The organism is Methylophaga sp. F-2 (genome assembly GCF_056859315.1).
In genome coordinates, this window is the sequence record NZ_JBSXOF010000019.1 from 115344 (window position 1) to 229573 (window position 114230).

Genomic DNA, 114230 nt, shown 5'->3' on the forward strand with positions numbered 1-114230 from the left:
TAACAACAGTGTAGAACCACCGGCATAACCAATCCCTAGAGAACGATCGGTAAAGTCAGCAATGGTTGTACCCAATGTAGTGGTTGCAATAATGGTGGCCCAGTAGATGAATACGTTAAATGTTCGGGCATTGATTTGCAGCGACACTACAGTAAGAAAAATAACAGCAAAAATGATGCTACTGATGAGATAGCCAATATTCATTGCCATTGAAACTAAATCGCCAGCTGTTTCACCCACGGTGGTCGCAAATATCTTGATTATCCAAAATATCAGGGTGACTTCCGGTACCTTGCTTACAATCTCATGATGTTCTGTTTTCACTGCTGCCTCACTGTTTTAAATCTATTAGAGTTGAAGCCTCTATTTCGATGAGTGACCTATTGTTAATAGGACGACAGCGTTATTGTTCTATGGATTACTTAAACGTAACTTAAGCAGTGATATTGATATTTATACCAATGTTGCTTTTGCATAGGTTGGAGTATCAATCTCAACAGTTTCTGCGGTAATGGTGATATCGGCCAAAGGCAAGGTAGTACAGAGACGTTCTACAATCAGATTCGTTAAGCGTTTTTTCTGTTCTTCTGTTCGTCCCCGATGAAGCCTGACGGTGACATGTATAAAGTGGCTATGATGATCACCCAGTTGAAATGTTGGGTAAGCAATACTGCGTGTTTTGATATGAGCTGGCTCAAACAGTAAAGCGTCGACAGCTGCTTGATGCACAGTCGACACTAAAGCGGCATCATTGGTGATGTCGGCAGTCGATGCGGAATGTTCAATAATACAATGTGGCAAAGCTATTTCTCCCCAATATCAGTAAGAAAAAAGGCCGCTGATAGCGGCCTTTTTATCGTCGTCAAAACGGCTTATTTTATAAATAACATCTCACGATATTTAGGCAATGGCCATAAATCATCGGCAACCTCACCTTCCAGCATATCAACATGACTGCGTACCTTATCCATCAGGCTGCGAATATCGTTCGCACAGAACTTCATATGCGCTTCAATGGAGTCAAAGTCATGTTTTTCTATCGCAGCTTGAAGATCAGCTACGGTGGTTAACATTGCATTAGTTTCTTGAGCGATAGTACTGACAACGGCATTATTCATCTCAATACCTAGATCCGCCATGCTGGTGTGCGTGACAGATAGTTCTGCTAGATATTGTGAGGCAGATGGGTAAATCAACGTTTTTGCCATCTCAATGACAAGCTTGGCTTCCACCTCAATAGAAAGAATATATTGCTCGGCATAGACCTCAAAGCGGCTTTCCAGTTCAACAGGTGTGAACACGCCGGTACGAGCAAATAATTCACGAATGGCGTCATCACGAAGATACGGAAGAGCGTCAGCAGAAGTAGGCAGGTTTTTCAAACCACGTTCTTCCACAGCAGCTTTATGCCATTCTTCTGAATAACCATTGCCGCCAAAAACGACGTTACCGTGTTGTTCCATTAACTGTTTTAATACAGCAAGGACAGCATTAGTTTGGTCTTTGCCACTGTCTAATTCCGTTTTAAGCTTATCAGCAATCCATTCAAGGGAATCAGCCAACATGGTGTTCATTGCAACTAATGGCCCGGAAACGGATTGTGACGAACCTACAGCGCGGAATTCGAAGCGATTACCTGTGAAAGCAAAAGGTGAAGTACGATTACGGTCACCTGGATCACGTTCAAATTTTAGAATTTGTGATAGACCCAGATCCATTTCGCCACCTTTTTTCGAGGTCGCAATATTGCCTGCTTTAATATCTTGAAATACTTTTTCTAATTGGTCGCCAAGATACACAGATAAAATGGCTGGAGGCGCTTCATTAGCTCCCAGGCGGTGATCATTAGATGCAGATGCAATTACGGCACGAAGCAAGGGACCATATTGATGCACACCACGAATAACGGCGCCACAGAATAATAAGAAATTCAGATTATCATGAGGTGTTTTACCTGGGTCCAACAAGTTTCCTTGTGTGGCATTGCCAACAGACCAGTTAACATGTTTTCCAGAACCATTGACACCGGCAAAAGGTTTTTCATGCAGCAAACACATAAAGCCATGTTTTTTTGCCGTAGCTTTCATCAAGGTCATCATTAATTGCTGATGATCAGCAGCGATGTTGGCTGACTCGAAATAAGGTGCAATTTCAAATTGGCCTGGAGCTACTTCATTGTGATGTGTTTTCGCAGGAATACCTAAACGATAAAGCTGATCTTCAAAGTCCTGCATAAAGACCTGAACACGTTCAGGAATAGCACCGAAATAATGATCATCAAACTGCTGACCTTTTGCTGGAGCTGCTCCAAATAATGTACGGCCCGCTAACAATAAATCAGGACGAGCCAGTGCAAAATTACTGTCTACCAAAAAGTATTCTTGCTCAGCACCACAGCTCGAATTAAGTGGGGCAATATCTGTCTCGCCCATTAAGGTCAGGACTTTCTTGGCTGCACGATCCATGGCTGAAATTGATCGCAGTAAAGGGATTTTCTTATCAAGTGCTTCACCAGTCCATGACATGAAAACACTCGGGATCATCAGTGTTGAGCCATTTTCAGTATGCATAATGAAAGCCGGACTAGTAGGGTCCCAAGCGGTATATCCACGCGCGGCATTAGTCATTCGTAAACTGCCGTTAGGGAAAGACGAGCCATCTGGTTCGCCTTTAATCAATAAGCTGCCTGAGAATTCTGTGATGGCATTGCCTTCAGCATTGGTCACAATAAAACCATCGTGTTTTTCCGCGGTGATATTGGTCATGGGGTAGAAAATATGTGAGAAGAACTTCACGCCTTTTGATAAGGCCCAGTTTTTCATCGCTGCAGCCACAACATCTGCAACGGCGGGATCTAATGGCGCACCTGTTTGAACAGTTTGCTTAACCGCCTTGAAGGCTGACTTGTTTAATGCTTCTTCCATTTTGGCCAGATTGAAAACATCCGTCGCCCAGATTTTATCTAGAGGTTCAGGTTTGTGAACGACTGTTTTCTGGCGGTTTATGATGTTTGAAATCGCTTGCAGACGTGATTCATTTCCACTCATTTTTCTATCCCTTAATCGCTGATGATTAATTGTTAATTTGATAAACGTATTCGTCTCTGTGGCAAACAATATGATTGCTTGCGCATACGCAGGTAGGGTTAGCAACTATGCTAAATAACGATACGCACATCTAATCGTCTTAATTGATGTAACACTAAAATAGAGAATAACCATATCAACATATTGATTATCAATATGAAATCATCGGTGATTCGATAAGGCACGACATTCAGCGGAAAAGGTATTCTTGCGTGGTCGATATGCGTCTTTATTAAACTATTTAAGGTGTGACAGCTATCAATATAGAGTAAAAAAATTAAGTTATGAAGTCCTGATTTTGTAATAAAAATAGTGTAGTAGAAAAAACCGACGCTAATAACCATTAAAGAAAAGCGGCTCTATGACGATGTGTATAGAAAAGGACTTTCTTACTTACTTGTTTGGATATCTATTATGAATGTCGATCTCTCATCAGTTCGCAGCAGCGGTACAACAAAACAACAAGCGCCTAGTGGCACATCGCTTGATTCACGTATTGCTGCATTAAAGAAAAAAATGGTCGATTTATTTAATAAGCTCAAAGAACTAGGGCAGGAGCCCAGCGAAGATTCGCTAAAACAAGCTGAAGCCATTCAAAAACAGATCGAATTACTGCAGGCACAGATACAGCAATTGGAAGCGTTAAAACGGCAGCAAGAGAAAGCAGAACAGAAAACCCAGGTGGCAGAGGTTGTGCCAGCAGAGCCTATATCGATTGCCGACGAAGATACTCGCAGCAAACTGGGTAATCATATTGATAGCTATGGTTGAATAAATAATAGTCGGCTGGCCAGAAGTATAAATATGACGGCGGTGAAGGTATGGAGAATATTTTGTGCATAGGCTGACCGTAATAACCATTTCCCCAACTTAGCTGCGCTCATTGCTATTACAAAAAATACTAACAGCGCACTTGCCATAAAAATAAGTCCTAAACATAAAATCTGTACTGACACATAGCCTTTATCGGCTTCAACAAATTGCGGTAAAAAAGCCAGAAAAAATATCGCTACTTTGGGGTTGCTGACATTCATCAAAAAGCCGGTTCTTAATAAGGCTATTGAATTATGCAACGACGCTCCATCTTTTAAAGTTGATATAGGAGCGGCTTTAAATGCGCGCCAAGCTAAATAGAGTAAATAACTGGCGCCGATGACTTTTAGCAATAAAAAGGCAGCGGGGCTGGTCGTTAATAATGTTGCTATGCCTATGACCACTGCCAAGATATGGACAATCAGACCGCTACATAATCCCAAGGTAATAATTACACCTGTTTTGCGGCCATAAAGTGCAGATTGTGTGAGCACGTATAAATTGTCCGGGCCTGGCGTCATTGCGAGCAGGACGGAGGTCAGCAAAAAAATAGCTAAATCACCGCTAAAAAACATCTTGCTCACGCTATATAGCGTGGCAGTTTTACCCAGCTAAATGCCTTTTCTAAAAAGGACACGGCCTGCTCATCAATAATTAAACCATGTGCCATTACAATTTTTTCAGGTTGCCAGCTAATAATGTGTTGTATGTGCTTTCTGGCAATATCTTTGTTAAAACTGAGGCGCCAGTCGATGGGCATTTTGCCGTTTGGGGCAAGTATGCCACTTATTTTTGCCAGAAAACGTTTGAAGGGTGGAAAAGCATCAGCCGGAAAGTTCTCAATTAAATCAGTAACGATAAGTGTTTTACTGTCACGATGGAAAAACACACATTCCTGCATCGCTTTTGAGCCAGTAAACAGGCACTGTTGTATGTCGTCTTGCCAGGGCGGCATGAAATCAGAATTGAGGATACCCTTAAATTTAATATCTGATCGTTTTTCAGCGACTTGCTCTGTACCAAAAATGGCTGCTGAAGGGTAATGTTGTTGCCAGTCTTTCAAGAACAGATGGTGTAACTTATTGGGTGCAATTAAAAAATGTACCTGACCGAGTGCATCAATTTGCGTCGCTAACTCCTGGGTGAGTTTGATTGGGCTGTGAATCCATAAGCTATTATCGCTTAAGCGAACGATCACCATACGTGTGGTGTAAGGAAGGGTATAAAAGGGCACACTATCGCCATCAACATACCAGATATTGTTCCCTAAGCTTTTCATTACCACTCCTTCGTTTACGATAAAAGCATTCACGCTGTTGTCGGTAATTTCTTATCAGCATAGACAGATGGGATGTGACAGAATATCAGCGTTGCCAATCAATTATAGCTGAGGATAAACAGGCTAATGACACTGCGATCAATTCTACGCAAATGGACAGAACGTTATTTCTCTGATGAAGAAGCCGTCATACTGCTGATTGTATTAGTACTCGGTTTTGCCGTTGTAATCTGGCTGGGCGGGATGCTGGCGCCGTTTTTTACTGCACTGGTCATCGCGTTTTTATTACAAGGTGTAGTAAATATGTTGACCCGACGCCGTGTGCCCAATATGGTAGCGGTGGCCATTGTCTTTCTGGGGTTTGTCAGCTTGATGTTAGCCATGGGCTTTTTATTAATGCCACTATTATGGAATCAGCTGGTTAATTTGGTTCAGGAAACACCAAAAATGCTGTCAAATGGTGAAGACTGGTTGATGAACCTGCATACCCATTACCCGAACTTAATCAAACCTGATGAGATACAAAGCTGGATTTCCAGCACAGCAAAACAATTCACAGTCTACGGTCAACGGGCTGTTTCTTTGTCTATTGCCTCGCTGGGAAATGTGATTGGCTTAATTATTTATCTGGTGTTAGTGCCCATTCTTGTCTTTTTTATGTTGAAAGACCGGGAAAAACTAGTGAGTTTTGTGCTGTCTTTTATGCCAGAAAAACGAGGTTTGATGAACCGTATCTGGAATGAAATGGATGATCAGATTGCCAATTATGTGCGTGGCAAAGTGGTTGAAATTATCATCGTTGGTGGTGTCAGCTACGCTACTTTCACATTCTTTGGCTTGCAATACACTGCACTGTTGGCGGTTTTAGTGGGCTTCTCTGTGTTAATTCCATTTATTGGCGCCGCTGTGGCCACACTACCTGTTGCCGCGGTAGCAGGTTTTCAGTTTGGCCTCACAGAACAGTTTGCCTATATCCTGATTGCTTATGGCATTATCCAGGCGCTTGATGGCAATGTGTTGGTGCCGATTTTATTTTCGGAAGCTGTCAATTTGCATCCTGTTTCTATCATTCTTGCCGTGCTGTTTTTTGGCGGAATATGGGGAGTATGGGGCGTATTCTTTGCCATTCCGCTGGCGACTTTATTAAAAGCGTTGATAACCGCCTGGCCAAGAAGCTTGCATGATACATCAGTACAGGAGCAACCCTAGTTTTTGGCGTGTTGTAATAGATTTATGAGGAACGTGGAGTGAGTGTGTTATTTTCGCCGGTAGACATCGGACCATTGACATTGAAGAACCGATTGATCATCGCACCGATGTGTCAGTATTCAGCCGAGGATGGACAAGCCCAGGATTGGCATACTATCCACTTAGGGCAATTGGCTTTATCTGGTGCCGGATTGCTCATCCTCGAAGCCGCAGCCGTTTGCGCTGAAGGTCGAATTACTTACGGTGATTTGGGTTTATGGGATGACACTACAGCGTCTGCTTTAGCGAAGACGCTTACTGCCATTAGAAAATATTCAAATATTCCTATGGGTATCCAACTGGCCCATGCTGGCAGGAAAGCTTCCACACAAAAACCATGGCATGGCGGGGCACCGATATCGCCTGAGGATAAGAACGGTTGGCAAGTTATTGCTCCGTCGGCATTGCCTTTTCATGAAGATGGACCTGTTCCTCTCGCTGCCAGTCAGCATGATATTGCCGCTATTGTGCAACAGTTTGTTGAGGCTGCAAAACGTGCTGCAGACCTGGGATTTGAGGTCATTGAAGTTCATGCTGCTCATGGTTATTTATTACATGAGTTTTTATCGCCATTGAGCAATCAACGGCAGGATGAGTTTGGTGGCAGTCTGGAAAACAGAATGCGTCTGACTCTGGATGTCTTTAGCGCTGTACGCGCCTGTGTTCCCGAGAACATAGTTGTCGGTGTTAGAATCTCAGCGACCGACTGGGTTCCTGGTGGTTGGGATGTTGAGCAGAGCACGACACTGGCTATTGAACTGGACAAGCTCAATTGTCATTACTTGCATGTGAGTAGTGGAGGTTTATCACCACAGCAAGAAATACCCGTCGAAGCAGGTTATCAGGTGTCACTGGCTGAAGCGATTAAGCCGTATATATCGATGCCAGTGATTGCTGTGGGCTTGATTACTGAACCACATCAAGCTGAACAAATATTGGCTGATGAACGAGCGGATGCCATCGCTATGGCGAGAGGCATTTTATATAACCCTCACTGGGCTTGGCAGGCTGCGGCTGAGCTGGACGGTAAGGTTGAAGCCCCTGCTCAGTATTTGCGTTCTGAACCGCATGGTCAGAAAGGGCATCTAACAGAGATGGATTTGTTCAAAAATACTTAAAATGCCCATGTTAATCGTTCAAACCATTGTGAAGCAGTGGGATAAAAGTCAGCAAAGTAAGCAATATCAACAGCAGCGAATGAGTTTACCGGACCGATATCTTGTCCATATTCCCCCTGCGGAGTGGGTGCTAGATAATCAAGTTCTGCTTGATCAGCACGGTGATGATATTGAAGGGAAACGGATTCAGTACCTTGTCCATGAACAAGTGGATTTTATTATTGACCGCTTCCGTATTTCCTTGCCTAACAAAACACTGGAATATAAAACAGCTCAATCAGAGCCCAGGCTGATTTCTCAATTAGCTGATGGCTGGGTGCAATGCCGTTATAACTGGCGTCGGCGCGTTGAACAGGGTGGGTTTATCTATTGGCTTTATGAAGATGTCACCTTAAACGCTTGTTTTGTCGAGCAATATGATGCCCAGGTCTTTATGACAACGAAAGCTGAAACCGTTTTTACGGATCTAACGTTGCCAGAGCTTTAAGGCCAAAGGTTCAGAAAGTATCAATAGCGGCTTTGCCCCAAAGAGTGTCAACTTGCTGCTCGAATCTGCTTCGCTCACTGTTAGTTAACAATAAGGTCGAGCCAGGAGTCTGCTGAGCAGAGAGTAAATTCTCTTGCTGAAGTCGTCTGTTGACTTCTCGGGCGACGGCTTCTTCCGTACTGATGACATTAACGGTTTCTCCAACCACTTTTTGGATCACCGTCTTGAGGTGAGTGAAATGTGTACAACCGAGAATAATGGTATCGGCGCCTTTATCCAGTAACGGCTGTACATACGTTTGTACTGTAGCGGAAGCTTCTTCATCGCTTAGCTTTAAGGCCTCTACTAATAACACTAAGTCAGGGCAAGGCTGAATTTCGACGGTTGCGCCCATGGCAACACGTTGAGCAAGATCATGAAACGATTGACTGGTCAGGGTTTTTGCTGTGGCTAAAACACCAATCACGCCAGTTTTTGTATTTAAAGCCGCCGGTCTTAAACCTGGTTCTACGCCGATAAATGGAATAGGGTAGCGCTCACGTAAGGTTTTGATACTGACAAGAGTGGCAGTATTACAGGCGACAACAATGGCTTTTACGTCACGTTGTAATAGATAGTCAGTAATGTTGAGCGAACGCTCCAGAATATATGCTTCTGTTTTCTCGCCATAGGGGGCATGTAAGGTATCGGCAAGGTAGATAAGGTTCTCATTTGGCATAAAAGAGCGGACTTGTTTAGCGATCGGTAAGCCACCAATACCAGAGTCGAATATGCCAATAGGTCTTGCGTCAGCCATGATAATTTCTGTTTTTACGTCGCTGGATGAATAAAAAGACGACGATTGTACTGTATCTATCTGCTGATGGTTGAAAATGGATTATTTGGTCAAGGCAACAAATTCACCGCGAAAGAATCCTGCGCGTTGTTGATTGTAATGCAGTGTTGAGATTACCGTTGTTCGTGCTTTACCCATACGTGAAAAATGGCGTAGAAATTTAGCCCAGTCTTGTGTTGATTCAAGTTGCGCTGTGGCGGTAAATTCACCGCTAATTGGTTTTTCATACTCCATCGTATTACGTTGTATGACGAGCGTAGACTCGATAGCAGCCTGATGTAACCGAGTATTTAATAATGACCAGGCAGACAGAATCACCAATGTTGATGCGCTGCCGCCAAACACGGTTTCATGATAATTAATATTCGGTGTTAGAGGGGCTCTTAGCACGACTTTATCATGGCTGACATGATCAACAGAGACCTCCATGGCCGCCGATAAAGGAATGTGTTGATAAAGATATTGCTGAAGCTGTTCAGGTGTCATAAGTTTTTATATCAAAAAGTGTTTTTAAAATGATAACGTCTTCTCTGTACGTGAAAAAGTATTTACGCTATCGATGATCATCAGCGCGTTGAAAAGGTTCGCACAATAATGAAAATATCTCTGCATATACAATGGCTGTCGATTCTCGCTTTACTGTTTTACCTAGCTCTGTTCACTGTAGACGTGTTTGCAGATGATATTCAGGATGGCATTGCTGCCTATAAACAAGGTGATTTTCAGACCGCCTATCAGGCATGGCATCAAGCTGCAGAAAACAATGTTGCTGAAGCACAGTGGATGTTAGCTATTTTGTTATTAAACGGTCAGGGCGTAAAACAAGATAAAGTCGCTGCCTATTCATGGTTAACGTTAGCTAGCGAAAAACAGCATAAACAAGCCATGATTGACCGCATGGCCATAAGAGACAGATTAAGCGCAGAAGAATTAATGAACGCTGATACCTTAACTAAGGCATTCAGAGACAAACAAATGGCAAAAACAGCCATTAATCATCATAAAGAAAAGGCTTTTCATTGGTTTGAAAAGGCAGCCAAACAGGGGGATCCTCAGGCTCAATATCAACTGGGTGAAATGTTACTGAATGGTGAAGGCGTTAAACAGGATAAAGTCGCTGCCTATTCCTGGTTTAGTCTGGCCAGTGAACAAAATCAGCCTCAGGCGATTGTGAAGCAGGCACAACTGAAAACCGAGTTAAGCCGCAGTCAGATTGAAAAAGCCAATGCCTTAATGCTGACTAATCGCGACAACCATTTGATAACGGATAAACCACCTGGTTTGCCGGATTTAGTGAATGAAGTGAATGAAGTGGATGAAAAAAATAAAGAAAATCAGATTCTTGCAGAACAATCTTCAGTTGACACTTCGTTGTTAGAAGCAAGAGAAAAACCGTCATCAGAAAAGCTTGATGAACCCGCCAAGCTTACACAAGTAAAACCAGAGACAAAACCAAAGTCAGTGATGACTACTGTCTACCGTGTACAAGTCGGGGCGTTTAGGTCAAGACAGCAGGTAGATATCGCATTAACGCAGCTAACAAAAAAATCAGCCGCTATCGTTCAGAAATATGAGACAACGATTACTGAACCTGTCGAAAATACAGAAAAACCGGATTTTTATCGCCTCCAGCTGGGTAATTTCGCAGCAAAATCTGAAGCGACAACCTTGTGTCGGCATCTTGCTGAAAACAAACAAGCATGCTTTGTGGTCACCGCAGATAAAATGCAAAAAACCACCGTTGCTAAGCAACCGTGACGTGCACGATGCACTAAAGCTGCCAGACAGATTTAGACTGAGTGCTTGATATGTTTTAACCGTTTTTTGCCACGGTAACTTAGGTAAGTTTACTTCGAAACACAAAATAAACCGCACCAACTAAACACAGGCCAGCCCATAGATAGTCGAGTTTAAGGGGTTCTTTCAGGTAGAACACGGAAAAGGGAATAAACACCATTAAGGTGATCACTTCCTGAAGAATTTTTAACTGGCCCACATTGAGTATGGTAAAGCCAATGCGGTTGGCGGGTACTTGTAATAAGTATTCGAATAATGCGATTCCCCAGCTTATCAATGCGGCAATAATCCAGGGTTTATTGTTGAGTTCTTTTAGGTGAGCGTACCAGGCAAACGTCATAAAAATATTGCTGCAAACCAGCAAGGACACACTAACCAGTATTGGATTCATTAACTCTAACCTAAACGATAAAAACAGCCATTATTCATGAAATAATCTTTTAAGGAGCACGTATAACGCACCTGTGCCGCCATCATCTACCGTCGCACTGCAAAATGCGAGCACGCTCTGACTTTGTCTTAACCAGTGATTGAGTTTGCTCTTTAGTACAGGCTTGTTATCACGCGAGCCCCAGCCTTTACCATGGATGATACGCACGCAACGAATTTGTTGCTGCTGGCAGAACTCTAAAAACTCGGACAGTGTCGGTTCGGCTTTGGCAATGGTCATACCGTGTAAGTCTAATTCTGCTTCAATATGCACCTTGCCATTACGCAGCTTGCCGAATAGTTTGTGCTGAATACCGGGGCCACGGTATTCGAGGTATTCCTCATTGCCTACGGTTTCTGGAGAAAACATATCAGAGAATGGTTCACCCTGATATTCATCATCAATAATTTTTTGCCGGATAGCTTTTGCAACAGGTTTGGGTTTGTTATGAATCAGACGGTTTTGGCGGATACGGGTAGCATCGCGCATTTCTTGGCGAAATAATGCAAATTCGTCCTCATCGGTATCGTCATTTTTATTTGCCATGAGCGTGCGGCTGCCTAAGGATTTAAGTCAAAGTTGGCGACTATTGTGCCAGATGAGGCTTGTGCAAAAAACCCTTTTTGATTTACCATGCGAATCACTTGTCGGGGTGCCCGCCCGGAATAATCCGGAAAGGCTGAGATGAAACCCGTTGAACCTGAAGAGGCTAGAACCTCCGTAGGAAACAAGCAGGACACCTGTTTTACACTCGAGATCCATTTTCGTTTGGTGTCTGTCTTCTTGTTCGCTTTCGCGCAACGATCTCATCTTCCCCGTCGTGGTTTTCATTTAGGGGAAGAGACGTGTCTACACAATCCAATAAAGTTATTAACATTAAAGACCGTAGTGGCATTACGACTGAGCCTTTGGCGGGGAGTGAGAAGTTTTACATCAAAGGCAGCCGCGACGATTTACTGGTGCCATTCCGTCAGATTCATCTAACCGATACACCCAACGCCAATCCTGACTTGCCTGCTATTCCTAACGAACCTGTTGTTGTATATGACACTTCGGGTTTATACACCGATCCAAAAGCGACCATTGATATTGAAAAAGGGCTGCCATTAATACGTCAAACCTGGATCGATGAGCGGGATGACACTGAACAGTTAGCCCAGTTCAGTTCGGCATATACCCGTGAGCAAGATGCTCAGGATTTTGATATTCCACTGTTTAATCACCGCCGTTTACCTCGTAAAGCAAAAGCGGGAAAAAATGTTAGCCAAATGCATTACGCACGTCAGGGCATCATTACCCCTGAAATGGAATATATTGCCATTCGTGAAAGTATGGGGCGTGAAGCCTTAGCACAGCGTGGCGAGCTGCCTGAGAATATGGATCACTACATTACAGCCGAGTTTGTACGAAAAGAAGTGGCTGAAGGTCGTGCCATTATTCCTGCCAATATCAATCATCCAGAAACCGAGCCGATGATTATCGGTCGTAATTTTCTGGTAAAAATTAATGCCAATATTGGTAACTCTGCGACCACTTCGTCGATTGAAGAAGAAGTCGAAAAAATGGTGTGGAGTACCCGCTGGGGCGGTGACACAATTATGGATTTATCTACCGGTAAACATATTCATCAGACCCGAGAGTGGATCATCCGTAACTCACCCGTGCCAGTAGGTACGGTGCCGATTTATCAGGCACTGGAAAAGGTGAATGGTGTCGCTGAAGACCTGACCTGGGAAGTGTTCAGAGATACCTTAATTGAACAAGCTGAGCAGGGAGTGGATTATTTCACTATCCATGCCGGTGTTCGATTGGCGCATATTCCACTGACGGTAAACCGTACAACGGGTATTGTTTCGCGCGGTGGCTCGATTATGGCGGCATGGTGTCTGGCGCATCATGAAGAAAGCTTTCTTTACACTCATTTCGAAGATATCTGCGAAATCATGAAAGCTTATGACGTGTCATTTTCACTGGGTGATGGTTTACGTCCAGGCTCGCAGGCGGATGCCAATGATGAAGCCCAACTTGCTGAATTAAAAACCTTAGGTGAGTTGACGACCATTGCCTGGAAACATGATGTGCAAGTCATGATCGAAGGTCCGGGTCATGTGCCGATGCACAAGATCAAAGAAAATATGGATCTGCAATTGGAATGGTGCCATGAAGCGCCGTTCTACACCTTAGGTCCATTGGTGACGGATATTGCGCCTGGTTATGACCATATCACTTCCGGAATTGGCGCGGCGATGATCGGTTGGTTCGGCACCGCAATGCTCTGTTATGTCACACCCAAAGAACATTTGGGTTTGCCGAATAAAGATGATGTGAAAACCGGCATCATTACTTACAAAATTGCTGCACACGCGGCGGACTTAGGTAAAGGTCATCCTGGTGCACAAATTCGAGATGATGCGATTTCTAAAGCCCGTTTTGAATTCCGCTGGGAAGATCAGTTTAATCTTGGTTTGGACCCTGACACTGCCCGTGAATATCACGATGAAACGTTGCCGCAACCAAAAGCGAAAGTAGCGCATTTCTGTTCAATGTGTGGACCTAAGTTCTGCTCAATGAAGATTTCGCATGATGTGAAAGCCGCCTTTGCTGAGAAATCTCAGGAATTCAAGGAAGGTGGCAGCAAAATTTATCGCCAAGTTTGATGAGCCATTATCTCATCATCGGTAGTGGCCTGATCGGACGCCTGACAGCTTGGCGTCTGATTCAGGCAGGCTATCGAGTAAGCCTGTTATCTAAAGACGATAAAACCGGTACAGACAGTGCCGGTTTCATTGCAGCATCCATGGTCGCACCGGCAACAGAAGCGGTGACGTCAGAGCCTTTGGTGAAAACAATCGGGCTTCGTTCGTATGCACTTTGGCCGGAGTGGTTAAGTGAATTAGACGAACCGGTTTTTTATCAGAATCATGGCACGCTGGTGGTCGCTCATCAGGGCGATAAAGCTGAAATGGCGCGTTTTGAGCAGCGGGCGAATCATGTGCTGGAAGCGGGAGATTTTCAGCGTCTTGATAAAACCTCGCTGGCCGAACGTGAGCCAGAGCTTGCTGAGCGTTTTGAGCAAGCCCTGTTGTTTGAGCAAGAGTCCTGTATTGATAATCGTCAGCTATATAAACAGCTGACAACGTTTATTGAAACGCATGCTGAGTGGGTGAAAACCGCTGATATTGGTGAATTAAATCACATTGAAATCGAACGTTTGACACAAGCTTATTTAAAGCGCTCAGCCGATGAGTTTGATGCGGTACTGGATTGTCGTGGTAATGGCGGTAGAGCGAACTTAGCTGAATTACGCAGTGTGCGTGGTGAAGTGATAAGAGTACAGGCACCCGAGGTCGACTTTAAACATGCTATTCGGCTGATGCATCCACGTTACCCTTTTTATCTGGCGCCACGACCAAATAATGAATATGTACTGGGTGCGACCGTTATCGAAAGTGATGATCGTTCTCAGCTTACTGTCCGAAGTGCCCTGGAGTTAATGTCGGCCTTGTATAGCCTGCATAAAGGCTTTGCCGAAGCACGTATTCTGGAAATGGCGGCACATTGTCGACCCGGTCTTCCCGATAATCTGCCGACCATAAAACGTACTGACTGGGGCTATATCATTAATGGTTTTTATCGGCATGGTTATTTGTTTGCACCTGCTGTCGTTGATGATTTATGTCAGGTGCTGGCTGGGAATAAAGAACAGATAAAGTTTGGAGCGTTATATGACATCTAACCTTATGTTACAGGTTCAGTTGAATGGGGAACCGCTAGATATTAATCACAAGCAGACCGTATCGGAATTTGTAGCTAAGCAGGATTTCAATGGCCGCTTTGTCATTATCATTAATGATGAAATGGTAGCGAAATCACGCTGGCAAGATGTGGTCATTCAAGGGGGAGATCGCATCGATATCGTGTCTCCGATTAGTGGAGGTTGAGATGAAAGCATCCAATTGGCAAGTGTATGGGCAAACGCTGAGTAGTCGACTCTTTATTGGGACTGCACTCTATCCTTCGCCGAAAGTGATGGTGGACGCCATCAGAGCTTCAAAGGCGGAAGTGATTACCGTGTCATTACGACGACAAACATCAGCAGATAAACAAAGCGGTGGCCAGTTCTGGCAAATGATAGAGTCTTTAAACTGCCATCTATTACCCAATACTGCAGGTTGCTACAGTGTAAAAGAAGCCGTTAACACCGCACATATGGCCAGAGAGTTATTTGATACCGACTGGGTCAAACTAGAAGTATTGGGAGACAGTTACAACTTGCAACCCGACCCGTTTGCCTTAGTTGAAGCCACTAAAATACTGATTGAAGATGGCTTTAAAGTGTTTCCTTATTGCACAGATGATCTGGTGTTATGTCAGAAGCTGGTGGAGCTGGGCTGTGAAGTTTTGATGCCGTGGGGAGCACCTATTGGTACCGGGCAGGGATTACTCAATCCTTATGCCTTAAAAACACTTCGTGAACGTTTACCAGACATCACATTATTGGTTGATGCGGGGATAGGCAAACCCTCTGATGCTGTTCAGGCACTGGAGTTAGGTTATGACGGAATTTTACTCAATACCGCAATTGCCGAAGCACTGGAGCCAGAGAAAATGGCTTATGCTTTTGCGGATGCCATTAATGCGGGGCGTTTGGCCTATGAAGCAGGGGTGATGCCTAAACGTGATAACGCCAAACCCAGTACACCGACCTTAGATCAGCCAATCTGGCAACAACATGGATAATCCTGTTCAAAAGCCTGCCGTGCTTTTAATCGGAGGGTTGGATCCGCAAGGTTGTGCTGGCATCAGTGCTGATATCATGACGGTTCAGAATCATGGTTGTCACCCATTGTCATTAATCACCGCGTTAACTGAGCAGAGTTCGCAAGGGCTGACAGAGTTGGGTTTGGTGAGTCCATCGAAGATAATGGCGCAGTATGAAAACTGTATTGCAGATTTTGATATCAAAGCGATAAAGATCGGTCTGATACCACATATCATCACAGCACAATACATCAAAGAAATGCTGTTGGATTTTAGCGGGCCAGTCATTTTAGATCCGGTGCTTGCGAGTACCAGTGGTGGTGTGACCGTACCTGATGAGGTGAAAGCGTTCATCCGTGATGAGATTATTCCCTTAGTGACCATAGTCACACCAAACCTGCCTGAGTTGGCGGCGTTGACACGAACGAATCTCAGTGTGGAAGAAGGGGCGAAATCATTACGTCAAAAAGGTGTGTCAGCGTGTTTGATTAAAGGGGGACATGCTGAGAGTGCCTTAGCAATAGATTATTTTTCATCTGAATTAGCGGATTTTTATCTTTATAACGATAAAACGGTAAGCCAGGTTCGTGGCACAGGTTGTGTATTGGCTTCTGCATTGGCCTCACAGCTTGCCTGTGGACAAGATCTCCGTGATGCCGTTGTGCTTGCCAAGGCTTATGTGAGTCGTGGCATACGGCTTTCAGCAAAGGCTGGGCCGTATCAGGTCATCAGACATAGTCAGCAAGATATTGCCTTAGTGGATTTTCCTAAGCTTTGTTATCAGCCTGAACTGATTGGGCAGACCTTTAATTTCTCCAATTGCCCTGAATTAGGTATTTATCCGGTGGTAGATAACGCAGATTGGGTGGAAAAGCTTATTGATGAAGGTATTCATACCATCCAACTGCGGGTAAAAGATTTGGATGATGAGTCGACAAAACAACAAATCGTATCTGCTCTAGCTTATTTAAACGATAAATCGGTACGGTTTTTTGTCAATGACCATTGGCAAACGGCGATTGAATTGGGCGCCTATGGTGTGCATCTGGGGCAGGAAGATCTGCATGATGCCAATTTAAAAACATTGGCTGAGGCAGGGTTAAGATTAGGTATTTCTACGCACTCTTATTGGGAGCTTGCTCGAGCTCTTGCCGTGAATCCAAGCTATATTGCTTTGGGGCCCATTTATGAAACCACCAGTAAGCAGATGCCGTTTTCTCCTCAGGGCATAGAGCGCTTACAACAATGGGTCGATTTATTAAAAGGTCACTATCCAGTTGTGGCTATCGGCGGCATTACCGTTGAACGAGCAGAGCAACTCAAGGCCACTGGCGTCGGCTCGGTCGCGATGATTACAGCTATTACGCAAGCGAATGATTACAAAAAAGTCACACGACAATTATTGGATTTGTGGCAAGAGATCAGTTTTTACCCAGATCAGGTTTAACCTCTCCCCACTGTGGTCCGATATCTAGTTTATGCTGCTGACTGTAGCGGTATTCCTGATACTGAATAAGTTTATCGCCGCTTGACTCGGCTTGCTTATCATCAGTAAATGAGGGTGTCGCAGGAGCAACATAGTCACTGGCTGTCAGATCTTCATTTTTGAGATGTTTATTTTCATTCGACAATTGTTGGATTTGTTTAATCAGCTCCTGGTTTGTCGATTGTTGTTTATTCAATTGCTGCTGTAATGCCATGACTTCTTTTAGCAATTTGTCCGGCGAAGTTGTATCTGTACTTGCTGTATTTGTTCCTGGGCTGTTAGTGGGCGAGGCATCGGTTCCCGTTGATGTATCATTGACTGTCGGAGCTGACTCGGGCGCTGTATCTGTGGCCACCATTGAATTATCGACATCAGGCAGAGGATCGATCAGGTTATCCGATGGGATAATATTGCCATTTTCATCGGTTTGTTTTTTTACCACGGTGGGAACTGTGACACTTTCTTCTTCGTCACTTTCCATATCGATATCAACGGGAGGTAAGGCTGTTTCTTCCTCGTTATCTGCAGAGACAGGATCTGTAACATCTGACTCCGAAACGGCATCACCGTCTTCAATAAGCATGGGATCGGCTTCCTCAGCTGTATCATCTGAACCCATCAGAAAAAAAGCCGCTAAACCACCAATAAGCAATAAAGCTGCCAGACCAATCCCGATTTTTATCAGTAGCGATGTCGATAGGCCAAGTAATTTTGACTTCTGTTTGCTATCGCCTTTGTCTTTACTATCGTTATCGCGCTCTGACCTTTGCTCCGGTTCGGGACTAGGGCTTTCATCAGTCGCTTCTTCGATAATGTCGTTATTGTCTTCAGCCATGGTGTTACATCTACCTCAACCATTTATTCCTAGTTGATATATCGGCTTTGATCATGAAATCTTTTGTTATGAAGGCAAACGATTTTCATCAAGACTGCCATCGACTTCAGGTCCACTCATTTCAGCTGGGGTCAGATCGCCTTCATCTTGCACCAGAGCGACAATGGTCCAGCCCATTTCTGGTTGCAATGATTCTGCAGCGGTAAAAAAGCGCAGACGTTTGCGGGGGTTAAATGCAAACAATGGTGTGACGCGGCGACCATGTTCACGCAAGTAATCGGCAAAACTAAAGTTTTCAGTCAACTTGGTTTGTTTTATTTTGGCGCCTTTTGAAATCAGGCTGGCCATTTTGGCATAGGTAATTTCATTACCGAAGAGCACATGCGAGTCATGACTGATAGCTTTTCGCGATTTGACGATGCTGCGTTCTTTATCTTTTTCTTTATCAGTTGATAAAAAGTAAACGCGGTTACTGCCAAATTCCGATTTATAGCGCATACACGCCAGTGCATTGAGTTCGCTCTGTGGCGTTAGTGCCAGTATTTGGCCCAGTCCAATAAGATCCAGGTGACGGTCAGCATGTTCAGACACCGCATTACCATAGTAAGTATCCATGCCTTTCATACGGGCTTCTTTGACATTGCTCCAGCTACCATCGGTGAGACGGGTTCTAAAGCCATTATCGTTTAATGCCTGAGCCACCACACGGGCAACTGAATTAGCACCAACAATAAGAAAACCACTGTCATCGGGTTCGGCAACACCCAGACGTTTTGCAATAAATTTAGCGGTAGCACCTTGTACAAGAACGGTACCGATAATAATGGCAAACGATAATGGTACTAGCAGGTCGGCCTTATCATAACCAATGTCCTGTAAACGAAGAGCAAATAATGCAGTCACCGCTGCGGCAACAATACCGCGTGGCCCAATCCAACTGATCATCGCTTTTTCTTGCCATGTTAAGTCTGAACCAATCGAGCAAAGAAACACTTTCACTGGACGTACGACAAACTGAATAAATAAGAACAGGATGACCGCACCCAGACCAAGCTGGGTAAATGAGTCAAGGTTAAGGCGTGCAGCAAGTAAAATAAATAAGCCGGAAATCAGAAAGATACTCAGATCTTCTTTAAAGTCGAGGATGTTTTCAACTTGCACATTTTTCATATTGGCCAACCAGATACCGAGCACGGTAACAGTAAGCAAACCCGATTCTTCAGAAATTTCGTTCGATACGGCAAAAGTGCCAAAGACCAGTGCCAGAGCTGCCACATTGTGCAAGTATTCAGGTAATAAATGTCGGCGCAGTAACAGGCCAAAACCATATCCTGCCGTCGCACCAATTACCAAACCCACTGCAATGGTTTTAGCGAACATATAAAGGGTATGACCAACTTCTGCATGTCCTTGAAGTTGTATGGATAAAAGCACTTCGAACACCAAAACGGCAAGAATGGCACCGAGTGGATCAATAACAATACCTTCCCAACGCAACACATTCGAAATTTTGGCATTTGGCCGAACGGTTCTCAGCATGGGGACGATAACGGTAGGACCGGTTACCACCATAATGGCACCAAATAAAATGGCCAGAGCCCAGGGGAAATCCAGAAGAATATGTGTGGCAACCGCGATAGCGGACCAGGTGATGAGCACACCAAGGGTTAAAATATTACGAACAACTTTTTGTAAACCGCGTATTTCTTCAAATTTAAGTGTCAAACTTCCTTCAAACAGAATGACAGCAACGGCCAGAGACACTGTAGGAAAGAGTAAGTCACCAAATAAGCCTTCAGGGTCTAACCAGCCGGTTACCGGACCAAGAATAATACCTGCGATTAATAACAGAACAATGGCGGGTAATTTAATCCACCAGGCCAGCCACTGACATACGATGGCGATAATTCCAATAACTGACAGTGCCATGACTGCTTCTTGATTCATTCTCTTCCTTTAGCTCAATGGAGCAGTAATAAACGGTATGTAATGGTGACACTAATTAGCTTTGTCGAAAAGACTTTTACCTGACTAATTCAATTTCAGCCCGGCGATTATAGGCTCGTCCTTTCGGGGTTTTATTCGTTGCAGCAGGATCATGATCAACAAAGGAACGCAGTACGATTTTCTCTGCTGGAACTTCATATTTGCTAACAAAAAAGTCACGAATGGTTTTAGCCCGTGCTTCTGATAACGGCACATTTAAGCGTTTACGACCAAAGCTATCGGTATGACTGGTGATGATGATTTGATTCACACTGTCATCCACTTTTACATACTCAGCTACCCGTGTGAGCGCATTGATAGAGGCTTTGTCCAGATTCGCTTTTTCTGATTCAAAATAAACGGTGAGTTTTCTGATTTCATCAAAGCTATCTGGATATAGATTGCTTAAACACTGTTGAAATGCGGGTAAGGAATCATTGAACTTCACCGTGGATAACTTCACCGTGGTATCGCCATTATAAGATTGAGATTGATAACGGATGATCGGGAAACGGCCATCCTGCATTTTTGCCAGTGCTTGTTGTGCTAATACTCCGTCAAAAATAAATTCGCGTTGACCGGATATGGTCGGCAAGGTGGCTAATGTGTCGTATTGCTCTGTGTTTTGCCAGGGCGCTGCAGACATTTCTAACAGTACGGTGTCTTGTTCGGCTGAAAGGCTGTCAGTGATAAATTTTAGTTGTAATGCCTGACCATTACGACGATAAAAACCTGCCTGACCAAAGCTGGGTATGGTTTGCATGAGCGAACACTCAAGTGGTGACTCAATAACGTTCCAATTGGTATCTGTGACCGGAGCCTGAAACTCTTCGGCATAAACAGAACTGGTAAACAACAGCGAGGCAATAATCAATTTCAACATGATTTTAGTAACTTATTAGCGTGTGTATAGGGTAAGACGTTAAATTGTTACGGCCTTGTAAAAAACCAAGTTCCATAACAAAGGCACAGGCGACTACTTCGCCACCCAGATGTTCGATTAATTCGCAGCTTGCCCGAGCCGTTCCACCAGTAGCCAGCACATCGTCAATCACTAAAATTCTGTCACCGGCACTAATCGCGTCAATGTGGGCTTCTAAAGAGGCTGTCCCATATTCAAGTGCATAGTCTATACGCTGGACATCATAAGGTAATTTACCTGGCTTACGCAGTGGAATAAAGCCAACACCGAGCTCCCAGGCCGCCAGGGAACCAAAAATGAATCCTCTTGCTTCCATTCCCGCCACCGCAGTAATGGATTCTTGCTTAAACGGACGAATTAATTCTTCAATACATTCCTTAAGCAGCATCGGGTCTTGTACCAATGGCGTAATATCCTTGAATACAATGCCTGGTGAAGGGAAGTCAGGGATGTCTCTGATTTTAGCTTTCAGCTTTTGCATAATAATCTCATTGAGCGAATTGGCGATCAGCGTCTATTATATCGGCAGTAATCGTCCGCTTTTTAATGACAAACGAATTAACTACAAAAGGAACCATTTTGACTTTATATTCCCGACTGTTTTTTTCTGTTTTTATTTTATCGACATCTCTGCTGCTTAGTTCTTGTTTTAGCTGGGGCGGCGGTGAGAAAGAAGTGGATATGACACCACGTTATTATGTGTTGGACGTTGAACGGCCTGATGTGGCTGCTGACTTTCCTAGCAATCGTGTATTGCGACTTAATCCGGTACGTGTTGTCCCACATTTTAAAAGTAAAACTCTGATCTTCCGTGTTGGAGAAAATGAATATAAGGCCGTTGATCCCCATCAGTTTCTGGTGGATCCGGAAGTGATGTTTACCAATATTCTTAAACGCTGGTTACAGAAGAGCGGTCAATTCAGCAAAGTGGTCACTGATGACTCTGTGCCTGCTGATTTCACTATGGACGCTGCAGTAACGGCTTTTTATGGTGAAAAACGGCCGGCTTATTCACCTCAATCTGTTATTGAGATGCAATTTTTCATGACAGCAGCGGATAACCCTGAGAAATTATTGTTTCAAACAGGCTTACGTGTTGATGTGGATATCGAACAAGCGACACCGAGCAATGTTGTTACAGGCTGGAAACAGGGAACTGAAGAACTTCTAACGACTTTAGAGCAGGATTTAAGCGCATATTTTTCAAAAGTAGATGCTAGGTAGCATCTTGAGTTTAGCGTGCAGGATATGGGCTTTAGTGGTAGGATAACAGGTTTGGTGGTTTAGACGCAGTGGCCCTGCATTTGGGGTAAATGTCTGTTTCCGGTAGTGCCTGTGCAAGTTGCTGAAATTTGTGAAGTTATATCTGGAAATCTTTCGGCTGGTTTCGTCTTCTGAGACTGGTTGATAAACCATGTATGTAGAACTGACTACGCTACACCCTTGTTTACTGAAATTTCGTGAGCAGGCTGGTATGTAGTCTTATGCTTTATTTGGACGGTCAATAAATGAGTGAAATTGCCTTAGAACTGGATTCGATAGGTATCGAAACCGAGATGAAGCAGTCGTACCTCGATTACGCTATGAGCGTTATCGTGGGACGGGCGCTACCTGATGTTCGTGATGGTTTAAAACCTGTACATCGTCGTGTTCTGTATGCGATGAGAGAACTGGGTAATAGCTGGAACAGCCCATATAAAAAGTCTGCTCGTATCGTCGGTGATGTTATTGGTAAATATCACCCTCATGGTGATACTGCCGTATATGACACGATGGTACGTATGGCTCAGCCGTTCTCTATGCGTTATATGCTGGTTGACGGTCAGGGTAACTTTGGTTCGGTTGATGGTGATCCGCCTGCTGCGATGCGTTACACCGAAGTACGCATGGCTAAAATTGCTCATGAAATGTTGGCCGATCTTGAAAAAGAAACGGTAGATTTTGTCCCTAACTATGATGAGTCAGAATCTGAACCTGCGGTATTACCTACAAAAATCCCTGCTTTATTAGTTAATGGATCATCAGGTATTGCGGTGGGTATGGCGACCAATATTCCGCCACATAACCTTACTGAAATCCTTAATGCCTGTATCGCGATTATTGATAATCCTGATGTCACTACACATGAATTAATGGAATATGTGCCAGGACCTGATTTCCCGACATCAGGCATTATCAATGGTGCACGTGGTATTGCAGAAGCCTACCAAACAGGCCGTGGCCGTGTTCACATCCGCGCCCGCGCCGACATCGAAACGAATGAAGCCACTGGTCAGCAGAGTATTGTTGTTAAAGAACTGCCGTATCAGGTCAATAAAGCACGCTTGTTAGAAAAAATTGCCGAGCTTGTTAAAGATAAAAAAATAGAAGGTATTTCTGCCTTACGTGATGAGTCGGATAAAGACGGTATGCGTATGGTGATTGTACTGAAGCGCGGTGAAGTACCTGAAGTTGTACTGAATAATTTGTATCAGCAAACGCAGATGCAAACGGTATTTGGTATCAACATGGTGGCGATTGTTGATGGTCAGCCGCGTACGCTAAATCTGAAAGAAATTTTAGATGCCTTTATTCGCCATCGTAGAGAAGTCGTAACACGTCGTTCGATTTACGATCTAAGAAAAGCACGTGAACGTGCTCATGTATTAGAAGGTTTAGCGACAGCCTTAGCCAATATCGATGAAGTTATCGAACTGATTAAAGCTTCTCCAAACCCTGCTGAAGCGAAAGAAGCTTTAGTGTCTAAGGGGTGGGCATCAGGCATGATTCTGGAAATGCTGGGTGCGGCAGGCGCAGCGGCATCCCGTCCGGAAGACTTAGCAGATGAATTTGGCTTAGTTGATAATCTTTATTATCTGTCTCCGGTGCAGGCACAAGCTATTCTTGATATGCGTTTGCATCGTCTGACAGGTCTGGAACAAGACAAAATTCTGCAAGAGTACCGTGAAGTTCTGGATGTGATTGCTGAATTATTAGCGATTTTGAGCGACCCAGATAATTTGATGGCAGTGATTCGTGAAGAGTTAGTGGCGATTAATGCAGAATACGGTGATGAGCGTCGTACAGAAATTCTGGCAAATCATCTTGATTTAACACTGGAAGATTTGATTACCGAAGAAGAAATGGTGGTGACGTTGTCACATGCTGGCTATGCCAAAACACAGCAGCTTGATACCTATCAGGCACAAAAACGCGGTGGTAAAGGCAAAGCAGCAACAGCAATGAAAGATGAAGACTTTATCGAACATCTGTTTATTGCTAACACACACGATACACTTTTATGTTTCTCTAGCGCCGGTAAGGTCTACTGGAAAAAAGTGTATGAACTACCTCAGGGTAGCCGTGCATCGCGAGGCAAACCTATCATTAATCTATTGCCATTAGAAGAAGGTGAAAAAATTAATGCGGTATTGCCGATTCGTGAATTTGAAGCCGATAAGTTCATCTTTATGGCAACGGCCTCTGGTACGGTCAAGAAAACGCCATTAGTTGATTACTCCCGTCCTCGGGCTAACGGTATTATTGCGGTTGACCTGAAAGAAGGCGATCAGCTAATTGATGTGGCGGTTACCGATGGTCATTCTGACGTCATGTTATTCAGCAATACCGGTAAAGTTATCCGTTTTGCTGAAACAGATGTTCGCTCCATGGGACGTGTCTCGCGTGGTGTCCGCGGTATGCGCATAGCTGAAGATGAGAAAATTATTTCTCTGATTATTGCTGAAGAAGAGGGCGCTATCTTAACAGCGACAGAGTTTGGTTACGGTAAACGTACTAATCTTGCTGAATACCGTGTTCAGGGTCGTGGTGGACAAGGCATTATCTCAATTCAAACGTCGACGCGTAACGGTAACGTTGTGGGGGCGGTGCAAGTCTGTGATGAGAATCAGATTATGCTGATTACCAACGGTGGCACGCTAGTGAGAACTCCAGTTAAGGATGTTTCTTTGGTGGGTCGTAACACACAGGGTGTCAGATTAATTAACCTCAGTAATGGTGAGAAACTAGTCGGTCTTGAACGTGTTATCGAAGATGAAGACGAAGATGTCGATTTAGCGATCGACAATGCTGATGATACTGACGAAACGATAGAAGAATAAATTTGAGAGCGTATAACTTTAGTGCTGGTCCTGCGATGTTGCCTGATGCTGTCATGCAAAAAGCACAGCAGGAAATGCTTGATTGGAATGGGACCGGTATGTCGGTGATGGAAATGAGCCATCGCGGACCGGAATATACAAAAATCGCTGAAAAAGCAGAAGCCGATCTGCGTGAATTAATGGGTATTTCTGATGATTATGCCGTGCTGTTTTTACAAGGCGGTGCATCACTTCAATTCCCTATGATTCCGATGAATTTGCTCCGCGGCAAAAAAACGGCTGATTATCTCAATACCGGCGCCTGGTCTACAAAAGCCATAGCGGAAGCTAAACAATTTTGTCAGGTGAATATTGTTACAGACTCTACGGCAAACCATTTCACTACGATTGCTGACCCTGAACAATGGTCATTATCAAACGATGCTGCTTATGTGCATTACACGCCCAATGAAACCATTCATGGCCTTGAGTTTGCTGACATCCCGGATGTAGGTGATATTCCACTTGTAGCCGATTTATCCTCGACGATTTTGTCTCGTCCGATTGATGTATCTAAATTCGGCATGATTTACGCCGGTGCTCAGAAAAATATCGGTCCTGCAGGCTTATGTATCGTCATTATCCGTAAGGACTTACTAGGTGATGTATTGCCGGGTACACCGACCATGCTGAACTATAAAACCCATGCCGATAATGGATCGATGTTTAATACACCTGCCACCTATAGTTGGTATCTGGCTGGCTTGGTCTTTGACTGGCTAAAACAACAAGGTGGGTTAGAGGCCATGGCAGAGTTAAATCAACGCAAAGCAGCCAAGCTTTATGCCGCCATTGATGGCAGTGATTTTTATAGTAATCCGGTTGATATTCGTTATCGTTCTTGGATGAATGTACCGTTTACGCTGGCTGATGATAAGTTTGATAAACAATTCCTTCAGCAAGCCGCTGAACAGAATTTATTAACACTCAAAGGCCATCGTGATTTAGGTGGCATGCGAGCCAGCATTTATAATGCGATGCCAGAAGATGGTGTTGATGCACTTATCAATTTTATGAATGAGTTTGAGCGTAAAAACGGGTAACTGCTGCCAATGAATGAAAAAGAAGCCTTAGCCAATATTCGTCAAAAAATTGATGATATCGATTTAAAAATTCAACAACTGTTGAATGACAGGGCCGCGATGGCGCAAGAAGTGGCTCGAATAAAAATGGATAGTGGTGAGCAGGCTGACTTTTATCGTCCTGAGCGTGAAGCGATGGTGCTCAGAACAGTGATGGAGCGAAATCAAGGGCCTCTGGCATCTGCAGAAGTGGCACGATTATTTCGTGAAATTATGTCCGCCTGTCTGGCTGCAGAAAAACCTTTGCAGGTTGCGTATCTCGGTCCGGAAGGCTCTTTTACTCAAGCGGCAGCACAAAAGCAGTTTGGTGGTAGTGTTGAGCTACATCCGATGACTACGATTGCTGATGTTTTCCATGCCGTTGAGACATCACATGCTTGTTACGGTGTTGTTCCTGTAGAAAACTCAACGGAAGGTATGGTTTCGCATACCTTAGATCGGTTTATCTCGTCGCCTTTGAAAATTAATGGTGAGGTGACCCTTCGTATTCATCATTATTTGTTAAGTAAAGAGAAAAACCTGGAAGATATCAGCAAAGTCTATGCACATCCACAAGCCATAGCGCAGTGCCGACAATGGTTGATGGAACAGCTTCCGCAAGCGGAATTGGTTCCGCTTAACAGTAATTCCGAAGCCGCTAAACGTGTCGCAGCAGAACCTCAAAACAGTGCAGCCATTGCGGCCAATCGGGCAGCTGATATTTATGGCTTATCCATCTTAGCCAGAAATATTGAAGATGAAGTGGATAACACTACGCGCTTTTTAGTGATTGGCACACAGAATGTTGGCCCATCTGGTGTGGACAAAACTGCGTTATTGGTTGCAACAAAAAACAAACCTGGTGCTTTACAAACCTTGTTAAAACCGCTGGCTGATAACAGTATCAGTATGACCAGAATTGAGTCCAGACCATCCAGAAAGGGGATTTGGGAATATGTGTTTTTTATCGATATTGAAGGGCACATTGACGAACCGGCTGTAGCATCTGCACTCTCTCTATTAGAAAACGAATCTTCTATGTTTCGTATATTAGGTTCTTATCCAAAGGCAGTTTTATGAGTAAAGAACTCATTTTGGCGAATCCACGAGGTTTTTGTGCGGGTGTTGATCGTGCAATCGATATTGTTGAACGTGCACTGGAATTGTTTGGTGCGCCCGTTTATGTACGCCATGAGGTAGTTCACAATCGCTTTGTTGTTGACGGACTACGAGATAAAGGCGCTATTTTCGTTGAAGAAGTAGACGAAGTACCTGATGGAAATACGCTGATTTTCAGTGCACATGGTGTATCTAAAAAAGTTCAGAGTGAAGGCCGCAAAAGGGACTTAAAAGTATTCGATGCCACTTGTCCATTGGTGACTAAAGTACATATGGAAGTCTCTCGCTATGAGAAACAGAATATGGAATGTATTCTGATTGGGCATGCCGGACATCCAGAAGTCGAAGGCACAATGGGGCAATATACTTCGACAGAAGGTGGAATGTATTTAGTCGAATCTCCAGAAGATGTCGCTAAACTCAAAGTGAAAAATCCACAGCGATTGGCCTTTGTTACCCAAACAACCCTTTCTGTTGATGACACATCCGTGGTAATTGATGCATTACGTGAGCATTTTCCCGACATTATTGGCCCAAGCAAAGATGATATTTGTTATGCCACGCAAAACAGACAGGATGCTGTAAAAAAACTGGCGAATGAATGTGACCTGGTATTAGTAGTAGGCTCCGTGAATAGTTCTAACTCCAATCGCTTGCGTGAATTATCAGAGAAATTGGGGACGCCAGCATATTTAATAGACAATGCAGAGCAAATAGATCCACAATGGCTTGAAAACAAAAATCGAATTGGTCTGACTGCTGGTGCTTCAGCACCAGAGATATTAGTCAATCAAGTCGTTGAAAAACTACGTGACTTAGGTGTTGATTCGTCATACGAAGATGACGGTTTAAAAGAGAACATTGAGTTCTCATTACCCAGAGAACTAAAGATTGATACATCAAGTCTGAAAAAATAAAACAAGGCTGACCATGTCGTTTTTGCCCGTATTTCTTTGGACAGACATTTTAATCTTCTTGCTCCTCACAATAATTGTGGCAGCAGTCATCTATATAAGAAGACGTCCTCATCTGTCTGCGCCTTGGAAATCAGTAATAATGCGAAAACGGGGTATGATCTCCGTGATGATTCTGTCCTGCTACGTGGTTATCGGACTACTGGATTCTTTGCATTATCGCCCCGCCATGGAATCTACAGAACCTTCACAACAAACATACTATTCCTCAGAAGTGTTGAGTGTATTTGATTGGTTGGTTTTACCACTTAAACAGCAAATGGAAAAAACCTATTCCGCGCCGTTTTCAGATCGACTGTTTGTTAAAGAAATACAGACAATGAATGACGGCTCGATTAAATATGATTACCCAAAACTGAAATACGGCGCAGCACATCTTGCTCAAGCAGGGGATAAAAAAGCAGATATTTACCAAACGGTTTTAAAAGCCAGTCTGCTGAGCTTGTTGTTACTGTTTCTGATGTATATTTGTCATGTGGCTGTTGCCTCGCGGGCTAAGCCGAATCAGTTCCTTCGCCAGTTTAAACGTATCTTTCTTAATCAATCTCACTATCCACTCTATACTTTCTATTTCACTGCTTTTTGTCTTCTTTTTGTTGTCCTTAATCTCGCTTTCCTCAGTCAAAATTATCACGTATTCGGCACCGATAAGGTGGGGCAGGATGTGTTATATCAATCCCTGAAAAGTGTTCGCACAGGTTTAGTGATTGGTACCTTAACCACCCTGGTTATGCTGCCGATGGCGATTATGTTGGGTATTGCGGCAGGTTATTTTAGAGGCTGGATAGACGATGTCATTCAGTATATCTATACAACCTTAAATTCGATTCCGGGTGTATTGTTGATTGCCGCAGCCGTTTTAATTTTGCAGGTTTACATGAATAATCATCCTGAGAATTTTAAAACGATTGCTGAGCGTGCAGATATCAGGCTTTTATTTTTATGTATTATTTTGGGGATGACCAGTTGGACCGGGTTATGTCGAATCCTGAGGGCTGAAACCCTGAAGTTACGGGAAGCGGAATATGTGATGGCTTCACGTGCGTTGGGTGCAGGCAGTTTCAGTATTTTACATAAACATATTTTGCCTAATCTGATGCATTTGGTACTTATTGCGGTTGTACTCGACTTTAGTGGTTTGGTTCTGGCCGAAGCTGTGTTGTCCTATGTCGGTGTTGGTGTGGATCCTTCGATGATTAGCTGGGGCAATATGATTAATAGTGCACGGCTTGAAATGGCACGGGAACCCGTGGTTTGGTGGTCTTTAACTGCTGCGTTCATTTCTATGTTTGTGCTGGTTCTGGCAGCTAATTTATTCGCTGATGTTGTTCGTGATGCCTTCGATCCCAGAATGCAGGAGGCAAGATGAGCACGCTATTGGAAGTGAAAGGTTTAAGAACCTGGTTTGGTGATAATAGCGAGCCCTACCGAGCGGTAGATGGCATCGAATTCTGTATTGAAAAAGGCCAGACCTTTGCCTTACTAGGTGAGTCTGGTTGTGGAAAATCGATGACAGCCTTATCACTTTTAAGGCTGAACCCATACCCAGCAAGTCATATTGTTTCAGGCGAAGTCAGGTTAGCCGGAGAGGAAATTCTGTCTTTATCTGAAGCAGAAATGGAAAAAATTCGTGGCCGTCGGGTTGCTATGATATTTCAGGAACCACAGAGTTCATTGAATCCGGTGCTGACAGTGGGACAACAGATTGCCGAGGTGTTTCAATGGCACTTCAAGCTGGATAAAAAAGCGATCTATACGCGAACACTCGAATTACTTCACGCAGTCGGTATTCCTGATCCTACTGAACGAATAAATGCCTATCCCCATCAACTATCAGGCGGTATGAAACAACGCGTGATGATTGCCATGGCCTTGGCAGGCGAACCTGAATTACTGATTGCTGATGAGCCGACTACCGCCTTGGATGTCACCATTCAGGCGCAAATTCTCGACTTGTTAAAAGAGATTCAACAAAAGACGGGAATGGCTATTTTATTAATCACCCATGATCTGGGGGTTGTTGCACAAATGGCGGATCATGTCGCAGTAATGTATGCCGGACAGATTGTTGAGTCGGCCAGCCGAGAGCAATTTTTTAATAATACCCAACATCCGTATACACAGAAACTGTTTGAGGCCTTACCTTCTGAACAGAAACGTCAAGAAAAGCTGACAGTTATCAAAGGCAGTGTTCCACCATTGAACCGACAGTTTAAAGCTTGTCGCTTTGCTGAGCGTTGTGATTTAGCCTGGCAGCATTGTGAAGACGCTGAACCTCGCTGGATTAACAATAACGATCACGGTGTACGTTGTCATTTGTATGATCCAGATATTGACGCTGAGCATATTCAATCTCAAAAGCAGGTATTCAGCTCGCGATTATCTGAAGTTGTTCCAGCGAAAAATGCTATTTTGCAGGTCAGTCAATTAAAAGTGCACTTTCCTATCAAAAAAGGGCTTTTTCAACGCACGATAGGATCGGTTAAGGCTGTTGATGATATTACTTTGGAGCTGCGTTCAGCTGAGACACTTGCTCTGGTGGGCGAATCAGGCTGCGGTAAAACAACGGTGGGTAAAGGGATTTTACAGCTTGTCCCAGTGACTTCAGGTAACGTTATTTTTCAGGGACAAAAACTGAATCGCTTATCGAATCGCGCTTTACGTTCAGTTCGTGCATCCATGCAAATTATTTTTCAGGATCCCTTTGCTTCGATGAATCCGCGAATGACTATTAGTCATGTCATTAGAGAAGGGATGCTGACTTCGAAGATGAAAGATTCAGCCACCCAAGAGGCAAAAGTGGATGAATTATTAGCGCGGGTAGGTTTACGAGCAGATATAAAACACCGCTATCCACACGAATTTTCCGGTGGACAACGCCAGCGTATTTGTATTGCCCGGGCATTGGCTGCTGAGCCTGATTTAATTATTTGTGATGAACCCACCAGTGCCCTAGATGTATCTGTACAGGCGCAGATTTTAAATTTACTGCGTGATATTCAACATGAGTTCGGCCTATCTTTCTTATTTATCACTCACAATATTAGTGTGGTCGACTATTTAGCTCATCGTGTTGCGGTTATGTACTTGGGGCGAATTGTTGAGCAGGGTACTCGTGAGGAAGTGTTAAATAGCCCAAAACATCCCTACACCCAAGCATTGCTTGCCGCAGTACCTAAAATTGCGGCAGACACTCATCTGAGTAAACAAAAACTGGAAGGTGAACTTCCTTCACCAGCCAATCCACCAAAAGGCTGCCACTTTCATCAACGCTGTCCACATATGATGCCCGTGTGTTTAGAGCAATACCCTGACACGACATTACTGAGTCCAACACATAATGTGAAATGTTTTTTATTTGAGGAAAATTATGGATCAACAAACACAAACTGAACTGGAAGCAGCCGCATTCAGACGTTTACTTGAACATTTACGAGAAAATACTGATGTTCAGAATATTGATTTAATGAATTTGGCAGGCTTCTGTCGTAACTGTTTATCAAAATGGTATTTAGCTGCAGCTGAAGAAAAACAAATCGAAATGGATTACGAGCAAGCACGTGAGTATGTCTATGGAATGCCTTACAGTGAATGGAAGGACAAGTATCAGACAGGTCCAAAACAGTAAGGATTTAAACCCTGTGAGCTCATCTCGATTCTGAATCAGACAGAGCTCGCAGCTTTTCTGCTAATGCTTTTGTATCCGTTTGATGTTCTTCTGTCGGATGAATAGTGGCAATGGTATTAATCGTCTGACGAATCTGCTGTAAATAATTACGGCAGCAGCTACAGATAACCAAATGTAAAAACAAACCGATACGTTTTCTCAAAGGCAGATCTCCTTCAAGATAGTTGCTGGCTTCTTCTGCTACATCTTTACATTGAAACATCTGCTTATAGTCCTCGGTACTCTTCAATTTTGTGATGCAATGTAGTCCGTGCCCGGTGTAAAAGCACTCTAGCATTAGACGAACTAATATCAAGAATGTTACAAATTTCTGACATGTCTAGTCCTTCCATATCATACATAGTTAACATAGCGCGCTGATTGGCCGGTAACTGGCGGAAGCTTGTTTCGATAATAATTCGTAGTTGTTCATTTTCTAACAAAGCGTCTGGCGTGTCTTCATCCCAGGGTAGGACGTCATCTAAGCGATGTCCACGTTCATCAAATTTGTCGTGTGAAACAGACTCCCAGCCGTCATCAAGCGAAACTTGACGTTGCTCGCGTTTAAAGCGGGTCTTAGCGCCGTTGCTGGTGATTTGTAATAACCAGGTTTTCAGGCTTGAGCGACCCTCAAAGTTAGGTAATGCTTTGATAGCAGATAACCAGGCATCCTGAACAATTTCATCAGCAAATGCTTCTCCAACAATAGCTCTTGCTACGGTTAACATCAGCCCGTGGTATTGAGATACGACATAGTCAAACGCTTTCGCATCGCCATTGATAAGTTGTTTAATTAAGCTTTGCTCATCGGCGGGACTCAGCTTCACTTTTTTTTTCATTTTGTTTGTAACAATCCTTTGTGAGGCTCGTCTACTATGCAAGACGGGATGAAAGCCCGTTGGAATTTTAACAACAATAGAAGGAAGTAATCATCATGGCAACATTAAATAAATCATCAATCGCTATTGCATCATTTGCAGCAGGTTTAGCGATGGCACCATCAATGGCCAGTGCAGGTAATAACCCATTTGCGTCGACGGAATTGTCGAGTGGCTATATGCAGCTTGCTGAACACCATGCTGAAGAAGGTAAATGTGGTGAAGCGAAATGTGGTGCTGAGAAAAAAGCTGAAGAAGCTAAATGCGGCGCTGAGAAAAAAGCTGAAGAAGGTAAATGCGGTGCAGAGAAAAAAGCCGAAGAAGCGAAATGTGGCGCTGAGAAAAAAGCCCATGAAGCAAGCTGTGGTGGTAATAAATAAAGTACGCTGAAAGGTCAAATAAGGGCTCATTGAGCCCTTATTTTCTTTGGGAGAACCTCATGTTTTGTCGTCTTTATCAAACACTCTTTTATCAGTTGAATAAAACTCGTGCTTTGGATTTTATTGCACCCGTTTTGTTGCGACTATATCTAGCACCTGTTTTTTGGGTAGCTGCCAACAACAAATGGAATCCGTTTGATGCTGATAGCTCTCTGAATAATACGATTGCCTGGTTTGCTAACCCGGACTGGGGATTGGGTTTACCTTTTCCAGAGGTCATGGCGTATCTAGCCTGGGGGGCTGAATATTTTGGTGCCATTTTTCTGGTTCTAGGTCTGGGAGTCCGCTTAGTGTCTATTCCGCTAATGGTTACGATGATCGTCGCTATGGTCACTGTCCACTGGAAAAATGGGTGGCAAGCAATTCACGACACAATGAGTCCTTTTGCTTCTGCTGATGTCAATGAAGCTATAGAGCGCTTACACAAGGCGAAAGAAATTTTGCAGGAATATGGTCATTATGACTGGTTAACGCAACATGGCAATTTCGTTGTACTGAATAATGGCATTGAGTTTGCGGCAACCTATTTTCTCATGTTGCTCGTTCTATTTTTTATCGGGGCAGGAAACTATTTGAGTGTCGATTACTGGCTGAACAGACGTTGTCAGCAAAGTGGGGAGGGTAAGTAAATGTTTTATAAAAAACAAAAATCTTGGGAAATAGCTGAATCTGAAGTCACCGATTATGAGGTCTATCAAAACCGTCGACAGTTTCTTGGTACAACTCTGGCGGTGGGTTTGGCTGGTGCACTGCCAACAATGGCATTAGCCGATGTGACTGAACAACCGAAGCCCTTCGTTGACGTGAGTAAAAGTCCATTTTCCACCGATGAAGAAAAAACCGATTTTGAGTCCATCACCACCTATAATAATTTTTATGAATTTGGTACATCAAAGCAGGACCCTGCAATCAACGCCACGGCTTTTCCAGATAGATCTCAACCCTGGAAAGTAGTCATTGATGGTGAATGTGATAAACCCGGCACATACGATTATGAGGACCTGATAAAACCGTTCACGTTAGAAGAACGTATCTACCGAATGCGCTGTGTTGAAGGCTGGTCAATGGTCATTCCGTGGATTGGTTTCCCTCTTGCAGACTTATTAAAAAAAGCCCAGCCAAACTCCAAGGCGAAGTTTGTTGAATTCACTACCTTGTATGACCCTAAACAAATGCCTGGGCAACGGCGTGCTGTGCTTGACTGGCCTTATGTTGAAGGTTTGCGTATTGATGAAGCGATGAATCCTTTGACTTTACTTTCCGTTGGTCTCTATGGCAAAGAGTTATTGGGTCAAAATGGGGCGCCAATACGACTCGTTGTGCCATGGAAATATGGCTTTAAAGGCATAAAGTCAATTGTGCGTATTCGCTTTGTTGAAGAGATGCCTCAGACCGCATGGATGAAAGCTAACGCCAGAGAGTATGGTTTTTATTCGAATGTTAATCCTGATGTCGATCACCCTCGCTGGAGTCAGGCAAAAGAGCGTCGCATAGGGGAGTTTCTGAAACGTAAAACTTTAATGTTTAACGGCTATGGTGAACAGGTGGCAGACTTATATGCAGGCATGGATCTTAAACGTTATTTCTGAACAACGATTGTCAGCGAATACCAAAGCAAATGTCGTAAAGACGTTGTTGTTTATTGTTTGTCTGCTGCCTCTCATTTATCTTGTCTGGGGACTTTTGACGGATAACCTCGGAGCAAATCCTGTGGAAACCTTAACCAGAAGTTCTGGTTTATGGGCCTTACGTTTTTTATTAATTACTCTGTTGGTGTCGCCTATTCGTTGGTATACCGGATTAACTGCGATTGTAAAATATCGGCGTATGCTGGGCTTATATGCATTTTTTATGCCAGCGTGCATATGCTGTTATATCTCGGCTTGGATCAGCTATTTGATATTCAGGATATCTGGAAGGATATCCTTAAAAGGCCTTTCATTACCGTAGGGTTTATCAGCTTTATACTTTTGTTGCCTCTGGTGATGACATCAACCAACAAAATGATGAAACGACTTGGTGGCAAGCGTTGGAAACGGTTACACCGCTTGACCTATGTAATAGCGACTTTATCCTGCGTGCATTTTCTTATGTTGGTGAAAGCGGATATCCGTGAACCGATCATTTATATGATTCTTCTATCATTTCTCTTCTCCATCAGATTATTTCATTCATTGAATAAAAAAAAGCTGGTCAGCCGCTGAATTTTTTCGCAAACTGCTAAGCAACACCGTGAAGTCGTGGTGTGAACTAACCATAAGTCAGTAAACAAGTTTCTGTTTAAATTCTGTGTCAAGTGGCATTGTATATAGTGGTTTGAGTCATGAATTCAAACAAAAACTGTTACAATGTTCCGCTGTTATTCATCGCGTTATGATTTGAGAAGGTATTTATGACTGATTTTGTCGATCACGATCCACAGGAAACTCAAGAATGGCTTGATGCCCTTGAGTCTGTAATTGAGGCCGGTGGTGAGGAAAAAGCGCACTTTATCATTGAGAAGCTCATTGATATGGCTCGTCGCACCGGGATCAATCTCCCGTATAGCGCTAACACTGCATACGTCAACACCATCCCTGTTGATCAGCAAGAACGCATCCCTGGTGACCAGGCGATGGAACACAAGCTGAGATCTTATATTCGCTGGAATGCTATGGCGATGGTAGTGAAAGCTAATATGAAACCCGGCTCTGTCGGTGGTCATATTGCTAGCTTTTCATCAGCAGCCACCCTTTACGATGTGGGCTTTAACCACTTCTTTAAAGGTGATGAATATGGCAACGGTGCAGATATGGTTTTTGTTCAAGGCCACTCATCACCTGGTATCTATGCTCGTTCATTCCTTGAAGGCAGACTGACCGAAGAACAATTAGAAAATTTCCGTTTCGAAGTAAACGGTAAAGGTCTGTCCTCATACCCACATCCATGGTTGATGCCTGATTATTGGCAGTTCCCAACCGTGTCAATGGGCTTAGGCCCCATCCTCGCCATCTATCAAGCACGCTTCATGAAATATATGCAGCATCGCGATATCGTTAAAACAGAAGGCCGTCATGTCTGGGCTTATCTGGGCGATGGTGAAATGGATGAGCCGGAATCACTAGGTGCGATCACTCTTGCGGGTCGTGAGAAGCTGGATAACCTTATCTATGTAGTTAACTGTAACTTACAGCGTCTGGATGGTCCTGTGCGCGGTAACGGTAAAATCATACAAGAATTAGAAGCCTTATTCCGTGGCGCTGGCTGGAATGTCATTAAAGTCTTATGGGGTAGTGGCTGGGATCAGTTACTAGCTCGTGACACCAATGGCCTGCTACTGAAACGTATGGAAGAAGTGGTTGATGGTGAATACCAGAACTATAAAGCGAAAGATGGTGCTTATGTTCGTAAACACTTCTTTGGCAAATATCCTGAATTGTTAGAAATGGTTTCTGACATGACGGATGAGGATATCTGGCATTTGAGTCGTGGTGGTCATGATCCAAGAAAGATCTACGCTGCTTATAAACGAGCTGTAGACCATGTAGGACAACCGACAGTTATCCTTGCTAAAACCGTAAAAGGTTACGGTATGGGTGAAGCCGGTGAAGGCCAAAACACCACGCACCAACAGAAGAAACTGGAAATCGAACAAATGAAACGATTCCGTGATCGTTTCAATATTCCTTTAACCGATGAAGAAGTGGATAAAGTCCCGTTCATCAAGCTTAAAGATGACAGCCCAGAGAAGAAATATTTACTGGAACGTCGTAAAGAGTTGGGTGGTTTCTTACCAAAACGTAATAACAGTGCACCTGCACTGAAAATTCCTGAATTAAAGCTGTTTGATGCCGTACTGAAATCAAGCGGTGATCGTGAACTTTCTACCACAATGGCGTTTGTTCGCGTCTTAACTGCACTGATTCGTGATAAACAGATCGGTAAGAATATTGTGCCAATCGTGCCAGACGAAGCCCGTACCTTCGGTATGGAAGGTCTGTTCCGTAGTGTCGGTATTTATTCCTCTTCTGGTCAACGTTATGAGCCTGAAGATTCAGGTAAAGTCATGTGGTACCGTGAAGATACCAAAGGTCAGATTCTGGAAGAAGGCATTAACGAAGCGGGTTCAATGGCTGAATGGGTTTCTGCTGCAACGGCTTACAGTAACTACAACGTTAATATGGTGCCGTTCTATATCTACTACTCGATGTTTGGTTATCAGCGTGTAGGTGATTTATGGTGGTTAGCGGGTGATATTCAAGCTAAAGGTTTCCTCATCGGGGGGACTGCAGGTCGTACGACCCTCAATGGTGAAGGTTTACAACACCAGGATGGTCACAACCTGTTGATGGCAAATGCCATTCCAAACTGCATCAGTTATGACCCAACCTATGCCTACGAAATGGCTGTTATCGTTCATGATGGTATGAAACGTATGTATGAGAAGCAGGAAAATGTCTTCTATTACATCACTGCGATGAATGAAAATTACAAACATCCTGATATGCCTGAAGGTGTCGAAGAGGGCATTATCAAAGGTCTGTATAAATTAAAAACGGGCGGTAAACACAAACTTAAAGCACAGCTTATGGGCAGTGGTACGATTCTGCGTGAAGTGGAAGCGGCTGCGGAGTTGCTGGAAAAAGACTGGAAAGTCTCTGCTGATGTGTGGAGCGCGACTAGCATGAATGAATTGGTTCGTGATGGACAAGAGGTTGAACGTCACAATCGCCTCAACCCAACCGCACCGAAGAAACGCAGCTATATTTCCGAATGCTTAGATGATGCAGCTGGTGTTGTGGTTGCAGCAACAGACTATGTACGTTTGTATGCAGAACAAATTCGTCCATGGGTTAAAGCGAGCTATACCGTATTAGGTACAGATGGTTTTGGCCGTAGTGATACACGTGAAGCATTGCGTAGCTTCTTTGAAGTTGACCGCTATCATGTAGTGGTTGCAACTCTGCATGCATTAGCCGATGAAGGTCAGATTAAATACGATGTGGTTGCTGATGCAATCAAGAAGTATGAGATTAATGCTGATGCAATCAACCCAGTTAAGGCATAAATAATGGCAGAATTAATTGAGTTAAAAGTTCCTGATATTGGTGACTTTGAGGCAGTCGAAATCATTGAAGTGCTTGTTGCTGTTGGCGATAGCATCGATGAAAACCAAGAAGTCATTACTGTTGAGTCTGATAAAGCGATGATGGAAATTCCAGCATCGCAAGCAGGCGTCATCAAAGAAATGAAAGTAGCCGTTGGTGATAAGGTGAGCGAAGGCACAGTTATCGCTATGCTTGAAGTGGCCGAAGGTGCTGGTGCTTCATCTGCAGAAGAAGCTAAACCAGAAGAAAATACAGAAAAGCCAGCTGCTGCACCTGCTGAGAATCCGCAGCCGAAACCGGAAGCGAAGGTTGAAGCAAGTCCTGCAGCCAATACGCCACCAGCGGAAGCTATTCCTTATGCACCTGATAATAAATCGGGCATTCGCCGTGCACATGCTTCACCATCAGTACGTCGTTTTGCTCGTGATTTAGGGGTCGTTTTAACCTCTGTAACCGGTAGTGGTCCTAAAGGTCGTATCACCAAGGAAGATGTTCAAAACTATGTGAAACAGGTCATGACTGCACCAGCAGCTGCACCTGCTCAGACAGGTAGCGGTATCCCATCAGTACCTGTGGTGAATTTCGAACAGTTTGGTGATGTTGAAACACAAGAGTTATCTCGAATTAAGAGAATTTCTGGCAAACATTTACATGCATGCTGGCTGAATATTCCTCATGTGACTCAGTTTGATGAAGCCGACATTACGGAGTTAGATGCTTTCCGTAAAGAAAATAAAGAAATGGCTGCGAAAAAAGGCGTTAACCTCACACCTTTAGTTTTCATCATGAAAGCGGTTGTTGCCTGTCTGAAACAATTCCCTGAGTTCAACGCGTCACTTAGTGAAGACAAAGAAAGTCTGATCCTGAAAAATTACTACAATCTGGGTGTGGCTGTCGATACACCTAATGGCCTTATGGTGCCAGTAATCAAGGATGTCGATAAAAAAGGTTTCCTTGAATTAGCCGGTGAGCTGGGTGATATCAGTGCCCGTGCACGTGAAGGTTCATTAACAGCCAAAGATTTACAGGGCGGCACATTCTCTATTTCAAGTCTTGGTGGTATTGGTGGACAATTCTTTACACCTATTGTCAATGCACCTGAGGTTGCTATCTTGGGTGTCAGCCGTCATCAAATGAAACCGGTTTGGAATGGAAAAGAGTTTGTTCCACGACTGATGTTGCCATTATCTGTATCGTATGACCATCGTGTTATTGATGGTGCAGCAGGTGCACGCTTTACCGTGATGCTCAGCCAAATGTTGTCCGATATTCGTAAGGTGCTGCTATGAGTGAAATAGAAGTAAAAGTCCCGGATATTGGTGATTTTGATGCTGTTGAAATCATTGAAGTGCTGGTTAGTGAAGGTGATGTCGTTGAAGAAAATCAGGACATTATCACGCTAGAGTCAGACAAGGCAGCGATGGAGATTCCAAGCACGGCTAAAGGTAAAATTGTCAGCTTAAAAGTGGCTGTGGGTGACAAAGTATCGCAAGGTGATGTCATTCTGACGCTTGAAGCTGAACAGCCAGCTGGTGAAAACACGGATTCAAAAGATCCAGCAACGGAAACTAAAGCTACTGCACCTGCAGCTGAAAAAACGGCACCGACACCCGCAGCGGCGCCGCAAGGTGATGCTGATGTACATGCCGAGGTATTAGTGCTGGGTTCCGGCCCTGGTGGCTACACTGCTGCGTTCAGAGCTGCTGACCTTGGTAAACAGGTTGTGATGGTAGAGCGCCATGAACGTATTGGTGGTGTTTGTCTTAACGTCGGTTGTATTCCATCTAAAGCACTGTTACACACTGCACAGATTATTAATGAAGCTGAAGAAATGTCGCATCACGGGGTTAAATTCAATAAACCTCAGATTGATATTCGTGAATTAGAATCATGGAAAAGCAGTGTTGTTAATCAACTGACTGGGGGATTAAAAGCCTTAGCCAAAACACGCAAAGTCACGATCATTCAGGGTGAGGGGAGCTTTACCAGTCCAAACACCTTGAAAGTAGAAGGTCCTGATGGCGAGAAAACGATTTCGTTTGATAACTGCATTATTGCTGCCGGTTCTCGTGTCACTAAAATCCCGGTGTTTCCAAATGATGATCCAAGAATGATGGATTCGACCGATGCACTGGAACTGGAAGATGTACCAGAGAAATTATTGGTCATCGGCGGTGGCATTATCGGACTGGAAATGGCGACTGTCTATGATGCCTTAGGCTCAAAGATAACCGTCGTTGAATTGCAGGATAGTCTGATTCCGGGTGCAGATAAAGATATCGTTAAACCATTGCTCAAACGTGTGCAGGAAAAATACGACAATATTTACCTGAACACAAAAGTCAGCAATATCGAGCCGAAAGATGACGGTTTATTGGTGACCTTTGAAGGTAAAGAGGCACCTGAACAAGCTATGTTTGACAAAATACTGGTTGCTGTCGGACGCTCACCGAACGGTAAGCTGATTAATGCTGAAGCAGCGGGTGTTATAGTGACTGATCATGGCTTTATTGAAACAGATGGTCAGATGCGTACTAACGTCCCTCATATTTTTGCCATAGGGGATATTGTTGGTCAGCCTATGTTGGCACACAAAGCCACCCATGAAGGTAAAGTTGCTGCTGAAGTTATTGCTGGACAGAAATCGGTGTTTGAACCAATGACGATTCCTTCTGTTGCTTACACCGATCCGGAAGTCGCATGGATGGGTATGAGTGAAGATGAAGCGAAAAAACAAGGTATCGACTACGTCAAAGGAGCTTTCCCATGGGCAGCCAGCGGTCGAAGCTTGAGTCTTGGCCGTGATGAAGGTCTGACAAAAGCCTTGTTTGAAAAAGAAACGGGCCGCTTGATTGGTGCTGGTATTGTCGGTCCCAATGCCGGTGAATTAATTGCTGAAGCAGTTTTAGCTTTAGAGATGGGCGCTGATGCAGAAGATATTGGTCTGACGATTCACCCGCATCCAACATTATCTGAAACACTAGGTTTTGCTGCTGAAATGGCGGAAGGTTCGATTACCGATCTGATGCCTCCACGCAAGACATTGCACTCTAAGTAAGCCTGTGTAAACTGGCTATAGCCAGTAATTAATGGGGGTATATCTGTGTTTTACACAGGTATACCCGTTTTTTTGTCTATTATTTTTATTTGAGTTAATGACGAGCAAGGGCCATTTTGATGCCACGTTAAAACCGCCACTCAAATGGGCAGGGGGGAAACGCTGGTTATTACCCGTTCTTAAACGCTACTGGAGTAAACATCAGCAATCCAGACTGGTGGAACCCTTCTGTGGTGGGCTTTCTGTCGCGCTCGGCCTGGCACCTGAGCGTGCGTTACTCAATGATATCAATCCTGCATTAATCAATTTTTACCAGCATTTAAGTGAAGGACTAGAAGTTGATATATCATTCATTAATGATGAATCAGCTTACTATCATTGTCGTGATGAATTTAATCAACTGAATGCTAAACAAAATAATCCGGCACGTGCAGCACAATTGTTCTATTACTTAAACCGAACGGGTTATAACGGTTTATGTCGTTTTAACAGTAGTGGTGGTTACAATGTGCCTTTCGGTCGCTATAAAACCATTAATTATTTAGAGAGTTTTATTGACTATCAGCCGATTTTGTCCCGTTGGCAATTCAGTTGTCAGGATTTCGAAACAATACCACTCGAATCTATGGATTTTGTGTATGCGGATCCGCCATATGACACGCCTTTTCATCAATATTCACAAAAAGGCTTTAAGTGGGAAGATCAAGAGCGGCTCGCACATTGGTTAAGTCAGCATGATGGCCCTGTTTTATTATCAAACCAAGCCACAGATAGAATTATTGATTTATATCGACAACTTGGATTTAGACTTCGATATCTTGATGCTCCACGATTAATAAGTTGTAAAGGAAATGGTCGTAAAGCCGTGAAAGAAGTGCTTGCAATCCGTGGTTTTTGATACAATACGCGTTCTTTTTTATTCAAGTTAATTTCTATCTTGCCGATGTTATTACTATGGTGATTTAGGGATTAAGTCAGCTAATTTTTTACAGGAATAAATATCACCCATGTCTAAGATCAACAAAGTCGTTTTAGCCTATTCAGGTGGACTGGATACTTCCGTTATTTTGAAGTGGTTGCAGGATAAATATGAGTGTGAAGTAGTTACTTTCACAGCTGACCTTGGGCAGGGTGAAGAAGTTGAACCAGCCAGAGCAAAAGCAAAATCGCTAGGTATCAAAGAAATTTACATTGAAGATTTACGTGAAGAGTTTGCACGTGATTACGTTTTCCCAATGTTTCGTGCGAATGCCATCTATGAAGGCGAATACTTATTAGGCACCTCCATCGCACGTCCATTGATCGCAAAACGTTTGGTTGAGATTGCTAATCAAACCGGTGCTGAAGCGGTTTCACATGGTGCTACAGGTAAAGGTAACGACCAAGTCCGTTTTGAACTTGGTGCCTATGCCTTGAACCCTAACATTAAAGTTATCGCACCTTGGAGAGAATGGGACTTATTGTCTCGTCAAAAGCTACTTGATTACGCTGAACAGCACGGTATTCCAGTAGAAATGAAACAAGGTAAAAAGTCGCCTTATTCGATGGATGCGAACTTGTTACATATCTCCTATGAAGGCGGTATTTTGGAAGATCCATGGGCTGAACCTGAAGAGTCTATGTGGCGTTGGTCTGTGTCACCAGAAAATGCGCCAGACAAAGCAACTTATCTTGAATTAACCTACGAAAAAGGTGATATCACTGCAATTAATGGTGAAGCAATGTCGCCTGCGACTGTGATGACGTATTTGAATAAAGTTGCTGGCGAAAACGGTATCGGTCGCCTGGATATTGTTGAAAATCGTTACGTCGGGATGAAGTCTCGAGGTTGTTATGAAACACCTGCGGGCACAGTAATGTTGAAAGCTCACCGTGCTATTGAATCTTTAACGCTGGACCGAGAAGTTGCACATCTTAAAGACGAATTGATGCCACGTTATGCCTCGCTGATCTACAACGGATACTGGTGGGCACCAGAGCGTGTGATGCTTCAGAAAATGATTGATGAATCACAGCAAACAGTTAACGGTAAAGTACGTATCAAATTATATAAGGGTAATGTTTCTGTGGTTGGTCGTGCGTCAGATACGGATAGCTTGTTTGATGAGTCAATTGCAACGTTTGAAGATGACGCCGGTGCTTATAATCAAAAGGATGCAGAAGGCTTCATTAAATTGAACGCCTTGCGTCTGAAAATTGCTGGGAAGGCAAAGCGTAAGGTCTAATAAACCTCACGCAGGCTTTAAGCATGGACTACAATGAATTATCTGATAAAGCCGCAGAATATATGCGGCTTGCATTGCCTCTGATGCGCAAACATGGAGTGCCAATGACACCAGATAATTATACGGTCTGGTATGAGCATGTATCTGGTGGTAACCAAGAGCTTTCGCTGTCTATCCAAGATATGGTGAAAGAAACGCCGCTATTGAGTGAAAGCCAATGCAAGACGCTGTTCAAGCGATTTTTCAATATAGAAAAAGAGCGTGAAGAAGTTTATCAAATGCGTCTTGAATTGGCGCGCTTGCTGAAAGAAGTCATTAATTTTATCTATAGCAGTGTCATGCATACGGATAAAACGAATCAGCGATTAAATGATCTAATGAGTCGGATCAATCGTGATATGTCTGCTGCAGAAATTCATCAGATTGTCGACGATATTCTCGCTGAAACACGGCAGGCGATGAATAGTGGTGAGTTGCTGACTGAGCGTTTAAATACCGCGATGACTGAGGTAGAAAAACTCAAGAAAGAGTTTGACGTTTCTAAGCAAGAAGCAAAAACAGACACATTGACAGGCTTAGCTAACCGTAAAGCCTTTGATGATGTGGTAAGCAAAGTCACCAATGATGCAGATGATTCCGGACTGGATGTCTGCATTATCTTCGCCGACCTTGATATGTTTAAAAATATTAATGATAAACATGGGCACTTGGTGGGTGATCAGGTGCTGCGTGTGGTGGCGAATGCATTAAAAGATAGTGTTAAAGGACGTGATCTTGTTGCAAGATATGGTGGTGAGGAATTTGCCATTGTCTTATTGAATACCAGCCTGCAGAATGCAAAAAATGTTGCTGAAAATATTCGTCAGGAAATTGCTTCTAAACGTATACAGCGCAAAGATACCAGGGAGTCACTGGGTGTTATCACCATGTCATTTGGTGTGGCACGTTATGTTAGCTCTGAAGGTAGTGAGAGCTTCATGCAGCGAGCTGACAGAGCTTTATATATGTCTAAGAGGAAAGGGCGCAACTGTGTGTCAGAAGCGCCACCCCCAATCATTTAGTTTCGTCTGGAAACTTGTCTGTAAACAGGACTTCATCTAGCTCTAGCTGTCCCGAGCGTGGACGTGCTTCCTGTAGTTTTTTACCGATTGTAATCATCATTACAATGACGTGATCATGAGGCAAATTGATAATTCTTGCCACTTTATCAAAGTCAAAACCATCCATTGGGCATGAATCATAACCCATGCCTTTTGCCATTAACATAATAGTGCTGGCAGCAATGCCGACAGATCGAAAACATTCATCGCGCTGCCCCTGATGATGGTTGGTGTAATAACCTTCAATGGCTGGCAGCATGAAGTCTTGCACTTCTTTTGGAGCATGACGCCAGTAGCGTTGAGGATCTTTCTCCCAGGCATTTAAATCGGCACACAGCACTAATAACATCGACGAATCTGTGACTTGAGCTTGACCGTAACTGGCTTCGCGGATTTCTTGACGAAGCTGTTTATCTTCAACATTAATAAAACGCCAGTGCTGAAGATTAAATGCTGTTGGAGATAATATCGCATGCTCCATTAATGTTCTGACTTCTTCTTTTGTCATTGTGTGGTCAGGGTCATAATGTTTAACAGAACGACGGGTAAGAATCGCTTCTTTGATATCCATAAATACTCTTGTGATTAATTTGAAGATGTTTCGACTTTCAGATAGATAATTTGTTGCTGGCCTTGATGTGTTTGATACTGTTTCAGCCCCTCTTTTTGTTCATGCTGATCTTCTGAAACATAGGCTATTTCTATCCATTGGCCTAATTTGCCATGTACGGTGCTGATAAGGTTACTACTGTTAATTTGCCCATCGTGGCTACGGTCAGAGAAAAAAGGGTGTATTTCTACCTTCACATTATTATCTGACAGCAAAAAGGGGACAGCCATAAATCCTCTTGAGGTCGATATATATTGTGTATTCGAGGCGAAACCGATATTGCCATTGGCGTTAACGAAGTATAGATAGTCTTTTTCTGGTCTAGCATTACCGATATTGATAGCAATCGGCTGTCCAGCAATACCTTGCGCGCTATAACGATTATTTTTATCGTCTTTGCCTTTTGTTGACCATTGTTTTATTGATACTGATGCATTGGGTTCTTCCGTGGACAGTTCGATATTGGCCTGATGACCAGACTGATGATTGAGCTGTTCAGATGTCTGCCAGACAGTGACCAGAACAGACTTCAGAGGAACATCCAGCTTTTTAATCAGCTGTTCAACATTTGCTACAGTAGCGCGATCAGACTTCAAAATAAGCATATTGTCGTACGCTTTTATCGTGGCTGACTCGGGGAGAAAAGGGCGGACTTGATCGACAACCTCACTTGCCAAGCGATGCTTCAGGCTGATGGTATGAATGTCGGAATCTGCAAATAAGCTCTTGCAGAACATTAGTATCGCAACGGTCAGAATGAGTTTTTTCATAATTGCAAACGCCTCGTATTCACATCAAACTGGCTTCTTGACCACATGTCCTCGAAGTCCTTTTTTCTATTACTGACCTGACGTACAGCATCAAAGTCAACTATACCCTCGTAACGGGCAGAATTGGGACAATATAAAAATGCCTTATTATCTATCAATAGATACATATAACGAGATTTCTGATCTTGCTTATCTGCAATATGAATTTGAATTTTACTGGACAACCTCTGCGCTAAAGGAATAAGTAAATGCCTTTGGGCAGTTGTTTGCTGAGTACTGTGCACTAAAAAGCGAATACCGCAGCGCTGGCTTTGGTTAATAAAGGCGATTAATTTATCGACGACAATTTGATTATTGAATAAAACACTATCCAACTCAGGTCCACAAAAACAAATTTCCTGTCTGGCGGACTCGATGAGTTCGATAGTGTAGCGGCTTGCATATTCCCGACTGTCGAACGGTATAGATTGATCGTCAGTCGGGATACTCTCACTCATGCTTAACCGTTTTTGGCTTGTTCTGCTGCGTTGCCAAGATAATTAGCGGGTGTCATCGCCTTTAATTTATCTTTGGCTTCTTGAGGCATATCAAGTCCATCAATGAACGCTTGCATGATGTCTTTATTAACGCGTTGGCCACGCGTTAAATCTTTCAGCTTTTCATATGGATTTTCAATACCGTAACGACGCATCACCGTTTGGATTGGTTCAGCTAATAATTCCCAGTTAGCATCCAAATCAGCGGCCATAACCTCAGGTGCAGGGTCAAGTTTGCTGATGCCTTTTAATGCTGAGCTGTATGACAATAGTGAATGTGCAAAACCTACGCCTAAGTTGCGTAATACAGTAGAGTCAGTCAGATCTCGCTGCCATCTGGAAATAGGCAATTTGAGCGCTAAATGATCAAATACAGCATTGGCTATGCCCAGATTGCCCTCAGCATTTTCAAAGTCGATGGGATTCACTTTATGGGGCATGGTCGAAGAACCAATTTCGCCTTTCACGGTTTTTTGTTTGAAGTAACCGATAGAGATATAACTCCAGACGTCACGACAGAAATCAATCAGCACAGTATTGAATCGAATCATGGCCTGAAATAATTCAGCCATATAGTCATGGGGTTCAATTTGTGTTGTGTATTTATTCCAACGCAGTCCGAGTCCTGTCACAAAGGCATTTGCCATCATTGGCCAGTCAACATCAGGGTAGGCTGCATAATGAGCATTATAATTACCTACAGCGCCGTTCATTTTACCGTATAGTAAAACAGCTGCTACATGGGTGCGTTGCAGCTCCAGACGCTGTACCACATTGGCCAACTCTTTACCTAATGTGGTTGGTGAAGCAGGTTGACCATGGGTACGCGACATCATTGGTGTATCAGTATGTTGTTGTGCCACCTTACGGATAGCAGCAATAACGGTATCCATTTCTGGCAAAATCACTTTCTCACGAGCATTTTTCAGCATGATGCCGTAAGCCGTATTATTGATATCTTCTGAAGTGCAGGCAAAGTGAACGAATTCACTGACGGCGTTCAGTTCTGCATTGTCTTTAAATTTTCTTTTGATGAAATATTCAACGGCTTTAACATCGTGATTCGTTTCACGCTCAATATTTTTTATTTCCTGAGCATCTTCAACCGAGAAGTTATTAATAATGTTATCTAAAAAAGCTTCTGCTTCTTGACTAAGTTTCGGTACTTCCTGAATACTGGCATTATTACCGAGTAAATGTAGCCAGCGAAGTTCTACTTCTACACGGGCGCGCAGTAGTCCATACTCACTAAAGAATGGGCGCAGCGCTTCAGTTTTTCCGGCATAGCGGCCATCAACCGGTGAAATCGCGGTCAAAGCGGTTAAATCCATGAATACTCCGATGAAAGATTTAGTTAATAAATTTGTGCGAAATTATAGCAGAGTTCGCTCGTACTAAACGCTTTCAGGTAAAATGTCACCGTTTCATTCTCAAACTTTGGGGTACACATACGTGCTGAAAGAATATCAATCGCAAGTTGAAGAACGTGCCAAACTTGGCTTACCACCGTTACCACTTGATGCTGAACAAGTTTCTACCTTAGTCGAACAACTCAAAAATGGCAGTGATGACAGTGAAGCATTACTCGAACTCCTGATTCACAGAGTTCCGCCAGGCGTCGACCAAGCGGCCTATGTGAAAGCAGGCTTTCTCACCGATATTGGAAAAGGTGAAGTTAAATGTGCTTTGATTTCACCCGTAAAGGCGACTGAATTACTCGGTACGATGATGGGTGGTTACAATGTGCAATCATTGATTCAGCTACTTGATATTGAAGAAACAGCGGCGACGGCTGAGAAAGCATTATGCAAAACACTGATGGTTTACGATGCGTATCATGACGTGGTTGAAAAAGCTGAAACCAATGACTATGCAAAGCGCGTATTACAATCTTGGGCTGACGCTGAGTGGTTTACCTCACGACCTAAATTAGCAGAACAGATCACGCTAACGGTATTTAAAGTCCCGGGCGAGACGAATACTGATGATTTATCACCAGCAACTGAAGCCTGGAGCCGCCCAGATATTCCATTACATGCAAAAGCCATGCTTGTCAGCAAAATGGATGATCCCATTGGTGATATCGAGAAATTGAAAGAAAAGGGCCATCCACTAGCCTTTGTTGGCGACGTGGTAGGAACCGGATCTTCAAGAAAATCAGCGATCAACTCAGTGTTGTGGCACATGGGCCACGATATCCCTTATGTACCTAATAAACGTCAGGGTGGCGTCATTCTCGGTAACAATATTGCTCCTATCTTCTTTAATACAGCCGAAGATTCTGGCGCGATGCCGATTGAATGTGATGTCCAGAACATGGAAACAGGTGACGTTATTACGATTCTGCCTTATGAAGGCAAGATATTAAACGAAGCGGGCAATGTCATCAGTGAATTCAGTATGCGTCCAACCACACTGGCTGATGAGGTGCGTGCCGGAGGTCGTATTCCACTGATCATTGGTCGTGGCCTGACCGATAAAGCCCGTGAAACACTTGGCTTACCTCCCTCTGATATTTTTGTACGCCCAGTTGAACCTGTTGATACCGGTAAAGGTTTCACACTGGCTCAGAAAATGGTTGGCCGTGCTTGTGGTGTGGATGGAGTTCGTCCTAACAGTTACTGCGAACCTAAGGTCACTACTGTTGGTTCACAGGATACAACGGGCGCAATGACGCGTGATGAGTTAAAAGAATTAGCCTGTTTAGGTTTTTCTGCTGACCTGGTTATGCAGTCTTTCTGTCATACCGCTGCTTATCCAAAACCGGTTGATATTAAGTTACAGCATGAACTACCTGACTTTATCAGTACACGTGGTGGTGTTTCATTACGTCCAGGCGACGGTATTATTCACTCGTGGTTAAACCGCATGATTTTGCCTGATACCGTGGGTACGGGTGGTGACTCGCATACTCGTTTCCCCATTGGTATTAGTTTCCCGGCTGGCTCAGGCCTGGTGGCATTTGGTGCTGCTCTTGGGGTCATGCCACTGGATATGCCGGAGTCAGTGCTGGTTAAATTTAAAGGGGAAATGCAGCCCGGCATCACCTTGCGTGACCTGGTAAATGCGATTCCATACGCCGCTATTCAACAAGGTTTATTAACGGTTGAGAAAAAAGGTAAGAAAAATATTTTCAATGGCCGCGTGCTGGAAATTGAAGGTTTGCCTGATCTGAAAGTGGAACAGGCGTTTGAATTATCTGATGCCTCAGCTGAACGTAGCGCGAATGGTTGTACCGTTCGTCTGAATAAAGAACCTATCATTGAGTTTTTAAATTCAAATATGGCGCTGATGGAATGGATGATTGCTGAAGGCTATCAGGACGAACGTACATTACGTCGTCGTATTGATAGCATGAAAGCCTGGTTAGATGATCCACAATTACTAGAGCCTGATGCTGATGCGGAATATGCTGCGGTGATTGAGATTGATCTCAATGAAATCAAAGAACCTCTACTCGCTTGTCCAAATGATCCTGATGACATTAAACCGTTGTCAGAATTACAAGGCAATAAAATTGATGAAGTGTTTATTGGCTCATGCATGACTAATATTGGTCATTATCGTGCTGCGAGTAAAGTGTTGGAAAATATGCGTAATTTGCCTGTGAAATTATGGATTGCGCCGCCTACTAAAATGGATAAATACCAGCTGACTGAAGAAGGGGTTTACAGTACCTTTGGACGTGTAGGTGCCCGTACAGAAACACCAGGATGTTCTTTATGTATGGGCAATCAGGCTCGGGTAGCTGATGGAGCGACCGTGGTTTCTACATCAACACGTAATTTCCCGAATCGTTTGGGTAATAATGCCGATGTCTATCTGTCTTCTGCTGAGCTTGCTGCAGTGGTGGCCAGTATAGGACGTTTACCCACCGTTGCCGAATATCTTGAAGCGGTAGCAGGAATTAAACCGATGGCGGCAGAAATTTATCGTTATCTCAACTTCCATGAGATGGATGAATATCGACGTGCTGCCAGCTAATTACTAGTCGTATCGTATGAAACTAAAAAGGCTGTTTTTGTGATAAAAACAGCCTTTTTTATATCTGAGAAAATATAAGCATGAATACATCGGTGCAAGTCATTTCGAATTTCCAACTGACTCTAGCTTTCATTCCAGTAGTGGTTGTCTTGCTGATGATGCTGCATTGGTCGCTCAAAGCGGGTTTTGCCGTTTATGCACTGATTCGCATGTTGATTCAGTTGTTACTCGTCGGATATGTGTTAACAACGGTATTTGCCGCTGAACAATCCTGGGTAGTGATGCTGGTGATGTTTATCATGGTGAGTGCAGCCAGCTGGATTGCATTAGGCACCGTTCAGATTCAACGTCGGCAGTTGTATCCGCTTGCCTTTGTTAGCATTTTGTTGGGTGGCGGTCTGACGCTGATGTTAGTAACACAGAGTGTGATCGGGTTATCGCCATGGTTTGAGCCGCGATATATGATTCCATTAGCGGGGATGATCTTCGCTAATGCGATGAATAGTATCAGCCTGGCCGCAGAGCGTTTATCAGCTGAACTTGCAAGAAATATCGATTACCTGAGCGCTAGAAATGAAGCCTTTCAGGCTGCATTCATTCCTACGATTAATTCGATGTTGGCTGTGGGACTGGTGTCTTTACCAGGCATGATGACCGGACAAATTTTATCGGGCGTATCGCCAATTACTGCCGCCCATTATCAGATCGTAGTGATGTGTATGATTTTTGGTGGCTCCGGTTTATCGATTATTCTTTTCTTATGGCTGGCTAAAGCCCGTTTTAGCTAGACTTCACGCGACAGTGCTTCAGTAGCACTGAGTAGTTTTCCGCTCTGAAATAGAAACTGCCAGCGCCGTCCGCCTTTCTGTTGCCATAACACGGTAGCGCGAATACCACTAAGAAGTAGGGCTCTTACTCGGTTAATATTGTCTGGCTGTTGTAAAAATCCGGGATCACCATAGACCTGAATTCTTGGCTTTAACTCACTCAAGGTACGTTGATAGATATCGGCAAAACGAGCGATGACTTGGGGCGACATAATATCGCCGAAATAATCAATTTGTGCAGGCACTTGCTGAATTTCACGATCAATCAACGCCAGCATTTCCGGTTGCTTGGCTAATTGGCGTTCAAGGTGAAGAAGACTGATGACATAACGTAATAAGGTCACATCTTTTTTGTCTTTCTTCTTTGATAGCTGGGTATTAAGTGCTTCAATTCCTGTTCGTAATTGATTGATTGAACCATACACAGACTCGGTATCAGGTGCATTTTCTACCAGCAAGCTTTCCAGCATTACTTTCATATCAGCACTGTTTACCTGACCGGTTTCAGCAACTTGTTGAACTAATGAGGCGGCTTGAACAACAGCGGAAATGGCAATCGTCCGGTCACGTAAACGCGGATTAAGACTCATGGATGAATACCGGGTGCATCAGTGGAGACGATGATACCGCCACCCAGGCAGTCATCGTCCAGATAGAATACAACAGATTGACCAGGTGTCACTGCACGCTGTTTTTCGTCAAATTCAACATGGATGTTACCGTTATCATCCTGAGTAATGGTGCATGCCTGATCAGGTTGACGGTAGCGAGTTTTCGCTGCTGCCCGACAAGGAAATTCAGGCGGATGACCCGCCACCCATGACAGTTCTTCAGCGACCAGGTTTTGACTCCATAACCAGGGGTGATCACCCTGAACAACGTAAAGAATCTGATTATCCATATCTTTACCGGCGACAAACCACGGCTCACCTGTACTGTCTTTACGCCCGCCAATGCCAAGACCTTGGCGTTGTCCGAGGGTGTAATACATCAGCCCCGCGTGTTCACCAATTATTTCACCTTCAGGTGTCCGCATTTCACCAGGTTGTGCCGGTATGTAGCGGCTCAAAAATTCGCGAAAGTGGCGTTCACCAATAAAACAAATGCCTGTACTGTCTTTTTTATCGTGATTGATAAAACCGGCTTGTTCAGCGATACGTCTTACTTCTGTTTTAGGTAAATCACCCAAAGGGAAGCGTGTGCGTGATAGCTGTTCCTGTCCCAAAGTATACAAAAAGTAGCTTTGATCTTTTTTGTGGTCCTGACCTTTGAGGAGATGGAACTGGCCATTTCGTTCTTCAACTCGTGCGTAGTGGCCAGTGGCAATAATGTCACCACCCAATTCAATCGCATGATCGAGAAAGGTTTTAAATTTGATTTCACGGTTACAAAGAATATCCGGGTTCGGGGTACGACCTGCACGGTACTCATCGAGAAAATGTTTAAAAACATAATCCCAGTATTCCATCGCAAAGTTGGCTTCATGGAAGGGGATACCAACTGTTTCAGCTACAGAGCTGGCGTCTTTACGGTCTTCTTCAACGGTACATTCACTTTCATCTGCAAAATCGACCCAATTCTTCATAAACAGCCCTTCAACATGATCAAATTGCTGTTTTAGCAATAATGCGGCTACAGAAGAATCGACGCCGCCGGAGAGTCCGACGACTACTTTATTATCATTACTCATATTTAATTACGTAAAATATCCAGAGGATAGCGGTGGCCATCAATATAGTCTTGGAAACAATCGGTTACAAGTGTACTACGCAGATCCGCTTGTCTGCGGCGTATCTCATCAAAAGGTAACCAGAGTGCTTGATAAATATCATCATCCAGCGCTTGGTTTGGATCGTGATCGGTCACTGTTCCTGAAAAACAATAACGAATATACGTTTCCCCTTTACGAGGGTGAATCCAGCGATAAATCCCGACCAGTGATTGCGGATGAAACGTCCAGGCAGTTTCTTCCTTTGTCTCACGAATCACTGCGTCGATAAGACTTTCGTCTGGTTCGAGATGGCCGGCTGGCTGGTTTAAGGTCATTTTGCCGTTGATCTCCTCTTCGACCAGAAGGAATCGATCGTTCTGTTCGACTACGGCGGCGACTGTTGTTCGAGGCTTCCAAATCATCCCGCCATTTTATCACGTCATTGGCATTAACGGAGCACCATTGCCCTGGTTCTAGATCATTTAATTGCCATGGACCAATAGCCGCGCGGATAAGCCGAAGTGTCGGGTGGCCGATGGCAGCTGTCATCCGCCTTACTTGTCGGTTTCGGCCCTCAGTGATTTTTAGCTCCAGCCACTGTGTAGGAATGGCTTTTCGTTCACGGATAGGCGGTATTCTTTCCCATATGCTGGGCGGTTGAATCAAGCGTACTTTCGCAGGTTTCGTCATCCCATCTTTCAGTTTTACGCCTGAAACCAACTGTTGCAGTGACGCTGAATCAGGAATATTCTCCACCTGGACCCAATAGGTTTTTTCTAATTTGAATTTGGGATTGGCTATTTGATGCTGTAGTTGACCATCGTTGGTCAATAAAACCAGTCCTTCACTATCCCGATCCAGCCGGCCGGCAGGGTAGACCTCGTCAATGTCGATATAGTCTTTTAACGTCTTTCGACCTGACTCATCAGTAAATTGGGTGAGAACATCATAGGGTTTATTAAATAGGATCAGCTTCGCCATAATTAGTGTGTGAAGGAGTTTAATGATAAAATACTCAACTTTTTTTATCGTAGAATGTATTGTTTAATGCACTTAGCGATGTAATGACAACATAACGTCAAGTTTTGTCTAACATCTGTTAAGTCTGTTCTTGATGATAAAAAATTAAGCTGATGATGGCTTTTATTAGTTAGCAAGGTATTGATACTATACCAGCGCAGGCTAGTAAAAGCGGATGGATTCATATCTGAAATTATTAGCGAACAGCTATTAGTAACGTCGTACTTGAGTCGTATTGATGACAATAATAGCTGTTGATGTTTAAAACCAAGACAAACTGAACGTCAGATTGATTCAGTTGTATGGCGAGAACATCAATAAGTTGTAGTGATTATGCTGCAGCTGTAATCCAAAACATGTAAGTGAGGAATCTAAATGAAAGTTGCAGATAATACTGTTGTAGTAATCGACTATACCCTGACTGATAACGATGGCAGTGTCATCGATAGCTCGGAAGCAGCGGGCCCGTTAGCTTACCTTCATGGTGCAGGTAATATTATTCCTGGTCTGGAAGATGCGCTGAATGGCAAAGAAGCGGGCGATGCGGTCAAAGCAAGTATTGAACCAGCCAAAGCGTATGGCGAAAGACACGAAGAGTTAAAGCAAGACGTACCACGTGAACTATTCAGCGGTGTTGATGATGTTCAGGTTGGCATGCAGTTTCAATCTGAAACAGAGCAGGGACCGGTTCTGGTAACTGTTGTCGACATTAAAGATGACACAGTGACAGTTGATGGTAATCATCCTTTAGCAGGCGTTCACCTGAATTTTGATGTAACTGTCCGTGAAGTTCGTGAAGCCAGTGCAGAAGAACTTGAGCATGGCCATGTTCATGGTGAGGGCGGTCATCATCACTAATAAGGGTTTTTCCTTATAGTGAATGACTATACTGTCTATGGAGAGACGGGCGTAAGCCCGTTTTTTCGTTTGGAATAGTGAATATGCAGGATTTAGAAACACTTAACCGTCTGTTTGGTAAAGAAGCTGAAGTGTGCTTTGTTGAAGGGCAATCAGGAATGCCCATCATTGAAATAGCCACGAAAAAAGCTTCTGCGACGATAGCCCTTTATGGCGGGCAAATATTGTCGTATAAATCAAATGGAATGGAACACGATCTTTTTTACTTAAGTGAAAAAGCCATTTATCAGCAAGGCAAAGCGATACGTGGTGGTGTACCCGTTTGCTGGCCATGGTTTGGCGAAGACCCTGGTAATTTAGGTCGTCAGGCACATGGTTTTGCCCGTAATTTATTATGGAATGTGCTGGACTGTCAGTTACATGATGATATTGTCGAAATTACCCTGGGTTTGGAATCGACAGCGACCAGTAAACAATGGTGGCCGAATGAATTCCGCCTGCGTAAGAAAATTGTTATCGGTGAGCAGCTGGATATTTCTCTGACAACTGAAAATAGAGGCGAAATACCGTTTAGTATTTCAAAAGCCCTACACACGTATTTTCAGGTGGGAGATATTTCGCAAACCACGGTGGTGGGGTTAGATGGTCTGGATTACCTGGACAAAACATTAGACTTTTCTAAGCACACCCAAGTGGGAGACATTACCCCCTTTGCTGAAACAGATCGTGTTTATCTGGCATCTCCTGCACGTGTTCAGATTATTGACGAAGTTTTGAATCGACAAATTAATATCGAACAGAGTGGGGCAGAAAATATTGTTGTATGGAATCCCTGGACGCGAGCTTCTTTACTGAATGATATGGATGCCAGTGACTACCAGCAATTCATCTGTGTTGAAACGGCAAATGCCATAGCGAACAGCGTGATTATTGCGCCGGGAGCATCGCATCAAATGCAGGTTAAGTACAACGTGAGTTCGATTGCTTAGATGAAACAAGTAATCTAATGGAAGAGCTGATCAAAACAATATGGAGTAATGAAACGTGGTTATGGTCATTGGGAATCATCTCCATACTCAGTTTTGTTGCTTCTTTAGTTTTTATACCCTATCTGATCGTCAGGATGCCCGCCGACTATTTCTCAGCAGAAAAGAGACATAAAACGCCTTGGGCTGATCAACATATCATCATCAGAACAGTGCTTATCACCCTGAAAAATTGTCTGGGAATTGTTTTAGTCATTTTGGGCTTGGCCATGCTGGTATTACCCGGACAGGGATTATTGACGTTATTTATCGGTCTTATATGCCTTAATTTTCCAGGAAAATATCGACTGGAAAAATGGTTAATCCAACAAAAAAATATTCGACGTTCTATTGACTGGCTACGTCAGCGAGCGGGCAGTGAACCTTTGAATTATGAGTGATTTTATTGCCATTGCTGGCGAAGTTTATCGCGGTTTAATTGTAACCACTGAATAGCAATAAGTGGGATCGCTGATTTAATGCGTCCGCTTTCAACGAGCTCGCAAGCATCCTCAAAAGTAACAACGCTGACAGCGATATCCTCATCTTCTTCAGCAAGGCCATGAACACCACCCACTTCACTGGTATCGACTTTGCCACAGAATAAAGTGAGGCATTCCGAGGTGCCGCCGGGCGAGGTATAAAACTCGCTGACCTTCATCAGTTCTGTGATAACACAACCGGCTTCTTCCTGAGCTTCTCTGATAGCAACTTCTTCCGGTGTTTCATTTTCTTCAACAGCGCCGGCAACAATCTCAAGTAACCAGGCATCTTCTTGTGGTTTCGACAATACTGCCCCGGCACGAAACTGTTCAATAATAACCACTTCATCACGATGCGGATCATAAAGCAAAACGCCAACGCAGTCGCCGCGATGAAAGACTTCTCTTTCAACAACCTGACTCCAGCCACCATGATAAAGCGTATGTTGCAGTGTATATTTTTTTACGCTGAAGAAACCTTTGTATACGGTCTTCTGATTAAGCACTTTAAAAGACTTTTTAGTCATGGGCATTTACAGTGTCTGTCGCGTTATTATTAATGAATGCATGCTGATAATCCATGCCGGTGAGTCGGCGAAGGACTGCAGTAAAGGTGGTGCCATCTTCGGTGTGTTCCAGTTTTACTGGTAAATAGGAAAGGGAAGGAGCACACCAGAGTGTTGTTTCACGATCATTATCTTTGTCACGGTGCCGGGTTAATTTAACCGCATCAATTTCACCCAGCGGTGTTTTGATGCGTTCCTGGCCTAATATACGGATCTGATAGGTTTTTAATTTGCCGCCATCAGCAATACGATAGTTGATGTGATCACCTTCATGCTTGGCTAAATCCCGCATCAGGCTGATTTGATAAACGAGTTTATCCAAGGTGTTGGGTTCAAGATGAAGCTGCCAGGGATGTTCCTGATCATCAATCTGTACCGTCATATCTGGCCAGTCAAACTTCATTTCCAGGCGTTTTTCTTTTTTTCCGCCAGTTCGAAGATACCGATAGAACTGGGGTTGTACGGTATTATCGTGTATTTTCCATAAACTGGTTTCTTCAATGACATCCGGTTTAAAAAACGAAAATACGCCCTTGGCTTGTGAAACAGAACTGAAGTGTCTGATCCCTGTTTCATCTGTCTCAAGTGTACGTTTCAGCTCACCTGCCTGAATACCATTCAACTTCACTGAATAATTGGCCGAAAAGTCCGGTATATCTGCCGCAATAGATACTTTTATAAAAATAAACAGCAAAAAAACACTGAACAATAGTCGCATTATTAGTCCTGTTTAACATTCACCAGTTTTTGTATGGCAGCAGGATACAACTGATGTTCCTGTTCTAATACTCTTGCAGCAAGTGTTTGTGCTGAATCATCAGGCATAACCTGGACTTTGGCCTGCATAATGACCGGACCATCATCCAGTTCTGCAGTGACAAAATGTACACTGGCTCCATGTTCTTTTTCACCGGCATCAATAGCGCGTTGATGTGTATCAAGGCCTTTGAATTTCGGTAATAGAGAGGGGTGAATATTAATCAGTTTATTTTGATAATGCTCAACAAACTCAGCAGTAAGAATGCGCATAAAGCCAGCTAAAATCACGTAATCGGGATTAAATTCGTCAATTTGCTGAGCTAAGGCTCTGTCAAAACTCTCCCTGTCTGCAAAAGCCTTGTGATCAATAATCTTGGTAGGAATGGATTGGCTACTGGCATATTCCAATCCCGCAGCATCTGGACGATTACTGATAACCGCAGCTACCGTAGCATCAAGTTGCTGATGATTAATCGCTTCGATAATAGAGCGCATATTGCTACCGCGGCCGGAGATTAAAATCACCAGCCGGGTTGTAGATTCATTCACACTCATGGTTATTGAATTTCGACTAGTTCGTCAGCCGCATTTGCTGTTTCAATTTGACCAATTAAACTGGCTTGTTCACCAGCACTGTTCAATACCGCTAAAGCTTCAGACACATCATTCTCTGCAACCACGATAACCATACCTATCCCATTATTGAATGTGCGATACATTTCTTTATCTGTAACGTTGCCATTTTCTTGCAGCCAGTCAAACACAGCAGGACGCTGCCAACTACTGGCATCAATGACCGCTTTCACACCTTCTGGCAGAACGCGTGGAATATTTTCAAGCAGACCGCCACCGGTAATGTGTGATAACGCATGAATGCTGACTTTTTCATTCAGCTGTAATAGCGATTTCACGTAAATTTTTGTTGGCGCTAATAATTTTTCACCTAAAGTGGCGCCATCAAATGCCGAGCTTAAGGATTGACCGCTACGTTCAAGAATTTTACGGATGAGTGAATACCCATTTGAATGTGGACCAGAAGCGGCGAGACCAATGAGTTTATCCCCAGCAGCGACTTTTGAACCATCGATAACGGCTTCTTTTTCAACCACACCGACACAAAAGCCTGCTAAATCATAATCGCCATCTTCATACATGCTAGGCATTTCAGCTGTTTCACCACCGACTAACGCGGCTCCAGCCTGCAAACAACCTTCAGCTATGCCAGATACCACAGACTCTGCAATATCGACATCCAGTTTTCCCGTTGCATAATAATCGAGGAAGAATAAAGGCTCTGCGCCCAATACAGCGATATCGTTGACACACATCGCCACCAAGTCAATGCCGATGGTATTGTGGATACCGGATTCGATCGCCAGACGTAATTTAGTGCCCACGCCATCGGTGCCGGAGACTAGAACAGGCTGTTTGTATTTATCGACCGGAAGTTCGAAAAGACTACCAAAACCACCTAAACCAGCCATAACACCTGGTCGACGGGTTCTTGCTGCGTGAGGTTTAATGCGATCGACTAAGGCGTTGCCAGCTTCAATATCAACGCCGGCATCACGATAACTAAGAGAGGTGCGAGAAGAGTCCACGCTATCGGTCATAATGTATTCCTGAAAATGTTGTGCATCACATGCTTAAAACAGCGTGTTAGAATACCACAATGCACCGATTATTTTATGCCCTTATTTTGCTGTTTCTGAGTTTTAGTAGCTATGCTGCTGAGGTCAATAATCTTTATCAGGCGACAGCTCCTGTCACGACACAACAGCAGAAAGAGCGCGATGCTCTGGCACCTGACTTGCTCAAGCAAGTTCTTATTAAGTTAGTCGGTAATGAAAATCAGCTTAGTCAAGCCGATATTGCTCCGGTACTTGCCAATGCCACGCAACTGGTCGAACGTTATGAGTATATTCGTAACAATATAGAAGCTGCCGATTTAACACAGCCTGATCAACTTTCATTGCGTTTGAGTTTTGATAAAAATGCCGTCAATGCGGTTATACGTCAGCTTGGTCTGCCTCGATGGGGGAAAGTCAGACCGGACGTGCTGGTCTGGTTAGCTACTGATATAGATGGCCAGCAAAGTTTGCAAGGTTTAGAAAATATTCCCCAAGACGTTTTTAAACCGTTACAACAAGCGGCTGATGAACGAGGCTTGCCCATTCTTATGCCGTTGATGGACCTGCAAGATCAGTCTGCTTTGAGTTTTGACGATGTATGGTCAGGTAACGATGATGCCATCAAGGCCGCTTCGCAGCGTTATGGGGCGGATATCATTCTTATTATCAAAATGACAATCCATAATGACACCACTCAGATTATCTGGCAGTCAGGCACGGGTGAAACCCGTCAAAGCTGGACCTCAGAAGGCTTTATCAGCGCTTCGATAAATAAAGGCTTAGGAGTGTTAGTCGATAGTCTGGCTAGCGAGTATGCTCAGCATAACCAGGTGTCTGATACGAATAAGACACTTTCTGTGCAGATTGATGAGGTTAATGACTACGTGGATTTTTCCAGAGTCATGGCCTATCTCAACCAAATCGACAGTATTGACAATATCCGGGTGAATAATTTGGGTATGAATATTCTCGATTTAGATATTAGCTATAGTGGTGACATGCAAGTTCTGCAACGTCTTTTGTCTGTTGGTGGCCTTTTATCAGAATTAACCGAACCTGAGGGCACGATAACGGATAAAAAATATTATCGGTTAACACATTGAGTTTACGTGACATTCCCAATCTGATTTCATTGTTACGAATTTTGCTGGTGATTCCAGTGGTATGGGCACTGGTGCACGAACGATATGTATTAGCACTAATCGTATCCGCCATCGCAGGCATTTCAGATGGTATTGATGGTTTTCTCGCCAAACATTTTCACTGGCAGTCACGTCTCGGCTCAATTCTTGACCCGATAGCTGACAAACTCTTGTTGGTGGCAAGTTTTGCCACTTTAGCCTGGATTGGTCTGCTTCCGATGTGGTTGCTTTGGTTAGTGCTTGCCCGGGATGTCATCATTGTGTGTGGTGGATTAGTCTATCATTACACCATTGGCGAATTTGAACTGCTGCCGTTATGGAGCAGTAAACTTAATACGGCATTACAAATTCTATTAGTGTTGCTGGTAATCATTGAACAACAATGGCTGCCTGCTCTGCATACTGTGGTGACCATGGTTATATGGGCCGTTGTGACCAGTGTTTTATACAGTGGTTTTGAATATGTGATTATTTGGGGAAATAAAGCATGGAAGCAGAGAAAACAACCATAATGACGGATACCAATAAGTTTTTGCTTGTGGCCATCGTTGTTATAGCAGGTTGGTTATTATTTGAGCTGTCACCAGTATTGATGCCATTTTTTATTGCGACGCTTTTTGCCTACTTGGGGGATCCTTTGGTAGATAGACTGGAAAGCTGGAATTTATCCAGAACCATGTCAGTAAGTGTGGTGTTTGCCGTTATTTTTATTGTGGTTGCTTTGATGTTATTAGTCATGCTGCCTTTACTCAGTGCTCAGGTAGCCAAATTGTTTAGTAATTTGCCTGATTATTTAACACAGACACAGAAACTGATAGAGCCGTGGTTGAACTCAGTGGGGTTACCAACCGATGTGTTTAACCTGCAGACAGTAAAACAGGCGTTGAGTAAATACTGGTCGGAGTTTGGGCAGGTTGCCGGAGGTGTTTTCAGCTATATGACACGCTCTGGCATGGTGTTAGTGCAGTGGCTGGGGAATTTGCTTTTAATTCCGGTACTTACTTTTTATTTATTGAGAGACTGGGATAGTTTAGTTGCCCGTTTCAGAGAGTTACTGCCAAGACGATATGCGGAAAAATTCATTGAAATGTCATTGGAATGTGATGACATGTTAGCTGGCTTTATGCGTGGTCAGTTGATGGTGATGTTCGCACTTGCGGTGATATATACCTTAGGGCTCAGTTTGATTGGCCTGGAATTAGCCTTATTACTGGGCGTAATTGCCGGGCTTGTCAGCTTTGTTCCATATCTTGGCTTAATCGTAGGCATTTTACTGGCTGGATTGGCCGCATTCTTTCAATTTGGTGACTGGCTACCGGTGCTGCAAGTGGCCATTGTATTTGCTGTCGCCCAAGCTATAGAAGGGATGGTGCTGACGCCTCGTTTTGTTGGTGAGCGTATTGGTTTGCATCCAGTGGCCGTTATTTTTGCTGTATTAGCCGGTGGGCAATTATTTGGCTTTACCGGTGTGTTACTTGCTTTGCCTGCCGCTTCGGTTGTCATGGTGTTGTTACGCCATGCGCATCAGCGTTATCTCGATAGTCATTTGTATTCTTAACTTAGTCACGCACACATGTCATTAGCTGAAACACAACTAACGCTTCGACTATCTCCTCAGGAGATATACAGGCTCGATAATTTCTTGTTTGCCAAACAAGAAACCAAACAAGCTCTACAAGCGTTTTGTCAGTTAGCTGAATTGGATTTCCTATACCTTGCGGGGGATAGTGGCACAGGTAAAACACATTTGCTGATAGCTTGTGCCGAAACGGTTCAGCAAATGGGTTACAGGGTCATTTATTTGTCGTTATCAGAACTTGTGAAAACGGCAGCGCCTGCAGCACTTCAGGCAATTGAACAAGCCGATTTACTCTGCCTGGATGATATCGATGCGATTGCTGGCTTACCCGAGTGGGAAGAAGCTGTTTTTCACTGTTTTAATCGCTTGCATGATGCAAAGGGGCGCCTGTTGGTGGCAGCACAACAGACCCCAGCGAATAGTTCAATTCGATTACCGGATTTACGGTCAAGGCTGGCGACAGGTCTGGTTTATCAATTAGTGATGATGACAGATGAACAGAAACAGCAAGCCCTGATATTACAGGCACAGTCACGTGGATTAACGATAACAACCGAGGTGGCACAATATTTACTGCGTCATTATGGACGCGATATGCCTGCTCTGATGACTGTTTTACAACAGCTAGATAAAGCTTCTTTACAGGCTAAACGAAAGTTAACCATACCGTTTATCCGGCAAGTTTTGGCGAATGGCTAGCCAACAACTGACGCTGATTCTGCCTGCTTTTTCGGTCGTCGTTGCCAATCCAATAAACCAGAGCTTTTTACCTCAATCATTAAAAATACTGATGAAAAGAGGGACGTTTATTGAGTCTGAAGATCGTTTTTTTCAGCAACTATTATCATTATTTTCTGAAGAAACAAGATATTGGGACGACTTCCCCATGGCGAGGTTAAGAGGTGGAACGGAGTTCAGTCTGTGTGTAGATCCCTGTTATTTACAAGCTGACCGGGACCAACTGCTGCTATTTCATCATGGCCTGGATATCAGTATGGACGAAGCTGAACAACTTATTGCTTCGATTCAATATCTGTTTGATGATTTGGGCGCTTCATTAAGCATTAACACAGCGAATCAATGGCTGCTGAGCATGCCAATCGAACCTGATATTGAATTGACTTGCGTGGATAAGGTCGATCGTCGTGCAGTGACTGAATTTTTACCCAAAGGCGCTGATGCCCGCTTATGGATTCGTTTATGGAATGAGATTCAGATGGTGTTATTCGACTGTCCGGTGAATCAGGCAAGAGAAGCACAGGGTAAGGTGCCGTTTAATAGTGTCTGGTTCTGGGGGAAGGAAAAAATGCCTGATGAATGGCAGACCTGGTCACATGTTTCTGGTCAAGATGAAACATTGAAGCAATTGAGTCACTACAGTGGCTCTGAATGGCTGGAGAATATTGACCATTTTACTGATATTCAAGCAAAACACGCCTTGCATTTAGCCCATTTTGATCCGGATAAAGACTGGTCAACGCAAATGGAAGTGCTTGATAAAAACTGGTTAACGCCTATTTATAAAGCATTAAAACGTTTTCAGTTGGATTCCGTGCATATCGTTATTCCTGAGTGGGGGACTTACCATTTAACACCGACATCGGCCTGGAAAATCTGGTTATGAGTGTATTACCTGATATTGTTGAACGCCCTCACCATGGCTGGGATAAGCTCCCTGAGTCATGGCCAGACAGTTTGCGAAAAATCATGGCCGCACGCGGTATTACCGCGGTGGAACAGTTGTATTTTGAACTGGCTGACCTACCAAGGCCAGATCAGCTCCTTGGCATGCAGGCCGCTGTTGAATTATTAGCCACTGCTTTGAAAGAACAATGGAAAGTCACGATTGTTGCTGATTTTGATAGTGACGGTGCTACCAGTTGTGCTTTGGCGATACGTGGTTTGCAGTCGATGGGCTTGAAACAGGTTCATTATATTGTTCCTAATCGCTTTATTCATGGCTATGGACTGACTCCCTCGTTATTAGAGGATATTCCAGCGCATGAACAGCCAGATTTACTGGTGACGGTGGATAATGGCATTGCCTCAATATCAGGGGTAAAAGCGGCACATCAACGAGGAATGAAAGTGTTGGTGACTGATCATCACCTGGCTGGTGAGGAATTGCCGGAAGCGGATGCCATCGTGAATCCCAATCAAACCGACGATCCCTTCCCCTATAAAAATCTGGCTGGTGTCGGTGTCTGTTTCTATGTGTTATTGGGCTTAAGGCAGCATTTAAGAACAACCGGCTGGTTCGAAAGCGCCGCTTTGCCTGAACCGAAAGTGGGGGATTGGCTCGATCTCGTCGCTTTAGGGACGGTAGCGGATGTGGTGCCACTGGATAAATTAAATCGTACATTGGTCAATCACGGATTGCAGCGTATTCGTCGCGGTAAAGGCTGTATCGGCATACAAGCACTGATTCGAATTGCAGGCAGAGAAAAAGAAAAACTAGTTTCTTCTGACTTAGGCTTTAGTATTGCCCCCAGATTGAATGCCGCTGGGCGTATGGAAGATATGGGACTCGGCATTAATTTACTGCTGACAGATAATGCTGATCAGGCCCTTAGTATAGCGACACTGCTGGATAGCATTAATCTGGAACGACGCGCGGTAGAGCAAACGATGCAAGTGGATGCATTGAAGATGCTGGAACAGATTGATATTGAGGACGATACTTTAAGAACAGGCTATTGCTTATTTAATGAAGATTGGCATCAGGGTGTGATTGGGCTGTTGGCCTCACGTATTAAAGAAAAAACATACCGTCCGGTTATTGCTTTTGCTCCCGGTAATGACGATGAAGTGAAAGGATCGGCACGTTCTATTCCAGGCATACATATTCGTGATGTATTGGCCCGAGTAGCTGCTAAACATCCTAAATTGTTAGAACGTTTTGGTGGTCATGCTATGGCGGCTGGTTTAACGATAAAAAAAGCCGATTTAAGTGAATTTAATCGGGCATTTGAATCGGCCTTGAATGAGATGGTGTCAACCGAAACCTACTTACAACAACTACCTTCAGATGGTGAGTTAGCAGCAAGCGATTGCCAGTTGTCATTTGCAGAAATACTGTCTGAGGCAGCGCCTTGGGGCCAGGGTTTTGAGGAGCCCAGGTTTCATGGGGTGTTTAAAGTAAATCATTTTCGTTTAGTTGGACAGGAACAGAATCACCTGCGTTTACAGCTTGAGATGAATGGTAACAGGCAGGTGAATGCGATGGCTTTCGGTCAGGATAAACCGAGCTGGTTAGATGAAAACAGTCTAGTATTAGTGCGTTATAAATTATCTGTAAATGAGTTTCGCGGTCAGAAAACCTTACAGTTCCTGGTGGATGAATTAATGCCAGCCAATACAGATACGCATAACTGACCATCATTAGTTATATCAGGTAGATAAGTCATGCCCACTCATCAAATTGCTGTGTTTAGTGCTAAGTCATACGATGAACGCTTTTTATTGCAAGCGTCAGTGCCTGCGATTCAATTCATTTGTCATGAGGTCACACTGAATCCATCCACCGCGGTGATGGCAGAGGGCTTTGAAATTGTCAGTGCCTTTGTTAATGATGATTTGAGTCGGGAAACATTAGGCACACTAGCAGAAGGTGGCACACGACTGATTGCCTTACGCTGTGCGGGTTATAATCAGGTCGATCTGATTGCCGCGCATGAGTTGGGCATCAGCGTGGTTAACGTTCCGGCCTATTCGCCTTATGCTGTAGCTGAGCACACCATCGCATTGATGTTGGCATTAAGTCGTAAAATTCCTCGTGCCTATAATCGTGTCCGTGATGGCAATTTCTCTCTGGATGGCTTACTCGGCTTTGATTTCTACCAAAAAAACGTAGGGATAGTCGGTGGTGGGAAAATTGGTTTATTAGTGGCGGAAAGAATGCGGGCGTTTGGGTGTGAGGTGCTTGTTTATGAGCCTGTTAACTCGCAACACTGCGTAAAGCAAGGATTTCAAGTGGTTGATTTAACAACACTTATTCAACAATCCGATATTATCAGTCTGCATTGCCCGTTAAATAGTGACACGCGTTACCTGGTTAATCATGACAGCATTGCCAGCATGAAACCGGGAGTGATGTTAATTAACACCAGTCGCGGAGCGTTAATGGATACCCGAGCGCTATTAGACGGACTGAAATCCAAACAAATCGGCTATCTCGGCATTGATGTCTATGAACAGGAAGGCAGTTTGTTTTTTGAAGATCATTCACTTGATATTATTCAGGATGATTTATTTCAACGTCTGTTAACCTTTCCAAATGTATTAGTGACCGGGCATCAGGCCTATTTCACCCAGGAAGCTGTTCAACATATTGCTGAAACCACAGTAAAAAATGTGCTGGCTTATCTTAATGGTGAACGTTTAAGTAATAGAGTAGGCATGTGACGGCAGTAACAACATTATTTGAGCGCATCGAAGCGGCGATGCCTGATTTTAAGGCGCGTCCACAACAGGTGCAAATGAGCGAGTTCATTGCTCAAGCCATGTCAAAACCACCGCAAAAACGGGTGGCTGTCGTCGAAGCACCGACTGGGGTGGGTAAAACGCTGGCTTATCTGACCGGCACTATTCAAACAGCCCTGCTACAAAAGAAAACACTGGTGATCAGTACTGCCACGGTCAACTTACAACAACAGCTTATTCAAAAGGATTTGCCTCAGTTTTCAGCGACACTTGAAGAACCTATTCGTTTTGTTCAGGTAAAAGGGCGTCGTCGTTATGTCTGCCCCAGTAAGCTCAATCAGGTAGCCACCACACCGGAACAGCAGTCGCTCAATATTGATGTGGATGAAAAGTATCAACAGGTGCTGCATACGGCGCAAGCTAAGCAGTTACTGAGTGACTGGGACGAAGAACGCTGGGATGGCGATCGCGATAGTCGCCGTGACAAAATAGACGCTGAACTCTGGCATCAGATCTCTACAGATTCCGAAGGCTGTGCCGGGAAAAGCTGTTCCTTCTACTTACGTTGCCCATACTATAAGCTACGGCGGGAAATGACGGCAGCACAGGTGGTGGTCGCCAATCATGATCTGATACTGAGTGATGCAGACTTAGGTGGTGGTTTGGTATTACCGAACCCGGAAGAAATTCTTTTTGTGTTTGATGAAGCGCATAACCTGCCACGAAAAGCGCTGGATCATGCGGCTAAAGCATTAAATTTTATTCAGCTTTACCAAACCACAGAAACAGCGGACAGTGTACTGAAAAAGATACCGTCCACATTGGCATACAGACAACATGATTTTGGCTATATGCTGTCGGAATTAAGACATGACTTACCGGCGGTAATGAGTCATTTACAACAGATTGAAACCATTTTGCACAGTGATGGTGTTGTGCAGGACTTATTAGAAAAGCATATCACTGAGCCGCGTATTTTCTGGAATAGCCCGTTAGTCAATGCCTTATTAATCCCTTGCCAGGGGTTATTACAGCGCGCTAATTCGATTTATAAACATTATTCTGTACTGGCCAAATGGATTAAGGAAGGGCTGGAAAAAACACAGCTTCCGAATAAAGTTGGGGAAGCCTTATTACCGCAAGTGGGTACGGTTCAGAATATTTTTGGCTACCTCATCGACTTTATGGCTTTGTTTCTAGAGCCTGACCAGGAGGATCGACCGCCTAATGTACGTTGGATATCCGTAGAAACATTTGCAAAGCAGCAAACACTGGTTGTTCATGCCGGCCCGATGACGGCAGCATATTTCCTGGATCGCAGTTTATGGTCAAGAGCCTATGGTGTTGTTCTCACCTCAGCGACACTTCGTGGTTTGGGGTTATTCCATCGTTTCAGATTGGATTGTGGTTTACATCGCTTTGATGAACAGCACTTTTTAGCCGTGCCTTCACCGTTTAACTATCAGAAGCAAGCATCACTACATATTCCTGATATGCGTTTCCTACCCAATGAGCAACAGCAGCAATGGCAGCAGGAAGTTGTTAAAAAACTCATCGATATTATTGACGTCACTGAAGCCACTTTAGTGTTATTTACCTCAAAGCTGGTAATGGAAGCGGTATACCGACAATGTCCCGCCGCGATTACGGCCATAACGATGGTGCAGGGTGACAACCTCTCTCCTAAAAATATGGTGCATCGTCATATTCGACAGATTGAGTCAGGCAAAGGCAGTATTATTTTCGGCTTGGATCGCTTCGCTGAAGGTGTGGATCTGCCGGGTCATTTATGTACCCATGTGGTGATTACAAAATTACCTTTTCCAGTATTCACCAGACCGATTGAACAGGCAAAACAAGAGTGGATTATTCGTAAAGGTGGCCAGCCTTTTACTGCGCTTTCCTTGCCCGCGGTTAGCGTAAAACTGATACAAGCGTGTGGCAGGTTGCTAAGAAAGGAAACGGACTCGGGAAGAATTACTATTCTTGATAAACGTTTATTAACAAAGGGTTATGGTAAACAATTGCTTGCCCATTTACCTGATTATCAGCTTGAGCAGTCATAATCGGCAACGCCACAGGTCACAACATCCTCGTTCAGCAGGAAGCGCTTCCTTAATCAAAAGGATTTAATGTAGCAGCGATTGGGAGGTTCTGCTGCATCTATTCCGTCTTCATTACTCTATTCTATTTCCTAAGCTAAATAGTCCCTGAGCTACTGATTTTTAATTTAACCTGAGGAAGGAATCTGACCATGAAAAAAACAACGTTTGCTGCTTTAACTGCATTGAGTCTTGTTGTTGCACCTGCATTTGCTGATATTGAAAACAGAACGTTTTCTGAGCAATTACAGTTACAAAAAACACAACTGCGTCCACATGCGTTTAACTTCTTTTCTGATCGCTACCTGCAAGTACAAGCGATGAAAAAACCGGTTACTTTAAGCTTTAAAGAGCAATTAGATAGCCAAAAAACATTACTGCGCACGCAACAGTTTAATCCAATCAGTGATGCTTATTTACAGACGCATGCTCGTCAGTCATAAGCCTTATTAATAGGTTGAAATAAAAAACCCGGCTAAAGCCGGGTTTTTTTATGTCTTATTCAGTGCGGCTAGTCACTTCTAATAAGTGATAACCAAACTGTGTTTTTACTGGTCCCTGAACGGTGTTAACGGGAGCAGAAAAAACCACTTTATCAAATTCAGGCACCATCATACCTGGGCCAAATTCGCCTAAATCACCGCCTGAACGGCCAGATGGGCATGAAGAGTGTTCTTTAGCAATGTCAGCAAAATCGGCACCTTGTTCGATTTCACGTTTAAGTTCTAAACAGATTTCTTCACTATCTACCAGGATATGTCTTGCTGTTGCTTTAGCCATGTTCACTCTCTATTTTGATAAAAAGCGACAGTATATCAGTTTCAGGCAAACTTACGCAGACGACTCAGTAAGGCCTGAGCAGTGACTTCTGAGGACTGTGGGTTTTGTCCAGTGATTAATAAACCATCCTCACAGCAGAATGGGGCCCAGTCGTCCGCTTTATGATAATAACCACCGGCATTTTTTAATTCGTCTTCCAGTAAAAACGGGACCACATCGGTAAGGCCTACGGCGTCTTCTTCTGAGTTTGAGAAACCGGTTACCGACAGATTCTTAACAAGTGGTTCGTCGGTGAGTGTTTTTACATTGAGTAATACGGCTGGGGCATGGCAGACTGCTGCCACGGGTTTATCCTGGAAGATAAATTGTTGAATTAATTCAATCGACTTCTCTGACACACTGAGATCCCATAATGGGCCATGACCACCGGGATAAAACACCGCATCATAATCATCAGCACGGACAGTATCGAGAACCAATGTATTAGCCAGTTCAGCTTGTGCTTCTTTGTCTTGTTTAAAGCGTTTTGTTGATTCTGTCTGTGAATCTGGATCGTCACTTTTTGGATCTAATGGCGGTTGACCACCTTTAGGACTAGCCAAAGTGATATCAACGCCAGCGTCTTTGAATACATAATAGGGCGAGGCAAACTCTTCTAACCAAAAGCCGGTTTTTTTACCTGTATTTCCTAAACTATCGTGAGATGTCAAAATCATTAAAATTCGCATATTTCTCCCTTTTTTTGTCAGTATTGATGGGGCATGAATGGGTATCTACCACTAACATATGGCTAGCACCTTTCTGGAATTGATAATCAACAGGCTGCTGCTGCAGATTATAACCCCTTTGCGTTAATGCTTTGCTTATCAAGCCTAGATGAGGAGAGGGGGTATTGTCCAACCCAATCAACGGATACACTCTGACTTCTCTGGCGACTCGACACAACTCAAGCATGGCATGCAGGTGAAACTCAAGGTCAAAATGCTCGCTGTATAAAAACAAAAAGTGTGAGCATAAAGCTAAATCAAATTGCTTATCCTCAAAGGGCAGTTGAGGTAGTTGCGCATTAATATAAAACGACGCGCTGGTTGGTAGCGCATAATCGGCTAAAAATAACTGCATTGCCCTGATGCGCTGTTGATATAAATCATCAGCATCAGAGAAATCCTGCCAGATAAACTGATGTTGATGCTCACGGACCTGACCGATCACATCCGGCCCTACCTGTTCGATTCGCTGCCGGATCTGTTCAGCATTGAATTGATAGATAGGGTCTACTGATGTGACATTTGCACCTTTTTGTCTGGCTTCGACATTAAAACTCGCCGGTCCATCACCACAGCCTAAAATAGATTGTTGAAAGTCATCATCACTGAGCAGAAACATCCGTTGATATTCCAGCAGATTACGCCCCCACGGTACGACCTTATCTAATTTCATTCTTTACTTAATCAGTATGGCGTTTAGATTGCTGTTGATAAGATGGGTTTCCATTCATTCTAATTGGTGAAGAAAACTGGAAATCCATCAACATTCTGGCGTTTATTCAGAGATAATCAGGGTAATATCTTCAAAGCCAATTTCATCTCCACCGACAATTTTTCTGCGCTTCCGTGTTTCCAGTTCGCCATTTACAGAAACCAGACCTTGTTCAATAAAGAGTTTAGCTTCTGCACCGCTGGCTGCGATACCTTCGAATTTAAGTACTTTATATAGCTCAACCGGTGTACTGGTGAGTTCGACTTCGATTGTTTGAGACATGATGAACTCTCATAAAAAAGACTCATGATAAAGCCTATCTGTGACAGTGTGATAACGATTTCTTAATAAAACATGTCAAAACTATTCAAGAGTGTGAATCAGGTCGCGCACTATTAATCTATCTTCTTTTATATTGTGCTAATTACACGGAGTGTTTATAGATGAAACTACTGGTTAATTTCATACAAATTCTGATTATCGGCGTCATCGTTTATCCCATTTATTATGTATGGGAAACACAGCATATTGATAATTTTTGCAGAGAAATTACACCAGGAATGTCTGATAAGAAACTGATTGAATTAGTTAAAGAGTATCATGTCACTTTAATTGGCCTTGATGAGAACGGTGCCGAGAAAGGTAAGTGGCTGGCACAAGTTAAAGCGAAATCATCGTTTTCAGATTATCGCTGTGAGATTGGTGGAATAGCGAATAAAGTGGCTCATGCCAGCATAATGGAAGAAAAATAGACACCCTATCTGTTCGATAGGGTGTCTATTAATCATGCTATGCGCCGACGTAATTAATCAGAATACCTGCGGCGACAGCTGAGCCGATAACACCGGCAACATTCGGTCCCATCGCATGCATTAACAGGAAGTTATGTGGATCAGATTCTAAGCCAAGCTTATTGGATACGCGTGCGGCCATAGGCACAGCTGATACGCCCGCAGAGCCAATCAGTGGGTTAATCGGTTCCTTGATCAATTTGTTCAGCACTTTAGCCATGATGACACCCGATGCCGTGCCGATAGCAAATGCCGCCATACCTAGTACCAAGATACCTAGCGTCTGCAAATCAAGGAATTTATCTGCACTCAGCTTTGAACCTACGGCTAAGCCTAAAAAGATGGTTACCGTATTAATCAGCGAATTCTGAGTGGTGTTGCTTAAACGATCTACCACAGCACACTCTTTCATTAAATTACCAAAACAGAACATACCGAGTAATGGTGCTGCATCAGGTAATAAAAATGCGACAAGGATAAGTAACACTAGCGGAAAGACAATTTTCTCTCGTTGTGAGACATGACGTTGTTGCACCATTTTGATTTTACGTTCTGATTCGGTAGTCAGTGCACGCATAATCGGTGGCTGAATTAATGGCACCAAAGCCATGTACGAGTATGAGGCTACCGCAATGGCGCCGAGTAAATCCGGAGCAAGTTTACTGGCAACATAAATAGACGTTGGGCCATCTGCACCGCCGATAATACCTATGGCGGCGGCATCAGCCAGACTAAAGTCAAAAATGCCAAAGTGAGCTAAAACAACGGCACCCATTAAGGTAGCGAAGATACCGAACTGGGCAGCGGCGCCCAGAAACAGTGTTTTAGGATTGGCTAACAAAGGACCAAAGTCAGTCATTGCGCCTACACCCATAAAGATGATGAGAGGAAAGGCGCCGCTTTCAATACCGACCGCATAGAAAATGTGCAGGATACCATTACCTTCGGCGAGACCAGCACCGGGAATATTGGCCAATACACCACCAAAACCAATGGGCACCAACAGTAAAGGTTCGAAGTTTTTCTTGATAGCCAGATACAGCAATAACATGCCGATCAGAATCATGACACCTTGGCCAGGTGTCATTTGGTTTATGCCTGTTACTTGCCAGAGATGAAGTAGTTTATCCATGAATTCCCCCAATTAAGCGATGGTTGCCAGCTGATCACCGACTTTGACGGAATCACCTTGTTTAACAGAAATGGACGACACGGTACCTGATTTAGAAGCCACGATTTGTGTTTCCATTTTCATGGCTTCCAGAATCAAAATAGTGTCACCTTCATTGACTTGCTGACCGACGCTGACCTCGACTTTCCAGATATTGCCGGATAAGGGGGCTTCAACAGGATCCCCTTCACCCATTGGTGCAGATGCAGATGCTGTTGAGGATTCCACGTGGCTGATATCACCACCTTCATTCACTTGAACAACATAGCTCTGGCCATTGACTTTAATGGTATAGGTTTCTTGTTCCTGGCTTTGAGGACGAGAGGGGGATGATGGGGTGTTATCAATAACAGGAACAGGTTCAAATGCGTCTGGGTTATGACGGTTTTTGAGGAATTTAAGCCCAATTTGTGGGAAGAGGGCGTAGGTTAAAACATCATCAACGTGTTGTTCACCCTCGGCCAGATCAATTTTTTCCTCATCAGCGATAGCGAGAAGTTCGGTCGTGAGCTTTTCCATTTCTGCTTCAAGTAGATCAGCAGGTCGGCAAGTGATGGGTTCAGCACCTTCAAGTACCCGGTCTCGAAGCTCTTTGTTATAAGGCGCCGGGGCTGCCCCGTATTCTCCTTTGAGAATACCTGCCGTTTCCGCAGCGATGGTTTTATAACGTTCACCGGTCAGAACATTGATGACGGCCTGGGTGCCGACAATTTGAGATGTAGGAGTCACCAGAGGAATAAAGCCCAAGTCTTCACGAACCCGTGGAATCTCTTTTAATACCTGATCCATCTTGTCCAGTGCATTTTGTTCACGCAGCTGACTTTCCATATTGGTCAACATGCCGCCCGGTACCTGAGCGACCAAAATACGTGAATCTACACCACGCAGGGAGCCTTCGAACTGGGCATATTTTTTTCTCACCTCGCGGAAGTAGGCTGCTACTTCTTCGAGGAGTTCGATATTAAGACCTGTATCGCGATCCGTATCTTCAAAGATAGAGACAACGGATTCTGTTGCTGAGTGACCGTAGGTCATCGACATTGATGAAATAGCTGAATCGACATTATCAATACCGGCTTCCACGCATTTCATAATAGTGGCTGTCGACAAACCGGTGGTGGCGTGTGATTGCATGTGAATCGGGATATCAATGGTCTGCTTAAGGCTTTGAACTAATTCATAAGCTACATAAGGCTTAAGCAAACCAGCCATATCTTTAATACATAAAGAGTGGGCACCCATGTCTTCAATACGTTTAGCCATGTCTAACCACAAATTCAGATCATGAACCGGGCTGATTGTATAGGCGATGGTGCCTTGTGCGTGACGGTCATTTTCCAGCACCGCTTTGATAGCGGTTTCCAGATTACGTGGATCATTCATCGCATCAAATACACGGAACACATCAACGCCATTGATCGCCGCTCTTTCAACAAATTTTCTGACCACGTCATCAGCATAGTGGCGATAGCCTAATAGATTCTGACCCCGTAACAGCATTTGCTGACGGGTATTCGGCATAGCGGCTTTGAGTGAGCGAATACGATGCCATGGATCTTCGCCCAGATAACGAATACAGGCATCAAAAGTGGCGCCGCCCCAACTTTCGACAGACCAAAAGCCAATTTGGTCAAGCTTGTCAGCGATGGGCAACATGTCATTTAATCTGAGTCGGGTGGCAAATAATGATTGATGAGCATCACGTAAAACGACATCCGTGATACCCAGTGGTTTTTTAACTTCGGTCATATTCATGGCCTTAATTGATTGATTTGAAAAAGTCTTTAATGCGGTGATTTATTTATGGCGGGAACGAAATTTGTGCACTGCAGCAGAGAGCACAGTAATTAAGTTTTTATCATCATTAGCATGTTGAGACTGATTCATGGCCGGGCTGATGACAGCGGTAGGTGAAGAAATGCCTTCTTCTGGTAAGACACCTACATTTTTTTCGTAGCTGGTGATAATGCGTGACATGATGGATGTGACAAACACCAGTAATGTCAAAAATATAAATACGAACCCCATGCCGATAAGCATCAAGTTCAGACCTTCAGTCATTAAGTTTGAATTAGTCATTATTATAATCTCTCTCCGTTGGTTTTCTTAGGTCATTAAATCAATGACTTACAAAAAAGCAGCCGGCAATTATACCATTGTTGCCCTATGAACGAATCACTGTGCCGAAACTCCTTAATTTTAAAAGAATAATGGAGAAAAAATCCCTTGTTGTAGTGACGTTAATCTATTCATTGTACGTATGATATTTTCCTATCTGTTGAAACCCTGCCAAACTAATAGTCACGATAGCAAGTAATAACAAAGGACATCTATGACACCTGATGAGTCTGATTTCTGGTTTTTACCTTTGGGAGGAACCGGAGAAATAGGGATGAATCTCAATCTGTATGGCCATGATGGTCGATGGCTGATGGTTGATTGCGGGGTGACCTTCGAAGTCAAAACCGATATTGATGGTGAACCGATAGAAGGGGCTCGAGCAGAAATACAAATGGCTGATCCACAATTTATTGTGGATCGTCGAGAGCAATTAGACGGCCTTATTATCACCCATGCCCACGAAGATCATATCGGGGCTGTGCCGTATTTATGGGAACGATTCCGTTGTCCTATTTACACAACGGCTTATACGGCTGAAATCTTACGCCGAAAACTGGCTGAGGCCGGATTAATAAAAAAAGTGAAAGTCCATATTGTTGAAGCGCATGCATCAAGACAAATAGGCGTATTCAATGTGCAGTGGATTCAGCTGACACATTCTATTCCCGATCCCTTTGCTTTATTGATTACAACCCCTGTTGGCAAAGTATTTCACACCGCCGACTGGAAGCTGGATTCAGGCCCTGTGGTCGGTGAGGCGTATAGGGAAGAAGATTATTCCCGGTTGGGAGAACTGGGGATTGATGTGATGGTTTGTGATTCGACCAATGCTAATGTACCTGGCTGGTCAACTTCGGAGGCGTCTTTATACAAAGGCTTAAAACACCATGTAGAGCAGGCTAAAGGACGGGTTGTTATAACCTGTTTTGGCAGTAATATTGCCCGATTACGAACGGTGGCGGATATTGCTAAAGAAACAGGACGTCATTTAGGTCTGTTGGGACGCTCATTATTAAATACCCATGCGGCGGCAAAACGAGTTGGTTTGTGGAATGGCATTGATACCTTTGTTGATCCTCATCATTTAGGTTTTCTGCCGCGAGATACGGTTTTATTAGTCGCTACAGGTAGTCAGGGCGAACCGCGAACAGCACTGAGCCGGCTGAGCCAGAACAGTTTTCGTGATATTGAGCTGGAAGCCGGTGATACCGTTATTTTCAGTTCTAAAGTCATTCCTGGAAATGAACTCCCGATTGAGGCATTAATTGAACGGCTAAAGGCAATGAATGTGGACGTGATTACCGTGGATAACAGTCGACTGGAAATCCACGCTTCAGGTCATCCGGCTATGGAAGAACTGAAGGCGATGTATCGTTGGGTTAAGCCAGCTTGTGCTATTCCTGTACACGGTGAGTTTCAACATCTCAGAGCGAATGCCCGACTGGCAAAATCAGTAGGGGTTCCTGAGCAACTCGAAGGCAAAAATGGTGACTTATATTACATAGCGCCTGTAAAAGGCATCCGACGTGATGCAGTAAAAACAGGACGATTGGGTCTTGTCCAGAATAAATTGAAAAAATTGTTTTAATCACATTGTTATTAAATAGCGATAAGCTAACAAAATGATAGAAGAACTGAGACGGTTTATACGCCACCCAAGTAGCGTGCCTATCCAGATTAAGCTAGGTGAGCAGCATCAACAACGTTCGCTGAAAGATGTGAGTAAGGGTGGCCTGTGTTTTTGTTCAGCTGAGCCCATAGCTGTCGGCACGCTGGTTGAGATCAATATCCTGGCCTGTAAGCCGGCATTTACGGCAAAAGGTATTATCAGTTGGTGTAAACCTGAAGGAAATCAGTACCTGGTAGGGGTTAACTTTCAGAGTAAAGCTATGACTTATGCACTCAGAATGGTTGAGCAGATTTGTTATATAGAAGATTACAGAAAACGTATTAGTGCTAACACCGGGCGTCAGTTAACCAGTGATGAAGCAGCGTTAGAATGGATTCAGAAATATGCGGCAGACTTCCCGATATTAAACGAGTAAACCATGTCAGGCTTTTGCTTCAAAGCGTTGTGAGCGGCGATCGGATGAGACCCGACGTTCGATAAATGGTCTTTGATTTCGTTTTCTACGATCATAGCGTTGTCTACGATCACTATTGTTGGCTGGTTTTGCTTCTTGAGCAGCAGGGCGAGCAGGTTCAACCTGTGATGGCGGGCTGATAGTTATCATCGTATTGTGATATAGCTTAGGTATCTCGTTCATTTTTCGCTGAAGATGAGTTATATAAACAAGCTATCGGATTGATTTTTCTAAGCTTTAGAATTTATTTTGTGTCAGCATATTCCATTAGAAACTGGCCGTTTTTAATACGGGGCTTATTGCTTAAGGGATATTGATAAATATAGGTCCAGGCAAGCGATAGACTGACATCGGCAGCGTGTGGTTGGATAGTGATTAACTGACGCTGGTATTCATGTGGTTCAGGGAAAGATGAGGAACATTCTTCATAATCATCCAGTTGACTGAGCACCCAACTGGCATTGGATAGTTTATAGAGTTCGCCATAGACGATGTCGTCTTTGCTCTCAGAGAGAATGGCGCCCGGATAGTAGTCAATAAGGTAGAGTTGGCCCTGCATTGAGGCACGACAAATAAACTCACTATGTTTGGTAAGTAACTGCGCCATTGAATGATTGGTGTCTTTCATCAATGTGCCGTACACAAATAAATAGGTATTTTGTTCAGTCATTACTTTATTAATCTTTTTTATCTATATGATAAATATAACAAACTATAGGTTTTAAGTTGAGCGAAAAATTAAAGGTAGGCCTGGCATTAGGAAGTGGGGCAGCGCGTGGCTGGGCACACATTGGCATTATCAGACAGTTAGAAAAACTGGGTGTTACTCCCGATATTGTTACAGGTACCTCAATAGGTGCATTGGTTGGTGCAGCTTACGTAGCGAATAATATCGACAAATTGAATGATTGGGTACTGCGGTTGGATAAATTGAAAACTGCTCAGTATTTTGCGATTAATCGCTCACTGCAAGGCTTCGTTAATAAAAACCGTTTACGCAGTTTTCTTAATGAATACGTGGTGGAACAGGATGTTGCCATCGAAGATGTACAAACGCGTTTTGCTACTGTGGCGACAGATTTATACAGTGGTCGTGAGATATGGAACACACGGGGCAATATAATGGATGCGGTCTGGTCATCCATGTCCTTACCTGGATTATTTCCAGCGATTAAACACAATAACCGTTGGCTAATAGATGGTGGCTTGGTCAATCCTGTCCCCGTCTCTTTATGCCGTGCTTTGGGCGCCGATGTGGTGATAGCCGTTAACCTTAACAGTGGCATCGTGGGTAAACATTTTAGAACGGATACTGATGATAGCGAGCCCGAAGCAACTCTCGATCTCCCTACCAGTTGGACTGGCAAAGTCAGTCATATGGTGGCGGATTACACCAATAACTTATTTCCCAAACGACGTGAAGAAAAAGAAGAAGCACCTGCATTATTAGACGCCATTGCGGCATCGATTAATATTACGCAGGATCGTATCACCCGAAGTCGTATGGCGGGTGATCCACCAGAAATTATTTTAAACCCACGTCTCTCCCATATAGGAATTCTGGAGTTTTATCGTGCTGGTGAAGCCATAGAAGAGGGTATTGCCTGTGTCAAACGTCAGCAAACAGAGCTGGGTTATTATTTGCCAATCGATAAATGATTATCTGGCAGGACACTCCCAGTTTTTCAGTTTGGCAAAGTAGTCACGTAAGAAATCGATTAATATTCTGACTCGGTGAGATAAAAAACGTGTTTGAGAATAGATGGCATAAATCCCGACCTCTTTTTGAACCAAGGCATCATCCAGTATGGTAATGAGTTTGCCGGACTTGATTGCCGGGTAGGAAATAAAATCCGGCGTCAAGATTAAGCCTTTTCCAGTTATACAGACATCTCGCAGGTATTCGCCATTGTTTGATGAAAGCACGGTTGGTAAATTCACAGAAATGGCTTGGCCCTGATAATCCAGTAATGACCAACTGCTACTGACGTGGGAATAGTGCAGCTTCACATGACCGTAGAGAAGATCTTCTGTTTTTTCTGGTAAGCCATTTCGAACAAAGTAATCCGGGCTGCCACAGATTTGTAATCGTGTTGAAGCCAGTTTACGAGCGATTAAACTGGAGTCAGTTAAGTTCGATATACGAATGGCTAAATCTAAACCCTCAGCGACCAAATCTTGGTGTCTGTCGCTAAAGTCGATATCAAAAATGATTTCCGGATGGATCAGATTAAATTCACGTAAAGCTGGACTTAAATGCATCAAACCAAAACTAATGGGTGCAGAGAGCCTGATATGTCCAGACAGCGATGTTTGCTCATTACCTAAAGCATGTTCAACCTCATAAATATCATCAAGAATACGGACGCAATGCTGGTAGTAACTGCGACCGGCATCGGTGAGCGTTTGTTTACGCGTTGTTCTTTTGAGCAAGCTGATACCCAGTCGTCTTTCTAAATCTGTTAAACGTTTGCTGATAGCAGATTTGACCGTATTCATTTGCTCTGCGGCTTTGGTGATACTGCCAGCTTCAACTACCCGCACAAAACATTGCATTTCTTCTAACTGACTCATTTGTATTGTTCTCTATTTGGTAACAATAAGTTCATTAATACACTGTTTTATAAAAATATGGAAACGATAAACTGTGAACCATCAAGACAACACAACAAAAAGGAAAAAACATGAACGCAGTAACAGGATTATCAACAGTCACAGGTCGTTTTTTATTGAGTCTGATGTTCATTTCAGCCGGCATTGGAAAACTCGGAGCAGGTTACGAAGCGACACAAGGCTATATGAGCATGATGGGAGTACCGACATCACTGTTGCCTTTGGTGATTGCAACAGAAATTTTAGGTGGTTTGGCGATTTTATTTGGTTTTAAAACGCGTATCGCTGCTTTCTTATTAGCTGGGTTTACCGTCATCGCAGCCGCCATCTTCCACAATAATTTTGCTGATCAAATGCAGAGCATTTTGTTTATGAAGGATTTAGCCATTGCCGGTGGTTTGTTGTTACTGGTGGCTAATGGTGCGGGTAATTTAGCTATCGACAATATTAAATAATGTTATCGAAAACAGGAGAATAAACATGAATAACACGATTTTACATATCAATAGTAGTGAACGTATTCAGGACTCTGTGACACGCCAGGTATCTGCTGAACTGGTCTCGCAACTACAAAAGCAGTCTGGGCTAGCTATTAAATCTCGTGATCTAGCGAAGGGTATTCCGTTTATTAACGAAGATTGGATCCATGCCAATTTTACCGATCCGGAGCAACGTACTGAGCAAAATAGACAGGCTTTAGCTACCTCGGACCAACTGGTAGAAGAATTACAAGCAGCCGAGATACTGGTCATTGCATCGCCTATCTATAACTTTAGCGTACCAGCCGTATTAAAAGCCTGGATCGATCAGGTGGCGAGAGCAAGAGTCACATTTCGTTACACTGAAAATGGCCCAGAAGGTTTATTGAAGGCGAAAAAAGCGTATCTGGTGATGGCTTCTGGCGGCGTGCCTCTGGGTAGTGAAGTCGATTACGCTTCTACTTACCTGAAGCAGGTCATGAATTTTCTTGGAATTCAGGATGTCACTGTGGTGGATGCAGGCAGTCTGATTCAAGAAACAGAAACACTCACACAAAAAATTGCTGATATTGTCAGCTAATATCTATTAGGAGAATGTGATGACTCAGACAAGGGAATTAAGACAAATCATCAACGGAGACCGGGTCTCAGATGGCGCAGGTGTTCAGCTGACGCGTATTATCGGCTCACCACATCTCAATATGCTTGACCCTTTTCTGATGTTTGATGCCTTTGGTTCAGATAAGCCTCAGGACTATATTGCTGGCTTTCCTCCACATCCTCATCGTGGCTTTGAGACGGTGACCTACATGTTAGAAGGTCGTATGCGTCATGAAGACAGTGCAGGCAATGCCGGGGTAATTGAGACCGGTGGTGTGCAATGGATGACGGCAGGCAAAGGGATTATTCATTCGGAAATGCCAGAGCAGAAAGAAGGACGCTTAGCGGGGTTCCAGTTGTGGGTTAACCTGCCGGCAAAAGAAAAGATGAGTGAGCCTAAGTATCAGGAGTTTGATGCTGAGCAGATTCCGGTAGCCAAATTGGATAATGGCACCGAAATCAAGGTCATTGCTGGTCAGACAGATAGTGGCGTGAGTGGTGTGATTAATAACCCGTTTGTTAATCCCCTATACCTGCATGTGTTTTTACCTGCGGGAGTCACGTTTGAGCAGACAGTGAAGGAAACGGACAACACGTTTTTGTATCTGATGAAAGGTCAGATACAGATCGGCGATAAACAGCGACTACTTAATGCTGGTCAACTTGCCGTATTGGAGACAGGATCAAAAGTGCGTGTCTACAGTGAACGTGATACTGAGTTTGTGCTGGTATCAGGGCAGCCTTTGAAGGAACCTGTCGCCAGGGGAGGACCGTTTGTGATGAACACGCGGGAACAGATTGAACAAGCCTTCGATGATTATCGTCAGGGTCGGTTCGCTTAAGTTTTGTTTGTTTTGCTAAGGAAAAGCCACTGATTTGTCAGTGGCTTTTTTGTTTAAGTATTTTTTAAGTTGCAGGGATTAATCTTGGCCAAAATTAATTTGGTTGAGGTTTATCATGCGTCGTGCGATTTCTTCTCAGTATCTAGTATTACTGTTCTCAGTGCTCTTGATGCTTGCTTATAACAATGGTTTGTGGGGTGGCATCGTTCAGGCAAATCAATTAATCACCCAACATAATCTGTTGTTTTTAGGTTCATGTGCCATCTTCATGACGGCGCTGTTTAATTTAATATTTAATTTGGTGTCATCCCGATACTTGATAAAACCGATTTTGATTTTCATTGTGTTATGTTCCGCCGCCGCCAGCTATTTTATTGACAGTTATGGTGTGCATATTGACAGTTCGATGATTCAGAATGTGTTAGAGACGGATACCGCAGAAACAAAAGAATTATTGAGTCAAGATTTCATTATTCATTTTCTGTTATGGGGTATTTTGCCGGCATTTTTAATTGCTAAACTACGGATTGCCCATGTCCGTTGGACAAAGCAATTACTGATGAGCTCGTTTTCTATCACCATGAGTATTTTAGCCATGGGCTTGGTTGCTGCTTTTTTCTATCAGGACTACGCTTCTACCTTCCGCAATCACCGGGATTTACGTTATTTAATCAATCCCACCAGTTATATCTATGCGGTCACCAAAATTGCCAAACAACAGTTTGCTGAAGCCGATAAACCACTGATACCTATTTCACAAAATGCCGCGCTCGGCAGCTTCGCGCATGAGAAAAAACACCGTACAGTAACAGTCATGGTGGTGGGGGAAACTGCCAGGGCAGAATCGTTTCATCTGAATGGTTATGAGCGTGAAACAACCCCAGAGTTAGAGAAAACCAATAGTCTGTATTTTAATAACGTTTCGTCTTGCGGTACGGCGACAGCTACTTCAGTGCCATGCATGTTCTCACAGTTTTCTCGTGATGATTATGACGATGAAAAAGGCCATGGTTATGAAAGTGTTCTGGACGCTATTTCTGCTGCCGGTGTGAAGGTCAGCTGGCTGGATAATAACAGCGGCTGTAAAGGTGTATGTGATCGCGTTGAGCACCAGAAAGTGACAGACGTTAATCTGGCAGAGTTATGTCCTGATGGTGAGTGTTATGACGAAGTGTTACTCACTAATCTGAAAGCGCTGGTCGCGAAGTCTGACGGTGATCAGTTGATTGTGTTACATCAGAAAGGCAGCCATGGTCCGGCCTATTTCAAACGTGTACCAGTAGCCTTTGAAAAGTATAAACCGGTGTGCCAAACCTCAGAGTTACAAAAATGCTCTAATGAGGAACTCAGAAATGCGTATGACAATACGATTTTATACACCGACCATGTGCTCGCTCAGCTGATTCAGTATCTGGATAATTTATCTTCTCAATCGATTGATACCGCGATGATTTATGTGTCTGATCATGGTGAGTCCTTAGGTGAACATAATCTGTATCTGCACGGCACACCTTATTTTGCAGCACCTAGCCAGCAAACCCATGTACCTATGGTGGTGTGGCTGTCAGATAACTATGAACGTGACTATCACATTAATCCGCTGTGTATGAAAAATGAAACCGGTAAAGCGGTCAGCCATGACAATATTTTCCATTCATTGTTAGGCATGAACAATGTCTTACTGCCAGGTAAATATGACCCTGCTTTAGATATCTTTGCCAGCTGTCAGCATAGCTAAATCAACTATGCAAAATCATCTGGTAAGACTATGGGGCCTGTATTTTATTCTGATCAGTTTTATTGCTGTCACAGAGCTGGATAAATTAGTCGCCAACATCTGGTATCAACTTGAAGGCGGCCAATGGCAATTGAAGCATTATTGGCTGACACAAACCTGGTTACATGATGGCGGTCATGACCTGGCAGTCATCCTGTTTATCCTTGTATTACTTAGCTATGTCATCAGTGTTTTGACGCGATATTTATCACCATATCGTCATGTTTTAGCTTATCTAAGTATGAGTATTCCACTATCGACACTGACAGTGAGTGCGATAAAAAGACTAACCGAGGTCGACTGTCCCTGGTCTGTGATCGAATTTGGTGGAGACAGGCCTTATCAGTTCTGGTTGCATAGTTTATGGTCGCCATTGGAAGGCGCAGATCATTGTTTTCCAGCTGGTCATGCAAGTTCAGCTTATATGTTTTTTGGGGTGTATTTTGTCAGCAAGCAACTTTTCCCTCAGCATGCCAGAAACGTGTTGTATGGCATCATCGTATTAGGCGTGATTTTCGGGGTAGCTCAGCAGTTACGGGGGGCGCACTTCATCAGTCATGATCTCACCTCAGCATTTATATGCTGGACAGTATCCTGGTTATTATGGCGTTTCTGGCCAATTCAAAAATTGAAACAGGAAGTTATTCACGAATAGATGATCCAAGTCATTTCAGTTATTTCGCTATTGTGTATTATTAGGTTTAGCATTCATTCCGATAACGCCTCAACACAGAAGACAACACATGCTGCGATTACGAAATTTAATTTTGTTACTGATAGTGATTGCCGTGGCCGCGGCGAGTTATTACTGGAAATCTGAACAAGAGCTGACATTACCGAGTGGTTTTGCCGCAGGTAACAGCCGTATTGAAGCCACTGAAGTCGATGTGGCGACAAAAACGGCAGGTAAAGTGGAACAAATTACGGTGAATGAAGGCGACTGGGTCACCCAAGGTCAGGTGCTGGCGGTTATGGATACCGAACAAGCCAAGGCCAGTCTGGCGGTAGCCAATGCTAATCTGAATAAAGCGAATGAATCCAAAAAATATGCCCAGGCCATTCTGGCACAGCGGCGCAGTGAAGTTACCCTGGCAAAAAAAGAGCTTGAACGCACGCAAGCCTTGGTAAAAAAAGGCCACCTTAGCCAGGAAGTGATGGACCAAAAAGAAACACAAAAGGCGACGGCACAGGCAGCCATGCAAGCGGCCTCGGTACAAGTCGCTGAGGCTCAAGCTGCGATTGAAGCGGCTAAAGCTGAGGTGACAAAAGCACAGGTGGTGATTGCGGATAGCCAATTAACGACGCCGCGTAATGGCCGTGTTTTATACCGCTTAGCTGAGCCAGGTGAGGTATTAGCTGCTGGTGGAAAAGTGGTGACATTAATAGATGTCAGTGATGTCTATATGTATCTGTTTTTACCGACGGACCAGGCGGGACAAACGCGGGTTGGTGCAGAAGCTCGTATTGTCGTTGATGCTTATCCTGATTTTTCTATTCCTGCCCATGTGTCTTTTGTGGCGCCTCAGGCTCAGTTCACGCCTAAATCAGTCGAAACTGAAGAAGAGCGCCAAAAGCTTATGTTTCGGGTAAAAGTGAAAATTGAAGAAAGTGTATTAAAAAAATACGCAGAACAAGTTAAAACCGGGGTGCCAGGTGTGGCGTACATCAAATTAGATGAAAGTGCGCCGTGGCCAGAGAAAGTGCCACCACTTATCACATACTGATCTGCTCATGTCTGCAGAAACGGTAGTCAGCTTAAAAGACGTCAGTCACCAGTATGGTGATACACAGGCGTTAAAAAATATCTCCCTGGAAATCCCTTCCGGACAACGCGTTGGTTTTATTGGACCTGACGGTGTCGGCAAGTCAACCTTATTAGGCCTTATTGCTGGGGTAAAAAAAGGTCAGAGTGGTCAGTGTCTGGTTATGGGCACTGACATCCAGAATAATAAGCAACGAACAGAGATGTGTTCAAGAATTGCTTACATGCCGCAAGGTTTAGGTAAGAACCTGTATATGACCTTGTCGGTACATGAAAATCTATTATTTTTTGCTCGCTTGTTTAATTTACCTGCTGATGAGCGCGAACAACGTATCCAGCTGTTATTAAAAAGTACTGGTCTGAGTGAGTTTCGTGATCGTCCAGCTGGCCAGTTATCGGGCGGTATGAAACAGAAACTCGGATTGTGTTGTGCTTTAATTCATAACCCCGACCTGTTGATTCTTGATGAGCCGACCACCGGTGTGGATCCCTTATCGCGGCGTCAGTTCTGGACGCTCATCGACCGGATTCGCGCTCAGCGTCCACAGATGAGTGTGTTAATTGCAACTGCGTATATGGATGAAGCGGCTGGCTTTGATTTTCTCATTGCCATGGATGAGGGTGTGGTCATGGCTACAGGCACACCAGAAGCACTTATTGAACAGACGGGACAAGACAATCTCGATCAAGCGTTTATTGCGCTATTACCCGAAGATAAACGCCAGGGACATAAGGCCGTCACTGTTCCACCACGACAACAGTCAGAGAAGATTGCTATTTCAGCGAGAAATTTATCCAAGACATTTGGTAACTTTACTGCGGTTGATAACGTTAACTTTGAAATAGAGCGCGGTGAAATTTTTGGTTTCCTTGGGTCTAACGGCTGCGGTAAAACCACTACCATGAAGATGTTAACGGGATTATTACCGACAAGTTCTGGTGAGGCGCTTTTATTTGGCGAACAGGTGGATGCCAATGATATGGCGACTCGCCGCCGCGTAGGGTTTATGTCACAAAGCTTTTCTTTGTATGAAGAACTTTCTGTCAGTCAAAATCTATTTTTGCACGCCCGTTTATTTAATTTAGCCCAGGATTATCAACACCAGCGTGTTGAGACGTTATTAAAAGAATTTGAACTCGAGCGTTATCAGAAGCAGTCAGCAAAGGATTTACCCTTGGGGATTCGGCAGCGTTTATCGCTGGCAGTGGCGATTATCCATGAACCAGAAATTCTGATTCTGGATGAACCGACATCGGGTGTTGATCCCGTGGCACGTGATGGGTTCTGGGAGCTATTGATTGGCTTATCCCGTGAGCAAGGCGTCACTATTTTTGTTTCCACTCACTTTATGAACGAAGCCCAGCGTTGTGATCGGATTTCATTAATGCATGCAGGTAAAGTGCTCGCTACTGACTCACCAGCTGCCTTATGCAAAACAAAAGGGTTTGAGACTTTAGAGGAAACCTTCATTGCCTATCTCACGGAACAACAAGCAGATGATGGGGATAATAGTCAGCTACTGGCAGAAAATACACTTTCCGAATCACAACATAAAAAAAAGCAAAACCGTTTTTCGTTGACTCGTCTACTGGCTTATAGCTTGCGGGAGACATTAGAGATTGGCCGTGATCCGGTTCGTCTGGTGTTTGCCTTTTTAGGGACAGTGATTTTGATGTTTGTGCTCGGCTATGGCATCAGTCTTGATGTAGAAGATATCGCGTTTGCGGTGATGGATCGTGATCAGTCACCTGAAAGTCGGGACTATATTCAAAGCCTTGCCGGCTCGCGTTACTTTGACGAAAAAACGCCTATTTTGTCAGATGCTGAGATGGATGAACGCATGCGAAGCGGTGATATCAGTATGGCGATAGAAATTCCACCCGACTATGGCAAAGATATGCGCCATGGACAACAACCCAGTGTCAGTGTTTGGGTGGATGGTTCGATGCCTTATCGCGCTGAAACCATAAAAGGTTATATTCAGGGCTTTCACCTCAGTTATTTATCCGAGTTGAGTCTCCGCCAGTTTGGCATAAAAGTGTCACCCAGCTATCAGCTTGTCTCACGCTATCGCTACAATCCTCAGGTCGAAAGTCTGATTTCAATGGTGCCAGGTGTCTTGCCGATATTATTGTTGATGATTACTTCGATGCTGACGGCATTATCGATTGTGCGTGAAAAGGAATTGGGGTCCATCACTAACTTTTATGCCACTCCCGTTAATCGGCTTGAATTTCTGATGGGCAAACAGTTGCCCTATATTGTGATTGGCATGATGAATTTTCTGATGCTGATGTGGCTGGTTTATATGGTCTTTGATGTGCCATTAACCGGCAGTTTTTGGGCATTACTGGTCGGGACATTTCTTTATATTGTTGTCGCTACCTGTATGGGACAGTTTATCTCTGCTTTTACTAAAACACAGATTGCTGCCATTTTTCTAACCATGATCACCAGTATTGTGCCTTGCGTGAATTACGCCGGACTGATTAATCCTATTAATTCATTAGAAGGGGCAGGCTATGTGGTGGGGCATATCTACCCAGCTTCTTATTATCTGTTGATTTGTCGCGGTGCCTTTACTAAGGGCTTAGGTTTTGATGAATTAAACGCGTTTTATTGGCCCATGGCACTGGCTATTGTTGTTTTGATGTGTCTGAGTTGGTTGCTACTCAAAAAGCAGGATAAATAAGATGAGCAGCCTGAAAAATATTATTAACCTTGGTATTAAAGAACTTCGCACTTTGGTACAAGATCCCGTCATGGTGATTGTGATTTTGGTGGCATTCACCTTGATGGTGTACTCGGCTGGCAAAAGTGTCTCGACAGAGCTGCAGAACACGCCGATAGCTGTGGTGGATGAAGACCATTCGGCGATTTCCATTAATATTGCAGAAGCGTTTTATGAGCCTCATTTTAAACCGGCGCAGCAAATATCACTTCAGGATGTGAATAAATCACTGGATACTGGTTCATATACTTTTGTACTCGACATCCCTGATGATTTTCAAAAGGATTTATTAGCAGGGCGCCAGCCTGAAATTCAGTTAGCGATTGATGCAACAATGATGAGTCAGGCTTTTATTGGTGCCGGCTATATCAGTGAAATTATTGATAGAGAAGTACAGCATTTACTGGAAACAAATAAGGCGGCATCCAGCCAGGCGGTGAAACAGATCGTCAGGATGCGGTTTAACCCAAATCTTAATAGCGCCTGGTTTAGCGGGGTGATGGAACTAATCAATATGATTACGTTGTTATCTGTGATTCTGACGGGAGCTGCCTTGATACGTGAGCGTGAACACGGCACCTTAGAACATTTGCTGGTAATGCCCATCACACCCTTTCAAATCATGGTGGCTAAAATCTGGTCGATGGGGCTGGTGGTATTAATTACCAGCACGTTTTCACTTTATGTCGTCATTCAGGGCTGGCTGAATATGACGATTGCTGGTTCCATTTTGCTGTTTCAGTTAGGGACGGCTTGCTTTTTATTCTCTACTACATCATTGGGCATTTTATTGGGCACACTGGCCCGAAGCATGCCACAGCTGGGCCTGTTATTACTGTTATTGATATTGCCGTTACAGATGTTGTCTGGTGGGATGACACCCTTCGATAGCATGCCAGAAATTGTGCAAAACATTATGCAGTTTGCACCGACTTCGCATTTTGTCAGTACTAGCCAGGCGGTGCTTTATCGTGGTGCTGGTTTCTCCATCATTTGGCCCGATTTATTAGCCAATGTGGCGATTGGTAGCGTGTTTTTTTTATTTGCTCTGGCATTATTCAGAAAAAGTCTGGCAAGTGTTTGAACAGTACTTAAGTCATCATTTGTTGGACAAGTTTTACGTCGTACTTCAGTATATCTGAGGATAGCCGATTGAATTTTAATTAAGTCCATAAAATTAAGTCATAAAATGATAGGGTTATAACATTATTGGTCATTTTCAAAGCTTCGCACATAGCAGACAGATGACGAGTAAGAAAAATAGCCAAGGTAAGGAGGGAATAGACCATGAATTTAGAAGAGAAAATCTGCCAGAGTTGTACAGAAGAGAATAGTTTGGATTTCGACTTTACCATGGCTTTTCAACCTATCATTAATTGCAGTAATGAGACTGTTTATGGTTACGAGGCGCTGGTTCGAGGCATTAATAACGAGTCTGCCTATTCTGTAATATCCAGAGTTAATGATAAAAATCGTTATTTATTTGATCAGCTCTGTCGGGTGAAAGCGATTTCACTTGCATCGAAGTTGAATATTACTTCGATGTTGAGTATTAACTTCCTACCTAATGCGATTTATGTGCCGGAGCGTTGTATCCGCACTACCTTTGAAGCAGCTAAACAGTATGACTTCCCCTCAGAGAGAATTATGTTTGAGTTCACTGAGGTCGAAAAAATGGACGATACCGAGCATGTTAAACGTATCGTCGATTATTACCAGTCGCTGGGGTTTAAAACGGCAGTGGATGATTTCGGCTCTGGCTATTCAGGACTGAATCTGCTTGCCGACTTTCAGACAGACATTATTAAATTGGATATGGCACTCATCAGAAACATTGATTCGAATAAGGTACGTCAATCTATCGTCAAGAATTGTTTAACCATGTTTAATGAGCTAAATATCACGACATTGGCTGAAGGTATTGAAACATATGAAGAATATGTCTGGTTACGTGATGTGGGGATCGAACTCATGCAAGGCTATTATTTTGCAAAACCCGGGTTTGAGAGTTTGCCCGACATAAATCATGGACAATATACACAAGCAGGCTAGTGATAGCGTATTTGCATAGAATAATTGATATATGCTGTTGTTTTCCTGTGCTGGTAAATGCGGTTCAAACAAAACATTGATGCATATATCACCTATAATCTACAGTTGATATCACTCTCCAGGTGGTTAACGACAGGCAGATTCAGAAAAATAAGAGAGTCAGATGACAATGTTTACCTGGTTAGCTAATCTTGGTGACGTTACCCATGCCGTACAATTGGCGTTAACGCCTGCATTCTTGCTTACTGGTATGGCGGGAATCCTTAATGTAATGGCAAACCGACTTGCCCGGATTATAGACAGAGCACGTGTTTTGACCGATCAAATGTCTTCGGTAACTGAGCTGTCTGAGCCTTGTCGACAAGAAATATCTGTATTGGGACTTCGCCGTCGAGCGGCAAGTAATGCGATCACCATGTGCGTTCTGTCTGCACTCTTAATTTGTTCTGTGGTGTCGGTGATGTTTCTGGAAGCACTGCTTGATTTCAATTTACGCTGGCTAATAGGTGCATTATTCATGGGCTCGACATTGGCACTGGTATTCGGGCTTGCGTTTTTCCTTCGAGAAGTTCATCTGGCAACACGCAACAGTTATAAGATGATTCCGTCAATGCAAAGAAAGAAGCATTGAACAGGACGCCTTATCAAGCACGGATAATATTCAGCCAAAATATGAGAATTATTGCTTTTGATTCTCAGCCCCGATATATATTGTTTTATTGACGAGAAACTGCATCACTATGGCATCAGACTCTCTTGGATTAATGGATACGCTTAACATATTGTCGGCTCAGTTACTTGAACTATGGCAAGCGACGATCAGGGTGATGCCCTCTTTTGTTATTGGTTTGCTGGTTTTTCTTATCTTCTTTTTTCTGGCAAAGCCATTCTCTGCTTTACTTGTTCATCCCATCGGCTATATCAGTACCAGTAACCTTGTACAGAATGTTGTCAGGCGCGCTATTAGCCTGTTTATTATTTTAATCGGTTTGTATATTTTTCTGAGTATTGTTGGCTTGACGCAGGCTACACTTGCCATTGTCAGTGGAACGGGTCTATTAGGCATTATCATTGGTTTTGCTTTTAAGGATATTGCAGAAAACTTTATTTCGAGTTTGCTGCTGAGTGTGCAACGTCCGTTTTTGATCGGCGATGTGATTGAAGTGCAGGGACTAAAAGGGGTAGTAAACAAAGTCACAGCCCGTGGCACAACCTTAGTCGATTTTGATGGAAATCATATCCAAATTCCCAACGCGACTATTTATAAAAATGTCATTAAAAACTTTTCGGCTAATCCCTGGGTAAGAGGCAGCTTTATAGTTGGGATTGGTTATGATGCCAGTATTCAACAATCACGTCAGACCATTTTGGCTGTGTTGAATGAACAAAATGAAGTGTTAAAAGATCCTGAACCACAGGTGCTTATTGACTCATTAGGCTCATCCACGATCAATATCGTGATTAATTTTTGGGTGGATGGTCACCAATATGCGCTAAATAAGGTGGCTTCGGTTTTGATGCATAAAACTGTTCGACGCCTTGAATCCGCTGGTATCACTATGCCCGATGATGCGCGTGAGGTTATTTTTCCTCAGGGCATACCTGTCGTGCAAGTCAATACGGAACAGTCAATGATGGCAAAGGCGGTCGATAAGCCTGCCGTCCAGAATGACAGTGCTGAGGTGAGCACACAACAACTTACCAGTGATACACAAGATATTATTGATCAAGCGAGAAATGCACGCGATCCAGAGGAAGGCAAAAATATTATTTAAACAAACTCATCACAGAGTTTGATGTTGGTATTTTAGACTCAAATAAGCAATATAAACAGGAGCCCACAATGGGGCAGGTAACACCATCAAACCTAAGTTTCTGGCAAAAATTACATAATAAAATAGACCATCTTTATAATGGCTCAACTCCGAGTTCCAGACGCTTTCGTTGGGGATTATTAGCATTTGATGCTATTACCATTGTTTATTTTATATTGGCCTCTTTTTATCACCACATAGATGATTTCCATATTCTGGAAGAGGCGATTGGGATTATTTACTTGCTCGAGCTAATGGCCAGGCTCTATATCAGCAAATCAAAATTCCAAGAATTGCTCCATCCTGTTGGTTTGGCCGATATTATCGTCATTATTTCTTTGCTTGCACCCTCTCTTGCAGAGAATTTCAGTTTCCTGAGAGTGATAAGAACACTTCGTTTATTGCGTTCTTATCACATGCTGAGAAATCTTAGAAAGCAGTCACGATTTGTGAGAATGCATGAAGATGTGATCTTCAGCGTGGTAAATTTGTTCGTGTTTATCTTTGTGATCACTGCTGTCGTTTATGTCAGCCAGGTGCATATCAATGATGATATCAATGACTATATTGATGCGTTGTATTTCACGATTGCCACCTTAACCACTACTGGGTTCGGCGATATCACACTGGTGGGACATGACGGCCATATCCTGGCGGTGCTGATTATGATTTTTGGCATCTCTTTATTTTTACGTTTGATTCAGACTATTTTTCGACCAGGGAAAATTCGTTATGAATGTCCGTCATGTGGTCTGAATCGACATGACCATGATGCCGTGCATTGTAAACATTGTGGTGAGGTGATTCATATCACTACGGAAGGTGAGTACTAAGTCTGCTGATATGATAAATGGGCAGAAAGTTAGCTGAAGACTAGATGACTTCCACACGATTACGCCCATTCGCTTTAGCCAGATATAAGGCATTATCAGCACGATTAAAAAAGTCAGTCGTCGTATCACCTGCTTGATATGATGTCATGCCAATACTCACCGTGAAGTGCGGCAATGATGCGTCTCTATAGGTATCAATTTTCGTCTGTAAAAGCTTTGCAATCTCTAGGGCTTGCTCGTGTTCGGTTTGTTTTACCAGTACAGCAAACTCTTCTCCACCGATACGGAAGATAGTATCGGTTTCCCGAAGTCGGTTTTTTAACAGTTCAACAAGCTTAATGAGTACGGCATCACCCACCTCATGACCATATTGATCATTGACCTTTTTAAAGTGATCGGCATCAATCAGAAGTAAGCTTAACTTGGCGCCACGTGATGCCAAATTTAATTGCATTTTTAACTGTTCGTCCCATTTGTGCCGATTATAAGCGCCTGTCAGTTTATCCAGAGTCGCGAGTTCAATCAGTTGTTTCTCTATTTCATCGCGGCTGATTATTTCATGGCTAAATTGTTTTAATAACAGTTTTAATTCATGTTCAAATTGAGAAAGTTCATCTCGTTCGTCAGCGATATTGTTATCTACCTCGAAATCGACAACCTCCCTATGTTCAATAGCATTTCTGAATAAATGTATTGTGTCACGTGTTTGGGTAATTCGTTGACGAAAATACTGGATGGTATATTGCGTTAAATACAAACCAATAATGAATGCACACACACCTAAAATGCTGGTCATAATCATGAAGTTTGATTCATGCTTTTCAGTATAAATAGCGGTGCTGACGGTTAATGCGTTCAGGTGATTGAGTAATTTTCCAAGCTCATCATCCAGTTGTTGATCTTGTTGTTCGAGATGCTCCCAGTTAATTGATTCTCCAGTGAGCATGGCTTGAATACTAGCCATAAAACTTTTTTCAAATGCCAGTCTGACCTGATGAAGTTTGTTCATTGAAGTCAGCAACAGTTGATGTTGTTCTTGTTTAAAGCGAATGCGACCTTTTTCAATCCCACTTTCGATAATGGCTGATGCTTTATACATTTGCTCAGAGAGATGCTGATTATAACTCTCCAGTTGTTGGTGTATGTCAGCAGGATTGATGTTGTTATTGGATGGTTTATGATTGGTTTGACGAAATAATTCAATCAGAATATGTTGCCGAAGCTGAAGCAGTTCAATTTCTGAAACGACCTCAGTTAATGGGGTATCTACCTCAGCCAGCTCAATCATCTCAGACCGAATTTGCTGCAGTCCTATCATTGAATAGATGATCATAATGATTAAAAAGGACAATAAGATAATTGAAAGTCCACCGATCTTTCTGCTGATTGATGAGTTTACCCAACGTAACATTAAAATTGCTCCTGAATCCAAGCGTACAGTTTAGCAATATGCTGCTTATACATCAGTGTTTTAAATCCTTATTTAATTTATGTTAGTGACATGATTTAATGCCTATGCCCCAGGGAAGAGGGCAAGTGAAAAAATTAAGGAAGATAAAAATGAAAAATATCATCTTGGTGCTAGCTGTGATTTTTTTGCCAGCGTGTGTGACCTTATCAGGCGATTATCAAGCTTTTGTGTTTGATACAGAGGGTAATCAGCTTAATGAAAATTTAATCCTTACTGCCAGTGGTTCTGGAATTTATACCTTACGTAACTCTGTGTGCCATTCTTATCCAGGGGCGACGCTAAGAATTATCGACCTAGATACAGGCAAGGAATTAGAAGGGGAGAGCCCTTATCATTGTCATTAGCGATCTAATAATAAGTCGTTTTGAGGCGACCCACTGATGATACAAGTATTATTTGTACATGGTATGGGCCGATCTCCTTTGTCAGCCTGGCCGCTGCTTAGACAGCTAAGAAAACAGGGCATTAAAACATCGACATTTAGCTATTTCGTGTCGTCACAATCGTCTGAAGTGATTCAGTTTAGACTGGCAAAACGAATCCGGGATATAGCTAATCAAGGTGAATATGTGCTGATTGGTCATTCACTTGGTGGCGTGTTAATTCGATCGGCATTGGCCAATATGGATGACAAGGTTCGTATGCCAGAACGTTTATTTTTACTGGGTTCGCCAGTTCGAACATCACGATTAGCTATGTTCTTTCAACGCTATTGGCTTTTTCGTTTGTTAACAAAAGACTGCGGTAAACTATTGGCAACGAGTGAACGGATGCAGGCGATTCCTGCTAGTCATTGCCCAACAACGGCTATTGTTGGCGTTAAAGGCATAAACGGAAAAAACAGCCCATTTAAGAGTGAGTTAAATGATGGGGTGGTGTCTTTGTCGGAGGTCAGTGCTGACTGGATGACAGAGCAAATTCAGATACCCGTGATGCATAGCTTTTTACCATCCAGCAGGCAAGTATCGAATCTGATTATAAAGAAACTCGGCTTATTGAGTTAATAGACTGGCTCAGGGTAAAACTATCCTGAGCCATCTTCTTTTTAGCGATGGTATTCGCCAGCACGTTCCGGTTGATACAGAATTTCATCAACACGAACCTGAATGGTTTTGCCATCACGTCCAGGCCAATCAATTTCATCACCTTCCACCAGGCCTAGCATGGCGCTACCGGCAGGTGCCAGAATGGAAATGGTTTTGCCATCGTCTGTCATATCTTTTGGATAAACCAAGGTCAGACAAAATGTTTGATTTGATGATGAAACTGAAAATCTGACCGTTGAATTCATCGTAACCACATTGGGTGGAATCGCAGTTGGTTCAACGATATCTGCACGTTCAAGTTCAGCTTCAAGATAGCTTGTTCGTTCTACTTCATTGGACGGTAAAGTATCCAGAATCTGTTCTAAGCGGCTTAAGTCCAGTGCTGAAACAATAATATTCGGTTGTGACACATTCATTTAATAACCTCTCAATTGCAAGATGTAGCTATGCTGCGAACACTTGCGATAGATAAAAAAGGGAAATAAAAATAGGCGAGGAACATAAACTGTTCTGAGCGCTATCATGCCATAAAGGTATGAAAGTGGTAAGTCATATTCTCTTTTTCAACAGGTTGCCTTGTGACAATGACATCCAGTGTAAATAAGGACGAAGGATATTGCATATGAGTTAGGCTGAGTTTAGCTTAGCGGTTAATAATGATTAGATAAGTAAAACTGCCACAAAATAATGAAAAGAACGGCACTAATAATTAAACTGATATCGATAATGACTGACAGTATTTTTATTCTCAAACAATGTTGCCATAAAGGCGGCCAACAACAGTAATTACGGTGACAATACTAATACAACGACAATTAATGAGAACTGAGAGTGAGTTGTTGGTTAGGTTACGCGGATGATTGACCAGAATTGATGGTTTTTAAACAGTCTTGTATAAATTGAACAAAAAGGGGTGATTGACTGCCATCAGTGCCTTTGTCTATTTAAAACCTTTTCCGGTGAAAAATGCGTATTCAGCTCTTATCCGAGAGGCTAAATCATCAATTTTATATAACGACTGAAATTAAGTTCATTAAACAAGGAAGAGAAATTGACTATCCAAAAACGATCATCAGTTATTGCTTTGTTTGAGGCGGGGGCGATTTCTAGCCAGAAAATGCCTGCTGTATTGACATTATTAGGGTTAAAACCAGACAAAGACGGTTGGTTAAAGATTTTTCAAATGTTATTACTTTGCTTTGGTAGTTGTGCCATTGCATTTTCAGTCATCTTTTTTATTGCCTATAACTGGGCGGATATGAGCCGTCTTAGCAAATTTACCTTATTGGAAAGCAGCATTGTTTTCTCCGTTATTTTGTATTGGCGATTGGCACAAAAAGGATTAGCAGGCCGCTTAGCGTTACTGGTTGCCAGCTTGCTGGTCGGCGCATTAATGGCTTTTTTCGGGCAAACATATCAAACCGGAGCTGATGCCTGGCAGTTATTCTTTTACTGGGCTTTATTCATCACACCTTGGGTTGTCATTTCTCAGTTTTCTACATTGTGGTTATTTTGGTTGTCACTGTTGAATCTGTCACTCGTACTCTATTTTGATATTTTTCATTCAGTATTCGGCCTGTTCTCTGATTCAAACAACAGTCTGTTCTGGTGTCTGTTTTGGTTCAATACACTGGCATTAATTATTTGGGAGATGTTCAGCCAGAAAATGGTCGCACTCACAGAGCGGTGGCCACAGCGAATACTTGCGGTGATAAGTGGCTGGGCAATCACCACACTAGTGATTTATGCCATTGTGGAAGAATCTGAAAATGCGTTTTCCCCATCTATTACCTGGTTAGTTTGGATATGCCTGTTTATGTGGGTATATCGTCGACGCTCTACTGATTTATTTATGTTGGCGGGTGGCTGCTTATCGTTGATTGTTGTGGTGATAACCCGGTTGGCGATGCAAATTATGGAGACCGGTGAGGAAGGGGCTCTGCTGTTTTTGTCAGTCCTTATTATTGCAATGGGATCCGGCGCGACCTACTGGTTGAAACAGGTTCACAAGGAGATTGAATCATGAATCAACACAGCATTGTTTGGAATACCCTGAAACAAGCTGAGCTGGTAACTGGGGAGAAACCTCAGGGATTGACTCCCAGCACACCTTGGTACATTAAAACCTTATTGGCGATTGCCGGCTGGTTAGCATCGCTCTTTATATTGTCTTTTCTTGGCTTAATGTTTAACCAACTATTAGAGTCAGTCGTTGCAGATATTATTCTGGGTAGTGGGATGATCTTTTTAGCTTACCACTTACTTTTAAAACAGCATTCTGATTTTGTTGAGCATTTAGGTTTAGCGATGAGTCTGGCAGGTCAGGCACTGTTTATTTTTGCCGTTATTCAGTGGCAAAGCACGACATACCTGACAAGCTGGCTGGCTGCATTGTGTTTAAACATTGGGCTAGTGATATTAATGCCGCACTTTGTGCATCGGGTTATTTCTGCTTTTTTTGTCTGTATCTGCCTGGCAGGAGTGATGACAGAGTTGGGTCTTTATTCGCTTGCTATTCCTGTTGTTATGCTGTTGTGCGCCTGGTGTTGGTTACATGAGTTTGTTTCTGTGCGCTGGCATGGACATATTACAGCGATGGGGTATGGCTCTATCCTGGCCTTGTTCGTAATTCAAACTACGCAGATATTTGATTCTGGAATGACGTTGTTGATGGATGAGCATCTGCTTGAGCAGTACATCCGTTTTTCCTGGACTTCGGTGATAGCAGCCGCTGTTATTCTGTACGTTACGGTGATGTTAATTAAACAGCATCAGTCTTTAACACATTCATCTTCTGTTTATATTCTTCTATTGGCGCTTATATTTGCTACGGTGGCGTTTAATATCGCTGGTTTGTATATTGCCGTGATGATTATGGTATTGGGGTTTGCCAGTGGGCATCGTCTGTTAATAGGTTCAGGTATTGTTTTTTTGCTGTTTTGTATTAGCCATTATTATTACGTTTTGAATACGACGCTATTAATGAAATCCATCAGTTTATTGGTGTTGGGTATCGTTTTAATCGGCTTATATTGGTGTTTACCTAAACTGTTTGGAGGTAAACATGAAGCCGACTAAGATAGTCGCTGTACTGGGGTTGTTGCTGATATTGCTTGCTGTGAATTGGTCAATTTATAAACAGGAGCAGGTTTTAGCACAGGGTAAAACCGTTTTATTGAAATTAGCTCCGGTGGATCCTCGCTCATTGATGCAAGGGGATTATATGGCGCTGCAATTTGAGATAGCCAATCAGATTCGCTCAGCACTTCTTCATCAAAACGCTGACTCGCAAACGCCGTATAAATTAGAACCGCAAGAGGGGTATGTGGTGGTGAAACTCAACCAGCAAAATCAGGCTGAGTTTGTCAGAATTGACCAAGGTGACGCCTTAGCGGGAAACGAGTTGCGTTTATTTTTTCGGGTTAGACACAGCATGGTTAAGTTTGCTACCAATGCCTTTTTTTTCCAGGAAGGCAAAGCATCAGAATACGAAAACGCCGAGTTTGGTGAGTTCAGGGTAGGGGATGATGGTAACTTGCTTCTCGTTGATTTAAAGCAGTAAGTTACCACCACCATTTTTGCTAGACATCGTGTTTACGTAATTTCTGATACAGCGCTGTTAACAAGGCTTCGGTGTCGTTCCAGCCCAGGCAGGCATCGGTGATAGATTGACCATATATAGGTTGATCTGAATCATTTTGTTTACCCGCTTCAATATAGCTTTCCAGCATTAGCCCTAATATGCCGCTGTTACCAGCAAGATGTTGATCAACCACATGGTGGGCTATTTCCATTTGGCGTTCATATTGTTTTAGTGAGTTGTCATGGCTACAGTCAATCAGTACTTTTTCGTGACAGTCATTGGCTGACAGTTGACTAAGCGCATGATGTATTGAGTCAGCGTCATAATTTGTCAGCCCTTGTCCTCCACGCAAGATAAGGTGGGTGTCAGGGTTGCCTCGGGTATTAATAATACTGATTTGTCCGTCATCATCGATACCAAGTGTATGGTGTCCGCGCGATGAAGCATGCATGGCATTGATCGCACTGCTTATCCGGCCATCGGTGCTGTTTTTGATACCTACCGGGCAGGGCAGATGACTAACTAGTTCACGATGGGGTTGAGACTCTGATGTACGTGCACCTATTGCTGCCCAGCTGATAAGGTCATCCAGGTAACTCATCACCAGAGGATGCAGTGCTTCGCTAGCCAGTGGTAAGCCTAACGCTGACAATTGCAGTAATACCTGTCTTGAACGGTGTAAACCTAAAGCCATGTTGCCACGACCGTCTCTTAACGAATCGTAGGCAAGTCCCTTCCAACCATGGGTTGTTCGTGGCTTTTCCACGTAAGCTCGCATCACAATCAGCAACTTATCATCCACTTGCCTGGCAAGTTTTGCCAGTCGTTTTCCATAATCTAAAGCAGCCGCTTCATCATCAATCGAGCATGGACCAACAATAACCATGAAGCGATTATCATGACCATTTAATAGCCTAACGATCTGCATCCGTTGTTGCTGGATTTGTGATGATAACTGAGTGCTTAATGGCAAAGTGTCTCTGAGTTGCCTGGGGGTAGGCAATTTCAACTCATCTGAAGCTAACTGATGTTGTTGACGCTGAATGGTTGAGGTCATGAGATGTGGCTCCTTAAACAGTGGAGACCGGACTGAGTCAGAATAGGCATAGCAAATACTCTCTACATATAAAAAAACCCCGGTGGACTGACTGACCATTCGGGGTTCTTATGGTAGTCAGCGAATGCCGGACTACCTTGAACTATTAATTAAGTACTATAGGTGAGCCGGCTTCTGGCTAAAAAAATAGCCATAAGCAAACCACCAAAACATAACAACGCTATCTACCAGAGGCAGATATTGCCGGATTTGATTTGAAGCAAAGGTTGTTTGTGAGTTCATGAGTTGAATTCTAGGCTATCAAATGGATTTTGAAAACCTCTTGTCCTTATTAATTATTGACTGTGAGTTTAATGACACCACGGACAGGCAAGAGGTTCACCGATAAAAAGGCCTTCTCCAGGTTGCTGTACGGATTTCCAATAGGCTTCTATTAAGCTATCACCACCAACATAGCTTGAGATGAGAATTTGTGCATTAGGAAATTTTTGTGGATAGTTGCAAGGTTCAATAACGGTGCCATAGCTCCCTGTCGCTCCTGCCTCAAGCCAGCGAAAGGCTTTCATCTGACCTTGACTGCTAATGCCTGCGCCGCCGGTAGAAGTAAGATGATCAGCAATAGCGCCCGGGAGATAATGATTGCTTTTGATATCAGGTACCTGTGTGTAGCCGGTCAGATAAAACAAAATATTGTTTTTATTCTTAATACTGGTGCCCTGTGATCGAAGATGATCATCAACATAATGAATTTGTAACCCGTTTTGTTCTGGCCAGATATCAGCAAGTTTCTTGAACATCCGCCAGCGCGTGCTTCGTTGAACATCCTGAGTTCGAACTAAATAGGCATCTCCATGTGGCTGGCTATTGTCAGCTTTCACCCCTCTATCGATCAGTTCTTTAACTTCGTCAAATCGACGGCCACTCAACATCATAGTCAATCGAATGGTATCGCTTTGCCACAGTTGATGAGACTTTGCATTAAAAAAAGGACTGTTAGCTGTCATATGGCAACCTGATATGTGGCTTTTATTGTGACTGCAATATTTTTCGTCAAAGCCTAAGCTAAATGCACTGGTGATAGACATACAGCCAACACGATACGGAGCATGCCAGGTCAGCAATAACACTTTTATCTGGTCAGTTAAATACGGTTTAATTTGTTGTTGAATATCAGCGAATTGGCTGGGACTTATCGTGCTATTGTTTGCTGTGCTTAGTTTTATGCCGACAAGTTGTGACTTCGGTACAGCACGCTTTTGGAGATAATAATCAGCAATCTTTTTCGACAGAGAGTCATTTTGTTTGAATAAAACAAGCACATTTTTCCCTGTGAGTTGTTCTACCTGGTCAGCAGAACAGGGTAGAACCATCACAAAAACTGAAACTGTAAGAAAGAGAAGTTTTAATATTGATGACAAGTGACATTACTCATTGCGGTGAGTAGTTAGTCTAAGCAAGTAAAAAGCCTAAATCAATGAAAGGAAAATGAATGAATAGGTCACCAGCTGGCTTACGTTTAATAGCGATAATGGAGGCATCAAAGGGGACGATAGCCTTATTGATAAGCCTCGGACTACATGAGTTAATGGGCCAAAATCTTCAGCAATTGGCTGAAAAGCTTATTAATCATCTTCATCTTAACCCAGCCAGTTATTATCCGGGTCATCTGTTACAGGCACTGGCGGATATTAACAATACGAAATTGATTATAGTGACAATCGCAGCGTTGCTTTATAGTTTTATCCGCTTTGTTGAAGCTTATGGTTTATGGCATCAGTATCGCTGGACGGAGTGGCTGGCTTTAGTCAGCAGTGTTGTATATTTACCTTTTGAGCTTTACGAACTCTACCAAAAAGTTACTTTATTAAGTTCACTGTTATTGATGATCAATACCTTGGTTGTCATATATCTAGCCACTGTTCTAAACAAAGCCAGAACATAAAGTAATATTATTATGCTTGTGTACAAGTTAAGCTGTGATTAGTATGGGCAAATAGCCTACGAATTAGGTAAAGGTCTTTTTGATGCGTGATAAGTCTAGTCCCAAGACAGCGGAAAAGTGGCGTGAGCAATTCATCGAACTTAGCCATGAACTTGAGCAGCAAAAGTTATATGAACAGTTATTGGAACGTGGTCTTTCCCGTTTAGCATTGGCTGCCAATGGCATCGATGGTTGTCTTGATCCGCACCTTGATGCACTTAGAAAAAATCTTCGTACCTCTGTCACCGATAAAACGGAGGTGGAGAAAATTCTTGCGGAGATAGAATCTGCAATCACGGCGATGGATGCCAAAAAAGCATCTAAATCGGATATTGCTCAACTGCTTATAGCGTTGATCGATAAAGTCAGTTGGCCGAAAACGCAAAAAAAGCAGTTTGATAAACTCCGCAAACGTGCTGAAAAAAGTTCTGATAAACAACTATCAGAGATTCTTGATGAAATCGCCCATCTAATCGAAGAAAGTTTTTCAGCAAAAAAAGCAAAAGACCGAAATGGTTTTTTTTCACAGTTTTTACCGCTGAAACAGACAAAGTCCTCTTACACTGTTGTAGAGACTGACTTATCAGAGCAGGAAAGCAATGATGACGATAAGCCAGATTTTATTCATGAATCACGAAAAGATGACTTTACTCCACAGATCTTACTGACCGTATTACTGGAGAGGCTATCACTACCGACAGAGTTGAGTTCAAAAGCATCGCAATTAAGATTAAAAATACATGATGGCCTCAAAACGGAAGATGTGCCTGAAACCATATCTTCTATTGCGGATCTGGTCAGTGAGCTCAGCTCATCTGCCATGGCAGAAAAAAAAGAATATGAAAAATTTCTGCGAGACTTAACAAAGAAAATTACCTCGCTGGATAAATATCTGTATGAAGTGGTTAAGCAAGACCTCTCTGCTTTTGAACAAAGGCACAAATTGGCCGGAGATGTTGAGCAGACCATGGTTGAGTTAAGGACGGATATGGAAGGTGCGGCGGATTTTGTCGAAATAAAGTCTGTGCTTAGTCAACGTCTGGATCACCTCAATGAGCAGATTACTAATTATCAGCAAGCCGATAATACCCGCTTTGCTGAGTCTCAAAAGCAGATTGAAGCGTTAACACAGCGTCTGCATGAAATGGAGTCTGAAGCTAACGAACTACGACTGGCTACCAGTAAAGCCCGTGCGTTGGCAATGAAAGATCCCTTAACCGGAATATGGAACCGTCAGGCTTTAACTGAAGTGTTGCAGACGGAATACAGCCGCTGGGCTCGCTACCAAAAACCCCTAACCATGGTGGTGTGGGATGTTGACTACTTTAAAGCGGTAAATGACAAGTTTGGCCACAGTGCAGGGGATGTCGTGTTAAAAACCATCGCTCGCATTTTTAAAGACTCCACACGCCAGGCGGATTTTATTGCGCGCTTTGGGGGAGAAGAATTTGTTGGTTTGTTTCCTGAAATTAATTTAGAGCAAGGGTTGGAGATGGCGAATAAAATTCGTCAGACAATCGAAAACACGCAATTCCAACATAATGGTATCTCTGTTCCGATAACAACATCCGCCGGTTTAGCGACCTTTGAAAAAGGCGACACCATTGAGGATGTTTTTACCCGTGCCGATAAAGCTTTGTATGAAGCCAAAGGGCAGGGTCGAAATAATTGTCAGATTGAAAGAAAGTAACTTCAGGAACTATTCACAGCAGTATGACTGTCAACTAATACAGATATTCAATTAAGACAATGTGAAGTCGTTTGAATATCGTTAAGGTTAATCCTTATTTTTTGAACTCAAAAAGGAGACAGTATGAGTATTGTGAAGACTGGTTCGGCCATCTATAAAAGCCTCGGCAAAAAAGGAGAAGCCAGCGTCAGCACTGAAACGCCGGCACTCAAGGATCATCCTTATGGTTTTACTAGTCGATTTGAGGGTGGCAAAGGCACCAATCCTGAAGAACTCCTTGCAGCAGCCCATGCGGCCTGCTTTACCATGGCGCTCTCTTTTGCATTGGAAGGAGAAGGCTACAAAGACGGTGATTTAAAAACCGACGTATCTATCTTTCTCAATGAAGACGGTGATGGCTTTCGTATTAGCCGATCAAAATTATCTCTTACCGCGAAGGTGAAAGGTATCGATGAAAAAGAATTTGATCGTATAGCTCATGAAACTAAATTAGGTTGCCCTGTGAGTAAGTTATTTAATGCCGATATCGAGTTAGAATATACGCTTAACGCCGCATAAAAGCGTTCATTAGAACTATTGGCCTCACATAATAAATAGTATTTGATTATGTGAGGCCATTTTTATGGATACCAGTTATGCATATTAAGTCACTGGACCACCTTGTTTTAACGGTTAACTCGGTTAACGACACGGTTGATTTCTATTGTCATATTTTAGGAATGGAAAAAATCGTCTTTGCAGAGAATCGTGTTGCGTTATTATTTGGTAGTCAAAAAATTAATCTGCATGAGCGTGGTAAAGAGTTCGAACCCAAAGCACAATATGTCAGGACTGGAAGTGCTGACTTATGTTTCATCGTAGAAACACCCTTAACCAGTGTTATTGCTGAACTTAATCATAAACAGGTAAAAATTATTGATGGTCCGGCGATGAGGACAGGTGCTCAGGGCGCTATTGAATCTGTTTATCTTTATGATCCAGATGGCAACCTTATTGAATTATCTAACTATATAGAGCCTTCGGCCCGGTAAAAATAGTCGACAGCAATCAATTTGCATGTTTGTCAGCAAGTATTTTAATCAGAGTGAGTTTATGGAATTGAACCTAATCCTTAAGAAAAATGATAAACCTAGTTTGAGTCATGTCAGTACATCATCTAGCTTGCTAAGGCATATTGCTATTGGTTGTGCATTCGCTATCGGCCTGGCCACCAGTCAGCTCAGTTATGCCATTACTGATCCTGTGTCGCCACCGGCAGGTGAGAAATTCAGCTATGCCTGGTTAAAAGGCTATGCCAGAGCATTATCTGAAAAAGCCTATATCAGCCACAAAGGCGAGTTACCCAAAAGCATTAAAGGTATGAGCTGGGATGATTATCAGCAATTACAGTTTAAAAAAGATAAGGCACTTTGGCGAAATGATGATAGTGAGTTTCGTGCGGAGCTTTTTCATTTAGGTCTGTATTTTGATACCCCAGTTCATATCTCAGAGCTAAAAGATGGCAAAACAACGCCGATTGAGTACTCATCTAATATGTTTGATTACGGTAAAACGGGGATTGATGGTAAGAAATTACCTGAGGACTTAGGTTACGCCGGATTTAGAATGCAATTCCATACTGACTGGAAACGTGACGTGATTGCTTTCCTGGGGGCCAGCTACTTCCGTGCCGTGGGTAAAGAAATGCAGTACGGTTTATCTGCACGTGGACTGGCTGTGGATACGGCGATGCCTCGACCTGAAGAATTTCCGATGTTTACCCATTTCTGGTTGGAGCAGCCAAAGCCGGGCAGTGATATCACCACTGTCTACGCACTTCTGGATTCTGAAAGTGTGACTGGGGCCTATCGTTTTGATATTCAACCAGGTGACCGACTGAAAGTGAAAGTGGATGCAGCACTGTATCCGCGTAAAGCAATTGAACGTTTAGGTATCGCACCCTTAACCAGTATGTACATGATCGGTGAGAACGATAAACGCACAGACTGGGACTGGCGACCTGAAATTCATGACTCCGATGGCTTATCAATTCATATGGGCAATGGCGAGTGGATTTGGCGTCCGCTGACAAATCCTCGTAATCTGAGATTTAATGCCTACGCCGACAATAATCCAAAAGGATTTGGCCTGATGCAACGTGATCGCAAATTTGATCACTATCAGGATGATGGGGTGTTTTATGACCGCAGACCCAGTCTATGGATTGAACCGGAAGGCAATTGGGGGAAAGGTTCAGTGCAGTTAGTTGAGATCCCGACCCTGGATGAAACCTTCGATAATATTGTGGCTTTCTGGAACCCTGACAAACCTGTGAAACCAGGTGAGGAATTACTTTATAGCTATAAAATGTATTGGGGTGGTGTGCCGCCAGTTGAACCTGAACGTGCCAAAGTGGTAGATACGTTTACCGGCATTGGTGGCGTAATAGGTCAACACCGCCAGTATTACAGTAAACGGTTTGTCATCGATTTTGCCGGTGGCAGTTTGCCAATGTTAGCTGATGATGCCCAAGTGAAACCCGTTATTACGACTTCTGCGGGCAAAGTGGAAATTACCTCAGCTCGGCCTCAGCATGCGATTGATGGGTACCGGGCGATGTTTGATGTGGTGCCACCTGATAACAGTACAGATCCCATCAATCTGCGGGTTTACCTTGAAGCCGGAGGTCAGCCTCTAACGGAAACCTGGATTTATCAATGGACTCCGCCACCGCAAAATGAACGGGATTTACATAATCCTTAACAATAAAAAAGCAGATGTTTAACATCTGCTTTTTTTTATGTGTGACACAATGGGATTGTTATATAAAGGCGGCCAGTATTTGATTGATCTGCTCAGCTATTGGCCCATTAATTATATTCACCAGCGCGTAATAACGGTAACAGTTCTGTTAGTGGACGTTCAGGTAAATCGATAAAAACATCTTTATCATCAGGCTCATTGTCCAACATACCTAATAAGCCGTTTAAGCCATGGCAAACGGCATCCGTTCTTACTTTCTGGCTACTGAAGTTATTGATAAAACCACCTATAGCCTGTTTGGGATTAGTAATATTGTAGGTATTTTTTTCGTTATAGGTGTTTTGTAATAACCAGCGACTGGTTTTACGCATAGCATCACGATACTGATCACAGTCACCTAATTTCTGTTGTTCACAGAAAGGTACCATTTCTCCCATGACTTCATTGATCCAGCCATTACCGCTGGTTGTCATGGCATCGAGGTAGCGACCATGATTATAGGCATCGTCAGGCTGGTTGATCTGTCGCTGTAATAGTACGTCGCCAATTTGTAAAATAGTTTTTATGTAAACGGGCGTGGGATCAACTTTAGCCAGATCGATTAAAGCCATCATTATCCAACTGGATGATATGGAATTAGCCGGACGATATTCATCACCGACCAGTGCGCCATGCAGGCCGACCTCACGAATTAACTGGCTGGCCACTTGTTTGGCACCCTCTAAATACCGTTGGTCCTTAGTGATGGCGTAGAGACGAGAGAGGGCAGATACCACCTGACCGGAATAAAGAATGGACTGTTTGTTGTTATAGCTCCATTTATCATCTTCACATTGAGCAACCGGTGTAACAGTGCCGTCATCATTGATCATCTTTAGTAGCCAATTGCCAGCCGATTGCACGGATTGAAGGTATTTCTCTTCATCAGGTGTCAGATTGTGGAGCAACAACAGGGTGAAGATCGTTTTAGATGTGGTACCAACAACAATACGACATGTTTCTTCATTAGTTTCAGGATCGACACCATAATCAAATCCGCCTGCATTGGGGCCTGATGTTAACTGTCTGTCGAGTAGAAACTGTGCCATGCCTTCAAAGTAGGATTGCAATTCGATATCTTTCTGGTGTTGATTTAGACGTATTAAGGTATTCAACGTTGTCGCTGAGTAAGTCGTTCTCAGCAGTTTCTCAGATGTATCATGCTCGGCGTCATAAAACTTGAATATACCGGAATAGTCATTATTGATTGCACGTAATAAATACGCTTTACTTTGCTTTATTTGATTCTCAATACCTTCTCTATCAACATGACGAACGATGACGCGATCACCCTGAACTTCATAAGCGTCGTCTTCATTATTTACCATGGCATAAACGTGATCTGGGTGATAGTCGAAACTCACTTTGAAATAATAGTCATTCAGATCGGTTTTAGACGTGATAACCGTATCGGCTAACGATGCTTGTGTGGCTTGATGGAGTGTTTCTGTCAGTGAGGCTCCCGATGCATCTCCTTCACCAAACACGTTACCTTCGTGATAACTGACAATGTGAACACGCCAATGCGTTTGCTGATAATGGTTATTCCATTCTTTTTCTAATTGAGTGAGTGCTGTTTTGGTTGAATTATCTTCATTTTCCATGGCTATGCTACGCACATAACGAACCACTTCATGCCTGAAGGTTTGATGATCTATCTGTAATGCCTCGTTCTCTAACTTTGTTTCTGCGACATCCGCTTGTACCAGAGGCATAAACAAAACAGTCACACATAAGGTGACAATCAATCTCATCATACATATCTCCTTTTGAAACCAAAAAGTAAGAAGGATTGTGTGTTGGAGTGATGAAATACGAAATATATCCATACCAATTAAGAATTATTGAAAATCGCACATTCAGAAAAAGGGGATGATCGTGTAAGCTTTCTTAAGAATGACCACATTCATTCATGGTTAACACTAAATTAGAGTTGCCATTATTCACATTTGTTATGAGGTAGGTATGTTGAAAGGCAGTTGTTTGTGTCAGTCTGTTCAGTATGAGATTGATAGTGAACTTGGACCCACGATGATCTGTCATTGCGAAAATTGTCGAAAAGCCAGTGGCTCTGCTTATGCGATTAATGCGGCTGTAGACAGCAATAAATTTCATCTTAACACTGGCGAGAAGGCGATTGCCGAATATGAATCTTCACCGGGTGTTTTCCGGGTGTTTTGTCAGCACTGTGGTTCACAGCTTTATAGCAAACGTAGCACCATGCCTGAAATTATCCGATTACGTTTAGGCACACTCGATACGGCAGTCAATATCAAACCACAAGCCCATATCTTTGTGAGTTCAAAAGCATCTTGGCATCAAATTTGTGATGACGTCCCTCAGTTTGCTGAACGCCCATAAATGCAGTCTTCAGTAGTTTTGAATACTGTCATTATTGTTATTGCCTCAGCTGTAGCAGCTTATCTGGCTTTTTCTAAACGCTTAAAACAGTCCTCATCATGGAAAGCAACAGTCACGCCGCTGGCATCCATCATGGGGAGTGGTTTCCTTATTAGCGCACCACTACTGGCAAATACGGTAGGCAACTATGCTGTCTTATGTATGGTGGCATTATTGCTTATAGCCTATGCCGTTGGACATGCTATTCGTTTTAATATTCGTCACTTTGAACCGATAGAACATCAGCAGGGAACCGCACAGAACATCGCATTTATGTCGAGAATTGTACTGTCTGGGGCATATTTCATTTCTGTGACCTACTATCTGCAGTTGCTCGCGGCTTTTGTGCTTAATGCTGTTGGTGTGAGTGGTGATGTTTATGCCAATATCATTACCACGGCTCTGTTAGTACTTATTGGCGGTATTGGCATGTGGCGTGGGTTAGGCGAGTTGGAGAAAATCGAAACCTATGCTGTGAGTCTAAATCTGGGAATGATTGTCGGGCTTCTGTTTGCATTATGTGCATACAACATACATTTACTTCTGGGCGGCGAGTGGCGATTTGCTGAGATGTCCTCAGAGATAAATCTGCATGACTTTCGGGTATTACTGGGCTTATTGATCGTGGTTCAGGGCTTCGAAACTTCACGTTATTTGCAAGATGAGCATTCAGCAGATGAAAGAATTCAAACCATGCGTAGGGCTCAAATTATCTCTGCCGTGATTTATGTGTTGTTTATCAGTCTGTCGACCGTGCTATTCCACTCCGGACTGGATGCCGATGTGACAGCTATCACTAACATCATGCTACCTGTTGCTGTGGTTTTGCCAATATTAATTTCTATTGCTGCTGTGGGTAGTCAGTTCAGCGCCGCGGTTGCCGATACCTCAGGTGCCGGTGGTTTGGTACAGGATATTGTGCAGCACAAGCTATCTATTCGATATGTTTATCTGATTATTATGGTTGTCACCATCATGCTTACCTGGGCAACCAATGTGAATGAAATCATTGCTTATGCTTCTCGTGCGTTTGCATTATTTTATTTTCTGCAAAGTCTGGTGGCTTCTATTGTTGCGCATCAGCAAAAACAGACCTGGCAAAGTCGTTTTTTTGCGTTGATTTCGATAATGTGTTTTAGCGTATTTGTTTTTGGTATACCTTCTGGTGGCTAAAAAGAAATGAGTCGTATCGACGTTAAACTCTTATGATGCGAGGAAGAAAAAATGGAAAACATTTGGCTGCAAGCGGTAAAGCGCATACATGCTATTGCAGAGACAGGACGTGAATTTAGTCATAACGAATATGATCTTGAACGCTATCAGGATATTTCAACACTAGCTCAGCAACTGTTGGCTTCATTAGCTAATACACCCTTAACCGCGATTGAAAATTTATTTCGCCCTGATGTCGATGATGGCGGTTACATTACACCAAAAATTGATGTTAGAGGCGTCGTATTCAAAGATAAACGTGTATTACTAGTGAAAGAAAAGATTGACGGTTTGTGGAGTTTACCCGGTGGTTATGCTGATTTAGGTCTATCGGCAGCTGAGAATACCGAAAAAGAAGTGTTTGAAGAGGCCGGAATTATTGTCAAAGCGTCACATTTATATGCAGTCAGACATAAAGCTAAAGGTGAATATACACCGGATATCCGTGATTTTTACAAGCTTTTTTTCTTATGTGAAGCGCTGCCGGAGCAAGAAATAAAAGCTGGGATGGAAACGGATGATGTGGGCTATTTTTCGATTGATGATTTGCCACCCTTATCCAAAGGGAGAGTGATTGCCACTGATATTCATCATGCTTGGGAGTTTGTGTGTAATCCTGCTCGACCTACCTTATTTGATTAGACCAACATTTATTTTTAATACCCTATGGAGATGAAATGAAATTTATTCAATTTTTTGCTCTGGCATTACTGTTAGCTGCCAGTCAGATAACCCTCGCTGATACGGCATCAGAAAAAGAAGCGGCTGAACTGATGGAAGCGGTCGGCATGAAGTCAGCATTAGAGCAGTCAATGGAACAGATGCTGGATGTGCAAATTAACAATAACCCATCATTGGCGCCATTTCGTTCGGTGATGTTGACGTTTTTCAAAAAGTATATGAGTTATGAAAGCTTAAAGCCTGACATTATTCGAATTTATGCCGACGCGTTTACCGCACAAGAGTTAAAAGATATCCGTGATTTTTATGGCAGTAAAACAGGGCAAAAAGCGATTAAATTGATGCCTCAGCTGATGCGCCAAGGCGGTGAAATCGGTGCTAAACGAGTACAAGCTCATATCGGTGAGTTAGAGGCGATGATTAAAGCTGAAGCGGAACGCCTTAAAAAAGAAGCAAAATAAGTTTAATAATTCAACCCGGTAGCTGCGTATGCTATTGGGTTGAATTTCATTGTCATATCTTTGCATAGTTTTACACGCTCATTAACTCAGCTTTAACTTTATATCAGTAATACTCTTTGGCAACGATGAGACGCCTTCCATGCTGACTGTAACTGGCTCGTCGTTATCCATTTTTGCCAAGAGGAGTCATTGCTAATGAAAAAGCCGATGAGGGTCACATTACAATCTGTGACGAATCAAGAAACAAATATCTATGTTGCCTCACCGCTGTCATTTCATATCGATAGTCAGGATGAGTTATTGATGATGGCTGAATGCCTGCAAAAGCGGGGAGACTTTACTACAGAGTCTGCGGCGTCATTTGCACTGGGCTTGAAGTTACTCAGTGATGCGATGGCTGAAAACAAAAACAAAGCCATATTTTCTGATTTTCAACCATTTTTTAAACACTTCATGGATCTGCTCAAACAGTCTTCTCAACAGGAGATGCTAACTCGATATGGCTAACTCTTAACAAGTGTCATTTGTTGCCTGTAGCGTAAAAACAGATTGTTTGAAATTAATGCCGTTATCACGATGGCTGCTCCAAGTATTTCTGCATGACTAAATGAGCGACCATTGATTACCCCAATGGTAAATGCGGTAATAGGGACAAAATTAATAAATAAAACACCATTTACGGGACCGAGTAATTTAATGCCCGCATTCCAGCTTAAGACGGCAATTAATGCCCCCATAATGACCAAATAAGCGATGGTCCAATGAAGCTCACCAAGTGTTGCCAGGGTGGGTGTATGAATATCATGATTTATGGTGAGTACAAACGTGATGATACCGATGGCAATGGCACCCAATACACAGGTAATGGTGGTGTAACGAAGTGGAGACCAGTCTGGGAAGCGTTCTGCTCCCATCGTATAAGCGACCCAGCAGATAGCACCGCTCAGGAATAACAAATCCCATTCCAACTTACCCCCAGCAAAGGCTTGTTGTGGGTGACCACTTGTTATCACTAAAAACACACCAAGAAATGCAGCCATAATTGTCACTAAGGTAAAGGTATGGGGTTTATGGCCTTTTAGAAACCAGCTAAGTAAAACCGTTATCATCGGCATCATGGCAATAATGACGGCGCCATGTTCTGGTTTAGAGTGTGTGAGTCCGCTAAACGCCAGCAGATTGAATCCTGCAAACCCTAATGTACCGAGAAAAAGTAATGGTAATAATCTGTTATGAAGCCGAAATGCTTGTTTGCCTTCAACACACCATAAGATGACGACAAAAAGCACAGCAGCAATTCCATAACGAATCAGCGTGATGTAGTAGGGATCAATAATCTCTAAAGCAGGCTTAGCGATAGGAAACATTCCACCCCATGAAAGTGTGGCAGCAAGCAGCATCACAATCCCCCAGCTCATATTTTTTGTATCCATCACACGATCCTTTTTTATAGTGGAGTTATTGTAACTTTTTCCTATAAATCTATAATTGCTGTTTTTAGAAAATTATTGTTTCTGAATATTTGGGAATGATTATGCAATCGCTGGATGATATGGTGATCTTTGGCGCTGTAATTGATGCAGGTGGATTTACTGCTGCAGCAAAACAACTAGGTATTTCAACACCTGTAGTAAGCAAAAGAATTACAGCATTGGAAAAAGAACTCGGAGCAAGACTGTTATTCCGATCAACACGTCGCTTAAGCCTGACTGAAGAAGGCCGTATTTTTTATCACCATTGCCGTAAAGTAATATCGGTAGCCCATGAAGCTGAGGCGGCAGTGACGTATTTAAACGATACACCCCGTGGTTTATTACGCATTACAGCACCGGTTACCTTTGGATCACATCAGGTGGCTGAAGCGATTCCAGGTTTTCTTGATGAATATCCTGAAGTGTCTGTTGAAATGGATGTTAGTGACAGAACGGTTGATTTGGCCGATGAAGGTTACGATATTGCTATTCGTTTAACTCGAGAGCCCCCACCACTGTATGTGGCTAAACTCCTTAGCACAACACATCGCGTTGTTTGTGCATCACCCGCGTATTGGCAGAAGTTTGGCAAACCAAAGGTACCGGCAGATTTGGCAGCGCATCAAGCCATTGTTTATACCCCCAATCCGACTTATAACCATTGGATTTTTGAAAAAAACACGGAAATAGAAACGGTTGAGGTCAAAGGGCGGTTTAATGTCAATAACACCGATGCGATGTTGGAAGCCGCTATTGGTGGCATGGGGGTCATTATGTTGACGTCCTATACCGTCGATAAAGCTATCGCATCAGGACAGTTAGAAGCGGTGCTGGAAGAGTATGAAACGCCGGGGGCAAATATCTATGCGATGTATTTGCCCACTATGTATTTATCGAGCAAAGCCCGGGCATTTATTGATTATATGAAAGCATGGTGTCAGAAAAAATGAGATGGCTGCAGTCAGAAAAAACGACATGACATGTTAGCCATGCCGTTTATTTCTCTATGCTGATTTCTGAGCTTCAATACTACGTTTAATCAGTGGTGCAATGGTTGAACCCTGAACAACGATTGAGAAAATCACCACAACATAGGTCATCATCAATAATAGGGTGTGGTAATCGACACCATTTACAAATAAAACTTCTTTTGGAATAGAGGCTGCCATGGCCAGTGCCAGACCGCCACGCAAGCCTCCCCAAGTCAGGATTTTAATAGCGTGTGCGTCGTAGGTTCTGAAGCGTTTAAAACCAATATAAGGAACAGCGACGCTAGCAAAACGGGCCAGAAGAACCAAAGGAATCATCACCAGTCCCAGGCCGATTTCTGTCCAGCTAACTGGCAGAATTACTAACATCAGGCCGATTAACAGAAAAAGAAGCGCATTTAGGAATGCATCTACCGTGTGCCAGAAGTGTGACAAGGTAAACTGACTATGTTCCGAGAAACCGACGGTACGGGTGATATTGCCGATAACAATACCACTCACCACCATGGCTAGAGGTCCTGAGACATCAATCACATTGGCTAATGCATAACCTGCACTTGGAATACATAAAGTAATTAGCAGTTCAATACTGGAATCATTACTACGACAGATACACCAGTG

General features: G+C 43.4%; 118 protein-coding genes and 1 riboswitch (2 of these 119 cut by a window edge). Of the genes, 74 read left to right on the forward strand and 44 right to left on the reverse strand.

Features of this window, described 5'->3' with window-relative positions; translation table 11 throughout:
- From AC13DA_RS09825 to AC13DA_RS09835, 3 genes are all read right to left on the reverse strand, one after another.
- Nucleotides 1-324, reverse strand: partial view of a COG4705 family protein gene (locus tag AC13DA_RS09825; RefSeq protein WP_284451304.1) — the start only. Its footprint begins 435 nt before the window's first position; only the first 324 of its 759 coding nucleotides appear in the window; it begins with the start codon at nt 322-324; its stop codon lies beyond the left edge, outside the window.
- Nucleotides 325-453: 129 nt separating this feature from the next.
- Nucleotides 454-801, reverse strand: a complete 348-nt coding sequence (locus AC13DA_RS09830; protein ID WP_284722815.1) for a 5-carboxymethyl-2-hydroxymuconate Delta-isomerase — start codon at nt 799-801, stop codon at nt 454-456.
- Nucleotides 802-872: 71 nt separating this feature from the next.
- Nucleotides 873-3047, reverse strand: a complete 2175-nt coding sequence (locus AC13DA_RS09835; RefSeq protein WP_284722814.1) for a glutamine synthetase III family protein — start codon at nt 3045-3047, stop codon at nt 873-875.
- A 453-nt stretch (nt 3048-3500) separates the two neighbouring features.
- Between AC13DA_RS09835 and AC13DA_RS09840 the strand changes: the two genes are divergently transcribed.
- The gene (locus AC13DA_RS09840) at nt 3501-3857 is read left to right on the forward strand and encodes a FlxA-like family protein (RefSeq protein WP_284722813.1); all 357 of its coding nucleotides are present in this window, start codon (nt 3501-3503) and stop codon (nt 3855-3857) included.
- Here the strand turns inward: AC13DA_RS09840 and AC13DA_RS09845 are convergent.
- Together AC13DA_RS09845 and AC13DA_RS09850 are read right to left on the reverse strand one after the other, a co-directional pair.
- The gene (locus AC13DA_RS09845) at nt 3848-4474 is read right to left on the reverse strand and encodes a LysE family translocator (protein WP_482945913.1); all 627 of its coding nucleotides are present in this window, start codon (nt 4472-4474) and stop codon (nt 3848-3850) included. The genes AC13DA_RS09840 and AC13DA_RS09845 overlap by 10 nt on opposite strands.
- Before the next feature lie 5 nt (nt 4475-4479).
- Nucleotides 4480-5178: a DUF4336 domain-containing protein gene (locus AC13DA_RS09850; protein WP_482945914.1), complete on the reverse strand. Its 699-nt coding sequence runs from the start codon at nt 5176-5178 to the stop codon at nt 4480-4482.
- 126 nt (nt 5179-5304) lie between these two features.
- Here AC13DA_RS09850 and AC13DA_RS09855 point away from each other — a divergent pair, with 126 nt between their 5' ends.
- The 3 genes from AC13DA_RS09855 to AC13DA_RS09865 are packed head-to-tail and all read left to right on the forward strand — an operon-like array spanning nt 5305 to nt 8031.
- Nucleotides 5305-6387 (forward strand): AI-2E family transporter, encoded by a 1083-nt coding sequence (locus AC13DA_RS09855; RefSeq protein ID WP_284722810.1) that lies wholly within the window; start codon nt 5305-5307, stop codon nt 6385-6387.
- A gap of 38 nt (nt 6388-6425) precedes the next feature.
- On the forward strand, nt 6426-7544 hold the full coding sequence (locus AC13DA_RS09860) for an NADH:flavin oxidoreductase/NADH oxidase (protein ID WP_482945915.1): 1119 nt from the start codon (nt 6426-6428) through the stop codon (nt 7542-7544).
- Between the two features lies 1 nt (nt 7545).
- Nucleotides 7546-8031, forward strand: a complete 486-nt coding sequence (locus AC13DA_RS09865) for a hypothetical protein (RefSeq protein ID WP_482945916.1) — start codon at nt 7546-7548, stop codon at nt 8029-8031.
- A 10-nt stretch (nt 8032-8041) separates the two neighbouring features.
- On the opposite strand, the gene murI is transcribed toward AC13DA_RS09865, so the two are convergent.
- Both murI and AC13DA_RS09875 read right to left on the reverse strand, forming a co-directional pair.
- Nucleotides 8042-8827, reverse strand: coding sequence for a glutamate racemase (gene murI / locus AC13DA_RS09870; protein WP_482945917.1), 786 nt, complete (start codon nt 8825-8827; stop codon nt 8042-8044).
- An 81-nt stretch (nt 8828-8908) separates the two neighbouring features.
- Complete coding sequence (locus AC13DA_RS09875) at nt 8909-9352, reverse strand: YiiD C-terminal domain-containing protein (RefSeq protein WP_482945918.1); 444 nt, start codon at nt 9350-9352, stop codon at nt 8909-8911.
- 108 nt (nt 9353-9460) lie between these two features.
- On the opposite strand from AC13DA_RS09875, the gene AC13DA_RS09880 reads away from it, so the two are divergent.
- On the forward strand, nt 9461-10624 hold the full coding sequence (locus AC13DA_RS09880) for an SPOR domain-containing protein (RefSeq protein WP_482945919.1): 1164 nt from the start codon (nt 9461-9463) through the stop codon (nt 10622-10624).
- Nucleotides 10625-10703: 79 nt separating this feature from the next.
- On the opposite strand, the gene AC13DA_RS09885 is transcribed toward AC13DA_RS09880, so the two are convergent.
- Together AC13DA_RS09885 and AC13DA_RS09890 are read right to left on the reverse strand one after the other, a co-directional pair.
- Nucleotides 10704-11054 (reverse strand): DMT family protein, encoded by a 351-nt coding sequence (locus tag AC13DA_RS09885; RefSeq protein ID WP_284451297.1) that lies wholly within the window; start codon nt 11052-11054, stop codon nt 10704-10706.
- Nucleotides 11055-11084: 30 nt separating this feature from the next.
- The gene (locus AC13DA_RS09890) at nt 11085-11639 is read right to left on the reverse strand and encodes a Smr/MutS family protein (protein WP_284451296.1); all 555 of its coding nucleotides are present in this window, start codon (nt 11637-11639) and stop codon (nt 11085-11087) included.
- Between the two features lie 92 nt (nt 11640-11731).
- A riboswitch (TPP riboswitch) is annotated at nt 11732-11837 on the forward strand.
- 101 nt (nt 11838-11938) lie between these two features.
- Between AC13DA_RS09890 and thiC the strand changes: the two genes are divergently transcribed.
- Genes thiC through thiE form a run of 5 tightly spaced genes read left to right on the forward strand, consistent with a single transcriptional unit; the run spans nt 11939 to nt 17301 of the window.
- Nucleotides 11939-13750, forward strand: coding sequence for a phosphomethylpyrimidine synthase ThiC (thiC, locus tag AC13DA_RS09895; RefSeq protein ID WP_284451295.1), 1812 nt, complete (start codon nt 11939-11941; stop codon nt 13748-13750).
- On the forward strand, nt 13750-14829 hold the full coding sequence (locus tag AC13DA_RS09900; protein ID WP_284451294.1) for an FAD-dependent oxidoreductase: 1080 nt from the start codon (nt 13750-13752) through the stop codon (nt 14827-14829). Before thiC ends, AC13DA_RS09900 begins: the two co-directional genes overlap by 1 nt.
- Nucleotides 14819-15034, forward strand: a complete 216-nt coding sequence (gene thiS, locus AC13DA_RS09905; RefSeq protein ID WP_284451293.1) for a sulfur carrier protein ThiS — start codon at nt 14819-14821, stop codon at nt 15032-15034. The genes AC13DA_RS09900 and thiS overlap by 11 nt, the downstream gene beginning before the upstream one ends.
- 1 nt (nt 15035) lies before the next feature.
- Nucleotides 15036-15833 (forward strand): thiazole synthase, encoded by a 798-nt coding sequence (locus AC13DA_RS09910; RefSeq protein ID WP_284451292.1) that lies wholly within the window; start codon nt 15036-15038, stop codon nt 15831-15833.
- Nucleotides 15826-17301 carry a thiamine phosphate synthase gene (thiE, locus tag AC13DA_RS09915; RefSeq protein WP_284451291.1) on the forward strand — a complete coding sequence of 492 codons (1476 nt, stop codon included), beginning with the start codon at nt 15826-15828 and terminating at the stop codon, nt 17299-17301. Before AC13DA_RS09910 ends, thiE begins: the two co-directional genes overlap by 8 nt.
- Here the strand turns inward: thiE and AC13DA_RS09920 are convergent.
- From AC13DA_RS09920 to AC13DA_RS09935, 4 genes are all read right to left on the reverse strand, one after another.
- A complete protein-coding gene (locus tag AC13DA_RS09920) occupies nt 17276-18175 on the reverse strand; it encodes a hypothetical protein (protein WP_284451290.1) in 900 nt (299 codons plus the stop codon). The genes thiE and AC13DA_RS09920 overlap by 26 nt on opposite strands.
- Nucleotides 18176-18241: 66 nt before the next feature.
- Nucleotides 18242-20122, reverse strand: coding sequence for a cation:proton antiporter (locus tag AC13DA_RS09925; RefSeq protein ID WP_007144881.1), 1881 nt, complete (start codon nt 20120-20122; stop codon nt 18242-18244).
- Nucleotides 20123-20198: 76 nt separating this feature from the next.
- Nucleotides 20199-21044 carry a flagellar protein MotY gene (locus AC13DA_RS09930; protein ID WP_284451289.1) on the reverse strand — a complete coding sequence of 282 codons (846 nt, stop codon included), beginning with the start codon at nt 21042-21044 and terminating at the stop codon, nt 20199-20201.
- A 4-nt stretch (nt 21045-21048) separates the two neighbouring features.
- A complete protein-coding gene (locus AC13DA_RS09935) occupies nt 21049-21564 on the reverse strand; it encodes an adenine phosphoribosyltransferase (RefSeq protein ID WP_284451288.1) in 516 nt (171 codons plus the stop codon).
- Nucleotides 21565-21662: 98 nt separating this feature from the next.
- Here AC13DA_RS09935 and AC13DA_RS09940 point away from each other — a divergent pair, with 98 nt between their 5' ends.
- From AC13DA_RS09940 to AC13DA_RS09975, 8 genes are all read left to right on the forward strand, one after another.
- Nucleotides 21663-22307 (forward strand): ABC-type transport auxiliary lipoprotein family protein, encoded by a 645-nt coding sequence (locus tag AC13DA_RS09940; protein ID WP_284451287.1) that lies wholly within the window; start codon nt 21663-21665, stop codon nt 22305-22307.
- A gap of 284 nt (nt 22308-22591) precedes the next feature.
- Nucleotides 22592-25183 (forward strand): DNA gyrase subunit A, encoded by a 2592-nt coding sequence (gene gyrA / locus AC13DA_RS09945; RefSeq protein ID WP_284451286.1) that lies wholly within the window; start codon nt 22592-22594, stop codon nt 25181-25183.
- A 35-nt stretch (nt 25184-25218) separates the two neighbouring features.
- A complete protein-coding gene (serC, locus tag AC13DA_RS09950; RefSeq protein ID WP_431522807.1) occupies nt 25219-26265 on the forward strand; it encodes a 3-phosphoserine/phosphohydroxythreonine transaminase in 1047 nt (348 codons plus the stop codon).
- Nucleotides 26266-26274: 9 nt separating this feature from the next.
- Complete coding sequence (gene pheA, locus AC13DA_RS09955; protein WP_273180655.1) at nt 26275-27363, forward strand: prephenate dehydratase; 1089 nt, start codon at nt 26275-26277, stop codon at nt 27361-27363.
- Nucleotides 27360-28319 (forward strand): 4-hydroxy-3-methylbut-2-enyl diphosphate reductase, encoded by a 960-nt coding sequence (gene ispH, locus AC13DA_RS09960; RefSeq protein ID WP_007144888.1) that lies wholly within the window; start codon nt 27360-27362, stop codon nt 28317-28319. Before pheA ends, ispH begins: the two co-directional genes overlap by 4 nt.
- Before the next feature lie 13 nt (nt 28320-28332).
- Entirely contained in the window at nt 28333-29745 is a 1413-nt protein-coding gene (locus AC13DA_RS09965) for an ABC transporter permease (RefSeq protein WP_284451284.1), read from the forward strand.
- The gene (locus AC13DA_RS09970; RefSeq protein ID WP_284451283.1) at nt 29742-31769 is read left to right on the forward strand and encodes an ABC transporter ATP-binding protein; all 2028 of its coding nucleotides are present in this window, start codon (nt 29742-29744) and stop codon (nt 31767-31769) included. Before AC13DA_RS09965 ends, AC13DA_RS09970 begins: the two co-directional genes overlap by 4 nt.
- Nucleotides 31747-32004 (forward strand): DUF1244 domain-containing protein, encoded by a 258-nt coding sequence (locus AC13DA_RS09975; protein ID WP_007144891.1) that lies wholly within the window; start codon nt 31747-31749, stop codon nt 32002-32004. The genes AC13DA_RS09970 and AC13DA_RS09975 overlap by 23 nt, the downstream gene beginning before the upstream one ends.
- A 19-nt stretch (nt 32005-32023) precedes the next feature.
- Here the strand turns inward: AC13DA_RS09975 and AC13DA_RS09980 are convergent, their stop codons facing one another.
- On the reverse strand, nt 32024-32266 hold the full coding sequence (locus tag AC13DA_RS09980; RefSeq protein WP_007144892.1) for an anti-sigma factor family protein: 243 nt from the start codon (nt 32264-32266) through the stop codon (nt 32024-32026).
- Nucleotides 32267-32270: 4 nt separating this feature from the next.
- Complete coding sequence (locus AC13DA_RS09985) at nt 32271-32882, reverse strand: RNA polymerase sigma factor (protein ID WP_007144893.1); 612 nt, start codon at nt 32880-32882, stop codon at nt 32271-32273.
- 95 nt (nt 32883-32977) lie between these two features.
- Here AC13DA_RS09985 and AC13DA_RS09990 point away from each other — a divergent pair, with 95 nt between their 5' ends.
- From AC13DA_RS09990 to AC13DA_RS10035, 10 genes are all read left to right on the forward strand, one after another.
- A complete protein-coding gene (locus AC13DA_RS09990) occupies nt 32978-33301 on the forward strand; it encodes an HvfA family oxazolone/thioamide-modified RiPP metallophore (protein WP_007144894.1) in 324 nt (107 codons plus the stop codon).
- A 59-nt stretch (nt 33302-33360) separates the two neighbouring features.
- Complete coding sequence (locus tag AC13DA_RS09995; RefSeq protein WP_284451282.1) at nt 33361-33990, forward strand: HvfX family Cu-binding RiPP maturation protein; 630 nt, start codon at nt 33361-33363, stop codon at nt 33988-33990.
- Complete coding sequence (msrP, locus tag AC13DA_RS10000; protein WP_284451281.1) at nt 33991-34950, forward strand: protein-methionine-sulfoxide reductase catalytic subunit MsrP; 960 nt, start codon at nt 33991-33993, stop codon at nt 34948-34950. It abuts the gene before it with no gap.
- A gap of 276 nt (nt 34951-35226) precedes the next feature.
- Nucleotides 35227-35565, forward strand: coding sequence for a protein-methionine-sulfoxide reductase heme-binding subunit MsrQ (locus AC13DA_RS10005; RefSeq protein ID WP_482945920.1), 339 nt, complete (start codon nt 35227-35229; stop codon nt 35563-35565).
- A gap of 188 nt (nt 35566-35753) precedes the next feature.
- Nucleotides 35754-38408 (forward strand): pyruvate dehydrogenase (acetyl-transferring), homodimeric type, encoded by a 2655-nt coding sequence (aceE, locus tag AC13DA_RS10010; protein WP_007144898.1) that lies wholly within the window; start codon nt 35754-35756, stop codon nt 38406-38408.
- A gap of 3 nt (nt 38409-38411) precedes the next feature.
- Nucleotides 38412-39737, forward strand: coding sequence for a dihydrolipoyllysine-residue acetyltransferase (locus tag AC13DA_RS10015; protein ID WP_284451279.1), 1326 nt, complete (start codon nt 38412-38414; stop codon nt 39735-39737).
- Entirely contained in the window at nt 39734-41506 is a 1773-nt protein-coding gene (gene lpdA, locus AC13DA_RS10020) for a dihydrolipoyl dehydrogenase (RefSeq protein ID WP_284451278.1), read from the forward strand. The genes AC13DA_RS10015 and lpdA overlap by 4 nt, the downstream gene beginning before the upstream one ends.
- A 97-nt stretch (nt 41507-41603) precedes the next feature.
- Nucleotides 41604-42404 carry a DNA adenine methylase gene (locus AC13DA_RS10025; RefSeq protein WP_284451277.1) on the forward strand — a complete coding sequence of 267 codons (801 nt, stop codon included), beginning with the start codon at nt 41604-41606 and terminating at the stop codon, nt 42402-42404.
- A 109-nt stretch (nt 42405-42513) separates the two neighbouring features.
- The gene (locus AC13DA_RS10030; RefSeq protein WP_007144902.1) at nt 42514-43731 is read left to right on the forward strand and encodes an argininosuccinate synthase; all 1218 of its coding nucleotides are present in this window, start codon (nt 42514-42516) and stop codon (nt 43729-43731) included.
- 23 nt (nt 43732-43754) lie between these two features.
- On the forward strand, nt 43755-44792 hold the full coding sequence (locus tag AC13DA_RS10035; protein WP_007144903.1) for a GGDEF domain-containing protein: 1038 nt from the start codon (nt 43755-43757) through the stop codon (nt 44790-44792).
- Here AC13DA_RS10035 and AC13DA_RS10040 read toward each other — a convergent pair.
- Genes AC13DA_RS10040 through purB form a run of 4 tightly spaced genes read right to left on the reverse strand, consistent with a single transcriptional unit; the run spans nt 44785 to nt 48078 of the window.
- Nucleotides 44785-45402 carry a nitroreductase family protein gene (locus AC13DA_RS10040; RefSeq protein WP_007144904.1) on the reverse strand — a complete coding sequence of 206 codons (618 nt, stop codon included), beginning with the start codon at nt 45400-45402 and terminating at the stop codon, nt 44785-44787. The genes AC13DA_RS10035 and AC13DA_RS10040 overlap by 8 nt on opposite strands.
- 14 nt (nt 45403-45416) lie before the next feature.
- A complete protein-coding gene (locus tag AC13DA_RS10045) occupies nt 45417-46211 on the reverse strand; it encodes a secretin N-terminal domain-containing protein (protein ID WP_007144905.1) in 795 nt (264 codons plus the stop codon).
- Nucleotides 46208-46708: a DUF7931 domain-containing protein gene (locus AC13DA_RS10050; RefSeq protein WP_007144906.1), complete on the reverse strand. Its 501-nt coding sequence runs from the start codon at nt 46706-46708 to the stop codon at nt 46208-46210. The genes AC13DA_RS10045 and AC13DA_RS10050 overlap by 4 nt, the downstream gene beginning before the upstream one ends.
- A 2-nt stretch (nt 46709-46710) precedes the next feature.
- Entirely contained in the window at nt 46711-48078 is a 1368-nt protein-coding gene (gene purB, locus AC13DA_RS10055; RefSeq protein WP_007144907.1) for an adenylosuccinate lyase, read from the reverse strand.
- 121 nt (nt 48079-48199) lie between these two features.
- Between purB and acnB the strand changes: the two genes are divergently transcribed.
- Both acnB and AC13DA_RS10065 read left to right on the forward strand, forming a co-directional pair.
- Complete coding sequence (gene acnB / locus AC13DA_RS10060) at nt 48200-50731, forward strand: bifunctional aconitate hydratase 2/2-methylisocitrate dehydratase (protein WP_007144908.1); 2532 nt, start codon at nt 48200-48202, stop codon at nt 50729-50731.
- Between the two features lie 80 nt (nt 50732-50811).
- The gene (locus AC13DA_RS10065) at nt 50812-51519 is read left to right on the forward strand and encodes an ABC transporter permease (RefSeq protein ID WP_284451276.1); all 708 of its coding nucleotides are present in this window, start codon (nt 50812-50814) and stop codon (nt 51517-51519) included.
- On the opposite strand, the gene hflD is transcribed toward AC13DA_RS10065, so the two are convergent.
- Genes hflD through AC13DA_RS10085 form a run of 4 tightly spaced genes read right to left on the reverse strand, consistent with a single transcriptional unit; the run spans nt 51516 to nt 54250 of the window.
- A complete protein-coding gene (gene hflD, locus AC13DA_RS10070; RefSeq protein WP_284451275.1) occupies nt 51516-52148 on the reverse strand; it encodes a high frequency lysogenization protein HflD in 633 nt (210 codons plus the stop codon). The genes AC13DA_RS10065 and hflD overlap by 4 nt on opposite strands.
- On the reverse strand, nt 52145-53248 hold the full coding sequence (mnmA, locus tag AC13DA_RS10075) for a tRNA 2-thiouridine(34) synthase MnmA (protein ID WP_284451274.1): 1104 nt from the start codon (nt 53246-53248) through the stop codon (nt 52145-52147). Before mnmA ends, hflD begins: the two co-directional genes overlap by 4 nt.
- Before the next feature lie 2 nt (nt 53249-53250).
- Nucleotides 53251-53631: an NUDIX hydrolase gene (locus AC13DA_RS10080; RefSeq protein WP_237701222.1), complete on the reverse strand. Its 381-nt coding sequence runs from the start codon at nt 53629-53631 to the stop codon at nt 53251-53253.
- Nucleotides 53537-54250, reverse strand: a complete 714-nt coding sequence (locus AC13DA_RS10085) for a pseudouridine synthase (RefSeq protein ID WP_284451273.1) — start codon at nt 54248-54250, stop codon at nt 53537-53539. The genes AC13DA_RS10080 and AC13DA_RS10085 overlap by 95 nt, the downstream gene beginning before the upstream one ends.
- 414 nt (nt 54251-54664) lie before the next feature.
- Here AC13DA_RS10085 and slyD point away from each other — a divergent pair, with 414 nt between their 5' ends.
- The 3 genes from slyD (at nt 54665) to AC13DA_RS10100 (ending at nt 56573) form a co-directional block, all read left to right on the forward strand.
- Nucleotides 54665-55147, forward strand: a complete 483-nt coding sequence (gene slyD, locus AC13DA_RS10090) for a peptidylprolyl isomerase (RefSeq protein ID WP_007144914.1) — start codon at nt 54665-54667, stop codon at nt 55145-55147.
- 83 nt (nt 55148-55230) lie between these two features.
- Complete coding sequence (locus tag AC13DA_RS10095) at nt 55231-56136, forward strand: D-hexose-6-phosphate mutarotase (RefSeq protein ID WP_284451272.1); 906 nt, start codon at nt 55231-55233, stop codon at nt 56134-56136.
- Between the two features lie 17 nt (nt 56137-56153).
- On the forward strand, nt 56154-56573 hold the full coding sequence (locus AC13DA_RS10100; RefSeq protein WP_007144916.1) for a PGPGW domain-containing protein: 420 nt from the start codon (nt 56154-56156) through the stop codon (nt 56571-56573).
- A gap of 2 nt (nt 56574-56575) precedes the next feature.
- On the opposite strand, the gene AC13DA_RS10105 is transcribed toward AC13DA_RS10100, so the two are convergent.
- From AC13DA_RS10105 to purM, 4 genes are read right to left on the reverse strand one after another with little or no spacing between them, the layout of a single operon-like run.
- Nucleotides 56576-57181 carry an NUDIX domain-containing protein gene (locus AC13DA_RS10105; protein WP_273180615.1) on the reverse strand — a complete coding sequence of 202 codons (606 nt, stop codon included), beginning with the start codon at nt 57179-57181 and terminating at the stop codon, nt 56576-56578.
- Entirely contained in the window at nt 57174-57938 is a 765-nt protein-coding gene (locus tag AC13DA_RS10110) for a DUF3108 domain-containing protein (protein WP_007144918.1), read from the reverse strand. The genes AC13DA_RS10105 and AC13DA_RS10110 overlap by 8 nt, the downstream gene beginning before the upstream one ends.
- A 2-nt stretch (nt 57939-57940) precedes the next feature.
- On the reverse strand, nt 57941-58534 hold the full coding sequence (gene purN, locus AC13DA_RS10115; protein ID WP_284451271.1) for a phosphoribosylglycinamide formyltransferase: 594 nt from the start codon (nt 58532-58534) through the stop codon (nt 57941-57943).
- Nucleotides 58535-58536: 2 nt separating this feature from the next.
- Nucleotides 58537-59592 carry a phosphoribosylformylglycinamidine cyclo-ligase gene (purM, locus tag AC13DA_RS10120; protein ID WP_007144920.1) on the reverse strand — a complete coding sequence of 352 codons (1056 nt, stop codon included), beginning with the start codon at nt 59590-59592 and terminating at the stop codon, nt 58537-58539.
- Nucleotides 59593-59651: 59 nt separating this feature from the next.
- On the opposite strand from purM, the gene AC13DA_RS10125 reads away from it, so the two are divergent.
- The 9 genes from AC13DA_RS10125 to AC13DA_RS10165 all read left to right on the forward strand — a co-directional run bounded on the left by AC13DA_RS10125 (nt 59652) and on the right by AC13DA_RS10165 (nt 69298).
- A complete protein-coding gene (locus tag AC13DA_RS10125) occupies nt 59652-60713 on the forward strand; it encodes a DUF2066 domain-containing protein (protein WP_284451270.1) in 1062 nt (353 codons plus the stop codon).
- Nucleotides 60710-61264 carry a CDP-alcohol phosphatidyltransferase family protein gene (locus tag AC13DA_RS10130; RefSeq protein WP_284451269.1) on the forward strand — a complete coding sequence of 185 codons (555 nt, stop codon included), beginning with the start codon at nt 60710-60712 and terminating at the stop codon, nt 61262-61264. Before AC13DA_RS10125 ends, AC13DA_RS10130 begins: the two co-directional genes overlap by 4 nt.
- The gene (locus AC13DA_RS10135; RefSeq protein ID WP_284451268.1) at nt 61240-62310 is read left to right on the forward strand and encodes an AI-2E family transporter; all 1071 of its coding nucleotides are present in this window, start codon (nt 61240-61242) and stop codon (nt 62308-62310) included. Before AC13DA_RS10130 ends, AC13DA_RS10135 begins: the two co-directional genes overlap by 25 nt.
- A 15-nt stretch (nt 62311-62325) precedes the next feature.
- Nucleotides 62326-63030 carry a DnaA regulatory inactivator Hda gene (hda, locus tag AC13DA_RS10140; RefSeq protein WP_007144924.1) on the forward strand — a complete coding sequence of 235 codons (705 nt, stop codon included), beginning with the start codon at nt 62326-62328 and terminating at the stop codon, nt 63028-63030.
- Nucleotides 63023-63955 carry a hypothetical protein gene (locus AC13DA_RS10145; RefSeq protein ID WP_284451267.1) on the forward strand — a complete coding sequence of 311 codons (933 nt, stop codon included), beginning with the start codon at nt 63023-63025 and terminating at the stop codon, nt 63953-63955. Before hda ends, AC13DA_RS10145 begins: the two co-directional genes overlap by 8 nt.
- A complete protein-coding gene (gene recJ, locus AC13DA_RS10150) occupies nt 63952-65706 on the forward strand; it encodes a single-stranded-DNA-specific exonuclease RecJ (RefSeq protein ID WP_284451266.1) in 1755 nt (584 codons plus the stop codon). The genes AC13DA_RS10145 and recJ overlap by 4 nt, the downstream gene beginning before the upstream one ends.
- A gap of 30 nt (nt 65707-65736) precedes the next feature.
- The gene (locus AC13DA_RS10155) at nt 65737-66735 is read left to right on the forward strand and encodes a 2-hydroxyacid dehydrogenase (RefSeq protein ID WP_284451265.1); all 999 of its coding nucleotides are present in this window, start codon (nt 65737-65739) and stop codon (nt 66733-66735) included.
- A complete protein-coding gene (gene dinG / locus AC13DA_RS10160) occupies nt 66732-68819 on the forward strand; it encodes an ATP-dependent DNA helicase DinG (RefSeq protein ID WP_284451264.1) in 2088 nt (695 codons plus the stop codon). The genes AC13DA_RS10155 and dinG overlap by 4 nt, the downstream gene beginning before the upstream one ends.
- Nucleotides 68820-69007: 188 nt before the next feature.
- On the forward strand, nt 69008-69298 hold the full coding sequence (locus tag AC13DA_RS10165; protein WP_284451263.1) for a hypothetical protein: 291 nt from the start codon (nt 69008-69010) through the stop codon (nt 69296-69298).
- A 55-nt stretch (nt 69299-69353) separates the two neighbouring features.
- Here the strand turns inward: AC13DA_RS10165 and AC13DA_RS10170 are convergent, their stop codons facing one another.
- From AC13DA_RS10170 to AC13DA_RS10185, 4 genes are all read right to left on the reverse strand, one after another.
- The gene (locus AC13DA_RS10170; RefSeq protein ID WP_007144930.1) at nt 69354-69635 is read right to left on the reverse strand and encodes a peptidylprolyl isomerase; all 282 of its coding nucleotides are present in this window, start codon (nt 69633-69635) and stop codon (nt 69354-69356) included.
- Between the two features lie 41 nt (nt 69636-69676).
- Complete coding sequence (locus tag AC13DA_RS10175) at nt 69677-70363, reverse strand: type 1 glutamine amidotransferase domain-containing protein (RefSeq protein ID WP_007144931.1); 687 nt, start codon at nt 70361-70363, stop codon at nt 69677-69679.
- A complete protein-coding gene (locus AC13DA_RS10180) occupies nt 70329-71075 on the reverse strand; it encodes a class I SAM-dependent methyltransferase (protein WP_284451262.1) in 747 nt (248 codons plus the stop codon). The genes AC13DA_RS10175 and AC13DA_RS10180 overlap by 35 nt, the downstream gene beginning before the upstream one ends.
- Before the next feature lie 102 nt (nt 71076-71177).
- Entirely contained in the window at nt 71178-71396 is a 219-nt protein-coding gene (locus AC13DA_RS10185; RefSeq protein WP_007144933.1) for an RNA-binding S4 domain-containing protein, read from the reverse strand.
- A gap of 161 nt (nt 71397-71557) precedes the next feature.
- Here AC13DA_RS10185 and AC13DA_RS10190 point away from each other — a divergent pair, with 161 nt between their 5' ends.
- On the forward strand, nt 71558-71866 hold the full coding sequence (locus AC13DA_RS10190) for a hypothetical protein (RefSeq protein ID WP_284451261.1): 309 nt from the start codon (nt 71558-71560) through the stop codon (nt 71864-71866).
- Between the two features lie 37 nt (nt 71867-71903).
- Here AC13DA_RS10190 and AC13DA_RS10195 read toward each other — a convergent pair whose 3' ends face one another.
- Genes AC13DA_RS10195 through AC13DA_RS10205 form a run of 3 tightly spaced genes read right to left on the reverse strand, consistent with a single transcriptional unit; the run spans nt 71904 to nt 75155 of the window.
- Nucleotides 71904-73037, reverse strand: a complete 1134-nt coding sequence (locus AC13DA_RS10195; protein ID WP_007144935.1) for a sodium ion-translocating decarboxylase subunit beta — start codon at nt 73035-73037, stop codon at nt 71904-71906.
- Between the two features lie 12 nt (nt 73038-73049).
- Nucleotides 73050-74825 carry a sodium-extruding oxaloacetate decarboxylase subunit alpha gene (oadA, locus tag AC13DA_RS10200; protein WP_284451260.1) on the reverse strand — a complete coding sequence of 592 codons (1776 nt, stop codon included), beginning with the start codon at nt 74823-74825 and terminating at the stop codon, nt 73050-73052.
- 48 nt (nt 74826-74873) lie between these two features.
- Nucleotides 74874-75155 carry an OadG family protein gene (locus AC13DA_RS10205; RefSeq protein WP_284451259.1) on the reverse strand — a complete coding sequence of 94 codons (282 nt, stop codon included), beginning with the start codon at nt 75153-75155 and terminating at the stop codon, nt 74874-74876.
- 253 nt (nt 75156-75408) lie between these two features.
- On the opposite strand from AC13DA_RS10205, the gene AC13DA_RS10210 reads away from it, so the two are divergent.
- Nucleotides 75409-76785 (forward strand): ribonuclease J, encoded by a 1377-nt coding sequence (locus AC13DA_RS10210; protein WP_284451258.1) that lies wholly within the window; start codon nt 75409-75411, stop codon nt 76783-76785.
- Between the two features lie 34 nt (nt 76786-76819).
- A complete protein-coding gene (locus tag AC13DA_RS10215) occupies nt 76820-77242 on the forward strand; it encodes a PilZ domain-containing protein (RefSeq protein WP_284451257.1) in 423 nt (140 codons plus the stop codon).
- 6 nt (nt 77243-77248) lie between these two features.
- Here the strand turns inward: AC13DA_RS10215 and AC13DA_RS10220 are convergent, their stop codons facing one another.
- Together AC13DA_RS10220 and AC13DA_RS10225 are read right to left on the reverse strand one after the other, a co-directional pair.
- Entirely contained in the window at nt 77249-77464 is a 216-nt protein-coding gene (locus AC13DA_RS10220; RefSeq protein WP_284451256.1) for a hypothetical protein, read from the reverse strand.
- A 61-nt stretch (nt 77465-77525) separates the two neighbouring features.
- Complete coding sequence (locus tag AC13DA_RS10225; protein WP_284451255.1) at nt 77526-77951, reverse strand: gamma-glutamylcyclotransferase family protein; 426 nt, start codon at nt 77949-77951, stop codon at nt 77526-77528.
- A gap of 56 nt (nt 77952-78007) precedes the next feature.
- On the opposite strand from AC13DA_RS10225, the gene AC13DA_RS10230 reads away from it, so the two are divergent.
- Complete coding sequence (locus AC13DA_RS10230) at nt 78008-78940, forward strand: patatin-like phospholipase family protein (protein WP_284451254.1); 933 nt, start codon at nt 78008-78010, stop codon at nt 78938-78940.
- Here AC13DA_RS10230 and AC13DA_RS10235 read toward each other — a convergent pair whose 3' ends face one another.
- Entirely contained in the window at nt 78941-79855 is a 915-nt protein-coding gene (locus AC13DA_RS10235; protein WP_482945921.1) for a LysR family transcriptional regulator, read from the reverse strand.
- Between the two features lie 110 nt (nt 79856-79965).
- On the opposite strand from AC13DA_RS10235, the gene AC13DA_RS10240 reads away from it, so the two are divergent.
- The 12 genes from AC13DA_RS10240 to AC13DA_RS10295 all read left to right on the forward strand — a co-directional run bounded on the left by AC13DA_RS10240 (nt 79966) and on the right by AC13DA_RS10295 (nt 92785).
- Nucleotides 79966-80349: a DoxX family protein gene (locus AC13DA_RS10240; protein ID WP_007144944.1), complete on the forward strand. Its 384-nt coding sequence runs from the start codon at nt 79966-79968 to the stop codon at nt 80347-80349.
- A gap of 25 nt (nt 80350-80374) precedes the next feature.
- Nucleotides 80375-80953: an FMN-dependent NADH-azoreductase gene (locus AC13DA_RS10245; protein WP_007144945.1), complete on the forward strand. Its 579-nt coding sequence runs from the start codon at nt 80375-80377 to the stop codon at nt 80951-80953.
- A 19-nt stretch (nt 80954-80972) separates the two neighbouring features.
- On the forward strand, nt 80973-81815 hold the full coding sequence (locus tag AC13DA_RS10250; protein WP_007144946.1) for a pirin family protein: 843 nt from the start codon (nt 80973-80975) through the stop codon (nt 81813-81815).
- Nucleotides 81816-81930: 115 nt separating this feature from the next.
- Nucleotides 81931-83553, forward strand: coding sequence for a phosphoethanolamine transferase (locus AC13DA_RS10255; protein ID WP_284451252.1), 1623 nt, complete (start codon nt 81931-81933; stop codon nt 83551-83553).
- A gap of 7 nt (nt 83554-83560) precedes the next feature.
- On the forward strand, nt 83561-84247 hold the full coding sequence (locus AC13DA_RS10260; RefSeq protein ID WP_284451251.1) for a phosphatase PAP2 family protein: 687 nt from the start codon (nt 83561-83563) through the stop codon (nt 84245-84247).
- Between the two features lie 88 nt (nt 84248-84335).
- The gene (locus AC13DA_RS10265) at nt 84336-85316 is read left to right on the forward strand and encodes an HlyD family secretion protein (RefSeq protein WP_284451250.1); all 981 of its coding nucleotides are present in this window, start codon (nt 84336-84338) and stop codon (nt 85314-85316) included.
- A gap of 7 nt (nt 85317-85323) precedes the next feature.
- A complete protein-coding gene (gene rbbA / locus AC13DA_RS10270; RefSeq protein WP_284451249.1) occupies nt 85324-88047 on the forward strand; it encodes a ribosome-associated ATPase/putative transporter RbbA in 2724 nt (907 codons plus the stop codon).
- Nucleotide 88048: 1 nt separating this feature from the next.
- Nucleotides 88049-89170, forward strand: coding sequence for an ABC transporter permease (locus tag AC13DA_RS10275; RefSeq protein ID WP_284451248.1), 1122 nt, complete (start codon nt 88049-88051; stop codon nt 89168-89170).
- Nucleotides 89171-89373: 203 nt separating this feature from the next.
- A complete protein-coding gene (locus AC13DA_RS10280; protein WP_284451247.1) occupies nt 89374-90138 on the forward strand; it encodes an EAL domain-containing protein in 765 nt (254 codons plus the stop codon).
- A gap of 163 nt (nt 90139-90301) precedes the next feature.
- The gene (locus tag AC13DA_RS10285; protein WP_007144953.1) at nt 90302-90769 is read left to right on the forward strand and encodes a DUF2721 domain-containing protein; all 468 of its coding nucleotides are present in this window, start codon (nt 90302-90304) and stop codon (nt 90767-90769) included.
- 109 nt (nt 90770-90878) lie between these two features.
- Nucleotides 90879-91913, forward strand: coding sequence for a mechanosensitive ion channel family protein (locus AC13DA_RS10290; protein ID WP_284451246.1), 1035 nt, complete (start codon nt 90879-90881; stop codon nt 91911-91913).
- Nucleotides 91914-91981: 68 nt separating this feature from the next.
- Nucleotides 91982-92785 carry a potassium channel family protein gene (locus AC13DA_RS10295; protein ID WP_284451245.1) on the forward strand — a complete coding sequence of 268 codons (804 nt, stop codon included), beginning with the start codon at nt 91982-91984 and terminating at the stop codon, nt 92783-92785.
- A 40-nt stretch (nt 92786-92825) separates the two neighbouring features.
- Here the strand turns inward: AC13DA_RS10295 and AC13DA_RS10300 are convergent, their stop codons facing one another.
- Nucleotides 92826-94196 carry a GGDEF domain-containing protein gene (locus AC13DA_RS10300; RefSeq protein WP_284451244.1) on the reverse strand — a complete coding sequence of 457 codons (1371 nt, stop codon included), beginning with the start codon at nt 94194-94196 and terminating at the stop codon, nt 92826-92828.
- Nucleotides 94197-94345: 149 nt separating this feature from the next.
- On the opposite strand from AC13DA_RS10300, the gene AC13DA_RS10305 reads away from it, so the two are divergent.
- Together AC13DA_RS10305 and AC13DA_RS10310 are read left to right on the forward strand one after the other, a co-directional pair.
- Nucleotides 94346-94600, forward strand: a complete 255-nt coding sequence (locus AC13DA_RS10305) for a hypothetical protein (RefSeq protein WP_284451243.1) — start codon at nt 94346-94348, stop codon at nt 94598-94600.
- A 36-nt stretch (nt 94601-94636) separates the two neighbouring features.
- Nucleotides 94637-95260, forward strand: coding sequence for an esterase/lipase family protein (locus tag AC13DA_RS10310; RefSeq protein ID WP_284451242.1), 624 nt, complete (start codon nt 94637-94639; stop codon nt 95258-95260).
- 41 nt (nt 95261-95301) lie between these two features.
- On the opposite strand, the gene rnk is transcribed toward AC13DA_RS10310, so the two are convergent.
- Nucleotides 95302-95718, reverse strand: a complete 417-nt coding sequence (gene rnk, locus AC13DA_RS10315; protein ID WP_284451241.1) for a nucleoside diphosphate kinase regulator — start codon at nt 95716-95718, stop codon at nt 95302-95304.
- A gap of 635 nt (nt 95719-96353) precedes the next feature.
- On the opposite strand from rnk, the gene AC13DA_RS10320 reads away from it, so the two are divergent.
- Genes AC13DA_RS10320 through AC13DA_RS10330 form a run of 3 tightly spaced genes read left to right on the forward strand, consistent with a single transcriptional unit; the run spans nt 96354 to nt 98864 of the window.
- Entirely contained in the window at nt 96354-97328 is a 975-nt protein-coding gene (locus tag AC13DA_RS10320; protein ID WP_284451240.1) for a DUF2157 domain-containing protein, read from the forward strand.
- Nucleotides 97325-98380 carry a DUF4401 domain-containing protein gene (locus AC13DA_RS10325; protein ID WP_284451239.1) on the forward strand — a complete coding sequence of 352 codons (1056 nt, stop codon included), beginning with the start codon at nt 97325-97327 and terminating at the stop codon, nt 98378-98380. Before AC13DA_RS10320 ends, AC13DA_RS10325 begins: the two co-directional genes overlap by 4 nt.
- Entirely contained in the window at nt 98367-98864 is a 498-nt protein-coding gene (locus AC13DA_RS10330) for a GDYXXLXY domain-containing protein (protein ID WP_284451238.1), read from the forward strand. The genes AC13DA_RS10325 and AC13DA_RS10330 overlap by 14 nt, the downstream gene beginning before the upstream one ends.
- A gap of 19 nt (nt 98865-98883) precedes the next feature.
- Here the strand turns inward: AC13DA_RS10330 and AC13DA_RS10335 are convergent, their stop codons facing one another.
- Together AC13DA_RS10335 and AC13DA_RS10340 are read right to left on the reverse strand one after the other, a co-directional pair.
- Entirely contained in the window at nt 98884-99942 is a 1059-nt protein-coding gene (locus AC13DA_RS10335; RefSeq protein ID WP_284451237.1) for a 3-deoxy-7-phosphoheptulonate synthase, read from the reverse strand.
- 350 nt (nt 99943-100292) lie between these two features.
- Nucleotides 100293-101312 carry a TIGR03790 family protein gene (locus AC13DA_RS10340; protein ID WP_284451236.1) on the reverse strand — a complete coding sequence of 340 codons (1020 nt, stop codon included), beginning with the start codon at nt 101310-101312 and terminating at the stop codon, nt 100293-100295.
- 119 nt (nt 101313-101431) lie between these two features.
- On the opposite strand from AC13DA_RS10340, the gene AC13DA_RS10345 reads away from it, so the two are divergent.
- The 5 genes from AC13DA_RS10345 (at nt 101432) to AC13DA_RS10365 (ending at nt 106355) form a co-directional block, all read left to right on the forward strand.
- Entirely contained in the window at nt 101432-101884 is a 453-nt protein-coding gene (locus tag AC13DA_RS10345; RefSeq protein ID WP_284451235.1) for a DUF2127 domain-containing protein, read from the forward strand.
- A gap of 82 nt (nt 101885-101966) precedes the next feature.
- Complete coding sequence (locus AC13DA_RS10350) at nt 101967-103613, forward strand: GGDEF domain-containing protein (RefSeq protein WP_284451234.1); 1647 nt, start codon at nt 101967-101969, stop codon at nt 103611-103613.
- Nucleotides 103614-103736: 123 nt separating this feature from the next.
- Nucleotides 103737-104171: an OsmC family peroxiredoxin gene (locus tag AC13DA_RS10355; protein ID WP_284451233.1), complete on the forward strand. Its 435-nt coding sequence runs from the start codon at nt 103737-103739 to the stop codon at nt 104169-104171.
- A 77-nt stretch (nt 104172-104248) separates the two neighbouring features.
- Complete coding sequence (locus AC13DA_RS10360) at nt 104249-104644, forward strand: VOC family protein (protein WP_284451232.1); 396 nt, start codon at nt 104249-104251, stop codon at nt 104642-104644.
- A gap of 61 nt (nt 104645-104705) precedes the next feature.
- On the forward strand, nt 104706-106355 hold the full coding sequence (locus AC13DA_RS10365) for an OpgD/OpgG family glucan biosynthesis protein (RefSeq protein WP_284451231.1): 1650 nt from the start codon (nt 104706-104708) through the stop codon (nt 106353-106355).
- 107 nt (nt 106356-106462) lie between these two features.
- Here the strand turns inward: AC13DA_RS10365 and AC13DA_RS10370 are convergent, their stop codons facing one another.
- The gene (locus AC13DA_RS10370) at nt 106463-108151 is read right to left on the reverse strand and encodes a glycoside hydrolase family protein (protein ID WP_284451230.1); all 1689 of its coding nucleotides are present in this window, start codon (nt 108149-108151) and stop codon (nt 106463-106465) included.
- Between the two features lie 208 nt (nt 108152-108359).
- On the opposite strand from AC13DA_RS10370, the gene AC13DA_RS10375 reads away from it, so the two are divergent.
- From AC13DA_RS10375 to AC13DA_RS10395, 5 genes are all read left to right on the forward strand, one after another.
- On the forward strand, nt 108360-108755 hold the full coding sequence (locus AC13DA_RS10375; RefSeq protein ID WP_284451229.1) for a GFA family protein: 396 nt from the start codon (nt 108360-108362) through the stop codon (nt 108753-108755).
- Entirely contained in the window at nt 108756-109967 is a 1212-nt protein-coding gene (locus tag AC13DA_RS10380; protein WP_284451228.1) for a hypothetical protein, read from the forward strand.
- A gap of 51 nt (nt 109968-110018) precedes the next feature.
- Nucleotides 110019-110648, forward strand: a complete 630-nt coding sequence (locus AC13DA_RS10385) for an NUDIX hydrolase (protein WP_007144975.1) — start codon at nt 110019-110021, stop codon at nt 110646-110648.
- A gap of 35 nt (nt 110649-110683) precedes the next feature.
- Nucleotides 110684-111148 carry a DUF2059 domain-containing protein gene (locus tag AC13DA_RS10390; protein WP_007144976.1) on the forward strand — a complete coding sequence of 155 codons (465 nt, stop codon included), beginning with the start codon at nt 110684-110686 and terminating at the stop codon, nt 111146-111148.
- A 195-nt stretch (nt 111149-111343) separates the two neighbouring features.
- The gene (locus tag AC13DA_RS10395) at nt 111344-111655 is read left to right on the forward strand and encodes a DUF3861 family protein (RefSeq protein WP_284451227.1); all 312 of its coding nucleotides are present in this window, start codon (nt 111344-111346) and stop codon (nt 111653-111655) included.
- Here the strand turns inward: AC13DA_RS10395 and AC13DA_RS10400 are convergent.
- The gene (locus AC13DA_RS10400) at nt 111652-112581 is read right to left on the reverse strand and encodes a DMT family transporter (RefSeq protein ID WP_284451226.1); all 930 of its coding nucleotides are present in this window, start codon (nt 112579-112581) and stop codon (nt 111652-111654) included. The two genes, AC13DA_RS10395 and AC13DA_RS10400, sit on opposite strands and share 4 nt — an antisense overlap.
- A gap of 101 nt (nt 112582-112682) precedes the next feature.
- Between AC13DA_RS10400 and AC13DA_RS10405 the strand changes: the two genes are divergently transcribed.
- Nucleotides 112683-113570 carry a LysR family transcriptional regulator gene (locus AC13DA_RS10405; RefSeq protein WP_007144979.1) on the forward strand — a complete coding sequence of 296 codons (888 nt, stop codon included), beginning with the start codon at nt 112683-112685 and terminating at the stop codon, nt 113568-113570.
- Between the two features lie 54 nt (nt 113571-113624).
- Here AC13DA_RS10405 and AC13DA_RS10410 read toward each other — a convergent pair whose 3' ends face one another.
- On the reverse strand, nt 113625-114230 hold the end of the coding sequence (locus AC13DA_RS10410) for a cation:proton antiporter (RefSeq protein ID WP_007144980.1). The gene runs 666 nt beyond the window's last position; 606 of the gene's 1272 nt are visible here — the last part of the coding sequence; the start codon falls outside the window, past its right edge — the gene reads right to left on this strand; it ends in the stop codon at nt 113625-113627.

What these genes read in the sequence shown, in the direction of transcription:
- AC13DA_RS09835 (WP_284722814.1), bottom strand. Translation starts at nt 3,047, where the DNA reads ATGAGTGGAAATGAATCACGTCTGCAAGCGATTTCAAACATCATAAAC.
- AC13DA_RS09840 (WP_284722813.1), top strand. Translation starts at nt 3,501, where the DNA reads ATGAATGTCGATCTCTCATCAGTTCGCAGCAGCGGTACAACAAAACAA.
- AC13DA_RS09845 (WP_482945913.1), bottom strand. Translation starts at nt 4,474, where the DNA reads ATGTTTTTTAGCGGTGATTTAGCTATTTTTTTGCTGACCTCCGTCCTG.
- AC13DA_RS09850 (WP_482945914.1), bottom strand. Translation starts at nt 5,178, where the DNA reads ATGAAAAGCTTAGGGAACAATATCTGGTATGTTGATGGCGATAGTGTG.
- AC13DA_RS09855 (WP_284722810.1), top strand. Translation starts at nt 5,305, where the DNA reads ATGACACTGCGATCAATTCTACGCAAATGGACAGAACGTTATTTCTCT.
- AC13DA_RS09865 (WP_482945916.1), top strand. Translation starts at nt 7,546, where the DNA reads ATGCCCATGTTAATCGTTCAAACCATTGTGAAGCAGTGGGATAAAAGT.
- murI (WP_482945917.1), bottom strand. Translation starts at nt 8,827, where the DNA reads ATGGCTGACGCAAGACCTATTGGCATATTCGACTCTGGTATTGGTGGC.
- AC13DA_RS09875 (WP_482945918.1), bottom strand. Translation starts at nt 9,352, where the DNA reads ATGACACCTGAACAGCTTCAGCAATATCTTTATCAACACATTCCTTTA.
- AC13DA_RS09880 (WP_482945919.1), top strand. Translation starts at nt 9,461, where the DNA reads ATGAAAATATCTCTGCATATACAATGGCTGTCGATTCTCGCTTTACTG.
- AC13DA_RS09885 (WP_284451297.1), bottom strand. Translation starts at nt 11,054, where the DNA reads ATGAATCCAATACTGGTTAGTGTGTCCTTGCTGGTTTGCAGCAATATT.
- AC13DA_RS09890 (WP_284451296.1), bottom strand. Translation starts at nt 11,639, where the DNA reads ATGGCAAATAAAAATGACGATACCGATGAGGACGAATTTGCATTATTT.
- AC13DA_RS09900 (WP_284451294.1), top strand. Translation starts at nt 13,750, where the DNA reads ATGAGCCATTATCTCATCATCGGTAGTGGCCTGATCGGACGCCTGACA.
- thiS (WP_284451293.1), top strand. Translation starts at nt 14,819, where the DNA reads ATGACATCTAACCTTATGTTACAGGTTCAGTTGAATGGGGAACCGCTA.
- AC13DA_RS09910 (WP_284451292.1), top strand. Translation starts at nt 15,036, where the DNA reads ATGAAAGCATCCAATTGGCAAGTGTATGGGCAAACGCTGAGTAGTCGA.
- thiE (WP_284451291.1), top strand. Translation starts at nt 15,826, where the DNA reads ATGGATAATCCTGTTCAAAAGCCTGCCGTGCTTTTAATCGGAGGGTTG.
- AC13DA_RS09920 (WP_284451290.1), bottom strand. Translation starts at nt 18,175, where the DNA reads ATGGCTGAAGACAATAACGACATTATCGAAGAAGCGACTGATGAAAGC.
- AC13DA_RS09925 (WP_007144881.1), bottom strand. Translation starts at nt 20,122, where the DNA reads ATGAATCAAGAAGCAGTCATGGCACTGTCAGTTATTGGAATTATCGCC.
- AC13DA_RS09930 (WP_284451289.1), bottom strand. Translation starts at nt 21,044, where the DNA reads ATGTTGAAATTGATTATTGCCTCGCTGTTGTTTACCAGTTCTGTTTAT.
- AC13DA_RS09935 (WP_284451288.1), bottom strand. Translation starts at nt 21,564, where the DNA reads ATGCAAAAGCTGAAAGCTAAAATCAGAGACATCCCTGACTTCCCTTCA.
- gyrA (WP_284451286.1), top strand. Translation starts at nt 22,592, where the DNA reads ATGAGTGAAATTGCCTTAGAACTGGATTCGATAGGTATCGAAACCGAG.
- serC (WP_431522807.1), top strand. Translation starts at nt 25,219, where the DNA reads ATGTTGCCTGATGCTGTCATGCAAAAAGCACAGCAGGAAATGCTTGAT.
- pheA (WP_273180655.1), top strand. Translation starts at nt 26,275, where the DNA reads ATGAATGAAAAAGAAGCCTTAGCCAATATTCGTCAAAAAATTGATGAT.
- ispH (WP_007144888.1), top strand. Translation starts at nt 27,360, where the DNA reads ATGAGTAAAGAACTCATTTTGGCGAATCCACGAGGTTTTTGTGCGGGT.
- AC13DA_RS09965 (WP_284451284.1), top strand. Translation starts at nt 28,333, where the DNA reads ATGTCGTTTTTGCCCGTATTTCTTTGGACAGACATTTTAATCTTCTTG.
- AC13DA_RS09970 (WP_284451283.1), top strand. Translation starts at nt 29,742, where the DNA reads ATGAGCACGCTATTGGAAGTGAAAGGTTTAAGAACCTGGTTTGGTGAT.
- AC13DA_RS09975 (WP_007144891.1), top strand. Translation starts at nt 31,747, where the DNA reads ATGGATCAACAAACACAAACTGAACTGGAAGCAGCCGCATTCAGACGT.
- AC13DA_RS09980 (WP_007144892.1), bottom strand. Translation starts at nt 32,266, where the DNA reads ATGTTTCAATGTAAAGATGTAGCAGAAGAAGCCAGCAACTATCTTGAA.
- AC13DA_RS09985 (WP_007144893.1), bottom strand. Translation starts at nt 32,882, where the DNA reads ATGAAAAAAAAAGTGAAGCTGAGTCCCGCCGATGAGCAAAGCTTAATT.
- AC13DA_RS09990 (WP_007144894.1), top strand. Translation starts at nt 32,978, where the DNA reads ATGGCAACATTAAATAAATCATCAATCGCTATTGCATCATTTGCAGCA.
- AC13DA_RS09995 (WP_284451282.1), top strand. Translation starts at nt 33,361, where the DNA reads ATGTTTTGTCGTCTTTATCAAACACTCTTTTATCAGTTGAATAAAACT.
- msrP (WP_284451281.1), top strand. Translation starts at nt 33,991, where the DNA reads ATGTTTTATAAAAAACAAAAATCTTGGGAAATAGCTGAATCTGAAGTC.
- AC13DA_RS10005 (WP_482945920.1), top strand. Translation starts at nt 35,227, where the DNA reads ATGCTGTTATATCTCGGCTTGGATCAGCTATTTGATATTCAGGATATC.
- aceE (WP_007144898.1), top strand. Translation starts at nt 35,754, where the DNA reads ATGACTGATTTTGTCGATCACGATCCACAGGAAACTCAAGAATGGCTT.
- AC13DA_RS10015 (WP_284451279.1), top strand. Translation starts at nt 38,412, where the DNA reads ATGGCAGAATTAATTGAGTTAAAAGTTCCTGATATTGGTGACTTTGAG.
- lpdA (WP_284451278.1), top strand. Translation starts at nt 39,734, where the DNA reads ATGAGTGAAATAGAAGTAAAAGTCCCGGATATTGGTGATTTTGATGCT.
- AC13DA_RS10025 (WP_284451277.1), top strand. Translation starts at nt 41,604, where the DNA reads ATGACGAGCAAGGGCCATTTTGATGCCACGTTAAAACCGCCACTCAAA.
- AC13DA_RS10030 (WP_007144902.1), top strand. Translation starts at nt 42,514, where the DNA reads ATGTCTAAGATCAACAAAGTCGTTTTAGCCTATTCAGGTGGACTGGAT.
- AC13DA_RS10035 (WP_007144903.1), top strand. Translation starts at nt 43,755, where the DNA reads ATGGACTACAATGAATTATCTGATAAAGCCGCAGAATATATGCGGCTT.
- AC13DA_RS10040 (WP_007144904.1), bottom strand. Translation starts at nt 45,402, where the DNA reads ATGGATATCAAAGAAGCGATTCTTACCCGTCGTTCTGTTAAACATTAT.
- AC13DA_RS10045 (WP_007144905.1), bottom strand. Translation starts at nt 46,211, where the DNA reads ATGAAAAAACTCATTCTGACCGTTGCGATACTAATGTTCTGCAAGAGC.
- AC13DA_RS10050 (WP_007144906.1), bottom strand. Translation starts at nt 46,708, where the DNA reads ATGAGTGAGAGTATCCCGACTGACGATCAATCTATACCGTTCGACAGT.
- purB (WP_007144907.1), bottom strand. Translation starts at nt 48,078, where the DNA reads ATGGATTTAACCGCTTTGACCGCGATTTCACCGGTTGATGGCCGCTAT.
- AC13DA_RS10065 (WP_284451276.1), top strand. Translation starts at nt 50,812, where the DNA reads ATGAATACATCGGTGCAAGTCATTTCGAATTTCCAACTGACTCTAGCT.
- hflD (WP_284451275.1), bottom strand. Translation starts at nt 52,148, where the DNA reads ATGAGTCTTAATCCGCGTTTACGTGACCGGACGATTGCCATTTCCGCT.
- mnmA (WP_284451274.1), bottom strand. Translation starts at nt 53,248, where the DNA reads ATGAGTAATGATAATAAAGTAGTCGTCGGACTCTCCGGCGGCGTCGAT.
- AC13DA_RS10085 (WP_284451273.1), bottom strand. Translation starts at nt 54,250, where the DNA reads ATGGCGAAGCTGATCCTATTTAATAAACCCTATGATGTTCTCACCCAA.
- slyD (WP_007144914.1), top strand. Translation starts at nt 54,665, where the DNA reads ATGAAAGTTGCAGATAATACTGTTGTAGTAATCGACTATACCCTGACT.
- AC13DA_RS10095 (WP_284451272.1), top strand. Translation starts at nt 55,231, where the DNA reads ATGCAGGATTTAGAAACACTTAACCGTCTGTTTGGTAAAGAAGCTGAA.
- AC13DA_RS10100 (WP_007144916.1), top strand. Translation starts at nt 56,154, where the DNA reads ATGGAAGAGCTGATCAAAACAATATGGAGTAATGAAACGTGGTTATGG.
- AC13DA_RS10105 (WP_273180615.1), bottom strand. Translation starts at nt 57,181, where the DNA reads ATGACTAAAAAGTCTTTTAAAGTGCTTAATCAGAAGACCGTATACAAA.
- AC13DA_RS10110 (WP_007144918.1), bottom strand. Translation starts at nt 57,938, where the DNA reads ATGCGACTATTGTTCAGTGTTTTTTTGCTGTTTATTTTTATAAAAGTA.
- purN (WP_284451271.1), bottom strand. Translation starts at nt 58,534, where the DNA reads ATGAGTGTGAATGAATCTACAACCCGGCTGGTGATTTTAATCTCCGGC.
- purM (WP_007144920.1), bottom strand. Translation starts at nt 59,592, where the DNA reads ATGACCGATAGCGTGGACTCTTCTCGCACCTCTCTTAGTTATCGTGAT.
- AC13DA_RS10125 (WP_284451270.1), top strand. Translation starts at nt 59,652, where the DNA reads ATGCACCGATTATTTTATGCCCTTATTTTGCTGTTTCTGAGTTTTAGT.
- AC13DA_RS10135 (WP_284451268.1), top strand. Translation starts at nt 61,240, where the DNA reads ATGGAAGCAGAGAAAACAACCATAATGACGGATACCAATAAGTTTTTG.
- hda (WP_007144924.1), top strand. Translation starts at nt 62,326, where the DNA reads ATGTCATTAGCTGAAACACAACTAACGCTTCGACTATCTCCTCAGGAG.
- AC13DA_RS10145 (WP_284451267.1), top strand. Translation starts at nt 63,023, where the DNA reads ATGGCTAGCCAACAACTGACGCTGATTCTGCCTGCTTTTTCGGTCGTC.
- recJ (WP_284451266.1), top strand. Translation starts at nt 63,952, where the DNA reads ATGAGTGTATTACCTGATATTGTTGAACGCCCTCACCATGGCTGGGAT.
- AC13DA_RS10155 (WP_284451265.1), top strand. Translation starts at nt 65,737, where the DNA reads ATGCCCACTCATCAAATTGCTGTGTTTAGTGCTAAGTCATACGATGAA.
- AC13DA_RS10165 (WP_284451263.1), top strand. Translation starts at nt 69,008, where the DNA reads ATGAAAAAAACAACGTTTGCTGCTTTAACTGCATTGAGTCTTGTTGTT.
- AC13DA_RS10170 (WP_007144930.1), bottom strand. Translation starts at nt 69,635, where the DNA reads ATGGCTAAAGCAACAGCAAGACATATCCTGGTAGATAGTGAAGAAATC.
- AC13DA_RS10175 (WP_007144931.1), bottom strand. Translation starts at nt 70,363, where the DNA reads ATGCGAATTTTAATGATTTTGACATCTCACGATAGTTTAGGAAATACA.
- AC13DA_RS10180 (WP_284451262.1), bottom strand. Translation starts at nt 71,075, where the DNA reads ATGAAATTAGATAAGGTCGTACCGTGGGGGCGTAATCTGCTGGAATAT.
- AC13DA_RS10185 (WP_007144933.1), bottom strand. Translation starts at nt 71,396, where the DNA reads ATGTCTCAAACAATCGAAGTCGAACTCACCAGTACACCGGTTGAGCTA.
- AC13DA_RS10190 (WP_284451261.1), top strand. Translation starts at nt 71,558, where the DNA reads ATGAAACTACTGGTTAATTTCATACAAATTCTGATTATCGGCGTCATC.
- AC13DA_RS10195 (WP_007144935.1), bottom strand. Translation starts at nt 73,037, where the DNA reads ATGGATAAACTACTTCATCTCTGGCAAGTAACAGGCATAAACCAAATG.
- oadA (WP_284451260.1), bottom strand. Translation starts at nt 74,825, where the DNA reads ATGACCGAAGTTAAAAAACCACTGGGTATCACGGATGTCGTTTTACGT.
- AC13DA_RS10205 (WP_284451259.1), bottom strand. Translation starts at nt 75,155, where the DNA reads ATGACTAATTCAAACTTAATGACTGAAGGTCTGAACTTGATGCTTATC.
- AC13DA_RS10210 (WP_284451258.1), top strand. Translation starts at nt 75,409, where the DNA reads ATGACACCTGATGAGTCTGATTTCTGGTTTTTACCTTTGGGAGGAACC.
- AC13DA_RS10215 (WP_284451257.1), top strand. Translation starts at nt 76,820, where the DNA reads ATGATAGAAGAACTGAGACGGTTTATACGCCACCCAAGTAGCGTGCCT.
- AC13DA_RS10220 (WP_284451256.1), bottom strand. Translation starts at nt 77,464, where the DNA reads ATGAACGAGATACCTAAGCTATATCACAATACGATGATAACTATCAGC.
- AC13DA_RS10225 (WP_284451255.1), bottom strand. Translation starts at nt 77,951, where the DNA reads ATGACTGAACAAAATACCTATTTATTTGTGTACGGCACATTGATGAAA.
- AC13DA_RS10235 (WP_482945921.1), bottom strand. Translation starts at nt 79,855, where the DNA reads ATGAGTCAGTTAGAAGAAATGCAATGTTTTGTGCGGGTAGTTGAAGCT.
- AC13DA_RS10240 (WP_007144944.1), top strand. Translation starts at nt 79,966, where the DNA reads ATGAACGCAGTAACAGGATTATCAACAGTCACAGGTCGTTTTTTATTG.
- AC13DA_RS10245 (WP_007144945.1), top strand. Translation starts at nt 80,375, where the DNA reads ATGAATAACACGATTTTACATATCAATAGTAGTGAACGTATTCAGGAC.
- AC13DA_RS10250 (WP_007144946.1), top strand. Translation starts at nt 80,973, where the DNA reads ATGACTCAGACAAGGGAATTAAGACAAATCATCAACGGAGACCGGGTC.
- AC13DA_RS10255 (WP_284451252.1), top strand. Translation starts at nt 81,931, where the DNA reads ATGCGTCGTGCGATTTCTTCTCAGTATCTAGTATTACTGTTCTCAGTG.
- AC13DA_RS10260 (WP_284451251.1), top strand. Translation starts at nt 83,561, where the DNA reads ATGCAAAATCATCTGGTAAGACTATGGGGCCTGTATTTTATTCTGATC.
- AC13DA_RS10265 (WP_284451250.1), top strand. Translation starts at nt 84,336, where the DNA reads ATGCTGCGATTACGAAATTTAATTTTGTTACTGATAGTGATTGCCGTG.
- rbbA (WP_284451249.1), top strand. Translation starts at nt 85,324, where the DNA reads ATGTCTGCAGAAACGGTAGTCAGCTTAAAAGACGTCAGTCACCAGTAT.
- AC13DA_RS10275 (WP_284451248.1), top strand. Translation starts at nt 88,049, where the DNA reads ATGAGCAGCCTGAAAAATATTATTAACCTTGGTATTAAAGAACTTCGC.
- AC13DA_RS10280 (WP_284451247.1), top strand. Translation starts at nt 89,374, where the DNA reads ATGAATTTAGAAGAGAAAATCTGCCAGAGTTGTACAGAAGAGAATAGT.
- AC13DA_RS10285 (WP_007144953.1), top strand. Translation starts at nt 90,302, where the DNA reads ATGACAATGTTTACCTGGTTAGCTAATCTTGGTGACGTTACCCATGCC.
- AC13DA_RS10290 (WP_284451246.1), top strand. Translation starts at nt 90,879, where the DNA reads ATGGCATCAGACTCTCTTGGATTAATGGATACGCTTAACATATTGTCG.
- AC13DA_RS10295 (WP_284451245.1), top strand. Translation starts at nt 91,982, where the DNA reads ATGGGGCAGGTAACACCATCAAACCTAAGTTTCTGGCAAAAATTACAT.
- AC13DA_RS10300 (WP_284451244.1), bottom strand. Translation starts at nt 94,196, where the DNA reads ATGTTACGTTGGGTAAACTCATCAATCAGCAGAAAGATCGGTGGACTT.
- AC13DA_RS10305 (WP_284451243.1), top strand. Translation starts at nt 94,346, where the DNA reads ATGAAAAATATCATCTTGGTGCTAGCTGTGATTTTTTTGCCAGCGTGT.
- AC13DA_RS10310 (WP_284451242.1), top strand. Translation starts at nt 94,637, where the DNA reads ATGATACAAGTATTATTTGTACATGGTATGGGCCGATCTCCTTTGTCA.
- rnk (WP_284451241.1), bottom strand. Translation starts at nt 95,718, where the DNA reads ATGAATGTGTCACAACCGAATATTATTGTTTCAGCACTGGACTTAAGC.
- AC13DA_RS10325 (WP_284451239.1), top strand. Translation starts at nt 97,325, where the DNA reads ATGAATCAACACAGCATTGTTTGGAATACCCTGAAACAAGCTGAGCTG.
- AC13DA_RS10330 (WP_284451238.1), top strand. Translation starts at nt 98,367, where the DNA reads ATGAAGCCGACTAAGATAGTCGCTGTACTGGGGTTGTTGCTGATATTG.
- AC13DA_RS10335 (WP_284451237.1), bottom strand. Translation starts at nt 99,942, where the DNA reads ATGACCTCAACCATTCAGCGTCAACAACATCAGTTAGCTTCAGATGAG.
- AC13DA_RS10340 (WP_284451236.1), bottom strand. Translation starts at nt 101,312, where the DNA reads ATGGTTCTACCCTGTTCTGCTGACCAGGTAGAACAACTCACAGGGAAA.
- AC13DA_RS10345 (WP_284451235.1), top strand. Translation starts at nt 101,432, where the DNA reads ATGAATAGGTCACCAGCTGGCTTACGTTTAATAGCGATAATGGAGGCA.
- AC13DA_RS10350 (WP_284451234.1), top strand. Translation starts at nt 101,967, where the DNA reads ATGCGTGATAAGTCTAGTCCCAAGACAGCGGAAAAGTGGCGTGAGCAA.
- AC13DA_RS10355 (WP_284451233.1), top strand. Translation starts at nt 103,737, where the DNA reads ATGAGTATTGTGAAGACTGGTTCGGCCATCTATAAAAGCCTCGGCAAA.
- AC13DA_RS10360 (WP_284451232.1), top strand. Translation starts at nt 104,249, where the DNA reads ATGCATATTAAGTCACTGGACCACCTTGTTTTAACGGTTAACTCGGTT.
- AC13DA_RS10365 (WP_284451231.1), top strand. Translation starts at nt 104,706, where the DNA reads ATGGAATTGAACCTAATCCTTAAGAAAAATGATAAACCTAGTTTGAGT.
- AC13DA_RS10370 (WP_284451230.1), bottom strand. Translation starts at nt 108,151, where the DNA reads ATGATGAGATTGATTGTCACCTTATGTGTGACTGTTTTGTTTATGCCT.
- AC13DA_RS10375 (WP_284451229.1), top strand. Translation starts at nt 108,360, where the DNA reads ATGTTGAAAGGCAGTTGTTTGTGTCAGTCTGTTCAGTATGAGATTGAT.
- AC13DA_RS10380 (WP_284451228.1), top strand. Translation starts at nt 108,756, where the DNA reads ATGCAGTCTTCAGTAGTTTTGAATACTGTCATTATTGTTATTGCCTCA.
- AC13DA_RS10385 (WP_007144975.1), top strand. Translation starts at nt 110,019, where the DNA reads ATGGAAAACATTTGGCTGCAAGCGGTAAAGCGCATACATGCTATTGCA.
- AC13DA_RS10390 (WP_007144976.1), top strand. Translation starts at nt 110,684, where the DNA reads ATGAAATTTATTCAATTTTTTGCTCTGGCATTACTGTTAGCTGCCAGT.
- AC13DA_RS10395 (WP_284451227.1), top strand. Translation starts at nt 111,344, where the DNA reads ATGAAAAAGCCGATGAGGGTCACATTACAATCTGTGACGAATCAAGAA.
- AC13DA_RS10400 (WP_284451226.1), bottom strand. Translation starts at nt 112,581, where the DNA reads ATGGATACAAAAAATATGAGCTGGGGGATTGTGATGCTGCTTGCTGCC.
- AC13DA_RS10405 (WP_007144979.1), top strand. Translation starts at nt 112,683, where the DNA reads ATGCAATCGCTGGATGATATGGTGATCTTTGGCGCTGTAATTGATGCA.